Consider the following 115,343-nt stretch of genomic DNA (forward strand, 5'->3'; position numbering starts at 1 on the left):
CCGATCCAATCGGTGAAATCTCGTCGAGTAGCAATGAGGACCTTGGTTCCAGTTCCTCGGTAGCAGAAAAGAAATCTTCTAGCTCTGTGAAGCCCGATTCGAATGGCTCGCAGAAGAGTTCTTCTAGTGATAAGAAAAATAATTCTAGTAGTTCGGAAGGTGGAGATTATTCCTCGTCTGGTACAAATGATAATCGTTCGAGTTCCAGTGGCTATGTGTTGCGCGACTCACTTTGCTCGAGTGATTATGAGGGCTGGACTCAGTATATCCCTCAGTTGCAACAAGAGTTTATCTGTGAAAATGGACGCTGGATTCTGATGTCCTCTAGTTCTGTAACGCCTTCTTCTAGTAGCAAGTATTACGACATGAGCCGTCTTTTTGTTAACGAGAAAGGCTACAGCTATGGGGAATTTACTGATCCTCGAGATGGACAAGTATATAAAACACTTCGCTTTGAATTTGGCTTTGGGGATGTTGACTCCATCACAATCTTTGCTCAAAATTTGAACTACGGCAAAATGATACCGGGTGGGACCCAGATGACGGATTCTACCAAGTTTTGCTACGATGATGACCCGTGGTATTGCGATAATGGTTTTGGTGGGCTTTATACCTGGGCTACGGTGATGAATTTTCCTGCGGCCTGCGACAGCTTTGCCATGGGTTCTGTTGAATGTCCAGGTACGATTGATTTGACAAGAAATCAAATTCCTTTGTTAAGTAATAGCTTAAGCTATGTTTTGCATCAGGGCATTTGCCCTGATGGTTGGCATGTTATGAGCCAAGGTGAATGGGCTGTTGCTATGAGGTATAGTGGTTCAAGAGACGGTGCTAGTTATTTGGGGGCTGTTTTGTGGGGATCCAATCAGCGTGGATTCTCCCTTTTGCCGGCTGGAAAACTGCACTCAGATGGTCCTCATTCATATTATATAAATATGGATAAATCTGCTTATCATTGGTTGCCTGGTGAATATAAGAATGAAGAAAATGGTTATGTCGGGGGCTTGGTAGCCTATGTTACATACGATCATCTGACTCGCGGTGCAGGAGAAGAAAAGTTTTATGGCCTCTCTATCCGTTGCACAAAGGATTACTAATCCTTAATTAACTATCTAAAAAAATTTAACAAAAAATAGGGCTTTGGGGAAAGCGGCGGCGAATGCCTGGCCGCTAAGCGGACAGTAAAGGCCGAAGGCCGTAATTTGTCTGCGTGCGGAGCAGGCTGAGCCGGAGCGCTTTTTTTGGACATGAAAAGCTGATGCCGATTTCCACCGGCATGACGCGGGCGGGGAAAGGAGGTGCCGCATCAAGTGCGGCAAGACAGTGAGCAATTCATTCCACACGGCTCATTTCTGGAGCCGTGGGCAGCGGTAGGCAGATTAAAGCCAGGGGTTTTAGGGGGTGGAACTACCTAGGCGAGAGGGTACTGGAAGACAAGTAAGTAGGAAATCACTAGGCCAACCATAAAAGAGCGTCGGCCAAGGAAAGGGTGGGCGCAGGGAGGGAACCGTGCGGCCTTCGCAACTCCGAGCTGGGTTCCCTCCCGCATTATTGGTTTCTGGAGGGCGGAACCCTTGGTTGGGTAATATTTTTTCTATATTTGCGCGTACAAATCAAGGAGTAGCTAAATGCTCAAATCTACACTGCAACAGACCGATCCGGAAATCTACAACATCATCCAGGAAGAAGCCGAACGCCAGGAATATGGCATCGAACTCATCGCTTCCGAAAACTACACCTCCAAGGCCGTCATGGAAGCCATGGGTTCTGTGCTGACCAACAAGTACAGCGAAGGCTACGTGGGCAAGCGCTACTACGGTGGTAACGAAGTGATCGACAAGATGGAAGCTTTGGCCATCGAACGTTGCAAGAAGCTCTTTGGTTGCGACCACGTGAACATCCAGCCGCTGTCCGGTTCTCCGGCCAACGCTGCCGTGTACTTCGCCGTCCTCAAACCGGGCGACAAGGTCCTCGGCCTCAAGCTCGACCACGGTGGACACCTTTCTCACGGCCATCCGGTGAACTTCTCCGGTATGCTCTACAACTTCGTGCAGTACGAAGTCGATAAGGAAACGGGCCGCATCGACATGGACAAGGTCCGCGAAATTGCTCTCCGCGAAAAGCCGAAGATGATCCTCGCCGGTTTCTCTGCCTACAGCCGCAACCTCGACTGGAAGCGCTTCAAGGAAATCGCCGACGAAGTGGGCGCCCTTACCATGGCCGACATTTCTCACGTCGCAGGCCTCATCGCAGGTAAGGCTATCGATTCTCCGGTGCCGTACTTCGACATCGTGACGACCACCACCCACAAGACTCTCCGTGGCCCGCGTTCCGCTATCATCATGTGCAAGGACCGCACCATCCAGAAGATGGTGAAGGGCGAACTCAAGGAAGTTTCTTTGGCCAAGGAAATCGACAAGGGCGTGTTCCCGGGCATGCAGGGTGGTCCGCACGACCACATCAACGCCGGTAAGGCCGTTGCATTCCTCGAAGCTCTGCAGCCGGAATTCCAGACCTACGCCAAGAACGTCATCAAGAACGCTCAGGCCATGGCCGACGAAATGATGAAGCTGGGCTACAAGGTTATTAGCGACGGTACCGACAACCACCTCATCGTGGTGGACATGACCTCCAAGGGCGTTTCCGGTAAGGAAGCCGAAGTGGCCATGGAAAAGGTGGGCATCTCCTGCAGCCGTTCTACCATCCCGTTCGATCCGCGCAAGCCGATGGATCCGTCCGGTGTGCGTCTCGGTACTGCTGCTATCACGACCCGTGGCTTTGACGAAGAAGATACCCGCGAAGTGACCCGCATCATCGACCGCTGCATCAAGGCCAAGGACGACGATGCCGCTCTCGCCAAGATCCGTCAGGAAATTGTCGAACTTTGCAAGAAGCACCCGCTGTACAAGTAATTTTGCAGAGCAAAATTACTTGGGCTATGAGCTCGGTCGCTACGCTCCCTTTGAGGCGTGAGCGCGGACCTTCGGTCCTTTGAGTAAAAAAATGGCGCCTTTGGCGCAAGATATTGAAAAAGTGGTTCGCGTGGGCGGGCCACTTTTCGTTTTCTATATTTAGCCTCATGTTTGCGATTAAGGTCCAAGGTGTTTCGTTTACTTACCCCGGTGCGTCGGAAAAGGCGCTTGACTCGGTAAAGCTTGAAATTCCCGAGGGGAGTTTCTTTGCGCTCTTGGGCCCGAACGGGGCGGGAAAGACGACGCTTTTGAGACTCTTGTGCGGGCGATTTGCTGGCTTTTCGGGAATTCTTGAAATTGCAGACGCCATGCGCGGCAAGAACGGATTCTTGGATCCTCTTGCTTGCGGAATTTTGCTTGAAAATCCGGGCATTTACCCCAAGCTATCGATTGCGGAATACGTGGATTATTTCGTGGGCTTTTATGCGGCGCGCAACCCTGCGTGGAATGAATCTGCTGCCCTCGAACGCATCAAGTTGCTTTCGCAAAAGCTAGAGTTGCCGGATTCTGCAACCCGCATGGGCAAGCTTTCGCTGGGTAACCGCCAGAAGGTGCAATTGCTGCGTGCCATGGCTCCGAGCCCGCGCCTTTTGATTCTGGATGAACCGGTGGCAAACCTCGACCCGATGGCACGTGAATCCGTGTGGAGTCTGCTTGCCGACTGGCGCAAAAATGAAGGCGGTACCGCTATCGTTTGCTCGCATATTTTGGCTGAAATGGAAGAAGAAGCGACCGATTTTGCCATCATCGACCGCGGGCGAGTCCTTAAGAGCGGTCGAGTGGCGGACCTTGCCGGCGAATCGGCGACTTTCAAAGTGGACTCTGCCGCATCGTTAGAGCAAATCTGCACAGCCCTCGCTGCCGCCGGAATCAAAGCAAATGTCGTGCCCGAAAAAGCGGACCTTGCGAAATTATATCGCGACGTAGTGTCTAGTAAATGACTAATGTGAAATGTGTAATGAGTAATTAAACATTTCTCATCTCACATCCCACATTCCACATCGCGGCTCTGCCGCCTAGAATGTCTGCGACAGGTCGAAGGCGAATCGGCCGGAAGCAAAGTGTTCCAGATTCCAGTTGCTCAAATCTTTCTTGAAGGCGTAATCTAGGCGGAATGTAAGGAACTGCCAGCGGTAACGGATGCCGAGTCCCAAACTTTCGTCTTCTTCGGCGGCGTACTTGCCGCTTTCGCTGTCGGTTACGCGGGCCCAATCGTAGAACTGCACAATCTGCCAGCGCTGCCAAGACTTCCACGGGAATGTCCAGCGCACTTCTTGGTTGAATCTAAAGTAGAGCGGCGTAAGGCCCGTGTGAATGTCGGTGACGGATTCTTCTTCGCCGGTTTCTTCGTCGCGCACGGTGTAAGTGCTGTCGTAGCTTGCGTAAATACTGCGGAATCGGTAACCGCGCACAGAACGCGTACCGCCCTGGTAAAAGATTCTAGCATCGTCTTCAAGGGCCTTGGCAAAGAATCTACCGACGCTTCCGCTGACGGCTCCGTAAAAAGTCCAGAATAGCGGGTGGTAAAGGTTAATTGTCATTTCGCCATAGGTGTAGGGGTCGCCCACCATGCCCGGGTTTTGAAGGTCGGCCTTCCAGTTAGAACCCGCACCGAATGTGGGGGCAAGTCGTATACCCTTTGTCGGGTTGAAGTAGTCGTCGGTGTAGTCAAAGGTGAGCGCCGTTTCGCCTTTCAGTTTGAAGAGCTTGTCTTCGTTCTTGTTCACGTAACGGGTATCGAATGTCCCGCGGAAACGAATGCGCTTGGTAATACCGAAGGTCAAGTCTGCGCGGTTGATGATTTCGTAACGTTCTTCCAAACTGTCGGGGTATGCCGGCGGGTTAATTTTTTCGTGGTTTAACGTGATGCGGTCTTCAAATCGGATTGCCGTCGGAATAAAGCTGAAGGAGGTCCCGAACAAGAGCGGGTTTGCGTAACCGACAGAAGCTTCTTGCTTATGCTGTGCAATTTGGGCACTTGTCGAAAATTCGTGGAAATGCCCAAAGAAGTTCTTGTGCTTTGCTGAGGCGAGCGCTCCGAATCCGTAGATTTCTTCGAAGAAGAATCCGTAGCGGGTTTCTCCGGGCATGCGTTCGGTTACATTCAGGTAAACGTCCGAAAGGCCGTCTTCCCTAAGCGAATCGCTCATCTTGATTTGCGTAAACAGCTGGGTCGAGAAAAGCTTGTTTCTAAAGGTATAGTACTGGTTACCGTCAATGATTTCGCCTTCGGGAATGCGCCAGAGGTTAGAAAGCCATGCCGTATCCGTAAGGCCCGTTTCCGAAATGACTGCATTCGGGTTACGCCTGTCTTTTGTGCGTCGGCTAGAAGAGGCGATATTTCCCATCATGACTTTTGCGCCTGGGTCAACGGTAATCTGCACCAGAATCTTTTTGTGCGTCGTGTCAATCATTTCGATCGAAGAAAGCGTTGAATGCAGGTAGCCTTCGCGGCGGTAAGCCTTTTGAATGTCTTCCAGGTCTTCGGCAATGTCGTCTTGATTGTAAAGGTGGTCTTGGGCAATATTCAATTTTGTTTCGTCAATTTCGACCCTGCGATCTTCGGGAACTATCAGCTTGACACCGCTAAAACGGTAACGCTCGCCGTCGCGAATGGTAATAAAGTAGCCGCGAATGCTGCTGTCTGCCGAAATGATGTCGCGCTGGATATCCATCGACAAATCGAGACTGTAATAACCGCGAGAATAGTAGAGCGCCTTGATGTTTTCCAGCGAAAGTCGCATCATGAAGTCTTGCTTGGTCGTATCCATCTTGCCGAATTCTTCGGGAATGTCAAGTTGTTCTTCAAGCTGGAAAGTCGAGAAGGCCTTGTTACCCTTGATATTTACGTACCACGGGTGTTTGTCGTCATCGGCGGCTAGGCATACGAAGGCGAATGCTAAAAGAAGGAATAGGATCTTTTTCATTTTGAGTCCTCCTTTTGCTTAGAGGGCGATTCTATGGCTTCGCATCGTCCAAGGCCAAGAATACACGGATTCCAGAATCGGTACATATAGTTGATACCGATGTCTTTTTCGAGTCGGTCGTTGCTTCCGGCGCCGGTATTGGTCAAGTACTGCTTAGAGGTCAGCATGCCGTTCAAGTACAAAGTCGGCGACAGATGGTTTTCGTGCGAGTAAATTTCTTCTTGGAACACGGGCAACGTGTAGTTGATGCCGAATTGGAACGACTGGTCGTAAGTGGGGCTTACGCTTTGGTCTTGCGTGTAACCAAAGATCAAGCTCAAGTCCTTAACCCAACGGTCCAGCGAAATCGGAATCTTGAAGTAGCTGGAGTCTTTATCGCCGGTGGTATTGTTTTCAAAGAACATCACCTTCATTTCAATATCGCCAATGTAATCGCCGCCCAAGGTCTTGTTCGCTGTCGTCGAAATCACTTTACCGATTGCCTTGCCTGCAAGTTTGTTCCAGTCGGCTTCTTCGCCGTTGTCGTTTGCGATACAACCAAGCAAAATGTTGTAGTAAATCGATGCTGCCGAGGCGTCGGTACCGCAGTTAGACGACGGTACCGCCTGCAAATTCGAAATGGTTCCCTGCAAGTCTAGGTTAATCGGGCATGTTTCTTTATCGGTCTCGTTTGATTCTGCTGAGCAGTAGGGGAGCTCCTGGCTACTGGTCACGTCGACAACGCCCTTTTGCCAGGGAACATCGTTCCAAGAAATCATGAACGAATTCAGGTCGAATTCATAGATATCCTTGACTCCAATAAATCCACTGTTCGTATTCGTTATGTCACCGCGCAATAGCGGGCGAACCGTGTTACCCAAAACCCAGATGTCGACTGTCAGCGGGAATGTTGCAAACGGTGTCACGATAGCGATAGAATCTCGCTGCGAGTCGCTAATGTGCATTGAAAGGTTGATGGGGCTCGAAACTGATATTTTTTCTTCTTGGGCGCCGCTCTTGCGCATCTTGGCGACAAAGTTGTTGAACATGGTCAGGTACTTGTCGAGAGCTGCCGGCGTAATGTCAATATCGAAATCGCGGTAGAACACCATCTTGTCAATCATGATATTTCCGGTAATGGTGCTGTTCTTGATAATGCCTTCTTGGCGGTGCGGAATTGCAAAGCCGATGTTTCCACGGGCAATGGCTTCGGCGTCGCCGTAAATTATGTTGTTGAACTTGTAAGAAATCTTCGGAATGTTTGCCGTCACCAGCAGTTCTTCTTCGCTGTCGGTCATGGTAGAATTGATGTCTTCAAGTACAAGGTAATGCGATTCGGTCTTGATCGAGTAACGGTCGGAATGCACATTGATAGAATCGATCTTCATGCTGTCGAGGTTGAACTGCAGTGTTCCCGAAATGACTTCGTCGTTTTCGTTCTTGGTTCTCGCTTCGTAAATGTTCAAGAGCCCGTTTTCCACATGGCCGCGCATGTAAATCGGGAACTGCACTTTGGTTCTGGGTGGTTCGTAAACGGTCGAATCCAGACTCATGTCCGCGGTAATTCCGGCAAGGCCCTTCCGCAAGTTGGCTGCAATGTCCACATGCAAGTCGGTATTCTTGATTTCGCTGACCGTTCCCGGAATGAACCAGGAACCGTTTGCGTCTACAGTGCCTTTGAACAACAGGTCGTTGTCGATAAAGCCTTCTGCCCAAACCGTGCCGCCGTTGTCGCTACCGTGCGAGAAACTGACGTGACGCTTGTCGCTAAACACGTTGTTGATAATCACCTGCGTATTGCCTGTCCAGCCGCCGCCGCCAATGTCCAGATAAGCGTTCAGTTCGACCTTGTCGTTTTCGGCAAACACGTTCAGTTTTCGAATGTTGAACAGGTCGGGCGGAATCTTTCGGAACTTGATGTCTGCAAAGCTTAAGTTTCCAATGAGCTTGTTACCTTGGTTGTAGGTGAGATCACCATTCAGCATGCCCGAAGTGAGTGTGCTGTCGTTAAAGCTTTCAAGCAGTAGCGGAATACTGAAGTCGTGCGATGAAATGTTGGCGAACAACACTTCTACAGGCAAGAAGGTAGTAGGCTTGAAGTCCGGGTTCGAATCGTTAGGCAACACGAATACGGTCGTTGCGGTCACGGAGTTTCGGTTATGGATTGCCCTGAAGTTGTCAATGAATAGCGTGTCGCCGTTTGCACGAATCGATGTTTCAAGTCCAACTTTGAATGCGTCCAGGTCGCCGTCTACGGACACGTCCATGAATCCGAATTGGTTGTCAAAGTCGTGGTGCCATTCGCCGCTCACCTTTCCTCGAATGTTTCGTCCGAGTTTTATGTCAGAGAACGGAATCGTCTCGAAAACCACCTTGTCGGCCTGAACGTCAAGCGCAATCGAATCTCCGATGTGAACGTATGCGCTTGCGCTGCCGCCGTGTTGCTGCCTTACGTTCCAGGAGGTATGCGGGTGTTCGTCGTTCCACTTGACATCGCCGTCGAAATCGAAAGTTTCGTTCGGAGTGTAAATGACACCGTTCGTAAAGTCGATTCCCTTCTTGTTGATGGCGAGCGTCACCTGCAGAGAGTCTGCCGTTATGTGGTAGGCGTTTTCAATCGCATTGACTTTGGCGAGTATTTTCAGGTAATGTCCATCAAACGAACCGTACGCTTTTGTTCGGTCGCCCAAGGTCAGGTTGCCTTGCGTCCAGTCTAATGCCCACGGTTCGTAAGGGGAAATGTCACCGGTAAAGGTGAGTGAAAGCGAATCCTTGAGATGAACTTCTGCGTCGACAAGTGATCCGTGTCGGGTTTCGATTGAAACGGTCAGCTCGTTGTCGATCAGTTCGCCCGATTTGATTTCCATGTCGAGCGGCATCATCTGCGGACCGAACATCGCATTCATGCGGTCGATGCGCCCCGTGAAGAACACGTTCCTTTCTTTATCGACGTTTCCGTTCAGTACGATAGTTCCGCCTTCGTCGTTCCTGAGAACCACATCGGCATCGATGTTTTCCATGTCGCCCGAAAGGTTTACGGTCACGTTTTCGGCAAGCAGCGGCCAGAAGGCTCCGACTCTCGTTTCAATCGTTGCGTCGTAAGAGGTGCGGTTCTTTTGCAGGTCTACGTTTGCGGTTGCGGACACCTTGACCTTGCCGAGTTCGGGCACTGCCGGCGGTAGCTCCACCGGAATCCAGTCTTCGGGATTGGTGATGGTCAGGTCAGTGCTTGTCTTGATTTTCCCGAGGTTGTTCTTGGGGGCTTCGACATTCAAGGCGATAGAATCTTTCTTCGTCTTGATCTTGCCGTCAATCTTCAAGTCGTCGCTGCTGAAGTCTGCGTTCAGGTTAACGCTTGCTGGTGCCGAAATATAGTCGCCGCTGATGTTTCGTGCGCTGAGCGTGAGCGCTTTTTGTCCGCGGCTTTCCACGGAAATATTGCTTGCCTGCCAGCTCTTGCCGTCCGAAAGGTTAACGCGCGCCTCCTTGACATCGATTTGCGCCGGAATGTGAATTTTCAGTTTTTCCGGGAATTTGGGAATGCTGTCGGTTTTCTTCGGCTTCTTCTCGTCTTTATCCTTGGAAACATCGATGTCTGCAATCACCGAATCCATGGCGAGTCGAATGCCCTTGGGTTCGCCCAGCAGGGTGATTTCCAAATTCGGGTTGGCCACCTTGATATCGGTGCCGTCCATCGAAACGCGGATTGAATCGAAATGGTGGGTCAGCAGGTCGTCCATACGGTGCCCGTGAGGGCTAATCGTAATGCCCGCGATGGTGTGCGGAGTCGACAGGAACCGTTCCGCAAGCGCATGCAGGAACCAGACGCCAAGGGCAATGGCGCCAACAACAGCCGTGGCGAAGGCGGCTGTTCCTAGAAATGTCGTCGGTCTCCTGATCAACTTGATTCCAAGTATAGAAAATACGCAGAATTTGGTCTTGGATTTCTGCGGAGTAGCGAGTCTAAATCGTTGTCTGTCAACGAGTTAGAGACTTCTTTTTGTTTCGGTTTACTTACAAAGGCGTGAAAACGCAATCGGAAGGTGATTTTTGTTACTTTGTTATGAAATAACGGGGCGCTTTGCCCGGCTTGAAAGGCCCCAAGTAACGGCCTTGCAAATCGAACATTTTTGCAGGATCGCTTGGCGCTGTAAGCGGTTTCGTTGAATTCCGGAATTTCTTGATGATCGGAGTCGCAGAACCGCTATAATTGAACGCTCCCAAACCTAATTCTAGGGCGCGGCTCCCCTTCTTGAGTTTCAAGAAATCCACATCGGGCAAACTGCCGTCGGCATTACGCGGGCCCAGGATTCCCGGAATCGTCGAGAGGTCCTTGCCGGTCACGGTCATGCTCGGGTCGTCAAGACTTTCAAAATCGTCGACCGTCAGGTCGAGATTCAGGTTCCAGGTGTTGTTCTCGCCGGCGGGGCATTCCACGTAATGGTCGATGTTCTGACTAGAAATTTTTTCCCAGCACTCCCCGATTTGCGAATTCTTGTTCGGGAAGGCAATGTTGTTCTTGAGTACATGTGCATTGTCGCCGGTGAGGGGCGCCACCTCGGCAATGCGGTTCCCTTCGGAATCGAAGAGCGTCGATGCCATGGCGAATTCGCGGTCCTTGTTCATGTACGACGTGTTGTTGAGCCACTTGCTGCCCACGCCGGTGTAATTCGCATAAAAGCCCGTCGCCTTATTTTTCCAGGCGGCGCAGAACTTGATGGTATGCCGCCCGCCGCCGAGGGTGCTTTCGCCCATCTTGATGCCGTGCCCGTTGCCGTTCTTCGGGTTTCCAAGTCCGTAGTCGCTGTAGCCGTTCCCCATCGCGTAGCAGTTCTCCAGCACCACGGGGAATTCCTGATTGATGAAGTCGAAACCGTCGTCGCTGTTCCACCAGGCGCGGCACCCGATGAACTTCGTGGTATCGCCCTCGCCGGGTTTCTGGTAATGCGCGCCGAAGCCGTCGGCGTTTTCGCCGTCGCCCTGCCAGCCCAAAGGGTCGTAGTTGTCGTGGGCATCGCAGTTCAAGAAGATGTGTCCGCCGCCATCTGGCGCGCCGTCGTTCGCGAAGAATCCGGGGCCCGCATTATGGTGGCTATCAATCTGCTCCAAAAAAATGTGCTTGCTCGCGTAAAGGAAAACGCCGGAATTCGAGTTGTGTTTCATGGGCGTGTTGCGCACCTCGAAACCCTTCAGGTGCAGGTACTTTGCCGAAATCACAATGGGCGAGGTGTACATCGCGCCCTCGGGCGTGCCGTCGCTATGCTCCACGCCTGCGGCCACAGGGAGGTTGGTCGCGTCAAAAATCGGACGTTCGCCCGGATAGGCCAGGTAATGGATGCGGTTGTCGTCGCTTTCACCACTTGCAGTCAGTAGGATGCCCGCAGTCATCTTGTACCGTTCGTAAAAGACTGTATCGTGCAGGTCGTAGATGCCGCCGCGAATCCATACGGTGTCGCCCGCGTGCACTACAGTATTTGCCTTGTTGAGCGAGGCGAAGGGCTTGTCTTTTGTGCCCGCCGCATTGTCGCTACCGTCGGTCGCCACATAATACACGGCACCGAACGCCTGAATCGCCGTTAAGGCGAAAGTCAAAAAGAACCTTGCTCCCATATACACCTCGAGTATTTGCTTAAAATATACTTGAATTTCTAAAAAAAGTGATGTTCTTTTTGATTTTGGCCCTGATTGTAGCTATTTCTTGTGCTTAGATTTCAGGGGGCTATAACACTATTGTTCTAAAAACACTATATTTTTGTGCAGTAAAACAAATGTTCACTATGTAACGAGGTGCACATGGCCCTAGAAAATATGGATTTGGAACAACGACAAGCGGTGGAAACCACCGAGGGCTTTGTGCGCGTGGTGGCGGGGGCTGGGTCCGGCAAGACCCGGACGCTGACCCAGCGTTACCTGTACCTGGTGAAAGAGATGGGCATTTCGCCGTCGAACATCCTTTGTGTCACGTTTACCAACAAGGCCGCGAACGAAATGAAAAAGCGAATCCGCACGGTGTTGGGCGGCGACGACAGCGGCTACATTTCTACGTTTCACGGTTTTTGCGTGCGATTCTTGCGCGAAGAAATCCATGTGCTGAATTACCCGAAAGAATTCATGATTCTGGACGAAGACGACCAGAAGTCCCTTTTGCACAAGGCCTACGCCGATCTAGGCTACTCGCTTAAAGATTTGAAAATCAGCAGCGTTATCGATTACATTGGGGGCCGCAAGGCGGCCGACATCAATTACGTCTCGCTTTTTGCAGAACTGCCGTCAGAGGGCATGACCACTAAAGACCACTTGCTTGCGCTTTCGGAAGCGGCCGATGACAAGTGGATGCGGGTTTATTACCGCTACCTTTACGAACAGAAAAAGAATTACGCTCTGGATTTTGACGACTTGATTCTTTCGACGCTGTACATTCTCGAAAACTTCCCGGAACAGCTCGACAAGTGGCGCAAGCGCATGATGTACATCATGGTCGATGAATACCAGGACATCGATGGGCAACAGTACCAGTTGGCAGATTTACTGGCAAGCTACCACAAGAATCTTTTTGTGGTGGGCGACCCGGATCAGACCATTTACGGTTGGCGCGGCGCCGATGTCAACCGCATTCTGGAATTCGACAAGACCCACGAAAATACCAAGACCATTTTGCTGCAGAACAATTACCGCTCCACACCCAGCATCTTGAAGGTGCCGGATGCGGTTATCAAGAACAATAAGTTTCGAATCGAAAAAGTCTTGAGGCCACAAAGGGTTGGCGGCAAGACGCCAGTCTTTTACCATGCCAAGAACACCCGCGAAGAAGCTAAGTGGATTGTGGAACAAATCCAGAATGCCGTGCAAAGCGCAGGCGGCGTGCATTACAAGGATATCGCGGTACTTTACCGCATGCACTCGCAATCGCGTTCTGTAGAAGAAGCATTGATGGCCGAAAACATTCCTTACAAGGTTTACAGCGGGGTAGGCTTTTACCAGCGCAAAGAAATCAAGGATGTCATTTGCTACTTGCGAATGCTGGTGTACGCCGACGATTTGTCGTTTGTACGTACGGTGAATACGCCCAAGCGCCAGTTTGGCCCGAAGAAAATTGCAACCTTGCAGGCCTTTGCCGATGCCCGCGGAGTCGGGCTTTACGAGGCTCTGCTTGAAATCGTTTCGGAGGCGGGCCTTTTGAACAATGTGGCGGCCGATGTTTCGTCGCAGGCGGAACTTTCTTCTGTCGGCGACGAAAGTCAAAAAATCGATTTCGACTGCAAGGGATTCCTGGCCCGGAGCAATGTGGTCGAATACGTGAAGCTGATCGAGAAGTACCGTTCCCGCTACAAGGACATGAGCGTCTCCGAAGTCCTTGCGAAAATCTTGCGCGAAACCAAGTACGAAGAAATGCTTCGCCTCGATGGCGACGAAGACCGCCTGGACAATTTGGCCGAACTCAAGCAAGGAATTCTTGAATTCGAGAATTACTACGAAGAAGACGCCTCGCTGGATGAATACTTGCAGAACATCGTGCTGTTCACGAATACCGACGAAGACACCGAAGAAAAAGACCGCGTGCAGCTCATGACGATTCACAACGCGAAGGGTTTGGAATTCCCGTACGTATTCGTTTGCGGCTTGAACGAAGGCTTTTTCCCGGTCAAGCGCGTGCAGAACAAGATTCAACTCGAAGAAGAACGCCGCCTGGCCTATGTGGCATTTACCCGCGCCGAGAATGTACTTTGCTTAAGCGATGCCGAAGATGGTGTTGCAGGCGAAAGTGGAACCCGCTATCCGTCTAGATTCCTGCTGGAAATGGATATGGGCGGTTTGAACATCGCCCGCGGTATTTCAGAAGATTTCCTTGAAGCCGCGAAAGCCTACATCGCAAACATCGATCGCGACCGCGAATTTTTGAGCGACGAAAGCCTTGGGCTTGTAAAGAAGGCGCCTTCGGCCGAGTTTGCCGTGGGCGACTGCGTGGTGCATAAAATCTTTGGTGCAGGAATCGTGAAGGCGGTAGACGAAAAGAACTTCTGTTACGAAATCGCCTTCGAAAAATTTGCGACCCCGCGCTCTATCCAGTTTGACTTTCCTTTGACGAAAAATCCGTAATTACTTTAGTGCTTTTTTGTGCATTTACGTGCGTTTGACAATTTATGTCAGGCGTATTTTGTTATATTAGTGCTCATGGTAGCACTAAATAAGTCGAAAGCGAAAAAAGAAATTGAGTTCCTTTGCACCGAATGTGGCAACACCACGCCCAAGTGGGCGGGCAAGTGCCCGTTCTGCGGCGCATGGAGCAGCCTCAAGGAACATGTGGTCGAAAACATTCTCGAGGGCGGGCGAGCCTCTCGCGGCTTGGGAGGCCCGGTGCACAAGGTGGTGCCACTCAAGGATGTCGCGACCGAAGATACGCGGCGGCTGAGCTCCGCCAATGCCGAATTTGACCGCGTGCTGGGGGGCGGGCTTGCACCAGGTTCCCTGGTGCTCATTGGTGGCGATCCGGGTATTGGCAAGTCCACGCTCGTGCTTTCGACGCTCGCCACCATGACAGCCGCCGGCGTCAAGACGCTTTACGTGAGCGGCGAAGAGAGTGCGGTACAGGTCAAACTCCGTAGCGAGCGCCTGAATGTCGCGGGCTCCGATATGCTTTTGCTTTGCGAAACCAGCCTCGAAAAAATCTTGCAACAAGCCCAGGAACTCAAGCCGCAAGTGCTCGTGATAGATTCTATTCAGACAGTCTACAAGAGCGACTTGTCGGGCACTCCGGGCTGCGCCACGCAGCTTCGCGAATGCACGCTCGACCTGATGGTCTTTGCCAAGAATACGGGCTGCATCACTATTCTAATCGGGCATGTGACCAAGGACGGCCAGATTGCGGGCCCGCGCATTTTGGAACACATGGTCGACACCGTCGTGTACTTTGAAGGCGACCGTAATCATCAATACCGAATTCTCCGGACTATCAAGAACCGCTTTGGTGCTACCGACGAAATCGGCGTATTCGAGATGACGGGGCACGGGCTTTCGCCTGTGGAAAATCCGAGCCGCGTGTTCTTGCAAGAAAACGTTCCGCCGACGCCCGGGAGCGTCGTCTGCTGTACGCTCGAAGGCACTCGCGCCATGCTCTTTGAAACGCAGGCGCTCGTGAGTTCGACCACGTTTGCGGTACCCCAGCGTGTGGCGGCCGGAATCGACCCCAAGCGTCTTACGATTATTCTGGCCCTGCTCGAAAAGTTCGGCGGGGTTATCGTTGGAGCCTCCGACGTGTTCGTGTCGATTGCCGGCGGGCTGAAGGTCTCCGACACTTCATCGGACCTCGCCTTAGCGCTTGCCATTGCGAGCAATCACCTCGCAATTCCGCTCGGACGCCAGTGTATTGTGATTGGTGAGCTAGGACTGTCTGGCGAGGTCCGCTCCGTGAGCCTGTTGGAACAACGGCTCAAGGAAGCCCGCCGCCTGGGAATTACCGAGGCGGTCGTGCCTGCGGGCGGCCGTTTGCCCGAAAATACCTCCGGCATGAAAATAGTCCAGGTTCACACCCTCTCCGAGGCTGTGAACTGGCTGATGGATCATAAATAACGCAGCCCGTTGCTAACCCACTAAAAAAGCCCCGGTTCTTCACCGGGGCTTCTTAAATCCGTTAAGGTTCTAGACTACTCTTCGTCGTCAGCGGCTTTTTTTCTTTTCTTCTTCTTGCCCGAAGAACCTGTGCCTTCGACCTTGATGTCGGCTGCCTTTTCACCACGCTTGGTGAAACCATACTGACGCGGGTCAAAGCCTGACGGGAACTGGGTCTTGTTGTCGTAGATTACCTTCTTGGCGGTGAACTTTTCAATCTTGGCGCCTTCGAGGTTTGCTCCAGAGAAGTCCACGTCTTCCATCTTGGTGTCGGCGTCAATCTTGATGCCCTGCATGTTGGCGTTGGTGAAGTTCACCTTTTCGAGCTTGGCACCGGCAAAGCTTACACCGGCGAGCTGGGCGAGAATGAAGTCGGAACGTTCAATGGTGGAATTCGCGAAGTTGGCCTTGGTGAGGTCAGCTTTGTCGAAGATGTTCTTGCGAACGTAGGCGCCGTCGAACACGGCCTTCAGGAGTTCTGCGTTCTGGAAAGCGTTCTTGCTCACTTCGGTATCGTAGAAGGATGCCTTAGAAAGCTTGGCCTTCGTGAACGAGTTCTTTGCGACGGAGCCCTTGTCGAAGATCACGCCGGTCAGGTCCTGGCCGTCGAACTTCATGTTCTTCACGGTGGATTGAGCGAACTTGGCCTTCTGGAGCTGAGTCTTGGAAAGGTCGACGTCATTGAAGGTCGTCAAGGAAAGGTCAGCGTCCTGCAGGTTCACGTTCTTGAATTCTGCACCGCTGAAGTTAGCCTGAGAAAGACCAGCTTTTGCGAAGTTCACGTCAACGAGGTCAACGCCCTTGAAGTTGGCGGCAATCAGGTTACAGGCGGTAAAGTCCGTCTTGACGATGGTGGCCTTGCGGAGGTCGCTGTTAGCCATCAAGGAACGGGAGAAGTTTGCACGGGTCAGGTTTGCCTTGCTGAAGTCGGCTGCAGTAAGGTCCACATCCATCACGGACGCCTGGGTGAGGTCGGACTTGCTGAAGTCAGCGTTGTCGGACACCTTCATAGCGTCGAGGCGTGCGTTTTTGAAGTTGACTTTCGGGAAGTTACTGTCGAGAAGCGTTGCACGGTAGAGGTTGGCTTCTTCCATGTTGGCGCCTTCGAACGAAGAGCTGCGGATGTCGGCACCGCTGATGGTCGCCTTAGTAAGGTCTGCGCCTTCGAAGTTTGCTCCGCTAATCACGGCGTTCTGGAAGGAAACTTCATTGAGCTTTGCTCCCTGGAAGTTCGGACCTTCACCGGTGGCACGGCGGAAGTCGGTGGTGTGGGCGACGGCTTTCGCATTTTTGAAGTTGAAACCGTCAATACGCTTGTTACTGAAAGATACGTTCAGGTCCTTACCTGCCCAGTTGTCTTGGGCGTAAACGTTGAGGGCAAGTGCGCTCAATAGGCACAGGCCGAACTTTGATACACTCTTCATATTCATATACATTCCCTTTTAAGGATAAACCAAATAACGGATAGCTCTAAAATAACTAAAAAAATTGCCAATTAACAATAAAAAAGAAAAAAACTTTATAAATAAATGCTAATTTGTTCCCCGAAATGGCAAATTTTACCTCAAATCGATACGATGTGGTGGTTTGCGGGGCCGGTCCTGCCGGTCTCATGGCTGCCTGTACCCTTGGTCGCTTGACCTCCGGTACTAGACGGATTTTGCTTTTGGACAAAAAAGAGCCCTGGAAAGAACCCATTTTCTGTGCCGAAGCTGTATCTAAGGATCGCTTGAATTCCCTTTGGCCGGTAGACGATACCTTTGTCCGTGGAACTCTTTCTGGAATTTATTTTACCTCGCCCAAGCGTTACCGTGCTGAATTCTATAGCAAGGACTGCGGCTTGATTCTGGACCGAGCCAAGTTCCACCATTCCATTTCGGATGGCTGCGTATCTGCAGGCGTGGAATGCCACTACGATACGGTTATCAAGAAACTTGAAAAGACCGAAGAGGGCTGGAATGTTACAGTGTCGGTCGGCGGCGAAATCGAAACCTTGTTTGCGGAGGCTGTCATCGACGCGACTGGTCCGAGCTGCAGGCTGACCCGCAATATCGATTGCCTTAAAGGCATTGAATCGGGCGACACCGATTTGGAACCCGCTATTTTCGCGGTGGCCGAAGGCATTGAACATAGCAAGGAACATATCGAGCTCTTCTTTGGTTCCGAGTTTGAGTCGGGCTACGGCTGGATTTTCCCGCGCGACGGTGTCGAGGTGAATATCGGCTTTGTGCTGGGCAAAGAGGTGGACCACAAGGTTCCCCTGCGCCAAAAACTGTTGGACTTTATCGCACGCGATTACCCGAAAGCAAAGGTCAAGGCCGTGTACGGCGGCATGATCGCTTGCGGCCAGTCACAAAAGCCCATGGCCAAGTGCGGACTCTTTAAAGCCGGCGACGCTGCCAGCTGCGTGAACCCCATTAGCCGTTCGGGCATTGTGGAATCGCTTCTGTGTGGTAAGATCGTTGCGGAATCGGTTAAGGAATGGCTCGGCGAACCGAACGAAAGCCGTAGTGCCGTTGAAACCAAGGTTCTTGACCGCTGGATGTCTGCCCTCGGCAAAAAGCATCTGCAGGTGGCCCGCGCCAAGGTCGGTTTCAATAAAATTAGCGACAAGCAGTTTGACCGTGCGGCATTCAAGCTTTCGAAGCTCCCGCGCGAAAAGCAGACGTTGTTCCGTATTTTCTTTAATGTTTTGTGGGCGGCACCTTCCCTAATTTGGAAGATGCGTTCCTTCTTGCGGTAGGTTTATGAGCGCTTCGATCAGTGAACAAATGAATGCGCGTTTAAGCGAAGTTCGCGAAAAGTTTGCAAGCTTTAGCGACCCCGATGACAAGTGGAAATTCCTCTTGGATTTGGCTCGCGCCCACAAGGGGATGGACGCCGCCTTGAAGGCGGAAAAGTTCATTATCCAGGGCTGTGCATCGACTATGTACCTGGTTCCGAGTTTTGACGGTGCTAAAATCCATTTCGAAATGGACGTAGAAGGCGGTACCACGAACCCGCTTATTAGCCGTGGACTCGGTGCTTTGGCACTCAAGGTGTATAACGACATGGCTCCCGCAGACATTCTCGCCGTGGATCCGAAGTTTTTCCAGGATATTGGTCTGAATGTAGGACTTTCGCCGACGCGCTCGAATGGTTTTGCAAGCTTGGTCAAGCAGATTTATTTATATGCACGGGTCTTTGCGGCCCTCACAAAAAAATAGGTATAAAAAAGTAGGTAGAACATGTTCAGTTTCTTGAATGGAAAAAGCCCCTTTGACGAAGCCGAGGAACGCCTGGAAGCGGGCGATACCGTTAACGGAAAGCCGAGACTCCCGTCGGGCCCGATCATGGGCTGGCAAGACGGCGTATTCCTTTTGGTCATTATCGGCTTGATCGTGGGCGGCTATCAGTATTACCAGTATGTGAAGCGCAACTGCGCCGAAACGTTTGCCAAGTGCGACGCCTTGTACGCTGCCGCAGCCGAAGACGCTTCCAAGTTCGCCGAGGTGGAATCCTGCTACGAGGCTACCTGGGATCTCGCTTTCGTGAGCGATACCTTGGAGGTGCTCCGTCAGAACCGTTTGGGAGAAATCGAGGACATGCGCAATGTCCAGAAAGATTTGCTCACAAGCGCCAATGACGCTTTGGACAAGGGCGATACCGCCGCTGCCGCAAAGATCGTGACGGAATACAAGGGTGCCATGCTCCTTTACACCGGCGACAAGAGCGAATGGGACGAAATCGTGAAGATTGCCGAAATCCAGGCTGCAAAGGCTGCCGCAACCGCTGCCGCTGCTGAACCGGCTGCCGATTCCGCCGCAACGGATTCCTCCGCCAAGAAATAATATTTTGCTGGAGTAATGAAAAACCCGCCATCAGGCGGGTTTTCGTTTTTTTAAAGGGTCGTGACTTCGATTTCCCTCTCGGTTTCCGAGAGGATTTTTATTTCGATCTTGTGTGTTAGACCGGGGTCGTTGTCTTCGAGGCGTTCGGGCCATTCAATCAGGCTGATTCCCTTTTCGAGGTAGTCGGGGTCGAGGCCGACTTCGTTCAAGTCGGCGCCGCCGTCCAGACGGTAAAGGTCGAAGTGGAAAATCGGCGGGTTGTTGGGGTATTCGTGCAGAATCGTGTAGGTTGGGGAGCAGACAGACCCTTCGAAACCGAGACCTTTGCAGACCCCGCGACTGATCACCGTTTTGCCGGCGCCCAGGTTGCCATAAAGAGCCACCTTGTCGCCCGGTTTCAGGCTACGGCCGAATTCAACCGCCCAGTTGTATGTTTCTTCTTCGCTATTGAATATCACTTCTTACTTCCAACTTCCTACTGCCTACAGCTTGTCTTTAAACTGCTCGTAGGTGAACTTGTGGAGTAAATGGAATTTGCCCTGTTCGTCGAACTTACCAATACTCGGGTGGCGCACGCCATTGAAGAACGTGGTCTTTACCATGGTGTAGTGGATCATGTCTTCGAAGATGATTTTGTCGCCGACCTTGAGCGGCTCGTCGAATGAAAAGTCTCCGAGCTGGTCGCCTGCCAAACAGGAATTTCCTGCTAGTTTGTATGTAAACTTCTTTTCGCCCGGCATTCCGGCGCCCGTCACTGCAGGGCGGTACGGCATTTCGAGGCAGTCCGGCATGTGTGCACTGATCGATACGTTCAGTATGACAATGTCCATTTCGTTATGAACAATGTCCCCGACGGAGGCCACCAGTTCGCCTGTCTGCCACCCGACGGCCTCGCCCGGTTCCATGATGACGGTCAAGTGCGGGTAGCGGTTGTGGAAGTCGTTCAGGAGACGGACCAGTTCTTCGCGGTGGTAATCCTTGCGCGTAATGTGGTGCCCGCCACCGAAATTCACCCACTTCATTTGCGGCAGGTACTTGCCGAAATGCTGCTCGAAGGCCTTCAGTACGCCTTCCAGAGCGTCGACGTCCTGTTCGCAGAGGGCGTGAAAATGGAGTCCTTCGATGCCGTCCAAGAGTTCCGGTTTGAACTCCGCTTCGGTGACGCCCAGTCTCGAGAACTTGCCGCACGGGTTGTACAGGTCGGTCTCGACGGTCGAAAATTGCGGATTTACGCGAATGCCTGCGCTCACACCTGCGGCTAAAGTCTTGTCTTTAAAACGCTGCCACTGGCTAAAACTGTTGAAGGTGATGTGGCCAGCGCAGGCGAGAATCTGGTCGATTTCGTCGTCGTCATAGACGGGGGCGAACACATGGACTTCTTTACCCATTTCCTCCTTGGCGAGCCTAGCCTCGTTCAGACTGGAGGCTGTGGCACCGGCCAGGTACTGCCCGATGAGGGGGAAAGAACGCCAAAAACTGTAACCTTTTAAGGCACAAATGATTTTTACGTTGCCCCGCTTCTGGATATCGTCCAGAATTTCCATATTATGGCGCAGTCTGGCCTCGTCAAGAACAAAACAGGGGGAAGGAACTTGGGAATAATCGAGTGTTTTTTCAAACATAGTCCAAAGATAGCCTTTTTTTGTATGTTATCCTTACCTTTTTTATAACGCTTTAACTACATTTACGATGATGAGTGTATCTATGTATAAGCATATTATTATTTCTTTATTGTCTTTGGCTTTCGTTGGAATGCCTTTGGCGCAGACGGCTCCTGCCGCAACTCAACCTGCAAACCTCGTTAAAGTAGAATCCCAGGTGGTGGCCACACCGCGTGGAGCTACGGCAACGCTCGACGAAATGATTCAGGCTAAGCTTGATTCAATGAACCATGTGGCACCGGCGGTCGGTCCTCGTAACGCGGATAGCCTTGCGAAAGTCCAGGCCGACAGCGTCCGCAAGTTGGTCCAGACGGGTAAGTACGTGCAGCGCGCTCGCTACGACAAGAGCAACTTCGACCACTGGCGCATCGACACTGTGCTCCAGAAGCGCATGAAGGACCAGGTGGTGGGTGTTTGGCGCACTCCGATTATCGCTCACGGCCATGCTTTCCGCGATGCTGAACTCCGCTTCGGCGCAAACGATACGCTAGTCGGTATTACTCGCACTTACTCCGATTCCGGTCGCTACCAGATGACGGGTGAATACACGTTCAAGGCCCGCTACCGTTTCGATTCCGACCAGTCTCTCGTGAGCCGCGAAGTCTTTAAGGAACGTCAGGTGGTTCGTTGGGACTACATCACGTTCGATATCGTGAACGACTCTCTGCGTTACAACTTGAACAAGTTGGAATTCCGTGACCTGAACGATAACTGGCTCAACGCCCTGCAGGGATTCGACAATATCCCGCCTGAACTCTATATCCGCGATCCGAAGCAGACTGCGGAATTGAAGCAGGCTGCAGCGCAGACCCAGAACAAGAAGAAAAAGTAAGTCTTCTTGGGGGCTAGCGATGCGCGGCATCGATCATAGAATCCTTGTTGGATTTGCGCTGCTCATCGCCCTGATTGCCATCCTTTCTTATTTGACTCTATTTTCTGGAGCGGTCGGACTTTCTTGGTCTGACCTTTCTTTTAAGGGCGGCCAATACGATTCCGTGGAAGCCCGCATTTTTTGGCAGATTCGCGTGCCCCGACTAGTGGCGGCGGTTCTCTCCGGAATTTCTTTGGCGGTAGCGGGTCTTTCGCTACAGACTCTGTTTAGGAACCCGCTGGCAGGCCCGTTTGTGCTTGGCATTAGTAGTGGCGCAAGCCTTGGCGTTGCGCTTTCGCTGTTGGCCGGATTCACCTTCGGGCATTTCGGAGTCTTGTCGGGGGCGGCTGCGGGCGCACTTGCTGTGACTTCGGTTGTGATGTTCGTTGCCTCGAGGTTTGAAAACTCGACCATCCTTTTGATTGTGGGACTCTTGATGGGCTACTTTATTGATGCCCTGGTGAGCCTCCTGATTATGGGAAGCGACGCGGAATCTTTGCGCGTGTATGTGTCCTGGGGAATGGGCAGCTTTGGCCGCCTGACCTTCGACGGCATTTGGATTTTTGCACTGTGCACGGTTGTCGGCCTTGTGCTTGTGGCGCTGTCGATCCGGTATTTGAATGCCGCCAGAATGGGCGACGACTTTGCAAAAGGCTTGGGCGTGAATGTACGCCAGGGGCGCGTGATGGTGTTGCTGGGTGCATCGCTTCTGGCGGCTGCATCGACGGCGTTCTGCGGTCCGGTCGCGTTTGTCGGAATCGCGGTTCCGCACCTTTCTTTTATGTTGTTCAAAACAAGCAACCATCGTGTCTTGATGCCGGCGTCGGCTTTGTGTGGCGTGGTGCTTTGTTTGGCTGCGTCGCAGTTTTCGAAATTCCCGCTAAATGCGGTGCTTAGCCTGGTGGGCGTGCCTGTGGTACTCTGGGTGATTGTTCGCGGGGGAGGACTCCGCCGATGAATTTGCCTTTGAATGCGACGCTTCTTCAGTGCGAAAATTTGGTGATCGGCTACAAGCAAGACAAGCGCTCCGATGCGGTCGGGCTTGTGACTCCTGTGGATTTTGAATTGAAGGCGGGCGAGGTGGTTGCCTTGCTCGGTGAAAACGGTACGGGCAAGAGCACCTTCCTCAAGACTTTATGCGGACTTTTGCAGCCGGTATCGGGATCGGTTCTGCTGCAAGGAAAATCGCAATGGACTGCCCGCGAACGTGCCAAATTCATAACGCTGGTGCGCATGGGTGGTGTGGTATGCGACCGCATGAATGTTCGCGAATTCGTGGGACTTGGTCGTATGCCTTACGCAGGCCTTTTCGATGGGCGTAACCAGGAAGATGAAAGCTTTGTGAGTGAAGCGCTGGCCTTGCTTGAAATCGAAAAGTTTAAAGACCGCTGGCTTACGGAACTCAGCGATGGGGAACGGAGCCGCGTGTATTTGGCGCAGGCGGTTGCCCAGCAGGTAAACGTGCTGCTGCTCGACGAACCGAATGCCTTTATGGATATTCCTCGCAGCCGCAAGCTGTTCACGCTTTTGCAAAAGTTGGCGAAAGAGCGAGACATGGGGATTCTAGTGTCAACGCATTCTGTGGAGTACGCCGAAAAGTATTGTGACCGAATCATGGTCATCGAAAAAGGATTCGCCCGTTGCGAGCGGGCAAGCGATGCACGAGCTAGAGGTCTGCTAGACTGGACCGAAGGTTAAATACAATGTTTAATGTGAAGTGTGAGGTGAGGAATCTCATTCCACATTACACATTTTACATCTTTTTTACGTCAACATTCAAATGTTTAAGGCGGTTATAGAGGGCGGTGCGGAATAGCCCGAGTTTTTGTGCGGCTTCGCGCACGGAACCATTGCATTCGCGGATTTTCTTGATCAAGAAATCGCGCTCCTGTGCCAGTTGCATTTGCCTGAAGTTTTCGTATGCAGAGGTGTTTTCCGGGGTGCTCTCGGAAGAATCGCTTGCTTGAGAGTTGCTTGAATTCGGCTTGATTGCGCTTGCCGAGGTGGTGGGGCTCACGGTATCGATGTGAAGGTCTTCGGGCTGTAGGGCGCCTGCGCTTGTAAAGCAGAGGGCGCGCTGGATGACGTTTTCAAGTTCGCGAATGTTGCCCGGCCAGTCGTATTCCTGGAGCTTACGGAGGGCAGCGCTTGAAAGCGTAAACTTTTCGCCGGAACCCTGGTAAATCTGGATGAAGTAATTCGCCAAATCTTCGATGTCTTCTTTGCGGTCGCGTAGTGGCGAGATTTGCATGGGAATCACGTTCAGACGGTAATAGAGATCTTCGCGGAAACGCTTTTCGGCAATCTCTTGGTGCAGGTTTCTGTTTGTTGCGGCAATGATGCGGACATCGATATGCTTGGTCGTATTGGATCCGAGCGGGCGGATTTCTTTATTCTGCAAGACTCGCAAGAGCTTGACTTGGGCGTGCAAGGGCATATCGCCGATTTCGTCGAGGAATATGGCGCCGCCGTCGGCTGCCTCAAAAAGACCGATGCGTTCGTTTTGAGCACCCGTGAATGCTCCACGGGTGTGGCCGAAAAGTTCGCTTTCGAACAGGTTTTCGGGAATGGCGCTGCAGTTGACCGTGATGAACTTTTCGTACATGCAGCCGACGGCGCGGGCAATTAGCTCTTTACCGACGCCGGTTTCGCCTTCGATAAGAACGGGGCCTGTATGCACGATGGCGCGTTCTACGGTTTTGCGGAGCTGTTGCATGGCCGGGCTTTTGCCAACCAGGTGGCTCATGCGTTCCCTGAAAATCTGGCGCGCGGTATGAATGTCCTTAAGCTTTGCAATTTGCGACATCAAGTGGAGCTTTAGGGATTCCACCGAAAGAATGCTGTCGTAAAGCTTGTTGGATATTTCCCCGAATTGCTCGGGGGCTTCGGCGTAAACAAGAATCAAGGTGTCTGGCGTTTTTTTGCGGAGCGCCTTGAGCATTTCCAAGTTATGCGCCGGAAAAGAATCTAGATCCCAAATGACAAGCGGAACCTGCGGAATCGCGCCCGCTGTCGGAATTTCGCGGAACGTGTCCACCGGATAATCTACCGACGAAAGAACGTCCTGTATAAACGAGAACGTTGCATTTTCTTTCGCAAATAGATTGATGGTCGCCATTGTTAGAACTTAGAACTTAGAAGTTAGAACTTAGAAAAAAATCTCTAAGTTCTGCCAACTAAGTTCTACCGACTGCGGCGAAGCCGCTATTTTCCCAGTTCCTTGCTACGGTCGGTACCGGCCACAACAGCCTTGATCAGCGTGCTGCGGAAGGCGCCTTCTTCAAGGGCGTTGATGCCTGCGATAGTGGTGCCTGCGGGTGAGCAAACCATGGCGCACAAGTCGCTTGGGCTCTTGCCGGACTGCTTCACGAGTTCGACGCTGCCCTCGATGGTACCAAGCGCAAGCTTGAGTGCCACATCGCGGGTGAGGCCTGCCTTGACGCCGCCGCGAGTGAGGCCTTCGATGAATTCGAAGACATAGGCGGGGGCGCTGCCCGAAAGTCCGGTCACCGCATCCATCAGGGATTCTGCGACGCGGCAGGTCACGCCGATGTTTCCGAAGATCTTTTCGGCAATGGCGAGCGTTTCTTCAGTAACGCCGTCAGTAGCGAGACCCACGGACCCCTTGCCAACGGTAAGCGGCAAGTTCGGCATCACGCGGAGAATCTGGTTCTTTTCGCCTAAAACTTCGATGAGGGCCTTGCGGGTAACGCCTGCCATGATGCTTACGAAGGTCTTGACTGCCTTTTCGGCGGCAGCGGCGGCCTTCCATTCGGCGGCAACCAGCTTGAAAATCTGCGGCTTTACGCAAAGGAAGGTGACGTCTGCCTTGTTGAGGCCTTCGGCAAAGCTTGCCACGCGAACGCAGCCGAGAGCAGAAACTTCTGCGGCGGCCTTGTCGGAGGGGTCAAAGAAGAAAATGCTGGAGGCGTCCGTGCCGGCCTTCAAAAGACCGCGGAGGATTGCGCCACCCATGTTTCCTGTACCTGCGAAAAAGATTTTTTCTGACATAGAATATCCTTTTGTTTAGCGAAGGCTGTCCTTTGCTTTTTTCATAAATTCTAGTAATTCGGCATTGGTCTTGTTTTGCTTCATGAGCTTAATGAGCTTGTCCATAATGCCGTTTTCGGTATCGTTCTGGGCGCCCTGACGGAATTTCCAGATGATATCCTGTTCGTAAAGGGTAAGAAGGCGGTCTTCTTTACGGGTGCCCGACTTGAAGATATCGATGGCGGGCCAGGTGCGCTTTTCGGCCAGGCGGCGGTCAAGCACCAGTTCCATGTTACCCGTACCCTTGAATTCTTCAAAGATTACTTCGTCCATGCGGCTGCCCGTTTCGATCAAGGCGGTACCGATAATGGTAAGGGAACCGTTCTTCTGGATGATTTCGCGGACCGGTTCGCCGGTAATTGTCTGGACAATCTGGCCGTTGGAATCTTTCTGGAAGTCGCCGAGCTTGTCGGCAATCTTACGGGCGGCACCGAAGAACTTTTTCGGGAACTGCATGGCGTTGGCATCCACACCGCCCGAAAGAATCTTGCCGGAGTGCGGAATCACCACGTTGTTCGCGCGGGCAAAACGGGTAATGGAGTCGAGCAAGACGACTACGTCCTTCTGCTGTTCCACAAGGCGCTTGGCCTTTTCGAGCACCATGGTGGCCACGCGGGCGTGATGGTCAGGCGGTTCGTCGAAGGTGGAGGCCACCACTTCGGCGCGCAGGTTCGGGTTCGCTTCTACCAGCTTGCCGATAATTTCTCGCATTTCGGTCACTTCTTCAGGACGTTCGTCAATCAGAAGCACGATGATGATGATTTCGGGGTGGTTCTTGGCGATAGCGCGAGTCATGTTCTGCAACAGAATCGTCTTACCGGTACGCGGAGGAGCGAGAATAATACTGCGCTGGCCCTTACCGATGGGGGAGAACAAGTCCATGACGCGGGTGCTTAATTCTTCGGGATCCCATTCGAGCTGAATCTTTTCGTTCGGGTGAATCGGGGTTAAGTATTCAAAAGCAACGCGACGCTTGATCTTTTCAGGGTCTTCGAAATTTACTTTGTCTACGCGGCGAAGCGCATAGTATTTGTCGTTCTGGTCGCGCGGCGGACGGGCGAGACCGGCAACGGTATCGCCAATTTTGAGTCCGAGCTTGCGGATCAGGTTCTGGCTTACGTAAACGTCGTCCGGGCCCTGCTGGTAGTTGAATTCGGTATTGCGCAGGAATCCGTGACCTTGCGGAGTAACTTCGAGAAGGCCTTCGGCGTATACGATGTTGTTTTCGTTTTCGAGGCTCTGCAACAAGAGACCCAGGGACTGCTTGCGGTAACGCCTGAAGTCTACGTTTTCTTTTTGAGCGGCAAGTTCCTGCAAGTCGCTCATGGTCATCTTGCGGTACTTGCTCCAGCATTCGCGAGCCTTGTTCCATGCTTCGGAATCCGGTTCCGGAAGCGGGGTGGTATCTTCTTCTTCGGGCTGGAATCTCTGGTTTTGACGGTTGTTCTTATCGAAACGGCGGTTGTTCTTGTTGAACTTGTCGAACTTGTCGAAGCGGCGGTTCTGCTGGTTTTGCTGCTGGCCGTTGTTATCGTTTTGGTTGGCGATTTGTTCGCCTTGGTTTGCAGCTTGTTCGACTTGTTCGGCAGGTTTTTCTGCAGATGCGGCTTCTGCATTTTGCACAGGCGTTTCTGCTTGAATTTTTTCAGCAGCAGGAGCTTTGGTTGTCGGGATGTTTACTGCCGTTTCGTTTGCGGCCTGTTCATTGGCGGCAGGTGCTTCGGCTACGTTGTTTGCAGCTCTTTTTTCAAAAGATTTCTGTTCTTTAGCGTCGACAACTTTTTCTTTTGCGGCGGGCTCTTTTTCTACCTTGGCGTCTTTCACTTCGGCCTTTATTTCTACGGTATCTTCTTTAGCTTTCTTGGGACGTCCGCGGCGCTTGGGGGAAGATTCCTTATCTTCGGTGTTTGAAAAATCCATGTTCAGTTCAGGGGGGATTTCTGCGCCAGTAGGTTCTTGATCTGCCAAATAGGCATTTTTAGAATTCTTTTTTGTTGGAGCCACGATGGTGTCCTATTGAATTAATAAATGAAAATGATGTTGGTTAATATTTTAATGTAGTGAAAAAGCCCTAGTCGAATCGTTTGACCGAAATAATATAATGGGCTCCGATAAAATAACTAAAAAAATCAAATTTGTCATAAGAAAACGACTTTTTTTTGAAAAATTTTTTTGAATCCGCCTGTGGCGGTTGGGTTTGCGTTTTTCGTCGGAAAAAGGACAATTTGAATATCTATATTTAATTCCGTGGATTCTTTAGAAAGAGTTTTTGTCGCCTTGGGTTCAAACCTCCCCAATCGCTCCAAACATTTGGAGGATGGTCGTGAGATGCTCCGCAAGATTTCTGCGGGCGGGTGGCTAGAAAGTCCCATTTACGAAACTCCACCGGTAGGACCGGCGGGCCAGGGTCCCTATTTCAATCAAGTCGTAAGTTTCTGGTATTCGGGAACGTCGACGCGCCTGCTGCATTATTTGAAAGGTGCTGAATTTGTATTGGGTCGCAAACCCCGGGGTCATTGGAATTCCCGCGAAATCGATTTGGACTTGCTGTACTTCGGCAAGGAAGTCCACCAGGGCAGGCCGAATCTTCCGCACCCCCAGATTGTGAACCGCCAGTTTGTACTGGTGCCCTTGAACGATATTGCTCCAGAATGGGAGGATCCCCAGCTGGGAATGAAGGTGACGGAAATTTATTCCAACCTTTTGCAGAAAGAAGAAAAAATCCCGTTCCGCGTCATTACCTCGGAGGAACCCTAATATGCTGACAGAAAAAGGCGTCCATTTTTTGGCCATCGAAGGGGCTATCGGTGTAGGGAAGACTTCTCTTGCAGAAATTATCGCCAATCGCTGGAAGGCGACTTTGATCGAAGAAAACTTCAGGGAGAACCCGTTCCTTGAAAAATTCTACCAGAACAAAGAAGCGTACGCTTTCCAGACGCAGTTGTTCTTTTTGCTCGACCGTTTAAAGCAGTTGCAGAATTCGGCACTCCAGAGCGACCTTTTCCGCGATTTGCTGATTAGTGACTATACATACGACAAAGACCAGATTTTTGCAGCCCAGAACCTGACCGAAAGCGAATACGCCATGTACGATCAGGTGGCAAAGGCCTTGAATCATGATATCCCGAGGCCTGATTTGGTTGTTTATTTGCAAGCATCGGTTCCGACACTTTTAAAGCGTATTCACGGACGTGGCCGCGCCATGGAAAAGACTATCGAAGGTTCTTACCTGAATGGTCTTCTGGAACGCTTTGACAATTATTTCTGGAACTATCCGTATGCGCCGGTGCTTATCATCAATACGGACCATATCGATTTTGTCCATAACGAAAATCATCTGCAGCTGGTGCTCGATGCGATTGCCGCGTGCCCCAAGCAGACGACTTATTTTGTACCAGAAGGTAAATAATGCAAATCGTAACTACTGTTGATTCTCTTCGTCAAGTCATCAAGCCGCTCGCCAAGCAGGGCAAGACTATCGGGCTTGTTCCCACGATGGGTGCTTTGCACGCCGGGCATGGTGCTCTGATCAAGGAATCTGTCAAGGAATGTGATGTAACGGTTGTCAGCGTGTTCCTGAATCCGATCCAGTTTGGTAAAAACGAAGATTTGGATAAGTACCCCAAGCGCCTGGAAGCCGACGCGAAGCTTGCCGAATCGCTGGGTGCCGATTTCGTATTTGCTCCGAGTGTTGCTGAAATGTACCCCGATGGCGACCCGCTGACTATGGTTCGCGACGAAACCTTGGAAGGCATGTATTGCGGAGCCTACCGCCCCGGCCATTTCCGCGGAGTACTCACGGTTGTCTCTAAGTTGTTCCTGATTTCGGGCTGTAATCACGCCTACTTCGGCGAAAAGGATTACCAGCAGGTGTTCCTGATTGAACGCATGGTGAAGGACTTGAATTTTGATATCCAGATTCACCGCGTCAAGATTGTCCGCGAAGATTCTGGCCTTGCCCTTTCGAGCCGCAACGAATACTTGACCGACGAAGAACGCGCAAGCGCCTTGTCCATTAGTGCGGGCCTTAAGCAGGCTAAGGAAGCCTACGAAAAGGGTGAACGCGCCGTGAGCAAGATTCGCGATGTCGTGTTGAAGTCTATTCTGGGTGCACACGGTATTGTGCAGTTCGTCGAACTTGTGAACCAGAAGAATCTTCAGAAGTTCGCCGGAATCCTGGGACCCGAAGACAAGGTCGTGATTTTGGTGGCCGCTTTCTTCGGAAAGACGCGCCTGATCGACAATATCGAGCTGAACTAATTCTGAATTCCGAAATCCGAATTCGTAATTGAAAAATAGCGGCTATGCCGCTATTTTTCTGTAGCGGTGAATACGCCATCCCATACCTCGCCTTCTGCAACAGGCGGGGTAATTTTGTATGCTTCGCAGCGCTTGATGTAAACGTGCGAAGGCGTCGTCTTGCTGCCCGGATCGCGGTCGGGGTGGTGGGGTTCCAGTTCCAGACATTGCTTGAACAGTTCGATGGCGTCGTCCCATTGCATGTTCAGGTAGCAGGCGCGTGCTTTTTCCCAAATGCCCACGAGTTCCTTGAGGGATTCCTGATACTTGCAGTCGGCCTTTTCCAAGATTTCGTAGGTCTTGACCGGTTGGCTCTTGCCAATCACGCGGATGGTGTCCAGGGAACGGTAGATGAAGTCGCCTTTGACCAAATCTTTTTGCGTGTCTTCGCTAATCTGGATGTAGGCGCCGTATTGCTTGGCGGCACTTTCGAGACGGGCGGCGAGGTTCACGGCGTCGCCCATCATGGTGTAGTTTTTACGCATCGAAGAACCCATGTTACCCGTCACGATATCGCCGGAATTGATGCCGATGCGCATGTGCATGTTGTGCACGACTGTAGGCCACTTGTCGTCTTCGGTAATCCATTTCTTGCGCAGGGCGATAAGCTTGCGTTGCATTTCGACCGCCGTTTCGCAGGCACTTTGGGCGTGGTTCGGGAGAGGCATCGGCGCGCCGAAGAATGCAATGATGGCGTCGCCTTCGTATTTGTCGAGAGTTCCCTTGTTTTCGAGCAGGGTGTCTGTCATTGCTGTCAGGTATTCATTCAACAAGTCAACGAGTTTACTCGGGTCGCCAATTTTTTCAGAGAAGGTGGAGAAACTTGCAATGTCGGTAAAGTAGGCGGTGATGTACGATTTTTCGCCACCCAGGGTCGGCATAATTTCGTTTTCCACCATGGCGGTAATCAGTTCGGGAGAAATGTACTGTTTGAACGCGTTGTTGATGAAGTTCTTTTCTTTGTTTTCAAAGTAGAACTGTACGACTAGAGCCGTAATACTGGTTAACAACATCGCGAGCAATTGCTTGGACGCACCGATGTAAAGGCCGCCCTGGAAATACTTGTAAGCGATGAAGGTGTAAATGGCCATCAAAATAAGAGATAGTGCCACAGAAATCGAGCTCGTAAAGTAGAGGCCTAGTACCAGGCACAGGAGCGCGAGCAAGATGACAATGATTTCTTGTTTCTTTTCGCTTAAGGTTACCAGGTAGTCGTCGGCCAGAATGTTCTTGATAATGGTGGCGTGGATCAATACGGCGGGGTAGTTTTCTTCGTGCGGGCCAGGCACAAAGTCGAATAGAGCCGCCGCCGCAGAACCGAGAATGAAAATCTTGCCTTGATAGAACAGGTTGTCGACACGTCCTTTGTAGACGTCGTAATAGGACAGGTGCTGGAATCGTCTGTTGTTGATTTCGTTGTAACGGCCTTTGTACTTGACTTGATAACGGCCTGCTTGGTCGATAGGAATGCGCTTGACCTTGCCGAAACGGAGTTCTTCGCCTGGTTTCAAGTTCTTGATGGCTTCTTCACTGGTGGCTTGAATATCGCGGATGACTGCGTCCGAAAGGATTGCCTGGTTTGAATTCCATTTCTTGATTGCTTTGTTGTAATGGATTTGCATGTCAAGCGAAAGAATCATCTTTTGGCCAACAGGCATGCGCTTGAGAGTATCTTTGTAGAAGTCTAAAGTCTTGATGGCGCTTCGGGTAAAGTCAATGGATTCCTGGTCGTCTTCATCCTCTTCTTCTTCTTCATCTTCGCTATTGCTCGTGTCGACGGGCTTTCTTACAATCTGGTAGAATCCGTCTTCGTCTTCGTCCTTGCGGATGATATAGTCTCGGTTGAGCTTTACGGATTCCTGCTCTTCGAGGGCGTCTAGCATGTCGAGGGAAACCATCGTCAAGAGCTTGGACTGGTTTTCGTCGAGAATACTGCTGGTGCCACCGTTCGAAAGTTCCAAGGTGATTTTGCCATTGGCGTTTTTGGAGGCAAAGACTTTGTGCGAAATTTCAAGAATTCCTTCGCTCGCCTTGGACTGGATTTTCTTTTCGGCGAGGGCTTCGCGGAGCAGCAGGAACATATGGTAGCTGAAATTCGGGTAGGTCGTGTGGTAGGTACCGGCCGAATCGCGGTAAATGCCGAAGGGCTTGCCCACATCGATGTATTTACCCATCTTGACCGTGATGTCCTTGGGATCTTTGTGGAATAGGTGCAAAATAGTCATGAGCGACATGGTGGAATACACGTAGTTTTTGTCGCCGCCGCTAATGATTGCTTCGTATTTCTGCTTGTCACTCTCGATGGTGGTATCCAAAAGCGAAATAATGTCAAGCGTGGGGTTCGGGAACCGGTAAAGCATCGAAACCTTGCGGACCACGCCGTCGTTGTCGGGGTAAGCGTTTACGGATCCGAATTTGGCTCCGGCCTGCGCAAGTTCCGGGAATATATTGTCCAGCAAGTCCTTGGGTTCGACGTTTTCAATCTTGTCAATCTGGGTCGTGTCCAAAGTGGAGCTGTAGCCAATGGCGTCGGCACGTTCCAAGGTGCTCAGGGGAATCCATTGCGAGGGGTGCTTGTACGACTTGCGGTCGTCAAACATGTAGCAGACGATGGCGTTCCCGCTTTCTTTGACGGAGTTCACCAGCATGGAGTCGAAGTTGTAATTGGCGAGTAGCGAGGGGTAGAGGGAATCGACTTTGGCTTCGGGCGCGATTTTCTTGAGCACGCTCGCCGCCTGATCCGTTTTTTGCTTACCGAAGTCGGCGCTCTTGAACAGGATATCGAAACTGATTGCTGCCGCACCACCTTCGCTCAAGTTCTGGATGACCTTGGCGTGAATGGAACGGTCCCATTCGTTATAGTTGCCGAGTTTGGTCAGGGATGCTTCATCGATATCGACAATGTAAATGTTCTGGTCAAGGCTGTCGCTAATGGATACGCGTTGGTGGGTGTTGTAGTCTTCTTCGTCGGCTCTTGCGGAATGGGTTGAGGTCTTGAAAAATAAATCGTAAAAAATGTTTTCAAGAGCTTCTGCGCCGTTACGCTGGGTCTTTCCGATGATGGACTCCTCGAGGGATTCCGGCAGAAAACTGCTTTGCGTGCTTCCGAAAACAAGAATTAAAAAAACAATAAGGGCTGAAATCAAGAAGCCCGATAAAACTTTTTTAATCTTTTTCGAAAACTTTATTTGCATAATAAAAAGATAATATAATACTATATTTAGGGGGTACTTGCGGAGGCATTTTTTGGCTACTCAAAAGAAATCATCATCAAAAAAATCGGGAAAATCGGCAAAGTCTTCCAAAAAAGACGATTTTGAAACCTCGGAACAGGGATTTGGCGCCATTCTCGGTGGCTGGGCCTTGGTCGGGTTCGGCACTATATTGATGATTGGCTGTATTTGTTCCGCCTATAGTGGCGTACGTGAAAACGTTTTGGGACCGTATCTGGGCAAGATGTTTCCCGATGCGCTGGCATTTGTGTTTGGCAGGGTCGCTTCGCTGTTTGTGTCGTCGGCGCTTGTTTTGTGGGGCGCTGCCTTGGTGTCTGTTTCGAGGCGTATGCGCTTTATCCGCTATGCAGTGGGGCTTACCCTTTTGTCGGTTATTATCTCGTTCCTTTGCTCGCTCAGAAACTATGGTGAAACGAAGGTCGCAAAAAACATGCTGATGCAGGGCGGCGGAGCGTTCGGGCAGTTCTTTAACCAGTTCGTGGCGGTCCCTATTTTTGGCAAGGCTTCTTTGTTGATGCCGCTTACCATTTCTCTGGTGGGAATAGCCTTGATTCTGGTGATTGCGTTTGGCCTTCGCCCGAGACATTTCAAGTTTGTGGTACAGACGACGGCTTGGCTTAAGTCGGTGTTCAAGAAAAAGGAGCCGATCGAAGGTGAAGTCTATGAACCGGTGGATACCCGCCGTATGCCCCAGGTGCAGACCAATATGGATCTGGGTGGACTTCCGCGCGGTGTGTACATGGACGACAATACCGTGAATATCCAGCCGGACGGTTTCAAGATTCGTCGTAAGAACAAGGTGACGCCTTTCAACGGACGCAGCAACTGGATGGATGACGAGTTCAGCTTGAACGGAACGACGGACGAAGTGCCGAACCTTCCGGACGAAGTCTTGCAGATTGTAACGCCCCGCCGCGCAAAGGAGATGGCTCCACAGCCTGATTCTACGAATAACATGGTTGGCGGCTATAATTTGGACGAAGATCCTGAAATCCGCAGGCTCGAAGATTACTTGCGCCAGAACGGCGGCAAGATGAATGCCCTTGAAATCGTAGAAGTCAAGGAAAAAATTGCGGCCCTCAAGCGTGCCCGCGACTTGATTGCTTGGGAAAAGGACCACCGTGGTCGTATGCAGGTCAAGGGCGATGTACGCCGCGAAGGAACTCCGGTAACAGGTTCCATGGCGACGCGTACGGTTGCCGGCAGTGTAATGCCGACGGGAACGCAGCCTGCCGCAAAGGGTGCTACGCAAAGAAGTATGACGCAGGTCCATGCTCAAAATGCTGACGAACGCACTGTGATGGCGGGCGAGCCGACTGTTGGTAATGAGGCACCCTTTAATGCCGAGGACTTGCTCGGTGGCGATGGCGCTGCTGACGATACGTTCGTGCCCGAAGTTTACGGTGCCGACGATGTGGGCTATGTCCCTGAAATGCCGGACGAAACATTGGGCGCTTCGATTGGGAATGTGCCGAACGGTACATCGACAGCGGGTATGAAGGCGGCCCCGATTCCGCAGCGTGACCCGACCACGGTTTACGACGAATACAAGGTGCCCGCGATTAGCGACATTCTGGAAGAGCATGAACCGCAGACCGCCGATTACAGCGAAGAGGAACTGAACGCTATCGGCAAGATGCTTGAAGAAAAACTCGAAAACTTCAAGGTGAAAGGCCGCGTGATCGGTTGCGAAACGGGCCCGATGATTACCCGCTTTGAAGTGGAACCGGGCCCGGGCATGAAGGTGAGCCGGTTCTCCGCCTTGCAAGAAGACTTGGCGCTTCCACTCAAGGTTTCTTCGGTGCGTATTCTAGCCCCGATTCCGGGCAAGGCTGCTGTCGGTATCGAAATCCCGAATCGCAAGTTCCAGACGGTGTACTGCCTCGATGTATTCCAGAGCGAAAAGTTCAAGCCCTCGCCTGAAAAGATTCTGGTGGCCCTCGGTAAAGACATTACCGGTGAAGCGTTTACGATGGACTTGGCCAAGGCCCCGCACTTGCTGATTGCAGGCCAGACGGGTTCCGGTAAGTCCGTGTGCATTAACGCCCTCATGGCTTCGATGCTTTTCAGCAAGACTCCTGACGAACTCCGCATGATTCTGGTGGACCCGAAGGCGGTGGAACTCAAGATGTACGAAAACATCCCGCACTTGCTGGCTCCGGTGATTACCAAGCCCGAAATTGCGATTCAGGCGTTGCAGTGGCTGTGCTATGAAATGGACCGCCGTACTGAAGTTCTGGCATCGGCGAAGGTGCGTAACATTGGTGGCTTTAACGCGAAGTTTGAGGCGGGCGAGTTGCCTGATGAAGTGCCCGAAGAAGACCGCAGTCACCGCATGGCGTTCATCGTGGTGATTATCGATGAAATGGCAGACCTCATGATGGTCGCTGGCAAGGAAATCGAAAAGAACGTGGCGCGCCTTGCCGCAAAGGCTCGTGCCGTGGGCATTCACCTGGTGCTTGCAACGCAGCGCCCGTCAGTCAAGGTGATTACGGGTATTATCAAGGCGAACTTGCCGACTCGTATCAGCTTCAAGGTGGCATCCCAGATTGACGCCCGCACGGTCATGGACCATGCCGGCGCCGAAAAGCTCCTGGGCCGCGGCGACATGCTTTACAAGGCGGTGAACGATCCGGAACCGGTTCGCGTTCATGGAGCCTTCTTAAGCGACGAAGAAGCCGAAAAGCTTGCCGATGCCTGCTCCGACCAGAACGTATTCTACCCGCAGGTAGAATCGTTCGACGTTAGCGACGGCGAAGGCGACGAAGACGGCGAGGGCGGAGGTAAGGACTTGGGCAAGCTTGACAAACTGCTCTACGATGTGGCCGTTTGGGCTGTCGAATGCCGCGGGCTTTCGACCTCGGCGGTGCAGCGCCACTTTAGCGTGGGATTCAGCCGAGCCGGTAAAATTGTGGACCAACTTTACAGCCTCGGCGTGTGTGGCCCTGCCAAGGGCAACTCCAAACCCCGCGCCATGCTGCTCGGAATCGAAGAAATCCAGAGCATGCAGCGCTCCGGAAAATTCGGGTAATGTTCCCTATAAAATCGTTTTAAAAGAAAAGCTGTTCTATCGGAACAGCTTTTTTGTAATATTATGTGTTGTTTTTTTCTGATTGGATCGCCGTGTAGACCATTTTGATGACTTTACGGTGATGGTTATTAAGTTTTTCTAGAAATATTTTTGCTAAGTTTAGAAACATGAAAGAGTACGCTCCTGCTAAGATTAATTTGTTCTTAGATGTCATCCGCAAGCGTGAAGACGGATATCATGACTTGGGCACGCTGTTCCAGACCATTGACGCAGGCGACACCGTGAGTGCCGAACCGCGCCAGGATGGTCGAATTACGCTTTGCTACAACGAACCGCAGAATTATCCGCTGGAATCGGACCTGGTTTACAAGGCCGCAAAGCTCTTGCAGCAAGAATCGGGTACGACCCTCGGTGCAGACATTTATTTGAACAAGGTAATGCCCTTGGGTGCAGGCCTCGGTGGAGGCTCTGCAGACGCTGCAGCAACGCTCCGCTTGCTGAACCAGCTGTGGAAGCTCAAATTCAAATTTGAAAAGCTCGAAGAAATTGGAGCAAAGCTTGGTGCCGATGTCTCCTTCCTAGTGCGTGGCGGTACCGCCATGGCCGAAGGTATTGGCGAAAAGCTCACTTTTGTGAAACCGCTACAGTTGAACGACGAACAGTACCTGCTGGTGGCCACTCCGCTAGACTCCGTGCCGACCAAGGATGCCTACGCTGGCGTTCCCAAGTCTGGCCCGGATCGTTGGGAAACATACAAGTCCAAGTGCATGCGCACGGGCAAGTCCGCATCGATCGACTTTGCACTTGCCAATACCTTCAATGCGTTCGAAGAATCAGTGTTTCCCAAGCACCCACTTGTCGAAGAAATGAAGGCCGAATTTAAGCGTCTCGGGGCGAAGGCCGTCCTGATGTCGGGGTCGGGGGCGTCTGTTTTCGGCGTTTTCGAAACCCGCAAGCAGGCAAAAGAGGCCGCCGAAGAGCTGAAACCTCTCTCCAGGTACCAGGTGGTGACCCGCTTTTTTGAGGGTTTTTAGCCCGAACCCTTTGAAATTGGCGTAAATTTGCTATATTTGCGCCACCATTGGGGTATCGTCAAGTGGTAAGACAACGGATTTTGATTCCGTTATTCGTTGGTTCGAATCCAGCTACCCCAATGAATTTTTTAACCATTTACTAATTGGAGTAAAATTATGGAACTCACAAAGCTCGCAGCAACCTCGAGAGTGCTAGGCAAGAGCCGCGACAACGCCCGCCTTCGCAAGGCTGGCCAGATCCCGGCTGTCTATTATGGTAAGGGTCAGGAGTCCGTGAATATCAGCGTTAGCGCAATCGATGTTCGCAAGGTCCTCGCCCCGGGTAAGCGTTACACGCTTCTCGATTTGGAAATTGATGGCAAGGCCGGCAACGCTGCCGTAATTTACAACTACCAGAAGAATCCGCTGACCCAGGAAATCGAACACATCGACTTCTTGAAGATTGATGACACCACCAAGGTCAAGGTTCGCGTTCCCGTTAAGCTGAACGGCCTTCCGATTGGTGTTAAGACTCAAGGTGGTACTTTTGCTCAGCAGAACCGCTACATCCAGCTCGCCGCTGTGCCGACCAAGATTCCGGCCGTGCTCGAAATGGACATCTCCGAATTCCCGGCTCCGACGACGTTCTACGCCAAGGACCTGAAGCTCGAAGACGGTATCGAACTCGCTTGCAAGCCGCGCACCGTGATCTTCACCATTTCTGCGAAGAGCGGTAAGAAGGCTGACGACGCTGCTGATGCTGCCGCTGCTCCGGCTGCCGCTGCTGAAGCCAAGTAATTTTCAAAAAAGAAAATTTCAAAGAACCTGTCCTGAACAAGGGCAGGTTTTTTGTTTACGGTTCTTACTGTTCGCTGGAACGGGTTGGTTAAAGCGCGAATACTCGCTTGATGTCGTCGGTGCGGCTAGTTTGTGTGAGCACGAGCTTGAGGAGGACTGCGGCCTTTTGAGGCGGCAGTCGTCCGGCGCAAATGCGGCCTGGCGCAAGGGATTCGTTGAGAGTCACGAGCCCGTGGTGAGTGCGGCTTGCGATGACGACCGGAATGTCGATGTTTTCGAGGGCGCGGGCCCAGGCGATGCTGAATTCGCCAGCGCCGGCGCCCGCAATCACGAGGCCGTCGGAAACGCAGGCCGCGTATTCCAGAATTTTCGGGTTTGCATCTACGGTAAAGTAGACTACGTTTACTCGCGGCAGGCTTTCAAGCTTGGAAACGTCGAAGAAGTTCTGTTCCTTTAAGGCGTTCCAGTTAGAGCCTTCGCCGGGAGCGCTTACGCCCATCGCGTTAATCGCCGAGGCGCTACACTTTTGAACGCTCCGGGCGTCGAAAAGTTCGCCCGCAAAATACACCCACACCAAATTCGCCGGTGGGTCGTCGTCGACCGCGAAGCCGGCTGCCGCACGCACGGCGCCGAACAAGTTTGCGGGGCCGTCAGGGTCTTTGGCGGTAGCGGGCTTCATGGAGCCTGTAAAAATCACCGCCTTTTCGCACTTGACCGTAAGGCTTACGAAGTAGGCCGTTTCGTCCATAGTGTCGGTGCCGTGAGTGACCACGATGCCGTCCACCGAATCGTCCGCTTGCAAGTCGGCGATGCGGTTCGAAAGCGCAATCCACAGCTTGTCCGTCATGTCGTCGGAATTCACGTTGCAAATCTGCTCAGTCGTGATTTCGGCGTACTCCGAAAGCTCCGGCACAGACGCCACCAAGTCTTCGGCAGAAATCTGCCCGGACACGTAGCCCGTATTTTTGCCGGGCTCACCGACGCCGGCTATCGTGCCGCCCGTCGCAAGAATCACGATGTGTTTTTTCTTCGCCATAGAAACCTCCGCTACCTTACTTCGTCGAGCAGTTGCTGCGTTGTCACGCCATAGAACTTTTGCAAGGCAGGCTCGTCGCCCAAAGTGCGCATGCTCTGGATGAATTCTCTGAAGTGCACGAGGCTTGCGTTGCGGGCCAAAAGGCGTTCCACCATGGCCTGCGAATACCAGTAGAGCTTAACGGCTGTGCCGGTGTTGTTCTCGTTCACGAATGGTGTCGTGAGAGCTTCGATGCTGGGGGCGCCACCTTCGGGCCGTTGCATTCCCGTGCGCGAGGCGTCAATCACTTGGGCAATTCCTTCGTTAACCCAAAGCGGAATGTGGTGGCGTGTCATGGCGCGGATGAAGGCGTGCGTGAGTTCGTGGAAGAACATCGGGCGGTAAATTTCGCGGTAGGCCATCACGTTTACAGGAATGCGGAGCTTGCCGTCAAAAACGGCGCCGACCCATTCGGGGCGCGGGCCTACCCCTTGGTATTGCGAGGACTCGTAAAGCACCAGGTGCATCTTGTTTTCGGGGTGAAAGTCGAACAGGTGGCAGAGCGAATCGTAGGCGACTTCCAGCACGGCGAGCGCTTCGGCGATGTCGCTTCTGGCGGGGCGGCCTTCGAATTCCACGCGAAAGTGCATCGAACGCTCCAGCTGCAATTCAGCCATCTCGCGCATCAGCGACTCGGACTTTTCTTTTAAGAAGTCGAGGTCACCATGCTTGAACTTACGTGACTGCACGTAGGCGATGCAGTCTTCGTAGCGTTCCTGCTCGAAAAGGATTCCCGCCAAATGAAGTTGTAAGTTTTGGTCATCGGGCGATTCTTTGAGGAGCGTGCGCACGTTTTTCTCGGCGCAGTTCCATTCGGCCATTTCAAGGCACTCGTTTGTCTCGGCGATTAACGCTTCGTGCTTGTCGAAAGCCTCCTTGGCCGCCGACTGCTGCATAAACCAGCGGACACCAATAAGGAGTACAATAATCAAAAGGACGATGTAAACGATATTCTTCATTGTATTCCTAGTTCGCTACAGTTCATTTCACATTTCACACTCCACATTTCACACTCCACATTCCACTTCCTACTTCCTACCGCCTACTTCCTACTGCCTACTCTTCTTAAATTTCTCCCGAATGAGCTGCAAGTCGTGCTGGTACGGATTCCGCTTGAAGTCTTCGAATGCCCACGCCGTCGGGTGGAATTGCCCCTTTGCGTAAGTCAACAGCATGTCAAGCCACACGCCTTTGCCGGCATAAAGCTTGAAGGGGCCGCGCTTGTAACTGGGGAGCACCACCTTATCCAAGTCCATGTAGCCGATGTCGATGTTCACGCGGCGCGCATCAGGATCGCTCGCCTGCGCCATCGTGAGTTCCAGCGCATTGCTGCGTTCTTTTTCGGCAGCAATCGTTTCGGGCGGAATTTCCTTTTCGAAAGAAACCACGCCGCGGTAAAGGCCTTCGCCCATTTCGGGGGTGTAATAGGGCGTCTGGTCGAATGCGAAAAGCTTGCCCTTGTGGCGGATTTTGCCCCAAGTGCGTTCCAATGCGTCAATCACTTCGGGCAGCCACTGCTCACCGGGCTGCAAGACGAATGCCAAAAGTTGTGCGTTTTCAGAAAATTGAGAAGACTTCATAAACTTAGTGTGGGAAAATCATCAGGTTCTGGCGGATAATGGCCAGCTGTTGTTTGCTAAACGAGAGAGTTTTGTTTTCTACCGTGAGCGGGAACATGTAATTGCCTGCATCCGGGCAGTCCTCGATCTTGAACGAACTGTTGGCAAAAATGCGAATACGCGGCATCAAGCGGTTGATGCGGAAGTCGGTCCTTTGAACTTTGGTAAGGCTTGTCGCCACAAGTGAATTGCAAGAGGGCGTGTCTTCGAGCCCGTCTTCAAGGTTCGAATAATCGCCAAAATCGTAGTCGTCAAAGATGGTTTCGATATCGGCCCTGGTCGCGGTCGTGTGGCGGAGCCCAAAGAAATGTCCGGTTTCGTGTAGAGCCGTTTCAATGATTCCCTGCATGTCAAGCGCTTCTTCGCCAGCCGGAGTCTTGATGTGCGTACCCAGAACGACTGTACTTCCGAGTCCCTTGCCGAGGTTCGCGCTAAACAGGTTCGAATATCCCAGAATCCCTTCTTGGTCAATAAAGTGCACTAGGGTTATATCCAATGCGTTTTCGAGCCCGGGCCAGCCGCCCAGTTCCGAAACCATGATGTTGTCCGAAGATCGGCCCGCAATCCAGGGTTCGTTTGCCGGGTACGTCTTCCCGAGAGTCGGGTGCTCGGCGGCTCGGTTGATATAGAGCGTGTCAATCGTTACAGAAGTATAGAGCTTGCGGTATTCCGCCAAAAGGTTTGTGGCCAGTTCCTTGGCGGTAAATTCTTCGAGTTCGTCTTCGATATTGCCGACCAGAATCAGGTTAATCGAAAAATGGTCGGAGTAGGCACCTTCGCCCGTGAACCGGATGTTGGAAACGCGGCCTTCGTAGTAAGTATTGTTTTGAATCAGGCTTGTTGCCCATAAGGCGTTTTCGCGTTCTTCGCAAACGAAGGAGTATATATAACGGCCGTTTTTGACAACGGGATCCAGGGTGCGGACCGGTTGGGCGTGCAAATCTTCACCATTATCGCTCATGAAAATTCTGAAAAGCTGGAGCTTCGGGGCTTCAAAATTAGGGTCGACATCGAACGACAACTGGTAAGTGGCATTGGGGTGGACGATCAGCGTAATGCCGTGAGCCAGGTTTGCAGCCGAAGAATCGTTTTTGGCGTAGTCATTGGGGAACAGCCCGAAAGCAAGTCCGCTGTCCGGGTAAAGGATAAATTCCTTATCAGGTTCATCACCGCAGCCAGCCAGGAACAGCACCAGGCCTAAAAAGTACAATACACAAAATTTTTTACAAAAATTTTTCATAAAAAAACGTTCCAGTGCCTCAAAAAAAGCGTGTATAGAAGAGGGACTCTTCTGAAGGGCTTTATAATTATGAAATCTAGAAAAAAATATAAAATTCTGACTGATTTATACAACCTGCTGACTCCGCTCATGGGAAAACCGGCCTTGTTGAGCGCCGTCGTGATGACGATTGTTTTTGCAGGCCTCGATGAACCGCTGTACGCTTGTTTTTTGTGGCCCGTTTTATGCCTTGTGACGCATGTCTTTAAAAAGTCGCTGCAATGGGTTGTTCTAGTCAGCATCGTGGTGGCCTTTGTTTGTCATGAAGTGCGCCAAGACGAAAATGATTTGCCTGCGTTAGGAGCTTATACAGAGGCTTGCGGGCTAGTTGAGACGACGCAATCCAAAAAGAGCGGCATGGCAATCGTCATTCAAACAAAGCAAACGGTCGCGGGGGAGCCGCTATCGCCTTATCGCGTTCGATTGACTGAAAAACGCTCGTTGCCCGAGTACCCCATGCCTGGGGATTCGCTTTGTTACGAGGCGTCGTACTATCCGGTTTTGCCGCCTACGGTGCCGGGCGCCTTCGATACTCGAGGCTGGCTCAGGTCGCAGGGGCTCTTGGCTTATGGCAAGTTTGTCCATTGGACTGTTTATGGCAAGAACTGGGTGCCGGAGCGCAGCTTTTATCAGTTCCGCAAATGGATTGGCTCGAGGTTTAGCGATTACTTGGATCCGTCAGAAACAGGGCTTTTGCTTGGGCTCTTGGCGGGCGACCGGAGCGGTATTCCCGATGCCTTGCGCAGCGATTTCCAGCGCTCGGGGCTCGTGCATGTTTTGGCCATTAGCGGGTTCCATGTGGTGCTCTTGGCCGGAATGCTCATGATTTTTTTGAAGGCGACGGGACTTCCGCATCGAGTGGTGCGAATTGCGGCGATTGTCTTGTTGTTCCTGTACATTCCAGTGACAGGCGGGTCGCCCCCCCTAAGGCGGGCGGTGCTCATGTTCGCCGTGCCGCAGGTCGGCGCATTGTTCCAAAGGACTGCGAATACCCTGAATAGTCTCGGAGTCGCCCTCCTTTTCATTATGATTCCAGAGCCCTCTGTTATTTGGAATCCGGGCTTTCAGCTTTCGGTGGCGGCGACTATGGGAATCTTGATGGGGGGCACCTGGAACCCGCTTAAAAAGCTGCCCGAAGAACTCCAGAAGACTAAATGGTGGGCGCGCCTGCAAGCGCTTGTGGTGGAGCCGACTTATGTGACTTTATGCGCCACGCTATCGACGGCTCCGTTCCTGATACACCATTTCAAGACTCTTTCGCCATTTGCGTGGCTTGGAAATATTGTGGTGGTGCCTGCGATTTCCATGGGCATGCAGGCGGGGCTTTTTGCGCTACTTTCGCCGTTTGATTTTTTGCGGGAGCATTTTTGCTATGCGGCGCGGTTCTTTTTGCGACTAGCGTCGCTTTTGACTCGCTTGCTGTCGGATTCTTCGCAGGCGTCGGTGACTGTCGGGCCGTTCGACCCTTCCATATTGCTTTTGTGCGGAGTGTTGATTGTCTTGATGCCCGTTGCGGGTAAAAACAGGATTGCCCGGCGTTTTTCTCTTTGCTGCATGATTCTTTTTGCAATAACCTTTGCCTACAAAGGCTATTACGCCATTGTCAAGCCGAGCTGGAAATTGACGGCTATCGATATCGGACAGGGCGATAGCCTCTTGCTTACGACGCCTTCGGGCTCCCATATTCTTGTCGATGCCGGCGATATCAAACGGCAAGATTCCGGGAAAGACATCATCGTGCCGTATCTGCACCATATCGGGGTTTCCAAGCTAGACGCCTTGGTCATCACACACCCAGATCAGGACCATTTTGGCGGTGCAGCTTCGATCATCAAAATGTTTCCGGTCAAGGAACTCTGGCTAACAGATTGCGCAAGAATCGACGAAAAAGAAAACTGGCAGCAGGTAATTTCCGAAGCCTACCGGCGCGGCATTCTCATCCGCGACATTTCTCGCGGAGTACTGTACAAAGAAAAATTCTTTGAAATCAAGGTGATTCACCCCGATACCAAGCACTGCGTAGATGCCAACACGCAAAGCATTTCGTTTCGGGTAAAGGGCCTCGGGCGTTCGGCTATCTTGACCGGCGACCTAACCGTGCAAGGCGAAAAAGAAATTATGAAAACGGATGTCTATCTGAAAAGCGACGTGCTTAAACTCGGCCATCACGGCTCAAAGACGTCGAGCAGTCGAAAATTCCTGAATCGGGTCAATCCGGAACTGGCGCTGATTTCGAGCGGCCGCAAGAACCGTTTTCGCCACCCGAGCAAGCAGGTGATTCAAAGGCTTGATTCGCTTAAGATTCCGTATTTGAATACAGCAGAACGCGGAACGATCGATATTATCTTTCGTTCCGATACAATGCTTGTGAATACAATGCTAGAGAGTGGGTTCTGAGTTCTAAGTTGCTGGCTGCTAGATTGTTTTAAAAAAACTCTAGTAACTATTAACTGTGTCGTAAGCACTATAATGCGGTCTGTACGTAAAGCCCGATGCTCTTTTGGTCGTTGTTGTCATCCTGCAGAACGCCGATGTCGAATTCCAGGCGCACGCGTGTGCTACCGAAGGCCAGTTCCATTTTCGGAATAATGTCGACCATAAAGTCATCGCGGAAATGTCCGACGCTTCCGCTTGAGGTAATTTCGATCATGCAAAGAAAGCTTCTGCCAAAGTGCAACGTCGGAATGGTGCCGAAAGCGAATTTGACATAGCCGTCATCTCCGGTAACGCCGTCAAAAAAGCCGGCGCGGGCTTCATAGGTATTCGAAAAACTACTTGCAATATAAACTTCTTTGCCGTAGGTCAGCACCATGGCGCTACCATTGTTGCGGTTGAGCCCAAAATAGCCGTCCAATTCGACAAATCGGCCGGCACCCATGCGGTATCTTCCGCCGATGTCGATGGAGGCTTCCATGTTGTCCATCTGGTTGTAGGTGTACATGTCCACCTTGGCGCCTAATTCCCATTCTTTGTTGAGCGCCCCTAGAATGTTCACGGGGAAGAGTACATTGCTTCCAAAGTCAGAACGCAGTCCAAGGCCTGCGGCAAATTTGGGGGAGGGTCTTGCGTCGGGGCCGAGAGTGTAACGCATGTTCCAAATGCGGTCCAAGGCGAAGGCGTTTTGAATGCAAAGGCCTATTAACACAAAAATAATGAAATGGGAAATTTTCATGTGCTCCAATTTAGCTAAATTTTAGGCGCAAAAAAAGAGGATATCATGATTGATCCGCGTCCAGAGCTTTTGAAACTTTCTGATTACGTTCCTGGCAAATCCATAGAAGAAATCCGTGCGAAGTACGGGCTGACCGAAGTTGTTAAACTCGCTTCGAACGAGAACCCGCTCGGTGCTTCCCCGAAGGCGGTCGAAGCTTACCACGAAATCGCGAACTCCTTGCACTTGTATCCGCGCGGCGATGCCCCCAAGCTGATCAACGCCATCGCTGATTTTTACGGCGTGAACACCAACCAGATCGTGATCGGTAACGGCTCCGATGAAATCATTGATATGGTGGGTAAGGCCTTTATCCGTCAGGGCGACAATTGCATCGGCATTACGCCCACGTTCTCGGTCTACAAGTTTACGACGCTTTCGAACGGCGCCGACTTTGTCGGTGTCGGTGTGGGCGACCAGAAGACACCCCTTTCGGAACTCTTGAAGGCAATCAACAACAAGACTCGCGTGATCTTCATTTGCAGCCCGAACAATCCGACTGGCGTTTACTACAACAAGCAGGAATTGCTTGACTTCTTGGATAAGGTTCCGAGCAATGTGCTTGTGTTCCTTGATCAGGCTTATTCTGAATTTGCAACGGCAAGCGATTATCCTGTACTGATTGACATGCTGGACAAGTACAAGAACTTGTTCATCAACCGCACCTTCAGCAAGATTTACGGCCTTGCTGGGCTGCGCATTGGTTATGCCTTCGGTAACGTAGATGTAATCCGCGCCTTGTGGAAAATCAAGCCGCCCTTCGATGTGAACCAGGCCGCTCAAGTGGCTGCCATTGCCGCTCTCGGCGATAAGGATCACGTCAAGCGAACGCTTGAACTCAATGCCGAAGGAATCAAGTATCTGACACCGGAATTTGAATCACTTGGTTTCAAGGTGTTGCCGACTCAGGGTAACTTTATTTGCGTGCACATTGGCCCCAAGGCGAAGGACCTCGTGCTGTTCCTCGAAAAGAACGGCATGATTGTTCGCGGGCTTACGAGCTTCGGTCTTCCGGAACACATCCGCGTGACTCTTGGCAAGCGTGAAGAAAACGAACTTCTAGTCAGCCTTGTCAAGAAGTGGAAGGCAGAAAACTAATCGCCGGAGGTGTTATGGCAGCGACTGCTGAAAATCAAGAGCTTTTGAAGATTGCGCTCAAGGCGGCCGAGCTTGCCCAAGAAAATATCATGAAGTATTTTCAGGCAAGTGTCGGCGTGGAATGGAAAAAGGACAATACGCCTGTTACCATCGCCGACAAGAGCACCGAAGAAATCGCCCGCAAGTTCTGGGAAAAGGAAACTCCGGGCTTCGGCGTGATTGGCGAAGAATTCGGTATCGAAAATCCCGATGCCGAATACCAGTGGGTCATTGACCCCATCGACGGCACCAAGGCGTTTATTCACGGCGTGCCGTTGTTCGGAACATTGATTGCGCTGTATCGCAAGGGCACGCCGCTTGCAAGCCTCATTCGCATTCCTGCGATGAACACGGCGGTCTGGGCGGTCAAAGAGGGCGGAGCCTTCTTAGACGGCAAGCCGGTGAATTGCTCCAAGGTGGCGACATTGTCTGAATCGCTGGTGCTTTCGGGCACGGTGAATACCATGGAAACCGCAGGTTACGGCGAAAAGTACGCGGCCGTGCGTCGCGCAGCCAAGCTGCACCGCGGCTGGGGTGACTGTTACGGCTACTACTTGGTGGCCGCCGGCCGTGCCGAATTGATGATTGACCCTGTGGTATCCCTTTGGGATATCGCCCCATATCCGCTCCTGTTCAAGGAGGTGGGCGGCAAGTTCAGCACCATCGACGGAAAGACGGACCTGTTCGATGCAAGCGGCAAGCCGGTCGCACCGATTTACGAAGGCTACACGAGTATGGCCTCGAACGGACTGATTCATGACGAAGTTATTCGTTTCTTTGCGTAAACTCCAAGAAGTTTATTACAAAAAACTTATATAAGCTATTTTTCTTTAATTTAATCCTTTCAAATTTCGTACCAAATTAATATATTTGGTACGTTTTTAAATTTGTCCTAAATAATTTAGTTCAAATTTACAGTATAACATAAATCAGGAGAACAAATGAAACGAGTTTTTAGCTCTGTTTTTTTGGTATGTTCATGCATTTGGGCTCAAAGCGGCCTTACCGTTGAAGCCTTCGATGAACAATCTAATAATAATACACAACTTACGCTGCGCCTGCGCTTAAAAAATAATACTGCAGAAACGCTGAATAATATTCAGGCGAAGTACCTGATTGAAAGGGATGACTCTAGAACGCTTAATGTCTATCCCTACTATATGCCCAATGCGACATACACGCTGGACACCTTGAGCGATTATATCGTCGTTAACATAAATGTAGACGCGGTCGCTTCCGGTTTTTATCCCAACGAAAGCGGAATCAGCCTGGGTATGGTCTATTCCGATGGTGAGGACTTCTATAAGGATTCTGACTATAGTTACCCGGGAAAAGGCAATTTCAAAGCCGCTCCTAATATCGTTGTGATGCAAAATGGTGCATGGCTGACGGGCGAACTTCCGTCTTCGATGGCTGCTGCAAAACTGCGTTTCAAGGCTATTCAGCCTGAAAATTCCGACACCCGTTCGGCATGGGTTGAAATTGAAAACTATGGCAAAGAATCTGTGAATCTGTCTCGATTCGTCCTTAAGAATTCAGAAAGCCATAGCGCCTCTATTGGTGATTTCACCTTGAAGCATGGCGAAAAACTTCGTGTTTGCCAGGACGTTACACTCGAATGTCCTGCAGATGATTTTAGCACGGTTGTTCAGAACCTTACTTTTGGCAATGTGGGAGAAATCAAACTTGCTCTCGGTTCAAAAACTGTTGATTATGTGGCTTGGGGCAAGCAGGGTACTATGGGTGATTCTGAGCCGTTGCCGACGATTGTTCCGGATGTAAACGGCATGTATGAATCTTACTATGTTGGAGCGTTTTTCCGTTATATTGATAATATAGGTTGGAAAATTTTTCGCGCTAATGAAATCGAAAGCGGTGATAATAGTTTGCCCATTGCTCGTGATTATAATATGCCCGATGGGATTGTCGTTTTCTTAAACGCAAATCAAAAACCTCGTTTTTCTTGGGTAAATGTTGAAGGTGCGGAATCATATATTTTGAATGTGTATTCACCTGAAGATAAGTCTCTGATCTATCAGAAACAAACTAATCTTAATTATGCTGAAGTTGATTTGCCTAGTGGTGAATATCTTTGGAATGTGATTTCTGTTAGTGATCGATACGGCATGTCTGTATATGAAATAACTTTTGAAGATGAGAAAACACTTTTGCGTTGTATTTTTAAAAGAGATGAGGATTCTATATTACAAAATATGGTCTATCTCAATGCTCCGATTTTTGGTGCAAGAAAGGATACCCGAATGCTGGCAACAAATTGGGGCAATAAAGCGGCCGCTAACAGATGGAATGAAATTCATAAACTCACAGACCCAATAAATGAAGAAGAGGAATGGCGTTGTTGGGCGGTTGCGTTTAATGTTCTAAACAAACATTATAATGGAAATCTTACCCAAGATGAAATCAAGATTCTTGGTATGAAAGAGTCTCTTAAAAATTATTATCCTTTCACAAAGAAAAATGGTGAATTTGCTCCTTTGATGTATTTCCCGTTGGGAGTATTGGGCGGAGCGGGTGATGAGGTAATACCTGTTTTGTATTCTGAAATATTTAAGATGAATGATGTAAAATTGAATTATTTGAAAAGTGGCGTTATGCCGAAACATTCAGTATATAAAGACGTCATGAAATCGGATGCCGAAAATGAAATTAATGTCACGACATTTAGAAAGCGTCTTGAAGCCAAGAGACCTATTTTGGTTATCACGACTAATTCTAACGGGTCGGGACATATCATGATTATCGACGGATATGCTACGTCTGGCGATGATTTCTGCTATTCTGATGATAAAAGCACTTGCGTTGTAAGAAAGGGGGATCCAGTATTCCATTTTATCAACACCGATAATAATGGATCTCATTATTGGGCGAGTGCAAATTCTTATCGATATAAAGCTTATTATGTTATGGAAAAACCCAGCTTTGTGCTTAATAGAGACCCTCTTTTGAATAATGAAAATAATGATGCCGACAACGATGGTGTCATTGCGTACGATGAAGTAAAACGCTTCAAAACCGATCCTGATAAGTGGGACCATGATGAAGATGGAATTTCTGATTTTAATGAAATTTATGCAATGGTAGATAGATGTACCAATTTGAAGGTGGATCTTGTTGATGAAAATGGAGAAAAGACTGGCGAAAAGGTAGAAGTAGGTTGTACTAACTTTGAATACTATGATTCCGATGGTGATGGTGAACCGACTTATCGCGATCCGGATTCTGATAATGGTGGCGTAAAGGATGGCGCCGAAGATCTCAATGGTAATGGCAAACTTGATCCGGGTGAAACCGATCCTTACCTAAAATCGGATGACAAGAAAATAGAAATTGTCCAAAAATCATATGATCTTCCGGATGGTATTACTATTTTCGGAAGAGAAAGAGTAGCCCTTAACGATGGTGTTGTCTGCTATAATTCCACTAAAACTGATGGGGATTATTGTGATATTGTTAGTTCTTCTCGGGACTCAAAAAGTACAATTATACTTGGCGTATGGGCAAAGGTTCGTAACATTTATACTCGCGGAGGAATGTGGCTTCGTGTTAAATCGGTTGTTGATGGGTTTGTTGCCCCGTACACGCTTCCGTCGTTAAAGCATCCGATTAAAAAAGATATTGATGTGACTATTCGTGGAAAATCGGATGCCCTCAATACCGTAGCCTTCCCCTATTCAGATGAATTTGATACATGGACACTTGACGAGGAACCGAAACTTGAACATGTTGTCAAGGATGGCGAAGTGTTTGAATGGAAGGAGAGCGACAAGTATAAGACGCTTAAAGTAGAAGCAGGTGGTAAACTGGTTCTCAATCCGGGAACGTTTATTGCCAAGGAACTGATTTTGGATAGAAAATCAGCTGTTGAGTTTACAAAACCAGGCGAAGCGACTCAGGTTGTTGCTATGGATTTTCTGAATTGGCGAACCGAAATTATTAACGAGGATCTGCCTTTGGTTGCTCGTGGATTCAAGCTGATTACCTATATGCAGAGCGAGCGTCTGTATACACTCGGCATTAATTGGGCTGGAACATTGTATGCTCCTAAATCATATGTTGTATTCGGACAGGCCTCTAACAAACTGATGTATGGTCGATTCTATGCTGATATCGCAATTGTTCACCAGAGAACCAGTGTTGTCAGAGTGGATTACGATCCGATTGTTCCGGAAGTGGTTCCCGAAGAAGATGAAGAGGAAGAAGAACAGGAACCTGTTGAAGGTGTGGGCCAGGAACCGGTTGTTGCCGAAGATGATCAGGAACCCACTGATGACGACCCCTCTGAAAATGAAGGCGATGCTTTTGCTAAACGTCATTACGGTGACGATATGGTGCAGGAAAGTGTGGTTAGCCCACTTGCTGCAGAATTGAAGGGCTTCAGCAGAAATGGTATTGTGTTCGAGACAAAGTCGGCAGGAATCGTTAAAATCAGCGTCATGTCTGCTAACGGCATTATGGTGAAGAGTATTTCTGCGGGCAATCTCGAAGCAGGAACGCATTCTGTCGCTTGGAATTCCGACAACGTACCTTCGGGTCGTTACCTCGTAACGCTTTCCCAGAACGGGAAGGTGAGTGGCAAGTTTGTTTCGTTGAAATAAATAGAGCCATCTAAAAAGCAAAAAAAAGAACCCGCTCCAGTTGATCACTGGGGCGGGTCTTTTTGTTAGGAGGAGGGATGATTGGAGAAATTACTTCACCGTGAACGCATTCCCGTCGTAGTCGATGACCACAGGCTTTGCCGCACTCACGGTACCGGCGAGAATTGCGTGGCTCAGCGGGCGTTCCACGTTCCTTTCCAGGTAACGCTGGATCGGCCGCGCGCCGAATTCCGGCTGGTAGGCACCGTCGGCAATGGCATCGAGCGCCTTGTCGGTCAGGGTCAGTTGCAAATCCTGACGGGCGGCGCGTTCGGCGAGTCCCTTGAATTTGAGCCTTACGATGTCACGAATCTGCGGCTTCGTCAAGCTCTGGAATACCAGCACTTCGTCTAGCCTGTTCAGGAATTCCGGCCTGAAGAAGCTGCGGAGTTCCGGCTCGATTTCCTTCAAGGTCACGGGCTTTGCATCACCCGCGCGGTTCTGGAAGTGAGCAGCACCCAGGTTCGACGTCATGAGAATCAAGGTGTTCTTGAAGTTCACGGTACGGCCCTTGCCATCGGTCAGACGACCGTCGTCAAGCACCTGCAACAGCGTGTTGAACACATCGGGGTGAGCCTTCTCGATTTCGTCGAGCAGAATCACGCAGTACGGATGTGTACGCACGGCTTCGGTCAGCTGGCCGCCTTCTTCGTAGCCCACGTATCCCGGAGGCGCACCGATCAAACGGCTCACGCTGTGCTTTTCCATGTATTCGCTCATGTCGATACGCACCAGCGCGTTCTCGTCGTCAAACAGTTCCACGGCAAGCGCCTTCGCCAGTTCCGTCTTGCCCACACCCGTCGGGCCCAGGAACAAGAAGCTGCCAATCGGCGCATTCTCGCGGCTTAAACCACTACGGTTACGCAGTATTGCTTCAGAAACCGCTTCCACGGCCTCGTCCTGGCCAATCACGCGGGCATGCAGGCGTTCGTCCAAGTGCAACAACTTGGCCTTTTCGCCTTCGCAAAGCTTGGTCACCGGAATTCCGGTCCAGCGGCTCACCACAAGGGCGATGGTCTCTTCCGTCACCTCTTCGCTCAAGTCGCCGTCGCCGGCGGACTTCTTGATTTCTTCCGTCTTCGCGGCGATTTCCTTTTCGAGGTTCACAATCTTGTTGTACTTGAGTTCGGCAGCGCGGTTCAAGTCGTAGCGGGCTTCGGCCTGCTCCATCTCGTCCTTCGCCTGCTGCAAAGACTTTTTAAGGCCCTGCAATTCGGCGTTTTTCGCGCGCCTCTCCTGCCAACGGTCCTGCATCAGCTTGACTGCAGCATCTGTCGTCGCGAGTTCTTCGCGCAACTCTTTCAGGCGCTTCACGCTGGTGTCGTCGGTTTCCTTCGCCAAGGCCTGCTCCTCGATTTTCATCTGGAGTTCCTTACGCTGCAAGGTGTCCAAGGCTTCCGGCACGGTGTCCATCTGCGTTTTCACAAGGCTTGCCGCCTCGTCAATCAGGTCGATGGCCTTGTCCGGCAAGAAACGGTCGCTGATGTAGCGGTTCGAAAGTTTCACGGCTGCCACGAGCGCGTTGTCGTGCAGACGCACGCCATGGTGCGCATCAAAGCCATCCTTGATGCCACGGAGAATGGAGATAGATTCTTCTTCGCTAGGCTCATCAACCTGCACGGGCTGGAAACGGCGTTCCAATGCGGAATCCTTCTCGATGTACTTGCGGTATTCCTGCGTAGTGGTGGCACCAATGCAGTGCAGTTCACCACGGGCGAGCTTCGGCTTGAGCATATTGCCCAAGTCCATGGAGCCTTCCGTCTTGCCTGCACCCACGATGGTGTGGATTTCGTCGATGAACAAAAGCGTGTTGCCGTCTTCTTCGAGCGCGTCCAGCACGGCTTTCAGACGTTCTTCAAAATCGCCACGGTATTTTGCACCCGCCATCAAGGCAGACAAATCCAGTGCGAACAACTTCTTGCCCTTCAAAGCGTCAGGCACGTCGCCGCGGTAAATACGCTCGGCAAGGCCTTCCACAATGGCAGTCTTACCCACGCCCGGTTCACCCACCAGACAGGGGTTGTTTTTCGTCTTACGGCTCAGAATCAAGATGACGCGGCGGATTTCCTCTTCACGGCCAATCACCGGCGAAAGCTTTCCGTCGGCAGCCATTTCCACGAGCTCACGGCCGTAGAGTTTCAGCGGGGACTGTTCCTCGGCATTGGCGGCACCCGCAAACGGGTCCGACAGCCAAGTTTCCACGACTTCAACGCTACCCAGCGCGTCTTCAAAAACCTTCGCGAGTCCACGGTCGCCCGAGAACTTCATGAGGGCCACGAGCATATCGCCCGGGGTCACCATACGGTTCACCTGACGCGCCGCCTGCACGGAGGCACGCAAAATACGGTTCAAGTCGTTGTCGGGTTCCACGTCGGGGTTCACGCCCTCCATGCGCGGAATCTTCTGCACAAACGGCTCCAGCTTGCCGCGGAGCTCATTCGTCTTCGCGCCCTTCGACTTGTAGAGTTTCTTCAAGGTGGCATCCGGGCCTTCGACAAGCCCCACAGCCAAATGCGCCGCACCCAAGTAGGAATGCGAGCAACGGTCGCGCAGGCTCTGCGCCTTCGCCAAAACTTTTTCTGCATCGTTATTGAAATCGGACATAGTTGCCTCTTTTTTATTTTTACCGCTTTCTAGATGCAAAACCCGTGCCAACGCCCTGAAAAAAGAAAATTGGGCCGTTTTGGGGCTTTTTTTGTCTAAAAATGGGTCTTTTACAACAATTCCATCGCGGGCTGTTTAATAAAAAAATGCCATTTTTTCAAAAAATTACGCCTTTTTGACTCATTTTGAGACTGAAACGGGGCCTGGGGTGTTGTAAAACACAACAACGCTTTGTGTCTTGCAACTATACCTTTTGCCCCCGTACGAATCTATCTTATAGGTACGAAACCAAACATCCCAAACACCAACTACGGCATCCCTTGGGGGGGATGCCGTTAGTTTTTTATATAGGTATTTTCAAATTATTTCGAAAGGCACTGCGCCGATTTAAGTATAATATCGATTTCCAGCTTTTTCTGGTCCTTGAAGGCGGTCTTCATCAGGTCGCGCACGCTGTAATCCTTTTTGATCGATTTCAGCACGCATTCGCAGGTGGCCTTGTCCACGTCGCCGGCCTTCAGGCATTCTTTTACGAAGGCGTTGTCCGTTTCGGCGGGAAAGCTTTGGGGAATGCAGGGCTCGATAAATTCAAATCCCCATTTCTCGAAATCGATGTTGTCGCCGTTGATCGAACTCATAATCTGGTTGATGAATTTGCCGTCTTTAACAAGGCGGTCAAAGGCGCAATTGCAGGTCTTGTCGGCCTGGCTTGCACCGAGCCATTCTACGGACTGCGCGGCACACGACTGTATAAAGTTGTCCTTGAAAAGCGGAGTTTGTAGTAGAGTCTTGAAAATCAGCATTTCTTCTTGCAAAATTGCGGGAGCCTGGGTTTTTGCGGTCGAATCGTTGGCGGCAAAGCAGAACGCTGTGGCGCACACGAAAATGGCGAGTGTTTTAGAAAAGGACATAAGACTCCGTTTTTTTTCAGAAAATAGAAAATTAGTTATTTTTGGGCCATGAAGTTTTGGCTTGCCTTATTTGTAAGTTTGCTTGTAGCCTATGCCTCGGCGGCACCTAAATCCAAAAAGAAAAACGAGTTCAAGGACCCGCGCGACAAGCAGACGTACCGCACGGTGAAAATTGCCGGCCTCGAATGGCTGGGCGACAACCTGAATTACAAAACCGAGGGCAGTTTCTGCTACAAAGACGATGACGACCAGTGCATGGTTTTCGGCAGACTCTACACTTGGGATGCGGCTAAAAAGGCATGCCCCGCCGGATTCCGCTTGCCCACGCATGCCGACTTTGAAAGTCTCTGGACTGCGGCGGGCGCCGACTTTAACGCGGGTTACTTGATCAAGGCCGATTACGGCTGGTCGGGCGACACCAACGGCAACGACACTCTCAAGTTCTCGGCGATGCCTGCCGGCAACCGTTTCGACGACGAAACCTACGGCAACACCGCCAAGTTCGCCTTCTTCTGGAGCGCTGACGATTCCTCCGAAGGCGTTGCTCCCGGCTCTGCCCGCGTGTGGTACCTCACCAGCAAGTCCATGGCGTTTGGCTACATGTCCAAACCCAAGAACTTCGGCTTTTCTGTACGGTGCGTGCGGTAATTATTTCCCGAATAAATCGGCGTGAGAGCCGGTGTCTACAAGTTCTAGAATAAGAATGTTTTCTTCGATTTTGTCATTTTTTTATGTCCAGCTCCTCAAGTAGTTCATCGAACGAAGCATAAGTTTTTGCATTAGGATCGTGGGCGAGTTCTTCGCCTTCCTTGATGGCTTCGAGGAGTTCTTTGGACGGAGGTCTTGTAACGGCAAAAGGCAGGCCGTGGTGCAGAATGGCTTGCTTCAGGAAAACCGTAAACGCTTGGGAAAGCGTCAAGCCCAAGTCGTTGAATAGTTCGGTTGCCTGAGCCTTGAGCTCTTTGTCGATTCGTATGTTTGTTACCACGGTACTCATACCTCTAAATATACAACAATTAGTTGCGTTTGTAAAGTGTCTGTGGTGTAAATGTTGTAAAGTGGGTGGTCTTGTCATTTTTCGCAATTTCCTTAATTCTTGCCCAAAGATAAAACAAGAAACGTCTAATGCGTGCAATCAATTGATTGCAAAATTGCGATTATTTTTAGGAGGGGGAGGCATCCCCCTAACTCTAGCCACGGCTCAGCCTACTCCGCACGCCATATATGGAATCGGCGGCCTTTCGACCGCCACGTTTGTTTAAAGATTTACTTCAAGTTGCGAATTTTAGCTTCCGGAAGTCCCGTATAAGAAACAATCTTTTGAAGAGGCTCTTTATTTTCAAGCATTTTTTTCGCAATATCCATTTTCGTCGAATACTCGGCTACAGCCCGGTCGAAATCGCTCATGTCTACAGTCATAAGATACCTCGAACTGAAATTACATAATTTCACCTCGTTTTGCAAGACCTTGAACACGGGATCATTTGCAAATTCACTGAAATCGGCTTCGCGATTCAACGTGTCGATGGCGCGGAGCCACTGAGCCAAGCGGCAGTTGTCGCCGACATAGTCCTTCGCGTTCTTGAGAAACTTCGCCACTTCAACCAACGTCACTGTCTGGCGGTCAAAGTAAACCTCCTGTTCCTGATTTTTCAGCTGCACCGTATGGCGGTAATTTGGCGACTTCGCGAACGCGTCAAAGAACTATCCGTCGTTGTAGAAATACACGTTCCTGTGTTCGTATTGTTTGACAAATGCGTCAATGTCTTGCCCGTTTTCATTCGTTTTTCTGAGTTCACCAAGAAACTGCGCGAATTCATCACGTTTCATTCTATTTTTCCTAAACCGGGGAACAGCCCCCGAAAAGCGAATAGAGAGTTGTCCCTATCTTTATATATACACGCTTTTTTAGGCAAAATTGAGACTGAATTCCATGTAAAAAGATGTTTTCACGTTTCCAACGGGCGCTCAGTCGCCGCGCAACGCCTCGGCTTCAAAATGCCCACGGCTCCAGAAAAGTGCTCGTCTCACTCACATGGATTCGGCCTTCGGCCTCTAATGTTCGCTCAACGACACATTTTCTTCCGCCTTAGGGCATTCATCTCCGGTTGTCTTGCCGCACTTGATGCGGCACCTCCTTTCCCCGCCCGCGTCATGCCGATGGAAATCGGCATCAGCTTTTCATGTCCGAAAAAAAGCGCTCCGGCTCAGCCTGCTCCGCACGCGGACACATTACGGCCTTCGGCCTTTACTGTCCGCTTAGCGGCCAGTCATTCGCCGTCGCTTTCTTTAGGCATCCATCATCAAGCGCAGCTCGAGCGCTTCGATTTTGTAATTTTTACGGGTGGAATTTTTCTTATTGTTCTTAATGTTGTTGACGCCTTCAGCGTCCGCGGCGTCACTCGGTCATAGAATCAAACAAGTTTGATTCTGCGACACTCGTTTAGCGCGCTTTTCTTGGACATAATAACTCCCAATAGCATTCCTTAAGGAACGCCCATTTAATTTTTATTTTTTGTTAAAATTTTTACTTAACGAACGTGTCGCCTTCATCCATTACGCAACGGACTGGGAAAGCACTAATCTTATAACTTGGTGCTATACTAAAATATGAATCAGAGAGACTAACATACATTGCACCAACATCTTCTTTTGCCTGTTCTTCCTGAGGCAACCACAATATGGCAACATTTCTGTCACTAGCCATAGCCGATCCATCCCCATAAGGCAACACAGACATTCCAGTGGAATTCGTGTTTTTTCCTTCTTTCCATATGGCTCGCGACAACATCGCAAAACTCGCATTCAAATCTCGTGGGAACGCATAATGTTTCCACTCAGTTTCGTTCATTACATGCCATCCTTCTGGGCATACCCCCTGCACTTTGGCATCGTAACCAAGCTTTATGTTACATCTTGAGTCATCTGCAACACCGACGCTGTCACACACTTTAGGAAGTCCCAACGCTTCGCTCCAAGTGTAAAGCGCTCCGAAATAATTGTCGCAATACCAAGGGTCATCTTGATAGCAACGTTTTTCCACCTTCGAATCATCAAAGACATTCGTTGTACTATCTATTGTCGTATCAGCGTAATTTAGATTCTGGGCCATCACCGTAAAAGAATCAATAAAAGTCGTGTTGCCACTTTGAAGTTTCATATAGTACTGAACAGTCTTATAAACCTTTCCATCACGGGGATCCTTAAACGAACCATAAGTCACAGCCGGATTAAACACGCTATCCATATTCGGATAGACCCTGGGTTTTACTACATCCACAATAGAATCAACAACCCACTTGCCATCTTTACAACTCACAAATCCTGTGTCTATTTTAGAAACAACTATTTTTTGTTCACCTTCTTCACATTGTTTAAACAGAATAGCAGAACTGCTGCTAGAATTCCGCGCGCTACTACTCGACTCAACCGCAGAAGAGCTACTATTCTTGCCGCTTACAGAACTAGAGGATTTCTCTTCAATCGAGGAAGAAGACTTATCCTTGCCGGAACTCTTTTGAGAAGACGAGGATTGGAGATCCCCGCTCGAGGCGGGGATGACAGAAGACGAAGAATCGTCGCCCGGTTCCGGCGAAACAGAAGAAGAGGATTCATCGCCACATGCTGCGAGCAGGGCCAGGAGAATGGACAGAGCCAATAACATGCGAAGCGAATGCCGCGGCAGGCTGCTTGCAGACTGACATGGCTGAGCTGATGCTGTTATGCGCTTGCGCAATACGTTAAAAATCTTCACAGAAGACCTCCAGTTATAAAAATCCCACCAAACATTCATTTTGGGGCAAATATAAATAATCAAATTTATACTTTCTGCAATTCGCGACCGATTATATGGATTTCGTTGCATTTTTTTTCTTTTTGTAAAAAGAAATAAATTTTTCGAAAAAATGGTATTCAATCGCCTGAAAATGGCGTGTATAGTAATAGGGGGTATAAAAATTCACCTTAACCCTTGATATTATGTCAAATCTGATATATATTTTATGAGTCCGAGTCATAAACCATTGGTCTGGTAGCATGAACAACCGCAGACCCCACCGTTATCTCAAAAAGCGAGGATAGAAACCGGATATTTGTTACGATTGCTGCAATCGGGAATGAATCTGTCGCTTCCTCAGAGTCGCCCGATGCCGTCGATTGGAGCACATTGTCATGAGCTTCGCATTCGAGATGAAAATAAGATATGGAGATTATTTTATCGGATTGATGCGGACGCTATAGTCGTGATTCTATGGACTGAAAAGAAAACGAACAAGACGCCTGATGAAATTCTGGACTTGTGTCGTCAACGATTGAAAACTTATGATGCAGAGGATTAGTTTATGGATAAGTTGAAAAAAGAAAGATTGCAGAAAAAGGGGTGGAAAGTCGGGGATGTCGACGATTTTTTGGGGTTGAGTCCCGCTGAAATGGCGATTGTTGAAATGAAGGTCGCTTTGGCTAAGGCGTTGGTTGCCAAGCGAAAGGCTCTCGGTGAAACTCAAGTCTCTGCCGCAATTATCGCGAAAACGAGCCAGTCTCGTTACGCCAAAGTGGAACATGCCGATTCAAGCGTTTCTTTGGAACTGATGATCAAGATGTTCTTTGCGTTAGGTGCGACCAAAAAGGAATTGTTGAAGACACTTTCGGCGAAGTCGGAAGCGGAATAGCGAGATTGACGCCTGTTGAAGCGAGATTAGATAAAGCCTTCACTTCGTTTCATTTTTGTCTAAGCATTCATCAGTGAACGCGAGATTAGACAAAAGTTTCACTTCGTTTCAACTTTTGCCCTGCGGGTTTTGGCTTGCGCCAAAATCTCTAACTTGCCCGATATTCGCTTTGCTCATGGGGCAAGTTAGTCGAACTCACTTCGTGAGTTCTCATCTCGCGCTAGTTGCAATAAAAAAACGAAAGGACACCCAAATGGTGTCCTTTTCGTTTTTATCGGAATAGCGAGATTCGAACTCACGACCTCTTGCTCCCGAAGCAAGCGCTCTACCAGGCTGAGCTATATTCCGGTTCGGTGGTCCAATAATAGAAAAAAACTTGAAGAATTTAAAGGGGAAAGGCGCAAAAAAGTGAAAAAAATCGGATTTTTATTTCTTGGCGGGCTTTCTAGGGGCTTTTGCCTGGGCGGGGCGCGGTTTTCCGAGGATCATGATGCTTGAACCGGCGTTGTCGGGCTCGACTTTGTACAGCTGGATGCGGTTGCTCCATTCGGAACGCACCTTGCGGTCGATGATTCGCTTCACGTTGCCGTAGCTGGGGTTTCCGCCGCCGTGGATGACCCTGAGAATCTTGAGGCCTGCTATCATCAGGTCATCGATGCGCCGTTCCACGGCTTCTGCCGCCTCGTCGGAGGTCATGCCGTGGAGGTCGATTTCGTCTTCGGGCACGGGGAGTTCCCAGGCGGCCGGGTTACGGCGCATCTTGCGCCCGCGCGGGGACCGCGCGGGGCGTGCGGCGGCTTGCTCTTCGGCTTCTTTCCGCGCCTGCTCGTCCTTGTCTTCCATGTGGTGGTTGTTGATCCACTGCAGCTGGAATTCTTCTTCTTCGTTTAGCGCCATGATTCTCTCTTTTTGCGGTAAAAATAGATTTTTTTGCCGAAAATGCTGTTTTTGAATCCGTTTTTGCCTTCTAATAGTCAACTATTACAATTTTTTCCATTGAATTTGGACTCTATTTTCTTATATTGTAATAAAAAGTTGAGATTTTTGTAAAAATGAGCCGCTTCTGGAAAATAGCTACTTTTCTCCTGTTTTTGTTGCTTGTGGGTTGCAGTAAAACTGAAATTCCCGAAAACAGGGTGTTTTCTATTGACGACTTGGCGAACAAAAAAGTAGGAGTTCTTGTCGGCACGACCGGCGAAATATACGCTGCCGATTATGGTACAGATTCGACCCGACTCCATGCAGAAAAGTTTGAAACGCTCGCTCAGGCAGTAAATGCCCTGCTCGAAGGCAAAATCGACGCCGTGCTCACAGACGATGCTCCCGCCAAGGTGTTTGTACGCAAAAATCCCTCGCTGCGAATCTTGAACGAAACCTTCAAAGAAGAATCGTATGCAGGCATTGTTGCAAAAGAAAATATAGGCCTGTTGGATTCCGTGAATATCGCCTTGATCCAGATGCGGGCCATGGGCGTTTACGATTCCATTTTCGACAGTTATATCGGGGGGCAGACCAAATACCATGTCTCTCAAGATTCCGCTGTTGGCCCTGTTCTCAGGGTAGCGACCAATGCCGAATTCCCGCCGTTTGAATTCCGTTGCAAAAAACGCGGAATCGTGGGTATCGATATTGAAATCGCCCGCTATGTGGCCAATTACCTGGGGCGCAATCTCGAAATCATCGATATGGATTTTGATGATATTATAGATTCTGTTCGTGCCGGGGCTGCTGACCTCGGACTTGCCGCCTTGTCGGTGACCGAAGAACGCAGCCATATCATTAACTTTACGGATCACTATGCCACGTCCAAAATCGTGGTTGTGGTGCGTAGTGGAGAACAGGAATCGACCTTCCAGCGTATCAAGGATTCGCTGTTGGGGGGCTAGACCCTAAAGTTTCCGTGGTAGTTCCAGCTCCACTGTTCAGGGTGTTCTGATATCCACGTCTCCGTTTCCTTTGCAATGTCTTTGACGAACTTTTCGGGGTCGTATTTGGGCGGATAGACGCTTTCAAAACGGATGACGATTTGTCGCTTTGTGTTGGTCCACGTGCGGAACGTGACGACGGATGCTCCCATCTGGTTCACTTTTTGCGGGAGACGTAAGTAGAGCGTGCTCGCTTTCCCGAAAAGCTGGACTTCGTTGCCTTTGGTATTCTTTCCTTGGTCGAATACCATCGCAAGAATCCCCTTGGTCTTGAACAGGTCGCGGATCAGCTTGCCGGTTTCTTCGGGGTGGTATTCGGTCAGGTGCGGGTCGCTGCGGAGTTCTTTGAGTACTTCGCGGAATGCGTCGTTACCCACGGAATCGGTAATCAGGTGCACGTGCTCGCTGTAGCGGCAAAGGGCGCGGTGCAAAAGCTCGAATGCACCCTGGTGAATGCTGATGCCGGCAACTGGACCATGCTTTACCGCTTCACGGATGATTTCTTCGTTTTCGTAAACGATTCGATTTTCGACACTTTTAAAGCGGGCGAGTCCGCGGTAAGAATCGAGTGCATTCCAGAAAATGCCTCTGAACATGTCGCGAGCGCTTACGTTTGTTTTCAAATAGGCCTTCGCGTTTTCGAGGTGCATTACCGTGCGGCCGTAAGCGCGCTTGGTATGCAACGCCTTGTAAATCGGAAAAGCGAGCGTGAATAGTACTGCGTAGAATGCGTTTGGCAGGCGGAGCAGGAAATGGAAAGTCGCTTTGTACAGAACGAATTTGATTTCCTTCATTGCTCCTTCCTACTTCCTACTATTCTTCGTCAAATTCTAGAATGTTTCTTCCGAGTTCGCGTTCGAACACGCGGCGGCTGAGTCCTTCGCCAGCGTAGCTGAGCGTGGGCGACACTTCGTAGAGCTTGTTCGGCTTGACTTCGACATGAGCCTTGCGGAGCCATTCGCGGTGGAGTCTGCCAATCATTTCGCGTGCAGTCTTCGGACTGTCGTTTCCTTCGGCGTTCTTCACTGGGCTGAATTCTTCTTCGCGCACCACGCCAAACGGCATCATCGTGCCCAGCTGCGGGAATGCATCGAACAGGAACTGTTCGAACTTCCAGCATTTTTCGATACCGCAAACGGTCTTGCGGGCCGTATGCCACGGGAGTTTGCTCGTCTGCAACTTACGCAAGCCTTCGGTTTTGAACAAGTGAATGGCGATATTTCCGCCGTCAAAGGTCAGGCTTCCGTCGGCGTTAGTCATGTCGCGGTAGTTCTCGGGCAGGTCGCTGTATTCCACAACGCCGGGCTTGCCGTTCTGCAAGGCGAAGATGCCCACTTTTTCGTTGGGCCCCGCCTTGTGCACCACCTTGGATGCCGACATGCTGCGGCCTTCGCTTGCAAGTGCCCCGATAAATGCCGGGTCGCAAATGCGGCAAAGCGCGTTGTCGACGCTGTAAAGGAATACGTAGCGAACGCCTTTTTCAATCAACCAGGCGAGAGTGCCGCTCTGAGCGAGTGCCCTAAAGCACCCGCCATTGCCATCGGGCACCAGGGCCAAACGGTTGTTCTCGTCGACGACGGCTTTTCCGTTCGGGTCGAGCGCGCAAATCGTACCTTGTTCAAAGAAACGGATGTTTTCGCGGGCGTAACCGAAAAAATTGTGCTCGGTAAAGAAGTTCACAGTCGCTTCGTGATTCAGCGGGCTTGTCATGATGCACCACGGAATCGCATGTCCTACTTGGGCGGCCAAGTTCTGCAAGCGTTCTGCCTGCAGCTGGAACAAGCTCTTGTGGCTCGGGAGTCCGATATCGAACATACCCTTCGGACCATCGAAGCCGAGGCGGGAACCTTGACCGCCTGCAACCAAGAATGCGGCCACCTGACCCTTGCCGAGAAGAATTTCGCCAGTCTCTTTCCAGAAGTCGTAGCGCAAGTCGTCGGTTGCAATCTTGAACGGCATCGGTTTCAAGTCGCCCGATACGTTGTCATCGAGCGAGGCACTGGATTTTTCGGTGTAAAGAGCCTTGAGTTCTTCCCAGTCCTGGGTGGCGATGTCGCGTTCCAAATTCTTGCGAGCATCGTCATTCAAAGATTCAAGCTTGGCGACCAGCTCTTGCTGGCCCGCCGCATTCAAAGTTTCGATAATGTCCATATATTCTACCTAATGCCGAAGAAAATCACCATGCTTACGATGAGTGCGAAGATGCTGATGAGGTGCATGCGCCACACGATCTTGGAATTCATGAGCGGCTTGCTCGGGAAGCGGCCTTCCCACTTCTTTTGGTAGTGGTGGTGGAGAGGCGCACAAAGGAAGATGCGCTTGCCTTCGCCGGTGGTTTTCTTGGTGAACTTGAACCAGCTAATCTGGAGCAACACGGAGCATGCTTCGGCAATGATGATGATGCATACAATGGGGAGGAAAAGCCCAGCCTGCACCAGAATGAACATAATGCCAATCGCGGCTCCAAAGCCTACGGAGCCGGCGTCACCCATGTAGATTTCGGCCGGAGGGCTGTTGAACCACAAGTAGGCGAGGAGTGCACCCGCAATCGACATCGCAAGCGGGAATAGTTCGTCGCAGCCGGGCAGGTACGGAACGCTCAGGTACTGGCTAAAGATAAAGTTGCCGCTCACGTAGGCCACGAGTCCAACGAAAATCATGCTTGAAAGAATCGGTACAGAAACAAGGCTGTCGAGACCGTCGGTAAAATTGGTCCCGTTGGCTGAGGCGGCGATTACAAAGGTCATGAAACCCACGAAAACCCAATTGGGCAGGTGAATCTGGAACACATCGATGGGGCAGAAGGGTATCGTCAGGTCGGCCTTGAGTTCGGGGATGAACTTGTAGCAGAAAATGGCAACGACCAGGCTAAACAAGAAATAGAGGAAAAGTCTAAGGCTGCTGGAAATACCGTCGGCCTTGTCCATGTAGTCGGCGGCCTTGAGTTTGCCGAGCTTGATCAGGCGCTTGGCCTTGACTTTGGCGATGTCGTCGATGGCACCCACGGCAGAAAACGCGGCAAGCACAATCAGAGTCGAAATGGTGTAGCCGTTCATCTTGCATACTAGGAGCGACACGATTTCTACCACAATGACAAGGAGAAGTCCGCCCATAATCGGGGGAGACTTGGATTTTCCATCTTTATCGAAGTCGGAAGTTGCATCAAGGCTCTGGAGCTTTCGAATGTAGATCGGCATGAAGGTCATGACGAGGATGATAGAGAGCATGGCTGCTGTACCAGCGCGGAACAGACGGCCATCAAAAAGATCGATATTCGTTAAATGATAAAGCCACTGACAAAGCATATAAAAATCGTAATTCGGAATTCAGAATTCGGAATTGTTGGTTGGTTGTTAAACTTTTTCTCTTAAAAAATAATTTTTTGTTTGTTTTTTGGCTTTAGCCAGGTACACGAATGCGCCCGCATTTTCTAAATTAGGGAACATGAGCGAATTTCATATCGACTGCCCCCATTGCGGTACATCTTTCGACGCCCAGATTCAAGGTGATGGCGCCAACATGATGGTGTTTTGCTGCGCCCGCTGCAAGACTCCCTTGATGTATTACCATGGCGAAGTCGCAGAACTGGATCGCGACGAATTTGCCGGACTCCGCAAGAAACTCAGCCGCGCAATCGACGCCGTTGTCAGCAACGGCGGTGCCATGGGCGCAGTGGCCGAAGCCCTCAAGAAGATGGTGGATGCCTCCGAAGCCTTGGCCGAAGAACGTACTGAAAAAGGCGAAAACCTGCCAAGCCCGCGTGCGGGTTCTGCTCCGTCGGAATTTGAAAATGTGGCCGAAAAAATCGCTGGCGCCATGGCATCTAACGATGCAGAAAAGGTGCAACCGGCGGTTATTTCGGACGATGTTCTTGCCGATTTGCAAAAAGACCTCGACGAACTCGATGTCGACAGCTTCTTGGAAAAATTGTAGCGTTCAACAGTTTCCTGTCTACTGTCTACTTCCTACCGTCTACTAATCATGCTTGAATTCTTTATTGCAGCGCTTGTCGTGGGAATTGCCCCCGGGCCAGATAATTTATTCGTACTTGCCCAAAGTGCTGCCCACGGCGCCCGAGCCGGTTTTTGCGTGATTTTGGGGCTTTGCACGGGAATCATGGTGCAGACGGGGCTGCTGGTTGCGGGGGTTTCGGCGCTGGTTGCCGCAAGCCCGACGGCGTTCTTTGTGATGCAATGTCTCGGTGCTGCATACCTGCTGTATTTGGCGTACCGGAGTTTTCAAGTTCGCGCCGGAAACGTGGCTATAGATGATGAAAATCATAAGCCCAGCGATGTCGGCCATCCTTCTGCCCGCAAGCTTTATCTTCGCGGCATCATCATGAACCTTTCGAATCCGAAGGTGATTCTGTTCATGCTTTCGTTTATACCGCCGGCCGTGCGCCTGGACCGCCCGATTCACCCGAGCTTGCAGACAGCTATCTTTGGCGCAGAATTCATTGTGGCGACCATGATCGTGTTCGGTTCGGTCGCCCTGTTGGCTGGCGCCGTCAAGAAGTTCCTGCTGAATAGCCCGAAAGCGAACCGCAACCTCAACTGGTTCAGCGGCTGCGTGTTCGTACTCTTGGCCGTGGCGCTGTTCTTGGTTTAAAGCTGTTTTTCTATCAACTTCAGGATTTTTTCAATCGCGACTTCGGGGGCGTCATTTGTATCGCCGCCGGCGGCACGGGTGTGGCCGCCTCCGCCGAATTCTTTTGCGATGGCGTTTACATCGACTACATAGTTGCTGCGCAGGCTGATTTTGTACTTCCCGTTTACGGGATACAAAAGCAAGGCCACTTCGGTGCCGCCGACTTCGCGGATGGTGTCGATGGTGGTGGAAAGTTCCACGGGCGTGACTCCGAATCGTTCCATGTCTTCGGGCGTAATGTAGCTGTAAACGACTTTACCGCCCAAGCCCAGCTTGCTCTGCTGCATGGCATAGCCCGTAATGAGCGTCTGCTTGTAGGTGCGGGTGTAGTAAGTCTCGTTCACGATTTTTGCGAAGTCGACGCCAGCTTCAATCAAGTCACCCACCACCTGCATGGTGCGCTTGCCGGTGCAGCTGTACTTGAAGGCTCCCGTATCGTGTACAATGCCGAGGTAAAGGGAACTGGCGGTGTCGCGGCTGATTTTAGCCTTGTCGAGGTTTACGTATAGAACCTCGCTTGCAGAACTTGCTTCGGGCTCCACGAGGTTCAGGGTGCAAAGGTTCAGCGGGTTGCTAATATGGTGGTCGATGTTGATGTTTTTCTTGGCTGACTTGATGCATTCGGCGCCGTTCGCGCCCACGCGTTCAAAGCTCGGGGTGTCCATGAGGAAGACGAGGTCGTAGGGCTTGCCGCTGTTACACTCGGCCGTCCATGTGGAGCGGGCATCGCTTGCCCCGCGCAAAATCTTGTAGCTGTCGGGGAATTCTTCAAGGAACAAGTCCGCCTGAATGGTGGGGTAGTTATCCTTGATGTAGTTGTAGATGCCGGTGGTAGAACCCACGCAGTCGCCGTCCGGGCGCACGTGCCCGAAAATGGCTACGGAACTTGCTTCGCTTAAAAATTCATCGATTCTCATACTGGTGAATATAGAAAAAGAGCTTAGAACTTAGAACTTAGAACTTACCTTTGGCCACTTAGTGCTTTAGCACTTAGGTGGGAACTTAGAACAATCCTTTCTTCTCTAGGCTCTACCAATGGTTGTCCCGAATTCTGAAATCCGAATTCTGAATTACTATATTCTACGCATGAAACTCCTTTTCACCGACCTTGACGGTACGCTCCTGACCGACGACAAGCAGATTCTCGATGTGGACATGAAAGCCATCGAGGGAATGCTTGCACGCGGGCACAAGCTGGTGCTCTGCACCGGGCGTCCGCTCACGAGCGCAAAGCAATTGGCGCAAAAGTACGGCTTCGACAAGCCGGGCTTTTTCCTGGTGAGTTTCAACGGCGGCCTCATTTATGACTACGCCACCGAACAGTCCATCTTGACGCGCTACATTCCGGTAGAATCGGTCAAATTCATTATGGATGCGGCCCACAAGGCGGGCATGCACGCGCACACGTACTCGGGCGATCTGGTAGTTTCGGAATACGAAACCGAACAGCTCAAGACATATTGCCGGCTGATGAAGATGGACTACGTGGTTGTCAAGGATATTCGCGACTACTACGGTGATTTTATCAATGTGGTGGTAAAGCCTCCCATCAAGGTGAATATCATTACGCCGTTTAATCACGATAGTCTGCTCGATTTTCGCGCCGAGATGCGCAAGACCACGGCGGGCAAGCTCTTTGACGTGTTCAGCAAGCCCGAAATGCTCGAATTTTCGCACATGCAGTCCAACAAGGGAGATGCGGTGCGTTTTATGGCCGATTTTTACAAGGTCCCGCTTTCGGATACCATCGCCGTGGGCGACGAAGAAAACGACTGCCCCATGATCGAGGCCGCAGGTGTAGGAATTGCCATGGCGAACGCTTCCGATGTGGCTAAATCGGTGGCCGACTATGTCACAAAAGCGGACAACAACCACGGCGGAATTGCCGAAATTATCCAAAAATTCGTGATTTAGTCACTTTTACCACAAATATTCCAATTTGGAGTAAATAGGGTAACTTTTTTCGAACGTAATGCACTTCTTTGTAGTATCTTCTATATTGATACATATTATAGGGATATCTCAGAGACATGAAACAATTCCAGTTCGATTACCACAGTATCACTACGTTAAAACGCGACCTTGACAAGATTAGTCTCTGGTGTAAATCACGAGTGTTTTCTCATGTGGTATTCCAGATTTATTCGAACTCCATGGATCGTGGGCAAATAGACCTGGTTTGTGACGTCATTTCGCAGAATTTTCCGGATTCCATTTACATGGGTTGTTCCACGGCTGGCAACATTGTGGATGGGCATATATCAAATGCCGAAATTTCCGTTGTCTGTACGATTTTTGAATACCCTACGACTCAGCTAAAATTGCTGCAGTATACGATGGATGCGGACAATGCCGTTGATGTGGTTGGCAGTATTAAAGAAGAAATCAAGGCGAATCCGTGGGTGAAGGCGGTTGAACTGCAGCTGACGACTCTTGGTGTTTCTATGACACCGTTTTGCGATGCGTTCAAGGATGTGGACCCCTCGATTGCGATTTTTGGCGGTGGCGCCATTAATCCGAACTTGACAAGTACGGAAACATGCGTGTTTTCGAATGTGGGCGGGTATTCAGGAAAGGGAGTCCTAGTCCTTTTGATGGGGGGCGAAGACTTCTTTGTCCATACCACCCATGTGATTGGCTGGAAACCCCTTGGTCGTGAATTTGTAGTGACAAAAGCGAAGGGGCCGGTGCTGTATGAACTGAATGGCGAGCCCGCTTATGAAATCTATCACCGCTATTTGAATATCCAGAATGACGAACACTTCATTTACAACACGCTGGAATTCCCGTTGTTCTACAAGCGCAATGGAATTGACATCATGCGTGCTCCGGTAGCCTGTAACGAAGATGGTTCCGTAGTCATGTCGTCGGATATCAAAGAAGGCGTGAAGGTGCGCCTTGCTTATGGCGACCCGTGGACAATTCTTGCAAGTGTCCGAAAAGACGGCCGTAATATAGGGGTGTTTAGCCCTGAAATAATCAAGGTGTTTTCTTGTGTAGTACGTCGAATCTTTTGGGGCAAAGAAGAAATCAGTAGTGAAACGCTCCCGCTGCAGAGCATTGCGTTTACTTCGGGTTTTTATTCCTCTAGCGAATTCTTGCGCACGGGCTGTTGCGTGAACCAGCACAATGCGACTCTTGTGATTGCAGGAATGCGCGAAGGCAAGGGCGGGGAACGTTATGATTTCGAAATGCCCGAGGAGGCTTTTTCGGGCAAGGTTTCCATGATCAACCGTCTGGCGACTTTTATCGATGTGACGGCACAGGAGCAAGCCGAAACTTACGCGAAACTGCAGTTGACCTCTATTACGGATTCCTTGGCGGAGGTGTTTAACCGTGGCGAAATTCAACGCCGAATTACCCAGTGCGTGACGTCAGGACGACCTGCCTGCCTTGTAATGTTCGATATCGACAATTTCAAACAAATTAATGATACCTGGGGCCACAAGGAAGGTGATAACGTTATTCAAGAAATCAGCCGTCTTTTGAGAAGAGTCGCCGATGAAACCGGAGTATCCGGGGTCGATGCGGCTGGCTTTAATATGACTGATTTTGAAGGCATGTGTGCAAAGGAATACGAACTTCATGGTGGAGACTTTTTACAGCCTGTTCCTGTGATTCTGAATGTAAAATCTCCCATTGGCCGTTGGGGTGGCGAAGAATTCATGGTGCTTTTGCAGGATTCTTCGTTAAAAACGGCTATAGATTTTGCTGATAGGGTGCGTGTCGCGTTCAATGATATTACATTTGAAAAAGCTGGACGTCGTTCCGTGAGTGCAGGTGTAATTGAACTTCGGAAGGGCGAAAGCGCTGATGCCGCAATCGTTCGCGTTGACAAGGCTCTTTATAGAGCCAAGAAAAACGGCAAGAACTGCGTTGTGGTGTCTGAAGGAGAAAATGATGGATAGCGTTGTCAAAGCGAAAATTGATTCCTTGTATGAGGCTTTTTCGGTACTTGCGAATGGGGCATACATCTATGTCACCGATATGAGAACAGATTGGACCCGCTGGTCTAAAGAGGCTGTTCACTATTTTGGCTTACCTGACGAATATATGCAGGGGGTAGCTTATGCCTGGATGGAAAAAATCCACCCGGATGATCGCGCCGCCTATAAAGAAAATATTGACAAGGTCATGTCCGGCCAGATGAACGAACATAATCTTCAGTATCGCGTGTTGACAAAAAGTGGCCGTTACATTGTTTGCACCTGTCGAGGTGTTCTGCTCCGTGACGAACACGGAAACCCGAACTACTTTGGCGGAATGATCAAGAACAATGACACCCTAAGCTATTATGACGATGTTTCCAACATGAGAAGCCTTTATGGTTTTTTGGAAGACATGCAGTCGACGAGTTGGCGTGGTAAAAGCCTGCAGGTGATGATTTTGGGCATTAATGATTTTTCTCGCCTGAATGAAATTTACGGCTACACGTTCGGAAACCGCGTGCTCCAGGAATTTTCAAAGATGATCAAGGTCGAAGCCCATGGCATAGGCGACTGGTACCGAATGGATGGAACCAAGTTTGCTATTGTCTGCCAGAAAGCCTCTGTTGAAGACCTGAAAAACCTGTACAAACGTATCCAGTACAATTCCCTTCATGATTTTAATGTGGATGGAACTCGCGTAGTTCTTTCGTTTGTCGCAGGTGCCATCAACCTCGAAAAGTTCGATGTCAGCGTAGAAACCGTTTATTCTTGCCTGCGCTTTGCCTATTACGAATCCAAGAATAATCACTTGGGTGAGTTGTATATTCTTAAGAACGACGTAAACGACGACAAGCGTTTCGCCATCGAGCGTATCAATGTGATTCGCAATAGCATCGTGAATCATTGCGATGGGTTCTACTTGTGCTACCAGCCGATTGTGGACGCCAACAGCGAAAAGATTATTGGCGCCGAGGCCTTGATCCGTTGGAAAAATGAGGAGTACGGCGTTGTACCTCCGGTAGAATTTGTCGATATTTTGGAACAAGATAATTTGTTCCCGGAACTGGGTAAGTGGATTCTAAGGACTGCAATCAAGGATGCTAAAGTATTCCTTGAATCGAATCCAGGCTTTGTAATCAACGTAAACCTTTCGTACACCCAGCTAGAAAAGCCGAATTTTGTAGAAAGCGTACTTTCTATTCTGGAAGAGAAATCGTTCCCGCCGCAGAACCTGTGCCTGGAAATTACGGAGCGTTGCCGCCTTTTGGACATGGCTCTTCTTAAAGACATCTTTACGCGGCTGCGCAATAAGGGTGTCAAGGTGGCGCTCGATGACTTCGGTACCGGCTTCAGCTCTATTGGCGTGTTGCGTGAACTGCCGGTGACTACGGTGAAAATCGACCGCAGCTTTGTCATGAATATCGAACAGGATACTTCTGACCAGAAGACTGTTCGTTTTATTTCGGAACTGGCGGATTCCTTCTCGTCGTCGGTAACTGCAGAAGGTATCGAAACGCCCGAAATGCGAGAATTCCTGCTGCGATTCAAGGTCAAGAGTTTGCAGGGGTTCTACTACTCGAAACCGCTGCCGGTTGACGAGTTCATGGCCAAGTACGTGAATGTGTAGGTGCGGCTGCGCTAGGCGCCGTTCTGAGGTTTGAGGACGCTCGAAAACTCGCTTTGAGGAGTGTGTTTTAAAATTTGGCGCCTGTGGCTCGATTATTATGGCTCAAAGGGGCGAAAGCCCCGAGCTCATACCTGAGACCTCGTAGCCTCTTTCTATATTTCTCGGTATGAATAATATTCTTGAACGTCTGGGCATTGGCCGCAGGCATTTTGTTGTTATTGGAATTACGCTTGCCGTTCTGGTAGTCGCATTCCTTATATTCAATAACTTAACCGTTTCGTATGCCCGTCGCTGGGATATTGACTGGGGCTATTACTCCATTCTTTCGACCTTCATTTTGCTGGTCGTGGGCATTGTCGTCAATTTCCCTGTTGTCGCGCGGGGCTGGAAAAGCTTTAGGCCTTCGGGCAAGAGCATTTGTGCCTTTGCGGGGATTGCGCTCGTGTTTTCGGTGTTCATGTTCGGAAACATCAGCAACACGCACCGCGTGCTCAGCGATGAAACGAGCTGGGAATCCATGGGTCTCCAGATGTTCTTTGACCACACGGGTGGCGTCTGTAACGAGGGCATTTGGGAAAACGGGGTGCTGGATTGCAAAACCGAAGTGAACAACTTCAAGGGCAAGGCGCTGGGTTTTGTGTATTCGCTTGTGTTCAACTTTATGGAACCCAACCGCGATACAGCCCTGTTGGTCAACTTTCCGTTCTATTTGCTTAGCCTGCTGTTCTTCTTTTTTGCGCTTTCCAAGTGGTTCAAGAACGAATGGACGGCTCTAGCAGCGACGGCCTTCTTGGGCGGCATGCCGATTTATCTTTTGCAGGCGCGGTCCGCCTCGACCGAAGTGCTGTACATATTCTTGCTTGCGGTTCTCATGGCGTGGTATGCCTTTGTGCCGGCAAACAAGGTGAACTGGAAACATTTCCTCTTGACTGTTCCTCTGCTTGGATTCTTTGCCCAGACTAGGCAAGAAACGGTGTTTGCGTTTATTCCGTTTGCCCTTTACTACTACAAGTATTTCTTTGAAAAACCGCATAGGCTTCCGCTGTTTGTGGCGTCCGTGATTGCCGTGAGCTGGCCTTCGGTGAATACCATGGCTGCTTACCGTGGTTACGATTTCCAGGGGGGCGAACATGCGGCGCATTCGCTTGAAAACTTCTGGTTTAATTTGAAGACGAATATCGAAGTCATGATGAACCTGGACCAGGATCCGTCTTTTGGCGGCATCATGCAGAATCCGTTCTATACCACCTTTACCGTTATTCTGCTAGCCGCTACGGCTTGGCTCCTGTTCCGCTTGATTTATTCCCGCAGGTACTGGCGCGGTGCTTTGCTTGGGATCACGTTCTGCCTGCAGATTTTCGTGATTCTTTTGAACGTGTCGGGTACGTTTACGATCGATATTAACCAGCGTTACGTGCTGGTGGCGCTCCCGCTGTTTGCCTTGATTATGGCGCTTGGCCTTTACGATGCGCTTGAATTTTCGACCAAGATGAAGCCCGAGGCGGCCGGCAAGATTGTTCTGGCTGTCGCAACAGCCCTCTCGGTCGGACTGATGATTTATCATGGAGATAGTTACCGCCACAACATGCTCTATTACAAGAATAAACTGTTGGGCGAAGAAGACTACCTCGACAAGGCTCTTGAAAGCTACCCGAAAAATTCCATCTTTATTTATGCTCGCCCTTGGCAGATGCTTGCTTCGGGACACAGTTCGTTCAGTGAACGTTCCTTTATGAGCTGGGATAACGAAACCTTTGCCAAGTGGCAGCAGGTTTCGGGCGGAAACATTTACATGGTGCGTGGCCAGGACGGCTATGGCGAACTCAACCGCAAGTCTCGCGTGGTGGGCTTCAAGACGACCGACCAGGTCGATGAAATCTTGAAAGACTACAAGAGCGAACGTGTGTTGATTGAACCCAAGCTGTTCGGTTACCCGCTTGCCATGTACAAGATTACGGCAAAGAAGGGCGTGTCGACTTACTTGCAGAATTTCTTTGTGAGCGACATGGAAAACAATGCCATGGTCGTGAACAAGCGATTCCCCGAAACAATCACTTGCAATTATTCCTTGAATGGCGAACTGCAAGAAGAATTGATGCTTTCGCTGAACACGGATACGCTGTTGTTGGATTCGACAAAGATCATGGCGGGCATGAACCGCGTGACATTCGAATGCCTAATGCCGGATTCTGACACGCTTGCGCTCAAGAAGGATTTCTTTGTGGAATCGCCCGAGGTGATGTTGTTGTCGGAACTCAAGATGGAAAGCTTTGAACAGGCCTGGGGACAGCCGCAAAAGAATGCGACAGTCGAACACCGCAAGATTACGATTGACAAGGAAGTGTTCCGTTACGGAATCGGGTCTCATGCGCCGTCGTTCATGAAATTTGCGCTCCCGCGTTCGTTCAACAAGTTCCATGCGACCATTGGTCTCGATGACGAAAGCGTCGGTGGCGATGGGGCTTCGTTCATTGTGTTGGGCGACAACCGCGAGTTGTTCCGCAGCAAACGCATGTATTCGACCGAAAAGCAGACAATCGTGGTTGATGTCACTGGCGTTCATGTGCTGGAACTCCGCTTGGACGAAGGCGATAAGCATGACAAGGACTTTGACCACGGCGATTGGGCGAATGCTTGGCTGGAGGCGACTCGTTGAAAGTTCTAGTGGCGCCACTTGACTGGGGACTGGGGCATGCGACTCGTTGCGTGCCTGTGGTTCGGGAGTTCCTGAACCAGGGCGCCGAAGTTGAACTTGCCGTGGTGCGGTCTAATGCGGGACTCTTGCGTGGTATTTTCCCGGAACTTCGTCAACGGTTGGTGCCCTCATACAACATCGTGTACCCGAAGCATGGCTACAATATGGGACTCTGGCTCGTAAAGAATGGAGCCCACTTGCGGACGGTGATGAACTATGAGCATCGTATTGCCGAGGAAATGGTGAAGCGTTTCCATTACGATGTTCTGGTGTCCGATAACCGTTTTGGTTTCTATAGCCGGAACGCAAAGTCAATTTATATGACGCACCAGCGGCGAATTGCCTTTCCTCGTGTGCTGTCGGCGTTTGAGCCGCTTGGAATGCTTTGGCATGCTTCGGTGATGAAGCGCTTTGATGAGGTCTGGGTGCCTGATTTGCCTGAATTTCCGGGGTATGCGGGCGCGCTTTCGCATGTGGCAAATGCGCCGGTCCCTGTAAAGTACGTGGGCGCGTTGTCGAGGTTCAGCGGAATGGATGCTGAAGCGCCTGCTAGTTTGAATGGTCGCGGCCCCTATTGCTTTGTTGCGGTCATTTCGGGAGTGGAACCTGCGCGAACGCGTTTCGAAAACCTGTTACGGGAGACTCTCGTCAAGATTCCGGGACGCCATGCGATTATCCTTGGCAAGCCGTCGCTCGGAGTGAAAAGTTCCAACGAACGTAATCTGGACTTGTTCACGCACTTGCCAGATGACCAGTTTGCTTCTGTGGTGCGGTCGGCGCAGTGGGTGATTTCGCGTGGCGGCTACAGTACCGTGATGGATATGGCTGTCCTTGGAGCCCGTTGCGTATTTGTACCGACTCCGGGACAGTATGAACAGGTGATTCTAGGGCGCGATCTTGCCCGCGAAGGCTATGCCGCGACCATCGATGAATCCAAGTTCTCAACAGAAACTCTGGTTGCTGCTGTTAGCGAAAAAGGAAATGTCGCCCTGCCGAAACCAGGAGAAAATAACCTACTGAAAGATGCTGTTAGAGAACTTATGTCATTCTCGACCGAAGGGAGGGAATCCAGTGCTGGATCCCGTCGCTACGCTCCAGGATGACTCATCTCATTCTTAATTCTTCATTCAACTAACTATGCCTCAATTCATTCTAGCTTTTCCCCTTACGAAAGAAGTCGGCGAACCGCTCGCCATTACCGAAACGGTGACTCTCGCTGCCGATGCGACCTCTGCGATTATTCCCGGTTGCAGCGTGATGTTCAAGGTGGTCCGCAAGGAACATGTGGACGGTCTTGCTGATATTTTCAAGGAACATCAGGATATCTCTGCTGAAACGGCGGCTGCAATCGAGGCGCACAAGTCACTCTTGTTCTTGCTCGGCGAAGTCAAGAACATCGAAGAAGTGACCCAGGTGAACATGGCAATCCTGAAGGTCTTTAATGCGGGTGCGCTTGGCGTGTACATGCAGCAGTGTGGCGCTGCCTGGACCGATGTGGGCTTCCGCGAAGAAGTGGGTGATGGTGAATACCCGATGGATCCGTGGATTAATTTTGTGGAAGCGGGCGATACGATTTATACGCTTGGTCTTGCAACGTTTGTGTTGCCGGATTTGTGCATCGCGGCCAGTGCCGATGACCCGCAAGAAGTCTTGCTGATGGCGGCCGATTCCTTATTTGGCGATGGAGTTCCCGCCAAGTCGGGCTCCGAAGTTGACCTCGGCGAGGGCGTGCATTACGTGCTTCGCGCCGAAGCCAAGAATCCCTTCCCGAAGGACAGCCCCGAGTACAACAAGCAGGGAATCTTAAGGCTAATTAAAAAGTAGCGGTGAGCGATGAGGTCGCTTCGCTCTTCTGTTTGATAAACAGAAAAAGAACCTAGTTGATACTAGGTTCTTTTTGCTCAAAGCTCATTGCTCAAAGGGCGCATAGCGCCCGAGCTCATTCCTCTTACAGTTCCGGTTGCTTGCCGGTGAGGCGCACGAAGATTTCTTCGTACTTGGCGAGCGTGTTCTTCACGACATCTGCCGGGATTTCTGGACCCGGGTAGGTCTTGCCCCAGTCGAGAGTTTCGAGCCAGTCGCGAACGTACTGCTTGTCGAAGCTTTCCTGGTTCTTGCCCACCTGGTACTTGTCGGCCGGCCAGTAACGGCTGGAGTCCGGAGTCAGCACTTCGTCGATGAGGATGGTTTCGCCATCGATTTCACCGAATTCGAACTTGGTGTCGGCGAGGATAATGCCCTTGCTTGCAGCGTAGTCGCGGGCCTTCGTGTAGATGTCCAAAGACATGTCGCGGAGAGTCGTTGCAACCTTTTCGCCCACGATGTCGAAAGTCTGTTCGAAGCTGATGTTTTCGTCGTGGCCAACGTCGGGCTTGGTGCTCGGCGTGTAGAGCGGCTTTTCGAGCTTCTGGCAGAGCTGCAGGCCTTCAGGGAGAACGTGACCGCAAATCTTGCCGGTCTTCTGGTAGTCCTTCCAGCCGGAACCCACGATGTAGCCGCGCACGATGCATTCCACGGAATGGCGGTGGGCCTTCTTCACGATCATGGAACGGCCGCGGAGGTAGTCGGCGTGCTTTTTGAGCACGGCCGGGTATTCGTTCACGTCGGCGGTGATGAGGTGGTTCTTCATGCCGAGGTGCTGGAACCAGAACAGCGAAAGCTGGTTCAGGATTTTGCCCTTACCAGGAATCGGGGTGGGGAGCACCACGTCAAAAGCGGAAAGACGGTCGCTGGCGACCATCAGGAAGCTGTCGCCCAGGTCGTACATGTCGCGTACTTTGCCCTGGTGGAACAGCGGAACTTCGGTAATGGGGGTTTCGAATTTTAAGCTCATAGTAGCCCAAATATAGGAAAATAGTGGGCTGTTGGCACTATGCAGTCGGCAGTAAAAATGACTGGCTTACAGGTCTTTGTACTGCGAAAGCTTGCGCCCGCTGTTCAAGGCGATGCGGATCAAATCGTGGATTTTGTCGGTCCGGGCAGGGAAATCCACCGGGTGGAGAGCGATGCGGGGGAGTCCGACGGGAACCTTCAGGGCGATGGCGCCGAACTTGAAAGCGGCCTTGATCAAAAAGTCGGGGATACCTGCGAAACTGGCGACAGGGGAGGCGTAGCGCTTGCCTTTGGCGGTCACCAGGGCGAATCGCTCTTCGTAGAGCATTTTTTCGGCGTGCACTTGGCTCGGCAGGAACTTGTTGCTGTACCAGGTCGGCGGGACAAATGCGGCAGGCTTTTCGGAATCGCCAGTCAAATCTTTCCAGGCGTCTAGGCCCAGGTGCAAAAGTCTGCTCGATTCAAATTCGCTGAGGCCTGCAAATTCGGCTTCGCCACCGGTCAGGTTCATTCCGATAAGGCCGGCGTAGCTGCGGCCCTGGCTGAATTCGGCCTGGTGCTTGTAGCCGTGGAGGGCGAGCTCGAATCCGTCTGCTTTAAGTTTCTGGAGCATTTCGCGAAAGCCCTTGACCATGTCGGAGGGGGCCTTTTCGGTATCCGGAATAACGAGCACGCTGAAAGGTCTACCTGCCAGGTCCTTGAGTTCTTCAAGAATCGGGGCGACTTTCTGGTAGTTCCAGACGCTGAAATCGTGAAAGCAGAGGAGGAATTTACGAGCCATACTATGGAAAATAGTAAAAGGTTGTGAGGTATGAGGCATGAGGTTGCTCGTAAACTCGCTTTGAGCTATGAATTGGCGCCAAAGGCGCGATTATTAAAGCCTCAAAGGCACGAAGTGCCGTGCTCAAACCTTAGAGGGCGTAGCCCGAGCCCGTTACCTATTTACTACATTTACCCTACTATGTTTGAATCTATCATCCTCGGCCTTTTGCAGGGCCTCGCCGAATTCCTCCCCATTTCCAGCTCCGGCCACCTCGTGCTGGGCCACGAACTTCTAGGCATGAACGAAGCGGGCATGTTCTTCGACATCATGCTCCACGCCGGCACGTTGCTTTCCATCTTCGTGGTGTTCCACAAGAAGATTACCGACATCATCGTGGGTTGCCTCCATCGCGACAAGGACCAGCTGCGCGAAGCAGGCTACATCATTCTGGCAAGCATCCCGACGGCTTTGATCGGCCTCGGCTTCAAGGACGCTCTCGAAGGCCTGTTCGAGAATCCGCGGGCCGTGTGCGTCGCCGAACTCTTTACGGGCTTGTTGCTGTTTACCTCGCAGTGGGGCGCTACCGGAGCCAAGCATCCGGATAACGAAGGCGTCAAGATGAACTGGTGGCGCGCTCTCGTGACCGGTACGGTACAGGGTATTGCCTGCATTCCGGGCATCAGCCGCAGCGGTTCTACCATCAGCGCCATGATGTTCATGGGCGTGAACCGCAAGTACGCGGGCGAATTCAGTTTCCTCATGAGTATCCCTGCCGTGGGCGGTGCCGCTCTCCTCGACTGCATCAAGTGGATCAAGTGCCAGAGCATGACTCCGGAAAAAGCACTCCTCGACCCGGAAAAGGCATTGAAGTGTGCCGATGCCGGCAGCTTTACCCCCGAACTTCTGGTGGGAATGTTGGTATCCTTCATCTTCGGCATTATCGCCCTCAAGTGGCTCATGACCTTCTTGCAGAAGGGCAAGTTCCAGCACTTCGCCTGGTACGTGTGGGCCGTGGGTATCTTCGGACTGATCTTTATCAAGTAAGGTTGCGAAAGCGGTTTGAATGTTGGGGCTCAATCGAGCCCCTTTTTCTTTTATGCCAAACGGTCTTTTGTGAGCGACAAGCGCCTCGTATTCTTGTTTATTCGGTAGAGCCGAACGGTCTTTTATTGGCACGGTTCTTGCATCTTCTATAGCGAAAACAAGGCAGGACCGTTGTTTTGTTTCATTTTGAAACGTGTTGACGGCCTAGACCGCTTGAAAATTAAACATCAAGGAGATCCCCGCCTTCGCGGGGATGACAAAGGACAGAAAAATGGCAACAGAGAAGATGGAATTCCAGACTGAAGTTCGCGACATGCTGAACTTGATGATCAACTCCCTTTACAGCAACAAGGAAATCTTCCTCCGCGAACTTGTTTCAAACGCGGCGGACGCACTCGACAAGCGCCGTTTCCTCTCGCTTTCGAACGCCGACTTGCTTCCGCAGGGCACGCAGCTCCGCATCGATATCTCGGTGAACAAGGAAGGCAAGCGCATCGTTGTCGAGGACAACGGTATCGGCATGAACAAGGAAGACTTGATCAACTGCCTGGGCACCATCGCCCGTAGCGGTACCAAGAACTTTATCAAGAATTTGAAGGAAGGCGACAAGGGCAGCGTCGATTTGATTGGCCAGTTCGGTGTGGGTTTCTACTCCGTGTTCATGGTCGCAAAGAAGGTCGAAGTGTTGACCCTTAAGGCCGGCGAAACTCAGGGCTATATGTGGTCTTCCGAAGGCACGGGCGAATTCGAGATTTCTGAAGCCCCGCGCGACAAGGTGGGTACCAAGATTACCTTGTACCTGAAGGACGACGAGGACGCCGAAGATTTCGCGAGCGAATGGAAGATTAAGGACATCGTGCAGAAGTACAGCGGCTTCGTGAGCTACGGCATCTACTTCCACCCCGAAGCAACGAAGAACGACAAGGGCGAAATCGAAGAAAAGCCCGAAGAACGCCTGAACGAAAAGCAGGCCCTTTGGCGCCAGAGCGAAAAGGAAGTCACCGACGAACAGTACAAGGACTTCTACAACGTCATCAGCCACGAAGCCGACGAACCGGCCGCCTGGAGCCACAGCCACGCCGAAGGTTCGCAGGAATTCTGGAGCTTGGTGTACATTCCGTCGAAGGCCCCGTTCAACATCTGGCACAACGACGCTTTGCATGGCCTGAAGCTCTACGTGAAGAAGGTCTTTATCATGGACGACTGCAAGGATTTGCTGCCGCCTTGGCTCCGCTTTGTGCGCGGCGTGGTGGATAGCGAAGACTTGCCGCTGAACGTGTCTCGTGAAATCTTGCAGAACAACAAGATTATCACCAACATTCGTAAGCACGTGATCAAGAAGGTGCTCGACACCCTGCAGAACATGGCCGACAAGGATGCCGCCAAGTACAACGCCTGGTGGCGCGAACTCGGCATGGTCTTGAAGGAAGGCTTCTACATGAACTGGGAACATCTTGACGAACTCAAGAAGTTGCTCCGTTTCGAAAGCACCAAGACTGAAGGCGACGCTCTCGTGGGCCTCGACGAATACGTAAAGCGCATGCCGGAAGGCCAGAAGGAAATCTACTACCTCATTGGCGACAAGAACGCCGTGAAGAGCAACCCGATGCTCGAAGCCTTCAAGGCGAAGGGCTACGAAGTGTTGCTCATGAGCGACGGCATCGACGAATTCATGATGTCTAGCCTCACCGAATTCGGCGACAAGAAGTTCCACGACATCGCCCGCGGCGACGTGGATTTCGAAAAGACCGAAGACGAAAAGAAGGCTGAAGAAGCTAACAAGGGCATCTTCAAGGGCCTCTGCGAAAACCTGCAGAAGGTTTTGGACGAAGACATCAAGGAAGTCCGCGTGTCTAGCCGCCTGAAGGATAGCCCCTGCTGCCTTGTGACCAGCGAAGACGCCATGAGCGCCCAGATGGAACGCATGATGAAGGCGATGGGCCAGAAGAACTTGCCGAAGAGCAAGCGCATTCTGGAAATCAACCCGACGCACCCGATTTGCGAGATGCTCAAGAAAAAAGTCGAAGCCAAGGAAGACCTGGGCGATTGGCCGAAGGCCCTCTACGGTCAGGCTCTACTTGCCGAAGGTTCTCCGCTTCCGAATCCGGCGGAATATGTTGCCGCGATTACAAAGCTGCTGACCGCTTCCGTCAAATAGCCGTTTCTGTGTCATTCTGAGCGGAGGCGTGTAACGCCGGAGTCGAAGAATCTATACACTTGCGAAAAAGACCGCGAATCAATCGCGGCCTTTTTTGTATGCATTTTGATAAAAATTAGAACGATTCTCTCAAGTCAATCGTAATGCCGATGTGCTTGCCGTCGACAAGCGAAAGGTCGCCGCGGGCATGTAGCTTTTCGCTCTTGTTCAAGGCGAGGCGCCCGCCGAAGCCTACGGCGTAATGCACTTGGCGCCTAAAGAGTTCGCTGAAGTAGGGCGCCGATTGCAAGGCTTCGCCAAAGATAACGCCGGCGAATCGCCAGAAGAGCGGGCGGCGGAATTCCATTTGCCAAATTAAGGCTTGCGTGTCGCTCCAGATTCCTGATTCTACTCCGCGGAATCGCTTGGTGCCGTCGGGGCCGGCGAGGCAGCCGAGCGGAACATTGTCGCCGCGGCTCTGCTTTGCGTAAAGTCCAAGAGCGATGGAAGTTTCCCAGAATAGGGGAGAGTAGAATCTTGCGTCAAACGTTTCAGTGTGGTAGCTAAAGTCGCCGCCGAAAAAGATTTCTTCGAAGCTTGCGTAGTAGCCTTTGGTGGGCCAGTTGTCGTTGTCTTTTTTATCAAGAACCAAAAGGTAGCCGCCGCCTAAATAAAAACCGTCTTGATAATTCTTGGGAATGTCGCTCCCGAGTTCGTTGTTGCGGGCTTCACCTTCTAATACAACGCCGTAGCGCAGAGGAATGTTGTTCGAAATGCCGAAGTTCATTTCGAAGGGAATCTTGCCGTAGATAAAGGTGCTCTTGTATTCGTCTATGCGGTCAAAATCTCCGCGGGCACCTCGTTCAAACAGTGAGTATTGCCACTTGTTCAAGTTGAGTTTTGCCGGAATGTGCAAATGGTCTTGAAAAAGCCACAAGTTCGGGGCATACTGGAATTGGAACTGCCCGCGCGTGGTTCCGCGTGCAATAAAATCCATCGAAGAAATGTTTTCGCCTTCTTGGAATGGCCTGAAGAACAGGACGAATACAGCACCGTACTGAATCTTGGTTTCTTCGGTGTAGGCGCCAAAGGGCAGCAATGAGAATCGCTGGAAGTTGTCTTGTGCATGAGCGCAGATGGCAAAGACCAGACTTGCGATTATGGCGTAAACGAACTTCATGACACAAGTATAGTAAAGGTTTATTTGTTATATTTGATCAAACTTCACATTTCACACTTCACACCTCACATTTCGAAGCGAAGCGAGCTAATTATGGCCGAACAGAATAAAGCAGAAAAATTCGTTTTCTACATGTACAAGATGACCAAGTCGTACCCGCCCAACAAGGAGGTGCTGAAGGATATTTCCCTCAGTTTCTACTATGGCGCAAAGATTGGCATCATCGGCCAGAACGGTGCCGGTAAGTCGACGCTTTTGCGCATCATGGCGGGCATCGACAAGGAATTCCAGGGCGAAGCATGGATTGAACCGGGCCGCACCGCAGGCTACCTGCCGCAGGAACCGCAGCTGGACCCGAACTTGACCGTCAAGGAAAACGTGATGCAGGCTGTTGCCAAGAAGCAGGCCGTGCTCGACCGCTTCAACGAGATTTCCATGAAGTTTGCGGAACCCATGGAAGACGACGAGATGAACAAGCTCCTCGACGAACAGGCGAAGCTACAGGACATCATCGACGCGCAGGACCTGTGGAGCCTCGACCGCAATATCGAAATTGCAATGGATGCACTCCGCTGCCCGCCGGGCGACTGGCCGGTGACGAACCTCTCCGGCGGTGAAAAGCGCCGTGTGGCTCTCTGCCGCTTGCTTCTCGAAGAACCGGATTTGTTGCTCCTTGACGAACCGACGAACCACTTGGATGCCGAAACGGTTGCATGGCTCGAACGCCACCTCCGTGAATACAAGGGCTCCGTGATTCTCGTGACGCATGACCGTTACTTCCTTGACAACGTAACGAACTGGATTTTGGAAATTGACCGCGGTCGCGGCATTCCTTGGGAAGGCAATTACGCCCAGTGGCTTGACCAGAAACTTGAACGCATGAAGAACGAAGAAAAGGGGGAATCTGACCGTCAGAAGCGCCTCGCTCGCGAACAGGAATGGGTGAAGGCTTCTCCGAAGGCGCGCCAGGCCAAGAGCAAGGCCCGTCTTAAAGCTTACGAAGACTTGCTCGCCGAAGATTCTCGCGAACAGATCAAGGTGGCGCAGATCCACATTGCAAACGGCAAGCGCCTGGGCGATATCGTGATTCAGGCGGAACACCTGCAGAAGGCCTTTGGCGACAAGGTGCTGTTCGACGACTTAAATTTCAGCTTGCCGCGCTCCGGCATCGTGGGCATTATCGGCCCGAACGGTGCAGGTAAGACGACTTTGTTCAAGATGATCATGGGCCAGGAAAAGCCCGATGGCGGTACGCTCAAGATTGGCGAAACCGTCGAAATCATCAGTATGGAACAGGGCCGCGAAAGCCTCGACGATTCCAAGACCGTGTGGGAAGAAATCACCGGCGGTAACGACGAGATTATGGTGGGCGACCGCAAGATGAACGGCCGCGCCTATTGCGGACTCTTCAACTTTACGGGTGCTGCCCAGCAGAAAAAGCTGACGGCGCTTTCGGGCGGTGAACGCAACCGCGTGCTTATGGCAAAGAACTTGCAGAAGCCGGGTAACCTCTTGTTCCTTGACGAACCGACCAACGATCTCGACATCGAAACGTTGCAGGCTCTGGAACAGGCCATTCTCAAGTTCGCTGGCTGTGCTGTGATTATTTCGCATGACCGCTGGTTCCTGGACCGCATCGCCACCCACATCCTCGCTTACGAAGGTGACTCGAAGGTCGTGTGGTTTGAAGGCAACTGGAGCGAGTACGAAGCCGACCGCCGCAAGCGCCTCGGCGAAGATGCCGACAATCCGAAGCCCATCAAGTACAAGACACTCACGAGACAGTAGTACAATGTGTAATGTGTGGTGTGGAATGAGGAATTAGTCATTCACATTTCGCATTGCGGCGCATGTCGATTTAATCGATTAAGCAAAAAAAGCAGGATTTCATCCTGCTTTTTTCTAAGAGAATCGATGTCCGTATTGGGAAAAGGAAGGTTTTAGGAGGGGCAAAGCCTCTCCTTGTCATAGAACGATTCTCGCTAAGAGAATCGTTCGTATAAAGCATCGCGCTCCACTGGCACGAGCCCTTCGTTTGTAATCAAGGACTTCATTCGCTCGGGGCTCATGCCCACGGGAACCGTGGCGCCGGCGGCGTGCGTGATTTTTTCTTCGATAATCGTACCGTCCAAATCAGACGCGCCGGCGTGGAGCGCCTTCATTGCGGTCTCGATTCCCATCTGAATCCAGTACGCCTTAATGTGCGGGAAGTTGTCGAGGAAAAGCCTTGCGACAGCGACCGTGCGCAGAATGTCTTCTTCGCTAGTAATGTTCGGAACGATCTTATGCAGTGCATTGTGTTCCGGATGGTACACCAGCGGAATGAACGCGAAAAAGCCCGGAGCTTCATCCTGCAAGTTGCGAAGCATTTTCATGTGCGCGATGCGGTCTTCAATCTTTTCGATATGTCCGAAAAGCATCGTCGCATTCGTCGGGATTCCAATCTTATGGGCCGCGCGATGAACGTCGAGCCATTCTTCGCCAGTTTCTTTGCCCGGACAAATCTGGTCGCGAACATCCTGCACCAGAATCTCGGCGCCGCCACCGGGCAGTGCATCAAGGCCTGCTTCCTTCAGCGTGGTCATAATCTGTAGCGGAGTCTGTCCCGAAATTTTCGCGAAGTGGCAAATCTCCACAGCGGTAAACGCCTTCAGGTTCACCTTCGGAAATTCCACGCGCAATTTTCGCAACATTTCGATGTAGTAATCGAACGGATGGTCCGGATGCAGCCCGCCTACAATGTGCAGTTCGCGGGCGCCGCCTGCAATGGCTTCGGCGGCCTTGTTGCGAATGGTGCCGTAATCCCAGTCGTAGGCGGTGGGGCTATCCTTCTTGATTTTAGAGAACGCGCAGAACTTGCAGTGCAACACGCACACGTTGGTGTAGTTAATCTGGCGGTTGTTCACCCAATACACAGACTTGCCGTGCCTGCGTTCCTTTTCGGCATTGGCGCGGGCACAGAGTTCGTCGAGCGGGGCGTTTAAAAATAAGTCTAATGCTTCAGCTTCGGTCAGGCGCGCCATGTTACATCTCGGGGATGTCTACGTTATAGCTTGCCTTGTGACCGGCTTCGTCCACGAGCTTGATGGTGAAGGATCCTTCTTCGGGGAGCTGGGCACCTTCAATCACGATTTCGCGAGGCTCGGAATCGTATTCGGCAGCAACCCATTTCTTGCCGACCTGCACCGTAATGGCGTTGCCGTCAGGAATGCCTGCGTACTTGAACTGCACCGGAACCTTCAGGGCCGGCTGACGCACGCCGCTGATCATCATGTCTGACCAGTAGGGGAATCCGAGTGTCGGCGCTTCGGTGCTTTCGATGTTGGCAATGTCGCGGATTTCGTTCATGGTAGCGCAGCGGTTCTTGCCCTTGGTCTGCTTGCTAAAGTAGAACCAGTTGCGGGTCGTTTCGCCGAGCCAGTAAAGCGGTTGGTTGTTTTCCGGATTGTCGATGCAAACGGTCCAGTTACCGAGCTGCATGCCCTTCGGGTGGAATTCAAAGTAATCCAGGCTGTCGGTATGCGTGCGGGTGACAGCCAAAATCTTCTTGGTGGTGTCGCGGCCTGTCGGAATGCCGGTGAGTTTCTGTGTGACGCCCACGTTGCCAAGTTTGGTAGACCAGTTCACGCTTCTCTGGTACTGGTTGAAGGAATAAAGCTCAATGCTTGCATCGGCAGCGATACCATCGCCCGTGGAACCGGCGTCAGCGGTGTAGTGGATGCTTGTCATTTCGGGGTAGATTTCAAGGAGGCGGCCGATGGTAATCGGTGCCGGCTTGAGTGCCTTACACATATCTTCTTCAATCACCTTGTCGCCGGTCATGGCGGTAAACTTCATGCCGTTCTTGCAGCGGAACAAATCGAGCATCGGGCGGCTAAGGAACGTGAACAGCGGAGAGGCCTGGTCCTTGTACAACTGCATGGGCTTGTCGCTCTTGCAGCGCGGGTGGAACGTGAACTTCTTGCTCACCTTGTTGCCGCTGTAGTCTTCGGCTTCGATGGTGTAAGTCGAAAGCGGAGCGAGCTTGGCGTTCACAAAGTGCCAGTCGCCTGCAGTGTCGGCTTCTTCGGCCCACAAAAGCTGGTCGCGGATCAGAGCCATCTTGCTGTAACGCAGAGTGTCGAGAATTTCTTCAAAAATCTTTTCGTCGTAGCGCCACACGGTAAGACGGCGTATAGACATCGGATTGTCCTTGGGCTCACGGCTGTAGTCAGCAATCTTAACGGCCATGCTCAAGTTGAATTCGTTTTTCACCGGTGTTTCGACGCAGCCCTTACTGATGGCTTCCGGATTCGTGACGGCGAGGTGGTTGCCCTGCCATACGGCAATGCCAAAAATCTGCGGTGCCAAGGTGTCGGTAATCACGACGCCTGCTTGCACGGGGTTAATAATGCGGTCGTTGTCCAGGCGGACTTCCAAGTGCAAGTGCGGGTTGCCAATGCCGGTGCTGCCCGAGAAGGTCAGCGTGTCGCCCTTCTTGTAGCTTGCATTTGTCTTGATGGTGACGTCGTTCTTCTTGGAGGAATACTGTTTCTTGATAATCTGGTCGTCGAGTTTGCCGAAGCTGCTCTGGTGTGCGAATGCCCAGGTCTTTCCGCTTTTACCTTTGAAGAGCATCAGCTTTCCGTAATGGAATGGAGAAACTCTAAGTTCTACAACCTTGCCGTCTTCGGGGGCGTAAATGGGCCAACCTTCTTCCATCTGGGTGGAATAGTCAAAGCCTGCGTGGTAACGCGTGCCGCGGTTTTCGCCAAAACTCGAGGTCAAGTAAGCGTCACGGTTGAACGGGCGGTAAGTCGGTTCGTCTGCTTTGAGAACTCTCTTTTGCTCCATGCCGTCGGCGTTGTTGACTTTGCTTGCTTCGGCGCTTGCACCGAAGTTGTCGTTAGATACTTTTTCGCCGGACTTGGCCTTGATGCAGTCTTCGTAGGCGAAGGCATCCATGGTCTTTTCGTTGCATTCGGCGGCGAATGCGGAGGGCATCATGGCGAAACTGGCCATTGTACCCAGGAACATTCCCTTACGGGTGATTTTAGCGAGTTTGTTCAAGATTGTCGTATCCATACCACAAAAATACAAAATTATTACAAACTAGCGGGCGAGGTTGTTTGTTTTGCAGGATTTATGTGATGTGAAAAAAAGAACCGTTTGCTTATGCAAACGGTTCTTGTCTAGTGGAGCTAAGGAGAGTCGAACTCCTGACCTCCTGCATGCCATGCAGGCGCTCTACCAACTGAGCTATAACCCCGAAGGACGAGCCAAATATAGAAGAACTAATTTGACTTGTCAAGGGTAGTTTATGTTTTTTTTTTGAAAAAAAGAAAAAATCTCTCATTAGAGAGATTTTTTCAAGAACTAAAGGCTTAAAATGTGTAGTGTGTGATGAGGAAAGTTGGCTAATTCATTTCACATTCCACATCCCACATTTCACACTTGACAATTACGCTTTTTCAATCGTCACGGATTCGATAATCACGTCTTCGTACGGGGCGTCGCGTCGGTCGGTCTTGACGCCTGCGATTTCGTCGAGGACTTCGAAGCCTTCGTAAAGCTGGCCGAATACGGAGTAGCCGTCAGCGGGGCCGGGGCCAACCTGGTCGTGGTCCAAGAAGTGTACGTTGTCGCCGTGGACAATGAAGAACTGGCTACCGATGGAGTTCGGCATGGCCGTCTTTGCCCAGCTCAGGGCGCCACGCATGTGGGTGAGGCGCGGGTCGTACTTGTCGCCGATCGTGGTGCCGGGACCCTTGGCGGAGTGGCCACCCGTGCCGTTTCTGCGGGTAAAGTCGCCACCCTGGATCATGAAGTCCTTGATAATGCGGTGGAACGGTGCGCCGTCGTACTTGCCCTGCTTGGCGAGTTCGACGAAGTTCGTGGCGCATTCGCCGACGATATCTTCAAAAATGCGCAGCTTCATGGTGCCGTGGTTGGTCTTCATGATGGCGATGGTTTCGCCTGCTTCGGGTTTGCCAAGCTGATTGAACATAAAATCTCCTATAGGTGTGAGGTATGAGCTCGCTACGCTTTGAGCTGCGAGTTTGAAAGGAATAGTCTCTAGCAAAAAGCGTAATATGTTGTTTTCCTTATATATATAAAAAATAGGGGTGTTTTACAACTTTTCCAAGAAAAAAGTCAAGAAAAAAACTAATTTCTAGCAGAAAAACTCAAAACGAGCGGCGCGAGTGACCTCGAACCTCAGAGGGCGCTTTGCGACCGACCTGATACCTATATGAAAGACAACTGCAAAAAAATCAGAGAGCTCCTGTCTGCCCAGGCAATGGAATTCGCTCTCGACGAAATGGCGGCGAAACTGGCCAAAATGCACCCGACTGCCGATGACATGGTGGTGCTCGGCATGGCAAGCCGCGGAATCCCTCTCGCCAAAAAGATTTGCGAGCGCTTAAGTCAAAAGTTCAACAAGACTGTGCCGATGGGTAGCCTCGACGCGACCTTCTACCGCGACGACTTCCATTACCGTAAACATGTCGGTACGACCGAAATCCGAGTCACCGAAATGCCGGCCTCGGTTGAGGGCAAGACGGTGATTCTCGTGGATGACGTGCTCTACACGGGCCGCTCGGTGCGTGCTGCCATGCAGGCGATTCTAGACCTCGGACGCCCGGCGGCCATTCGCCTTTGCGTGCTGGTGGACCGTGGTCACCGCGAACTTCCGATTGCACCCGATTGCGTAGGACTTACGGTCGAGACCGCACAGGACCAGGAAGTCCGCGTGCAAATCGAACCGATTGACAAAGAAAATTCTGTATACCTCGTAGAAGTGGAGGGATAACGTGAGCGCACTTCAGATCAAGCATTTGTTCGGACTTCAGGGGGTATCCAAGTCCGATATTCGTACTATTTTGGATAACGCCAAGCAGTTCCGCGAAATTTTGGAACGCCCGGTCAAGAAGGTCCCGAGCCTTCGCGGCATGACGGTGGTGAACCTGTTCTTCGAGAACAGTACCCGTACTCGCACGAGTTTTGAACTGGCCGAAAAGCGCCTCTCTGCCGACACGGTGAACTTCGCAAGCTCGAACTCCAGTGTCAAGAAGGGCGAAACGCTGGTCGACACGCTCCGCAATATCGAGTCGATGAAAATCGATATCGTGGTGGTCCGCCACAAGGGGACTGGGGTACCCAAGTTCCTCGCCGAACACAGCGACGCCATTATCGTGAATGCGGGCGACGGCGCCCACGAACACCCGACGCAGTCTCTGTTGGACATGCTCACGGTCGAAGAAAAACTTGGAACACTCGAAGGCAAGAAGGTGGCAATCGTAGGCGATATCCGCCACAGCCGCGTGGCCCGCAGTAATATCTGGGGCATGACTACTATGGGTGCTCACGTGACGCTTTGCGGACCTTCCACCTTGGTGCCGCGCAATACCGAACTTCTGCAGTACAAGGAACTTGCGGGTAGCGTCTCTTGGGAAACCGATGTCTACAAGGCTGTCGAAGACGCCGATGCCGTGATTGCGCTCCGCTTGCAAAAGGAACGTATGGACGACGCGCTCCTCCCGAGCATGCGCGAATACCGCAACTTCTTCGGTATTACCGAGAAGGTCCTTTCTGAAGCCAAGGACAAGGTCATCTTGATGCACCCGGGTCCGATTAACCGCGGTGTGGAACTGGACAGCGATATCGCTGACGGTGAACATTCTGTGATTTTGGATCAGGTGACTAACGGCGTTGCCGTGCGTATGGCTGTGCTTTACCTTTTGGCTGGAGGTCGTGCAAATGAAAATGCATAAGGAATTGAATATCAAGAATCTCGTCCTCAAGAACGCGAAAGTTTGGAACGGCAAGTCTTTTGAAGATCGTAAAGAAGTCGCTTTCGAACAGGGAAAGGGGCTTGCTACAGAAGAATTCGATTGTGGTGGCGCCTTGGTAATGCCAGCCTTGTTTGGCTTGGGTGTTGATTTTATGGAACCGCTCCGCGACGACGTCTACACGTTTGCAGATGGCCTTGATGCCTTGCACCGTGGCGGCTTTTGCGGCGCCCTGTACGAAAGCGCTGCCAATCCGATTGATGATGCGGACAAGCTTTCGGCAATGAAGTTCCGCGTGAACTCGCCTGATTTGGAATACAACTTTGCCAACCGTTTCGATATCAAGTTCCTGGGCGCATACAGCAAGGGCTTCGGTTCCGACAGCCTCGCCGAAATGATGGAACTCGCCGAAGATGACTGCGTTGCCGGCTTTGGTGACGGCAACGAAGCGATTCCTTCGACACGTTTTATCCGTCTTGCCATGGAATACGGCAAAATGACTAACAAGCGATTCTTCTTCCAGCCGCTGGACAAGTCGCTCCGTAAGCATGGCTGTGTGCATGAAGGCGCCTACTCCGACATGCTCGGCATGAAGGGAATCCCGCGCATTGCTGAAACCATTGCCGCCCATACGGTGCTCGAAATGGCCCGATTCTTGCAGGTGCCGGTGCACTTTAAGCAGGTGACTTGTGGCGAAACGCTCGACCTCGTGCGCGAAGCCCGCAAGAAGGGTATCGATGTCACGTGCGATGTCGGCTTGTACCATTTGCTTTTGGACGATTCCTGCCTGGAAACCTTGGATTCTGCATACCACATTCTGCCTCCGATTCGTTCTGCTGCTGACCGCGAGGCCTTGTGGAAAGGTATTGAAGACGGTACGGTGAATGCTATCAGCATGAACCACACGCCGGTGCTTGGCCAGGATACCGAAGTGAACTTCGAAGATTCCGTGCCGGGAGCACTCTCTCTTGAAATCGCGCTCCCTGCCATTTGGAAGGAGCTGTGTGCCAGAGTGGGCGAGGCTCGCGCCATTGAACTTCTGTCGCTTGCCCCTGCAAAGTTGGTCGGCGCAAAGTCGGCCTTTGACGAAAACACTCAAAAGATGTCAAACATCGTGATTCTCGATCCGAATAAGCCGCACGAAGTTTCCAAGAAGGATTTTGCAGGCCACGTGAGTAATTCTCCGTTGCTGGGCAAGACGCTTCCTTCTTCGATTCTGGCGACCTTCGTTAGCGGAGTGTGGACGAAACTTTAGTTCGGTCTTCTGAAAAACTATGTCTAATCTGCTGCAACAATTGTCTGATCTGGTTTTGATGTGGCGTGAGCTGCTGACGTGGCCCCCGCATCCCCTTGTTATAGTCTTTGTTGCGTTCATCATCTGTTTATTCTTTGCGTTATTTGCACTGTGGGAAATCCATTGCATTAATAGTCGTCGTGAAAACGAAGAAATGTTTGGAACTCAGCTGTTTGACGAAAAGGTGTCAGAACGTGGTTTTTCGGACAAAGAAAAAAGGACTTTGGACAAAATAATCAGAAAGTCGACTTTTGAAAACAAGGACGCCATTCTGAATTCGTCGGGCCTTTTTGAGCAGGCTGTTACAGCGTTCTATGATGCGCGCAACGTGTTCGATGTCCGCGATGAAACCCTGGAAGCAGTGGAGCGCTTGCGCAACAAGATGAACTTCACGGCCTCGAATCCTTTGTCTGAAATCTATTCGACCAGACAGTTTAATGTTGGCGACCGAATTGACATGATTCCCGACAACGGAACCTTGATTAAGAGATCCGAAATTGTATGGCGTACCGAAAAGGAATGGGCAATCTCTTACGATGGAAGTGACGGTCCGGCCAAGTCTTTTGTCGGACGTGACATTCGTATTCGTTGGACTCGCCCAGACGATGCCATTTATTCGACCACGGTGTCTATCCGTCGCCTCGATGATTCTGCAAATTTAGTTTTACCTCATTCCTCGTCCCTGGACAAGCGCCAGTTGCGTCGCTGGGTTCGTGAACAGGTCGCCTTCCCTGTAACGGCCGTGTTCGAAAATGGCGAAACATTGTACGGGACTTTGCTTGACCTTTCTGCTGGCGGTATCATGATTGGACTGCCCAAAGAATGCTATCCGGGCCAGCACATGCGTATCCAGTTTGAACTCCCGAGTTTCGGTGACGAAGACGTGGAAATTGAAATTTTGCGCAATTTAGGCCAAAGAAACCAAGAATTTCCTAATTACTATTGCCTTACGGCCTCTTTCCGTGGTAAGTTCGGTTGGACCCAGGAAAGGGTGCTTCAGTACCTGTTTGAGCTGAGCAAGTCAAAAAAAGAGACGAAAAAGTGGGTAAAAGAGGTCTAAGTAGTTCATTTTCAATGACTTAGATGAATTTTTCGCTTGACATTCTCCTTTTATAAAGGTAGAATTAGTAAGGAAATGTTTTACAATCGGAGTTAACTTTGGCTTTAGGATTGATTTCTAAAATCCGTGGCATGCGCGAGACCGTCGGTATTGATGTTGGCCATTACAGCATCAAGTACGTAAAGGTCTTGCATGGCGCGAGCGGAAACAAGATTGTTTTGGATGCCGACCTGGAACGCGTGCCGGATGGATGCATCGTAAACGGTGAAATCCAGGTGCGCGAAGGGGATGCCCCGACTGATCAGGAAGGGAAGCGTGAAAAGGATGGTGCAGAACTGCTTGCCGAAGCGATGGCAAAGCTCTTGATTCGCCATCCGATTGATGATTCCTGCGAAATTGTCGCTTCGGTGAACTGCGGAGCCGGTGCCGGTGGTGTGCTGGTGGATCGCTTGTCCGTTAAGGTCCCGAAAAACGGAAATGAAGCCGCCATTATTCTTCAGACCGCCCAGTCCCGTCCTCCCTTCGATGACCAGGACAACGTGATCGACTACGAAATCTATTCTCGCGAAGGTGACGATGTCAAGGTGAATGTGGTGGCTGCAAAGAGTGCTCTTTTGGACTCTTGGGCTCAGTTCTTTAATCGCCGTGGGCTCAAACTGTCGGCGCTGGATGTCGATATTTTTGGCCTGCTAAATGCTTACGTTGCGACGGTAGAAGACTCCGAAAAGGACAAGACCGTCGCCATCTTCAATATCGGCGAAAAGAAGATGAGCGTTGCTTTTGTTCAGGATGGCCAGTTCCATTCGATGCGTGCCATGGCTGGTGGTTCCCTGGATATGGTCATCAGCAAGACCTGCATGAACTTGGGCATCGATTCTGAAAAATGTCATGAAATTTTAAGCAAGGGTGACCTGTCCATTGTGGATGGATTCTCTGAAGCTGAAGTCGAAGCAGCGCTCCGACTGGCATACGAGGACCTGATGGCGCAGATCGATATCGGTATCCGCTACTTCTCGTCTTCGGAAGATTCTAAACCGCTCGACAAAATCTTGTTGGGCGGAGGCGGAGCCGCCGCCCCTGGTCTAAGGGAATTTGTCGCGGAACACGCTGGCATTGAAACCGATACGGTGAATCCGTTCAGGCTCGTGCCTTGTGATTCCAAGGTCTTCGGCGAAGGCGGACTTTCTATTGCCTTGTCTAATATTTATGCCCCTGCGTTGGGCTTGGCGATGAGGAAATTCTAATGGCGTCTACGAAAAAAGAAACCACAAGAAATGCCTTGGCCATTTCCATTAACTTGCTTCCTCCGGAATACCGCAAGAAGCAGAAAGACTTTACATGGATAACGGACCGGCGCATTATTTGGCCGACAGTTGGACTGATTGTCGCAATTGTCGCCGTGCTCATGTTGCAGACCTATATTAACGAAACCATTAGCGGTCTGAGCACTGAACTGACGCGTGTTCAGGAAGAAGTGGAACGCGAACGTCCGCTGCTTTCCAAGATTTCTGACCTCGAACAGAAACAGGGCGTGATCAACACAAAGATCAACGCACTCAAGTCTATTCAGGTGAGCAAGAAACGCTGGGTTATTTTGTTCGAAAATATCTCGTCGGTGCTTCCGCCTAACATGTGGATTACAAGCATTAACCAGATGGGTGAATTCGATCTTGAAATGCGCGGTGTCACTTACGACTTCTCGGAAGTTGCCGAATACATGGTAAAACTCGAGAAGCAGGTGAGCATCGAGTCGGTTTCGCTGGTGACCATCTCGACCTCGAAACAGGAAGGGAAAGAAGCCTATAATTTCACCATCAAGGTAATCCTCAAGCGGGACCTTGGCCTTGGGGAGGGTGATAATGGGTAAGATAGATCTTAAAGACAAACGAAACGTATACGCCATAATCGTGTGCCTCTTGATTATGGCTGCCGCACATTTAGTGTATAACTACATGTGGGATCCGTTTACCTATCAGCGCGAATCCTTGGAACGCGATCTCCAGTCGGCTCAGGCTGAACTGGATAAGATCAACGCCAAGAAACATCGCGTGGCAGAACTCGAAATGCAATTGGCCCAGGCCGAAAAGGATTTCGAAAAGCTGAAGGAAATGTTCCCCGAAGAAGAAAAGGTGCCGCTGCGCTTGCAGGACCTTTACGCGGTGATTCGTAGTTCCATGGTGCAGATCCAGAAGTTCAATCCTGAAGGTCGCGCCGAAAAGGAACACTATATCGAAAACCGCTACTCGATTGCAGTCAATTCTGGCTACCACATGCTGGGTTACCTGTTTGCAGAAATTGCGAACTTCAATTACCCGACTGCCATTACGAATCTTCGCCTGAACCGTTATTCGGGTATCAAGGCTGAAGTCGAAAAGTCTGAAACTCACGGCTGGACTCCGATTACCATGTCGGTCACGTTCAACCTTACGACGTACACATCCAAGAAGGTGGGCAAATAATGAAAATGAAGATTCTTCTTTTGTTGTTCGCCTTTACGGCTTTTGCAAGTGCCGCCCAGATCAAGGATGTTCGCTTTAATTGCGACGCGAAGGGTTGCCAGGTGGTGTTTGCCTTTACGTCCGAAAAGAACTTGCCGACGTTCTTCCAGAAGTACGATGCTTCTTCGAAGAAGTTGACGGTCGGTTTCTCTGAAACGACATTTGCTCTTGGCGAAGGCGATTACGATGTCGATGCCAATTCCAAGTTCGTGAAGTCCATGAAGGTCTTTAAAGATGCCTACAAGGGCTTGCCCTTCTTGAAGATTGAAATGGATGTCGGTGCTGCCATTACCTCTGACAAGAACGAAATCGCTTTGGACAAGTCCAATTTCTTGATCAAGCTCAAGAGCAAGGGCGGTAAATCCTGGACGCTTTCGAAGCTCTATGCCGACCGTAAGAAGGCCGCCGAAAAGCAGGCTGCCCTTGACAAGAAGGCTGCCGAAAAGGCCGCTCTCGAAGAAAAGAAGGCCGCAAAGAAAGCCGCTCTTGAAGAAAAGAAACGCTTGGCCGAAGAGAAGAAGGCTGCCGAAAAGCGCGCTCTCGAAGAAAAGAAAGCTGCTGAAAAACAGGCCATCGAAGACAAGAAAGCTGCTGCAAAGGCGGCCGCTGAAGAGAAGAAGCGTTTAGCCGAAGAAAAGAAGGCTGCTGCCAAGCAGGCTCTCGAAGAAAAGAAAGCCGCTGAACGTGCCGCTCTTGAAGAGAAAAAGCGTTTGGCTGCCGAAAAGAAGGCTGCCGAGAAGGCCGCCCTCGAAGAAAAGAAGCGCCTCGCCGAAGAAAAGAAGGCTGCTGAAAAGGCTGCGCGCGAACAAGAAAAACTCTTGGCTGAACAGCAGAAACAAATCGACAAGGCTATCGCCGAAGGCGGAGCCATTTCGGCTCTGCTCCCGAAGCTTAAAGAAATGACGGTTCTGATTGGTTCTGGCCTGGAACAGTTCCGCATTGTTGCCGATGACAATATTGTAATGCAGAATATTTCTAGCATCGACAAGAACAACACCATTACGATTGGTCTTGCCGGTCCGCAGAAGTCGCCTGTATTCAGAATCGGAGCCGGTTCTATCGTGAAGTCTGTAACTTGGGGCGCTAACGGTCTCAAGGTGCAGTTGAAGAATTCCGTACAGCCTGCAGTTCTTGTGCAAGACGGCGTATTTGTTTTGCAGATTGCCGAAAAGGGAATCAACAGGGACGGCTTTATGTTCTGGTCTGCACAGCCCAAGGGCATCTTCATTCGCGACTGGATGAAGTCTTCAGAAGACAAGCCGAATTTCGATGTTTTTGTCAAGAATCTTGACAAGGGTAGCAAGAAGATTATTTCTGGCTCGCAGACGTTCCACCTGCGCCCTGTCGTTCGCGAATTGATTGTGGTTGCCGACGAAACCGAATTCTATGCCTCTCCTAATGAAAACGCTCAGGTGATGCAGCGTCTTGTATTTGGAGACCGTCTGGTAAGTCTTGATATGAAGGGCTTGTATCGCAAAGTCCAGTTCGGTAACAGAGTGGGCTATGTGGATCGTCGCGCTGTCGGTTTCTTTGACGAACTTTCCTCTGTGCAAGAAGAACGCTTGAAACAAGTTGACAAGGAGCGCGGTACGAATCTCACGACAAGTGCTCCGCAGATCGGTAGCCAGCTCGATGGCCTCTACGAAGACCGCGTGACTTATAGTTCCTTTGGCCGACGCGATCCGTTTGTCGAAGTCGATGGCTTAGTCGAAGAAGGTATTAATATTGACCAGGTCGAACTGGTGGGTATCATTTGGGAATCGGATGTGCCGGTTGCAATTCTTGTCGAATCCAAGAATCCGTCTATCTCGTACACCGTCAAAGAAGGCGACAAGATTCTCAACGGAAAAGTTTTAAAAATCACACAAACTGACGTTCTCTTCCTGATCCAGGAATTCGGGGTGAGCCGTCGCTACTCCATGGGTCTTCCCGATAAACTTGGGGGTCAAAAGTGAAAAAGATGACAAAAATCCTTACTGTTCTTCTCTTGGTGGTGGGTCTCACTACTGCATGGAGTGCTCCTGCCGAAGGTACGGTGCAAACCCCCAACAAGAAATTGTATGACTTCAGTTTCGTCGACATGAACTTCGAAGCCGTGTTTAGCTCTATCTCCGTGATTGCCGGTGTGGACATTATCCTTGCTCCCGAAGTCAAGGGTAAGACAAGCCTCAAGGTGACCAAGAAGACTTGGCAGGAAACACTCGACATCGTTTGTAGCATGAACGACTTGACTTGGATCATCGAAGACAAGTACATCTTGATCCAGCGCTCCAGCACTTATCAGGCAAAGCAGAAGAAGATTGCCGATGAAGAAGCCCAGGCCGAACAGAGTGCCCCGCTGGTCCGTAAGAATTTCCAGGTTCACCACGCCAAGGCCGAAGAACTGGTGAAGGTGCTTGAAAGCATGAAGTCTAACCGTGGCCGCATTACGACAGTGGAACGTACGAATTCCATTATCGTGTACGATACCGACGGAAAGATTGAACAGATGGAAAAGGCCTTGACCGAACTCGATGTCGAAACGCTCCAGATCATGATTACCGCCAAACTTGTGGTCGTGAACAGTGAACGCGCTCGCGAACTCGGTGTGGACTGGACCGCCAGAATGGGTACCACGGCTCTGACTCCGGGAACGGTTTCTACTCCGCAGGGTAGCGGTTCTGGCGATACCCGTACCAGTGCCGCAATTCATTCCTTGCCGAATGGTGGTGCTTCGCCGGCTGTGGGCAATGCAACCACTGCTATTACTGCAAGTTTGCTGGACAACAACCTGCAGATTGCCATTTCGAACATCATGGGTGACGCTTCTACTGAAGTGCTCGCTTCTCCGCAAGTCTCTACGCTCGACAATACCGAAGCCCAGGTGTTCATGGGTGACAAGGTTTCTATCCGCGTGATTGACGATAGCGGTGAATCTTCGACGCAGCTCGTGGAAACCGGTATCAAGCTGACTGTGACTCCGCACGTTTCTGGCGACAACCGCATTTTGCTTGACCTGCACCCCGAAAACAACTCCTACGGCTACGACGAAAAGGGCCAGGTGGTGATCAGTACTCAGGAAGCCAAGACCAAGGTCGTGGTGGCTGATGGCGAAACGGTCGTGATCGGTGGCCTTACCCGTAACGAAAATACCGAAAGCGAATCCGGTATTCCGTTCCTCAAGGATATCCCGCTGCTCGGCAACCTCTTCAAGTACAGCCGCAAGGCCGTTACCAAGCGTGACCTGATTATCTTCGTGACTCCGCGTATCATTCGCAACTATGTGGGTTCTGTGGAACTTTCTGAAGTGTCTTCCGACGTCAATGGTGCTCCGAGCGCCAAGAAGACCCAGACGACGACTGAACCGACTGATAGCGAAACGCCGATCGTGGAACCGAAACAGCAGCCCGCCCAGGAAGCTCCGAAGTCCGAATCTGCTGACCAGGCTCCCGAAGCTCCGGCAATCGAAGAAGACGGCGGCTGGAACTAGTTTAATTCAGATTTCGGAATTATGAATTCAGAAAAAAAGACGGACTATGTCCGTCTTTTTTTATAAAGCAAAATCCAGTGTGTTGCAAATTTTGAAATCAGAAATCTGAACTCCGAAATCAGAATTCAGACTTATCTCACTACAAGTGCGGCGAGGGCGAGTTCCTGGCTGGTGACTGTCCAGCTGCTGCTCTTGAATTCGTAATTGAGGTCGGCGAGGCGGCGAATGACGCGGCAAAGGAGCGGCTTGCCCCAACGGCGGCAACATTCGGCGGCATTGCCCTGCTTGCAGAACAAGAAATAGTTCTTGCCCAAGGCCTTGGCTGCGTCTTCGGCGCTCATCTTCTTGGCGGTGAGCGACATGAAGTTCAGCAAGTCTATGGAATGACTGTAGAGCGCATTCACGAGGCTTATCGCGTCGGCGTTCTTGCTGCTATTGTTGTAAAGGAAATCGTGAAGCTTGCGGGTAAAGCCCACGGCGTCTCGCATGCCGAAAAAATTCAGGATTTCGTAAGGCGGGATTTCGCGGCGGGGCATAATCATCGTCTTCACGAGATCGTAGGTGAATTTGGCGCAGTCGGGATCGTAGGTAAGGACCTTTTCCAATTCTTCGCAAACAAGCTTGGTGTCGGTGCCCAGGGCATCGGCCAGGTACTGGCTGGCGGCGGGCTCGATTGGTTTTCCGAAGTGGGCGGGCACATTCGATGCAATCCATTCCTGCATCTTGTACTGCTTGGGTTCTTCGTACTTTTCGATTTTGCCGACTTTTTGCAGAATCTTGTAGAGTTCCGAAGTCGCGCGGAGTTCGTCAAAATCGAGCAGCAGCTTGCAATCGGGGGCGTCTTTGAGCCAGCGGGCGAGTGCCTTGGATTCATCGGCCTTCATGGCGTCTGCATTGCGGACGACCACCGCCTGTTCCGGCGCAAACATCGAAACGGCGCCGCAGCTTTCCATAATGAGCCCGGCTACCGACGGAATGTTCGTATCGGAAGCATACACAATCTGCTTTGAAAGCGGATCGTTCTTACGGTCTCCAAGGGCATCAGTCAGGAACTTGTCGACCTGCTTGTCCTTGGAAAACTGGTCTTTGCCGATGAGGGCTAGAATCATAGCTTACTTGAAGTCGACGATTTCGAAACGGTTCTTGCCCTTGGGGGTGACGACTTCGACAATTTCGCCCTTCTTTTTGCCCATGAATGCGGAACCCATGGGGCTCTTGAAGCTGATTTTGCCGTTCATCGGATCAACGCCTTCGGGGCTTACCAACTGATAGACGACTTCCTTCTTGGTAGCCAGATTCTTTGCGGTAACGGTGGCTCCAAAGCGCACGGTGTCGGAGTTTGCGTCGAATTCAACGATAATTGCGTTGGAAATCTGGTCTTCCAGCTTGGGAATTTCCAGGTCGATATGAGCCAGCATTTCCTTGGCGGCGTGGTATTCGGCGTTTTCGCTCAGGTCGCCTTGCTTGCGGGCTTCTTCCATTTCATCTACAACGCGGGGACGTTCGACCTTTTTGAGGAAGGTGTAACGTTCAACCAGCTTGTCGTATGTTTCTTTAGTACAGGGTGTTTTAGCCATGACCTTAAATTAGAATTTTTTTGTGGGGCAGAAGCAGGGGGTGTTCAACATTGTCGCATTTTTCTATAATTTAGGGTGAAAAAACAATAGGAGATACTATGTACACTGTATTGGAAAAAGGCGGCGTCTGCTCCCCGAAGGGCTTTACCGCGTCTGGAATTTGTGCAGGCATCAAGGCCAGCGGTAACGCTGACATGGCTCTTCTGAAGAGCGAAAAGGCTGCACGTTGCTTTGCCGTGTTTACAACGAACAAGGTGAAGGCTGCTCCGGTGCTTTACGACAAAGCCGCCCTTGAACATGCCCACTTTGCCTCTGCCGTTGTGGTGAACAGCGGTAACGCAAACGCCTGTACCGGCGAACAGGGCCTGCGCGATGCAGAACGCATGGCTGTCCTTACCGAAGAAGCCTTGAAACTTACTCCGAAGAGCGTGCTCGTTTGCAGCACCGGTGTGATCGGCCACCTGATGCCGATGGACAAGATTGAAGCCGGTATTCCGAAGCTTGTGGAAAAGCTCCATGCTGACGCTTCCGAAGAATTTGGTCGCGCAATCCTCACGACTGACCTTGCTCTCAAGAGCCATGCCGTTGAAATCCAGACCGAAAAGGGTGTGGTGACAATCGGTGGTGCCTGCAAGGGCTCGGGCATGATTCACCCGAACATGGCCACGATGCTTGCCTTTATTACCACTGACCTTGCTTTGCCGATCGATTTCTTTGCTGAATTCCGCGCCGACATTGCTGATTCCTTCAATGCGATTACGGTCGATGGCGACACCAGCACGAACGACACTTGCATTCTCCTGGCTAACGGCATGAGCGGAATCAAGTACGAAGACTTGACTCTCTCCGAACAGGGCGAATTCCGCGCAGCACTCATGCTCGTGATGAAGGAATTGGCCAAGGATATCGTTCGCGATGGCGAAGGTGCAACCAAGCTGATTGAACTTTGCATCGAAAAGGCCGAAAGCCACGAAGAGGCTTTGCGCATGGCCCGCTTCATTGGCACGTCTAACTTGGCCAAGTGCGCTATGTTCGGCGAAGACCCGAACTGGGGCCGTATCCTTAGCAGTGCTGGTTCGAGCGGCTGCAACATGATCGCCGAACAGACGGATCTTTTCTTTGGCGATGTGCAGGTGCTTTCTAACGGCCGCCCGGTGCAGCTCGACGAAGAACAGACCAAGGCTCTGCGTGCGGTAGTCCGCCAGCGTGAATACAAAGTAACGCTCGTTCTTAACATCGGGCACGCTAGTGCCAGCGCATTCACTTGCGACTTGAGCTACGACTACGTTAAGATCAACGCAGAATACACAACGTAGTAGGAAGTAGACAGTAGGAAGTAGGCAGTGGTTGTCTAACAAATACTGTTTACATGGTGTTTTCTAGCGTGAACAACATTTAGTAGAAAATCCTGCTTTTGGGCGGGATTTTCTTGTATTTTTAGGTAAAACTAAAAAAGGACGGAACATGGATAATTTCAACTTCTACAGCCCCACAGAATTCGTATTCGGTATGAACCGCGAAAATGAATGCGGTGAACTCGTCAAAAAGTATGGCGGCACCAAGGTGCTAATTCATTACGGTGGTGGCTCTGCGGTGCGTTCGGGATTGATTGACCGCGTGAAGGCAAGCCTCGATGCGGCTGGTATCCCGCATGTGGAACTCGGCGGCGTGAAGCCGAACCCGCACGATTCACTCGTGTACAAGGGTATTGAAATTGTCCGCGAAAATGGGATTGATTTTATTTTGGCGGTGGGCGGCGGCTCCACGATTGATAGCTCCAAGGCCATTGCGATGGGTGTTCCCTATAAGGGCGATTTCTGGGACTTTTACGATGGCAAGGCTTCTGCTGCATGCGCGCTCCCGATTGGCGTGGTGCAGACCATTGCGGCGGCCGGTTCCGAAGGTAGCGGCGACTCCGTGATTACCAAGGAAGACGGCATGCTCAAGCGGGGGGCCAGCAGCGAACATATTCGCCCGAAGTTTGCGGTGCAGAATCCGGCTTTGCTTTGCACGTTGCCCGCCTACCAGACGGCTTGCGGCATTACCGACATCATGGCCCACGTCTTTGAACGCTACTTCACGAATACGCTCGAAGTGGAAATTACCGACCGCCTGTGCGAAGCGGTGCTTTTAACGATGGTGAAGGAAGGCCCCCGCGCCATTGCCGACCCGACCAACTACCAGGTGCGTGCGAACATCATGTGGGCGGGGACGGTAGCCCACAACGGCGTTGTGGGCTGCGGGCGCAGTCAGGACTGGAACAGCCACGCCATCGAACATGAACTTTCGGCGCTTTACGACTGCGCCCATGGCGCGGGCCTAGCAGTCATCATGCCCGCCTGGATGGAATACGTCGTCGACCACAACGTGATGCGTTTTGCGCAGATGGCGACGCGCGTGTTCGGCTGCGAGATGAATTTTGAGAACCCGAAGGCGACCGCCCTCGAGGGTATCAAGGCCTTCCGCCGATTCTTGCATTCCATTGGCATGCCCATCAACTTCGCGGAACTGGGTGCCAAGGAAGAAGACATCCCGAAGCTGGTTGAAAAGCTGAATCCGGGCGACGGCTGGGGATTTGTCCCGCTCAAGGCAAAGGACGTGACCGAGATTTACAAGATTGCCGCCCATGCCACGGTGTAACTAGCTATGAGCAGTGAGGTCGTGCTTCGCACTTTGAGGTTTGAGGCGCTTGTAGGCGTGATTATAACCTCAAAGGACGCCGAAGGCGGCCGTGCTCACACCTCATACCTCACATACTCAATATGATTGCTCTCTTTATCGGCGGTACGGGAACTATCAGCATGGCCATCACGCGCCTTGCAGCATCCCGCTGGGCGTCCACGGCAAGAACGGCAGCTGGCAGGTGGCAAAGCGCATGTTCGAGGGCAAGCCTGTCATCATTCACGGTGACGGTACGAGCCTTTGGACCATGACTTTCAACACCGACTTTGCCCGCGGCTTTGTGGGACTGATGGGCAATGTGCACGCTATCGGAGAATCGTTCCAGATTACGAGTGACGAAACGCTCACCTGGAACCAGATTTATAAGGCGGTGGCCGATGCGCTGGGTGTTGAACTCAAGCCCTACTACGTGTCTTCGCAGTTCCTTGCGGATGTAAGCGATTATGACCTGCTGGGGAGCCTCATCGGTGACAAGGCGAACTCCGTGGTGTTCGACAATTCCAAACTCAAGCGTGTCGTGCCGAATTTTCGCACCGAGGTCCGTTTTGACCAAGGAATCCGCCGTACTATTGATTACGTGCTCGCACATCCGGAATTCCAGAAAGAAGATCCCGAATTCGACGCCTGGTGCGACAAGGTGATTGCGACGCTGGAAAGCGCGAAGAAATCTTTTTAATCTCGAAACATAAACTACATTTGAACTATGAAAAAACATTTGTTCAAATGCGTTTTTAGTTTTTTTGTTTTAGCTGAGTTAATCATTATTTTTGTGGCTTGCGGAGATAATACAAGTTCTGCAAGTTCTAGAGACGATTGCCCTGAAAATTATATTTGCGATACAACCTACACCGATGTGAGTGTCTATAGCTTTGTTTACTATGTGGGCAAAGATTCCCTAGATACGGTAACGGCGACAACGGATAGGATGACTTGTGATATCGAGGATGATAATTTTCATTGTTCCTTGATGTTTATTCATGAGTGCTTTTCCTATAGTTATAGCGTGGCAAGCGCAAATGGTACCGTAAAGGATTCTGCCAAGCATTTAACGGTAAATGTGACGCGAGTCGACACGACCTACATCAATTATGGCAAAAAACGCTTGATTGATTACGTGCCGGCCTATGTTGAAGTTCCCAAGTTGTCGGAAAAGAAATTGCAAGACTTGTTCGACACGTTGATACTCAAGCCCTATGATAGCAAGTATTATTCCTATTATGGGCATACAGATGATTTCTTGAGCAACTATTATATTGATGGCAAAGACTTGCCCGATGGATTTGGAGTTTCTTCTAATACGGGAAGGATTGTAACGCTTTTAGGTTGTGGGGATACCACTTATACGAATTATCCGCTGATACCTAAAGATGTAGAAACTCGTTTGTACATGTTTCTTGAAGAACCGCTAGAAAAGGATACCACGATTACGTGGATGGCATATTACACCGATATGTACGGTGTCGAGGATTCTTTAGAAGTGACGACTTTCGTTACGATGGAAGAGGATTAAATCGCTTTTTTTAGATGGCTTTGACTGCTTATCTTGAAAGTTCCACCACGTAGTCGGCGGCGTTGACGAAGTCTTGTGCGTGTTCGATGGCAATGACTGTGTGGCCCGCTTCAGTGAGACCGTGAATCAGGTCAAGCAGATGCTGGATGTCCTTTTGATGGAGACCGCGGGCGGGTTCGTCGAAAAGGAATAGCGTATTCGGCGCCTTGGCTCGGGCGAGCGCAATGGAAAGGCGGAGCCTGGCGCGTTCGCCGCCGGAAAGGTGCGATGTGGTTTGTCCGAGTTTCAGGTAGTCGAGACCTGTATCCACAAGGGGCTTTAACTTGTCCGCAAAAGGCTTCATGTTGATGAACAGCTTGTAGGCTTCACCGACTTCTAGGTCATAGATGTCAGCGATGGACAGCGACTTGAAGCGGACTTCAAGAATTTCATCTTTGAAACGTCTGCCGAGGCACACGGGGCATTCGGATTCTTCGTAGCCCGCGGGGTCGAGGATGACGCCTTCCCCTTTGCAGTTTTCGCAGCGGCCCCCGGGGGCGTGCGTCGCGAATTTGCTGGCGGTGTAGCCGCGGACCTTGCTTTCGGGGAGTTTCGCGAACAGGTCGCGGAGAATCGTGTTCAGGTTGATGGCCGAGGCGACGGTACTGCGTCGGTTCCCGTGGAAGTCACCTGTCGAAAGGATCGATAGCGCCTGGATGCCGAGACTTTCGAATTCGCCCTTGGAGGCTCGTGGGGCGAGGTTCTTGAAGAAAATCGTGGACTTGCCGCTACCGCTTTGGCCTGTGATGACGCTGAACTTTTGAATCGGGAAATGTGCGGTGACCGACTTCATATCGAACATCGCGAAGTTCTTGATATCGATGGCCGCGGCGTTTTTCTTTGGAACCTTCGGCTTAGTTTTCAAATTATTAATTCCGAATTCCGAACTCCGAATTCCTAATTCTCTAATCCAATTCCCTGTGGGTGATGCCGGATTGCCAAGAACTTCTTTCGCGGTTCCTTGCAACAATATTTCACCGCCCTTTTCGCCGGCGCCAGGTCCCATTTCAATAATCCAATCGGCTTTCTTGATGAGGGCCGGGTTATGGTCGATGAGTACGAGCGTGTTGCCGCGGGATTGAACCTTCTTGAGGACTTTCCAGAGGGCTTCTACATCGCTCTGGTGTAACCCGCTGGCCGGTTCGTCGAGGACAATTAGCAGATTGTTCAGGTGTCCGGTGCTGAGGCTCGAAAGCCGAAGTCTCTGGACTTCGCCACCCGACAGGGTGGCGCCTGCACGCCCTGCCGTGAGGTAGCCGATATCGAGGTCGACAATCGCCTGGATGCGGTCGATCAATGTGCGAAATGCGGGCTGCTGCTTTACCGTCAGTCGATTGTCGAACAGGGCGTGCAGCCGGCTTTCGAGTTCCGCGAAAGGCGTGCTTAAAATGTCTTGCCAAGTGGTACGGATTTTGCGCGGCTCATTTTCACTTGAATTACTTTCAATCGCCGCATTCAAAAAATTCTGCTTGAGTCGTAAGCCCTTGCAATCGGGGCATTCTTCGCTGCTGTCTCCGTCTTCGATGATTCCGGTGCCGCCACATTTTTCGCAAATGCTCGTACGGGAATACGGCGACAAGTCCTCGGCGGCGAGCGGCCTGGAAAGTTGCGCTCCGTGCTCAGGGCAGCGTGGCACCGTGCTGAAAAGTTTGCGGCTCCCGTTGATGTCTAGAATCAATTCGCCGTGCGTGAGCTTCAAGACTCCATCGACTGCTTCGGCAATGCGGGTGCGCGTGTTCTCGCGGACAATCACGCGATCCACCACGATAAAGAATTCCTTCGGGACAATCTTCTTTTCGTTTTCAGTCAAGTCTGCAAGCGAATAGCTGACGTCATCTGCCATGGCACGCGTAAAGCCTTGCGCCAGGAATACCGCTGCCAGCTTGTCGAGACTTGTTCGCTTCTCAACATCAATCCGCGCAAAAAACTGTAACTTACTCCCTTGTGGCAAACTCGCAATCTCGCGAATCATGTCTTCGCGGCTCATGCTTTCCATGGGCTTTCCGCAAACGGGGCAGGCAGGCTTCGCGTACGCCGCAAACAAGGCACGCAATGTAGAGTCGCATTCCGAAATGCTCAATGCATAAGCCTTCGCGGGTGTTTCGCCGTGACTCGGGCCTACGGCAAGGCTTGCAGGCAAACCTTCGGCGCTATCCAGCGGAATAATGCGCCGACCGCCGAGCAATTCTGCCGCAAACGGCGAAAGTGTTTCCAAATAGCGGCGCTTCGATTCCCCGTGCAGGGTATCAAGCACAAGTGTCGACTTTCCGCAGCCCGAAGGTCCGCATACCACAGAAATCTTGCCCAGCGGGAACTGGGCGTCCACGTTCTTTAAATTGTGCAGCCTGCAGCCGCGAATGGATATGAAACTTAAACCAGCCACTAGTTACCCAGTTGGTAATGTGCAATGTGGAATGTGAAATGGATAACTTCACATCTCGCACTTCACATTTCACATCGTTTATTCTCTGATGGTAAATCTCAGTTCGCCGAACGGAGTGCAGAAGTCGAGGTTCTCGAGGCCGTTAGTTTCGATGCCAGAGAACATGCGGTAACCGCCGCCAATCGAGATTTCAAGCATCTTCGTGACGCGGTAGTTGAAGTGTACGGCCATGTCGGCGGTAAAGAAGTAGTCTTCGGATTCAAAGGCTTCGTCGTCCGGTTCCATTACATAGAGTGCGCCGCCACCGATTTCGATTGGCACCGAAATGGAAAAGTCGTTGATGCGCACCGGGAACAGTTCCACGAATCCGCCCACAGACATATACTTGATCATCTGCTTTTCAGGCACATTGTAGTTGCGCACGTCGCTCAAAAGTCTAGACACCCACACACCCGTGGAGAGCAGAGGGTTGATGTCGAGACCGATGCGGAGGTTCGCGAAAATGGCGCCGTCGTCGGCCACGAGAACGTTACCGCCGCTCACGCCGATGAATGCCTTCAGGCCGTCGTTCGACTTTTCTTCGGGAGAATACTTTACGCTCTGCAGTTCTGCGTTTGCGAACGCCACCAGGGCCACGATGAGCAATAGAATCTTTTTCATAAGCAAATCCTCTGTTTGTTTATAATTTACTAAAAAAAAAGGGGGTTTCCTATTGAAGTAAAGGCTGTTAACATCAAAAAAACTGGTTTTGAAAATTTTACGCACGAAAAGTGTCTTCAGTTGGGTGAAAAAAGCGTGTATATAAGAGGGAGACGCATAAGTTTCCTTAATAACTATAAATTGAAAATAAATGTATATTTGTAACGACGGAAGTTTTTATGACTGATAACATCATAGAAAGATCGCTTAAGGCTATCAAGTCTTTAGACCATTCAAAAGAAGCTGCTCATAAGCGTCTTCTGAGGGCGGGTATTATAACCAAGTCCGGCAAATTAAGCAAAATCTACCGTCCATCCGTAGCAAAGTAATTTTGCGGAAAGGATGATTGTATGCAAAATTTGTATTTGGAACGTCCGAATCTTTATATCGGCTTTCATGGCTGTGAAAAAGAAAATGGTCTTAACTTAGTTAATTGTCCGAAACAGGTCAAAACAAGTTCTACTAATCATGAGTGGCTTGGCGAAGGCTTTTATGTTTGGGAAAATAACCAAGATCGTGCTTGGGATTGGGCTAAGGAGCATAAGCCAAAGCCCTTCAAAGAACCATTTGTAATAGGTGTAGTCTATACTTTGGGTAATTGTCTTGATTTGACCGATTCCCATTTCATAGATCTTTTGAGTGAAGGTTTTAAATCGTTCAATGTAGATTTTGAAGGCCATCGACTGGAAAATAAAAATGGTCTGCATAAACTTGATTGTGCCGTTATAGAATATTTGCATAAAAGTTTTGAGGAATCGGAAGATCCTGTCAGGTTTGATTCTGTTCGCGGAGCATTCTATGAAGGTGATGTTGCTTATGCAGGTACTGATATTAGAAGGAAAAATCACATTCAAATTTGTCTCCGTAACATGAATTGTATTAAGGGATTTTTCTTGCCCCGCTGTTAACTCTCTTTGACATTCTGAGAACTTAAGTGCCGATCCTTTGGGGTCGGTTTTAAGCATTTATTGACGTAGTTGTGTGTGTTTTGTAAATTTATTGCGAATGTTTTAAACTTGTCTAAAAAATTAAAACCAGCACTGGAAAAAATAATGACTGAAAATATCGAACAGAAAAAAGAATACCGTGCACCGGAAATGAAAATTGTTGCTTTGGAGCCCTGCAACTGTCTGAGTCAGGCTTCGCTCCCCACGGAAATCGACGTTGTAGTTGAACCGTAATGAGGAAAAAAAAATCCCTGGATTTAATCCAGGGATTTTCTGTAATAGAAAGATTTTTACATCCGGTCCTTGGTCATGTTCAGGCCTTCGGCAGGGCTTCCTTCCCAGTTCCATATACGATCTTTGGATTCGGGCCAGGTGCAAATCGTCCACACCACGGAATTTCCGCAGAGGACTATGGTCCAAATGCCGAATACCAAGAAAAGGATGAGAGGAATAAAGGCGAGCGAACCGTAGAAAATAGACATACGGGTCACGAGCATGGTCTGGATAAGCATCAGGATCTTCACGTAGATGATAATGCAAATCCATGCGAGAACGGTAATGCCGATTGAAGAGACTAGCAACTTTTTCTTGGTGTAGTTCTTGGGGTCCGGTCTTGCGGGGAGCGCATACAGGGTCAAGAAGATAACCAGGAGGAATGCTCCATGGAACGTGAGGTACCAGAAGGCATTGATGAGTCTCTTGAGCACCGACGGATCAAAGTGCAAACCATCAACCACAATGACCGAAAGCGCATTTTGGAGGTAGTTCACGAAACCGGCATACAGACCGATAATGCCTGCAAAAATAAGCAGAAGCGGGGTGTAAATGCGAATCTGCTTATGGAGCGGGCGAGACACCTTGTTTTCCCACACCACGTTGAAGTTCGACTCCAGGCTACCGAAGGCGAGAATGAACGTGATGAAAAGACCCATGGCGCCAATGAACCCGAGCTTGCCGATAGGCACGTGTTCGGCGTTCTGCACGATGGTGATAATCGGGTCGACAGGCCAGTCGAGATCCAGGAATGAGAGCAGATGCGGCAGGTAGTCCGAGAAGAAGTTGCCGAATCCGACCGCAAGCGTAATCGATGTCAGCAAAATCAGCAGCGGGACCACGGCCAGGAACGTCGTGTAGGTCAGGGCTGCCGCACGGGTAAGCCCATGAAAGTACAGGAACGACTTGCCCGCGATAATCGCGACCTTCACGGGAGTAACGGAACGTTCGGCGATATAGTCGAACATTCTCTCCCAAGAAAAATTTTTAAACCAATTTGGCATCAAATCAGGTTACTTGATAGTGCTGGTCAGGCGGAAGGCGAGACCCACATCGCTCAGTTCGTTTTCGCTGTAGACGCTGAATTGAATTTTAGACTTGCCAACGTTCTTGACGTAGGCAACAGTCCATGCCCAGTCGTCGTAGGTGCCCTTCGGGGCGCCATAAAGGTTGTCACGCTTGTTGATGTATTCCCATTCCACCATGAGGTGGTTGATGAAGGTGTTTGCCAACTTGTTCTGCGGGGCGAGATCCAGGCCCAGGTAGAACGGCTGGTAATAGATGCCCGGCTGGTAATACTTGGATTCGGGGGCGAGGTAGTTGTCTACGTTCGGGTCGATTTCGTCGTCCTGGGTGTAAACGCAGGCGTATTCGCCGTAGGCACGGAGAATCGGGAGGAATTCATAGCTGGCGTAGGCTGCCACACGGTGGGTGATGTAGGCGGAATTCTGCACTACGTCGACCAGGTTGGCACGGTAGGCGACCTTGACTTCGAGGGGGAAGGTGAACTTCATGTCGTCTTCGACACGCATGTAACCCTGGTTGGCGGTACCGTTCTTGGCGGCGACCATGGCGTTCAGTTGGTTGAGGCCGTGCTTCCAGCTGAGTTCGACGGCGTTATGGCTGTAATCGCGCATCCAGAGGCCGCGCTTGGTCAAGTCCTTGTCGACATAGGTACCGAAGTGTGTTGACTGAGACCAGTCGGTCTTCCAGCGACCGATTTTCAGGTTCAGCTGGTTGTCGTCGTTGAGTGCCCACTTGTAGTTCACCCAGTAGAGGTCTGCCAAAATCTTGTCGTAGCTGGTGGTCTTGCCGTCGCCGTCCTTGATCTTGTTGCCGAATTCCGGGGCAAAGATGCGGAGCATGATGGTTCCGTCGAGGTTGTCGCTCTTGTACTGGCCGCCGATGTTTGCGCGGATCCAGCCGCTGCTGAAGTTGTTGTCTTCGTCGGCGATGGACTTGGTGACTTGGGTCTGGACATTGCCCTTGAGGGTCATGTTGTCAGTGGCGTCTGCTGCAAATGCGGAAATGCTCATGGCGAGCGCCGCCGCTGCGATTTTCCCGAACTTCATGTTTGCTCCTTGGAGGTTTTGATTTTCGTGTCCAAATTTAGAAATATTTTTCTATTTTTCGGCCCGTTTTTCAAGGAGTATTCCGTGAAATTGTTTAGTTTCGGCGTTTTTCCCGTTTTTAGCGCGGTTTTGTGTGTAAATCTTTCTGTTGCAACTGCATTTGCACGCGACTTATTGCCCAACAAGACGCATGCTGTACTGACAGTGACTTACACCGACGACCAGGATGTGCCGCAGGTGCATAAAAAGCTCTCTTTCGTGGGCCAGAACAATCCCAAGAACAAGTTTACAGTCACGACCGATTCCGAAGGCGAAGCGACGTTCCATATTCCGCGCGAAGATACCTACACGATTTACTGCGAAAGCGTGACGGGCCCTTTTGAATGCGGCACGACTCCTTATGTTTCGCCCACGGCAAGCACGGGCGGCATTACGGTGGTGTTCGACGATACGCGGGTGGAATTGACTGGCGTGAACTTCAAGGCGGGCAGCGCCGAACTAGAAGCGGAATCCATGGCGATTCTGGACAAGGCGGTGGCCGGCATTTTGAAAAATCCGGACGCCCGTATCGAGATCCAGGGCCACACCAGCTCCGAAGGCGATGAACAGTTTAACCAGACGCTTTCGGAACAGCGCGCCTACACGGTGTTCCTTTACATGGTCGAACACGGTGTTGACCGCGGGCACCTTTCGGCAAGCGGTTACGGCTCCAGCCAGCCCAAGGCTTCGAATGCGACCGAGGCTGGCCGCAAGAAAAACCGCCGCATTGAACTCTGCGTGCTGAACGACAACGAAGTCCCGGTGGAATATAAATAGAATTTAGAGCTTAGAACTTAGAGCTTAGAAAAAAAACTAAGTTCTACCAACTAAGTTCTACCAACTAGTTTTTACGGAAACCGTCGTCGGAAAGGATAATACGCCCTTCGCGGAAAAGCGTTCCTAGAATCTTCTTGAAAGTCTTCTTGGACATACCGAATTCGCGGCGGATTTCTTCGGGATCGCTGTGGTCGCCGTAGGGCAGGTAGCCGCCGGCTTCTTCGAGCTTTTGCATAATAGCGGCGGGGCTTTCGCTCTTCATGATTCCCTTGTAGCCCACGGGGGTGAGGTTCAGGGTAATCTTGCCGTCTTCGGTAAAGCGCTGGATATAGCCGGCCATGGTGTCGCCGATGTAAATGCGCGGCGTCCCCTGCGTGACCATGAGGCGGCCCGTGTAGCGGTAATCCACCAGAAAATCGATGTGGTCGCGGGTGACTTCGTAGGCGGCGAGCTGGACTTTTTGACCCAGGTGCAGTTCCGAGGTGTCGGGGTCCAAAAAGCTCTTGATTTTTTCGGTGGCCACAATGCGGTTGCTCTTGTCGTCTTCGAGAATGTAGACTACGCAACGGTCGCCGCGCCTGAGTTCGCCGAGTTGCTGCTTGTAGGGGAGGAACAGGTCCTTGTTCAGGCCCCAATCCAGGAAGGCGCCAATGCGGTTCACGTCCTTGACTTCGAGCACGGCGAATTCGCCGACGGTAGCGTAAGGCTTGTCGAGGGTGGCAATGGGGCGGTCTTCGGAATCCATGTAGACAAATACGTCTAGCACTTCGCCTTCTTGGAGGCTGAATTCTTCTTTTTTGCCGGGGAGCAGTACGCGGCCGCCGGTTTCAAGTTCCAGGTAATAGCCCTGGGGCATGATTTCTTCTACTCGGGCACGATTGTATTTGCCTAATTCCATGGGGACCTTCCGTTCAATTTGACCCAAAATTAGAAAAAATAGGGGGCAAAATCAGACACTTTTTTTGAATTTGGCGTATAGAGAGTATAACCCCTCCAAAAAAGGATACTCCATGAACCGTAATATGATGATGCTGAACGATAGATCCGCTGCCAATTATCTGCCTCGCGAAAAGATCGAGAAGTTTGGGGCGTCCGCCCTCACGAACGAAGAATTGCTGGCCCTGATTTTAGGGAGCGGCAACCAGGACTGCAATGTTTTTGAGCTGTCTAGGCGCCTTTCGGAATTTCTTTCGAACCAGGCCCGGGTACCCTCGCTTGCCCAGATTCGTGAAATCCGGGGGCTTGGCAAGGTGAAGGCTGCCCAGGTGCTTGCCTGCCTGGAACTTTCGGGCCGCTACATTCTGAGCGACAAGTCGAACCCGATCGAGACGCCCGAAGACCTCATGGGCAGGCTTTCGTTCCTCAAATACGAATCGCAGGAACACTTGGTGATCGTGACGCTCAATTCGGTCAATTGCGTGATTCGGGTCCATGAACTGACTACGGGCCTTGTCAACAAGACTCCGGTTCACCCCCGCGAAGCATTTGCCAAGGCTATTGAAGACCGCGCCGTTTCGGTCGTTTTTGCCCATAATCACCCCTCGGGCTCGCTGGAACCCAGCCTGGAAGACATGGCGATTACGCGCGTGCTTTGCTCTGCGGGGCGTGTACTCCAGATACCCGTTTTGGACCATATTATCGTGGGCAAAGGGGGGCTTACCAGTATCTGCCGTATGGATCCCGGAATGTTCGAAAAGACGTTTCGACCGGCCTAAAACAACTTCTTACAAAAATATTACAATCAGCCTGTTGTGTGATGTTCATTAAATTTCAAAAAAAATGCGCGTTTTTGGGTTGTTTTTTGGACTAATAAGTTATATTTACATTAGTTAAATCGGTTGGCCGTGTTTGGTCGGCTAGCCACTATAAGGAGATGCTATGAATAAGGTAGCTATGGGTCTTGCCCTCGCGCTAGCGGCTTCCGCTTTTGCAGGACATCCCCAGACAATCAACAAGGAAGGCTTTGTGGGTGTGAATAAGACCCAGTCTGCCCAATCTCTTGGTCATTCCAAACTGGTGTTTACCCTCTTGGGTGATGCTACTTTCGGTAACGACATGTTCCCGAATAACGATAATGGCATGGGGGCTTTGTATGAAGCTCAACTAGATGCTAACGGAAACCCTGTATTGGCTAATGCGCCTGTGGCGGATTTCGTAGGCGGAAGCGCTAATATCGGCTTTGCCATCGGTATCTGGCATTATTTTGACTTGGGCGTGACACTCCCGGTCTACTATGATCAATTTACGGCAGAAGGTAAATATCTCGATGGTCTCGGTGGCCCGGCTACTATTCCGAACACGAAGGTCGGCTATGTGGGTAACCTCAAGGTTGACTTGAAGGCACGTTTCCCGCTGCCCGAAGACCAGGTGTTCGATATCGCCGTGTTCGGCGGTGTGACTGCCGGTACGGCCAACGCCGAAAAGCAGGGCCTCTGGATTCGTGAACCCGAATATATCAATAAGACTAATGGCGCAGCTCTTGCTTTTGGTACCAAGAATACCACGATCAAGGGCGGTCTTGCTATCACGATGGATGCTAGCAAGCTCGACGGTGGCGACGGATTCCCGTTCTTGCTGCATTTGAACGGCGGTTACCGTTATACCATGAACAGCGACTACATGTCGCTTCCGTTCATGAGTGCAGCCGCCGAAGTCTACTTCATGGACTTTATGTCGGTATTCGTGGAATACTATTGGGATATCCAGCTGGATGACTTTGAAGCCTGCACGACGAATCCTGTTGACGGATCGAAGGTCTGTGGCAAGAATCGTGATGGTAAACTGGACATGAACCAGTTGACGGGAGCCTTGGTGTTCCACCTGCCGGTCGGTGTCGACCTGCACATGGGTGCCTCTTACTACCTGGGCGGTGACAAGTTCATTACTGCATCGACTCTTCAGTCTAGTGGACGTGAAGGTGGTGTCGTAGTGGAACGCATTCGCGTGAACCCGGAATACACCGTTTACGGCGGTATCACCTGGAGCGGATTCCTGCTGGCTCAGGACCGCGACGGCGATGGCGTTACGGATGACGAAGACAAGTGCCCGGACGATGTCGGTCACCGTTTGAATCAGGGTTGCCCGCTGGGTAATCCGGATGCTGACGAAGACGGCGTTTGCGATGCCTGGGTTGCTGAAAAGGGCTTTGAATCTGAATTTGCTGAAGTTTGTGAAGGCGTTGACCAGTGCCCGAACGAAGCAGGCGAAGGCGACGACGGTTGCCCGCTCGACAATCCGGATGCCGATGGCGACGGCGTTTGCGACGCCTGGGTGTCTCAGAAGAAGATGCTCAAGAAGTTTGCCAATGTCTGCGAAGGTATCGATGATTGCCCGGCCCAGGCTGGTTCTCCGGCATTCAACGGTTGCCCGACCAAGCAGCCGGACCCGGATGGTGACGGTCTCTGCTCTCCGTGGGTGACTGACGAAGGCGCCATGAACGAATTCGCTGACATCTGTAAGGGTTACGATATGTGCCCGGGTGAAGCCGGTTCTGCTGCCAACAAGGGTTGCGCATGGGATGATCCGGATGCCGATAACGACGGCCTCTGCGACCCGTGGGTGACTGAAAAGAAGATGGGCTTCTACTTCGAAAAGGCTGCTGAAGACGAAGCAATGGCTAAGGAATGGTTCATTGACAAGTCTTGTAAGGGCATCGACAAGTGCCCGACCGAACTCGGCCCGGCTAATAACGAAGGCTGCCCGCTCGGCAACCCGGATACCGACAAGGACGGCCTCTGCGATCCGTGGGTGACCGAAAAGAATATGCTTGAACAGTACGACGGCATCTGCTCTGGCGTCGACAAGTGCCCGACCGAAGCCGGTGAAGCATTTGCTCAGGGCTGCCCGATGGAAAGCCCCGACCCGGATGGCGACTCCCTCTGCTCTCCGTGGGTGACCAAGCAGAAGATGCTTGACCAGTTCAAGGAAATGTGCCGTGGCTACGACCGTTGCGAACTCGAAGCCGGTCCTGAATGGAACAAGGGTTGCCCGATTGAAGACGATCCGGACCCGGATAAGGACGGCGTCTGCTCTGAATGGGTTGCAACCA

The 115,343-nt window shown here is 51.1% G+C and carries 91 protein-coding genes, 3 tRNA genes and 2 pseudogenes (1 of these 96 running past the window's edge); 56 read left to right on the plus strand and 40 right to left on the minus strand.

The genetic code is table 11. The features are described from left to right. The 3 genes from B7988_RS06945 to B7988_RS06955 all read left to right on the plus strand — a co-directional run. Window positions 1-1,097 (plus strand): FISUMP domain-containing protein (locus B7988_RS06945; RefSeq protein WP_141225592.1); only part of this gene is annotated, 1,097 nt, incomplete at its 5' end. A gap of 531 nt (window positions 1,098-1,628) precedes the next feature. Next, on the plus strand, window positions 1,629-2,912 hold the full coding sequence (gene glyA / locus B7988_RS06950; RefSeq protein ID WP_088657359.1) for a serine hydroxymethyltransferase: 1,284 nt from the start codon (window positions 1,629-1,631) through the stop codon (window positions 2,910-2,912). Window positions 2,913-3,079: 167 nt separating this feature from the next. Next, entirely contained in the window at window positions 3,080-3,913 is an 834-nt protein-coding gene (locus tag B7988_RS06955) for an ABC transporter ATP-binding protein (RefSeq protein WP_088657442.1), read from the plus strand. A gap of 75 nt (window positions 3,914-3,988) precedes the next feature. On the opposite strand, the gene B7988_RS06960 is transcribed toward B7988_RS06955, so the two are convergent. The 3 genes from B7988_RS06960 to B7988_RS06970 all read right to left on the minus strand — a co-directional run bounded on the left by B7988_RS06960 (window position 3,989) and on the right by B7988_RS06970 (window position 11,488). After that, window positions 3,989-5,899: a BamA/TamA family outer membrane protein gene (locus B7988_RS06960; RefSeq protein WP_073318058.1), complete on the minus strand. Its 1,911-nt coding sequence runs from the start codon at window positions 5,897-5,899 to the stop codon at window positions 3,989-3,991. Beyond that, entirely contained in the window at window positions 5,896-9,780 is a 3,885-nt protein-coding gene (locus B7988_RS06965) for a hypothetical protein (protein WP_141225593.1), read from the minus strand. The genes B7988_RS06960 and B7988_RS06965 overlap by 4 nt, the downstream gene beginning before the upstream one ends. A 151-nt stretch (window positions 9,781-9,931) precedes the next feature. Next, entirely contained in the window at window positions 9,932-11,488 is a 1,557-nt protein-coding gene (locus B7988_RS06970; protein WP_088657361.1) for a right-handed parallel beta-helix repeat-containing protein, read from the minus strand. 183 nt (window positions 11,489-11,671) lie between these two features. Between B7988_RS06970 and B7988_RS06975 the strand changes: the two genes are divergently transcribed. Together B7988_RS06975 and radA are read left to right on the plus strand one after the other, a co-directional pair. Next, window positions 11,672-13,975 carry a UvrD-helicase domain-containing protein gene (locus tag B7988_RS06975; RefSeq protein WP_088657362.1) on the plus strand — a complete coding sequence of 768 codons (2,304 nt, stop codon included), beginning with the start codon at window positions 11,672-11,674 and terminating at the stop codon, window positions 13,973-13,975. Window positions 13,976-14,050: 75 nt separating this feature from the next. Then, window positions 14,051-15,445, plus strand: coding sequence for a DNA repair protein RadA (gene radA, locus B7988_RS06980; RefSeq protein ID WP_088657363.1), 1,395 nt, complete (start codon window positions 14,051-14,053; stop codon window positions 15,443-15,445). Between the two features lie 74 nt (window positions 15,446-15,519). Here the strand turns inward: radA and B7988_RS06985 are convergent, their stop codons facing one another. After that, window positions 15,520-16,914 carry a pentapeptide repeat-containing protein gene (locus B7988_RS06985; RefSeq protein WP_083564345.1) on the minus strand — a complete coding sequence of 465 codons (1,395 nt, stop codon included), beginning with the start codon at window positions 16,912-16,914 and terminating at the stop codon, window positions 15,520-15,522. A gap of 119 nt (window positions 16,915-17,033) precedes the next feature. On the opposite strand from B7988_RS06985, the gene B7988_RS06990 reads away from it, so the two are divergent. The 3 genes from B7988_RS06990 to B7988_RS07000 are packed head-to-tail and all read left to right on the plus strand — an operon-like array spanning window position 17,034 to window position 19,314. Beyond that, complete coding sequence (locus B7988_RS06990; protein WP_088657443.1) at window positions 17,034-18,227, plus strand: NAD(P)/FAD-dependent oxidoreductase; 1,194 nt, start codon at window positions 17,034-17,036, stop codon at window positions 18,225-18,227. A gap of 4 nt (window positions 18,228-18,231) precedes the next feature. Next, entirely contained in the window at window positions 18,232-18,690 is a 459-nt protein-coding gene (locus tag B7988_RS06995; protein ID WP_249268891.1) for a SufE family protein, read from the plus strand. 21 nt (window positions 18,691-18,711) lie between these two features. After that, window positions 18,712-19,314, plus strand: a complete 603-nt coding sequence (locus tag B7988_RS07000) for a hypothetical protein (protein WP_088657364.1) — start codon at window positions 18,712-18,714, stop codon at window positions 19,312-19,314. A 50-nt stretch (window positions 19,315-19,364) separates the two neighbouring features. On the opposite strand, the gene tsaE is transcribed toward B7988_RS07000, so the two are convergent. Then, window positions 19,365-19,772: a tRNA (adenosine(37)-N6)-threonylcarbamoyltransferase complex ATPase subunit type 1 TsaE gene (gene tsaE / locus B7988_RS07005; protein ID WP_088657365.1), complete on the minus strand. Its 408-nt coding sequence runs from the start codon at window positions 19,770-19,772 to the stop codon at window positions 19,365-19,367. Between the two features lie 24 nt (window positions 19,773-19,796). Beyond that, window positions 19,797-20,936 (minus strand): carboxynorspermidine decarboxylase, encoded by a 1,140-nt coding sequence (gene nspC, locus B7988_RS07010; RefSeq protein WP_088657366.1) that lies wholly within the window; start codon window positions 20,934-20,936, stop codon window positions 19,797-19,799. 82 nt (window positions 20,937-21,018) lie between these two features. Between nspC and B7988_RS07015 the strand changes: the two genes are divergently transcribed. From B7988_RS07015 to B7988_RS07025, 3 genes are read left to right on the plus strand one after another with little or no spacing between them, the layout of a single operon-like run. Continuing rightward, the gene (locus B7988_RS07015) at window positions 21,019-21,807 is read left to right on the plus strand and encodes a hypothetical protein (RefSeq protein ID WP_073318017.1); all 789 of its coding nucleotides are present in this window, start codon (window positions 21,019-21,021) and stop codon (window positions 21,805-21,807) included. Between the two features lie 19 nt (window positions 21,808-21,826). Then, window positions 21,827-22,804 carry an iron ABC transporter permease gene (locus B7988_RS07020; protein ID WP_073318014.1) on the plus strand — a complete coding sequence of 326 codons (978 nt, stop codon included), beginning with the start codon at window positions 21,827-21,829 and terminating at the stop codon, window positions 22,802-22,804. After that, window positions 22,801-23,544 carry an ABC transporter ATP-binding protein gene (locus B7988_RS07025; protein ID WP_088657367.1) on the plus strand — a complete coding sequence of 248 codons (744 nt, stop codon included), beginning with the start codon at window positions 22,801-22,803 and terminating at the stop codon, window positions 23,542-23,544. Before B7988_RS07020 ends, B7988_RS07025 begins: the two co-directional genes overlap by 4 nt. Before the next feature lie 55 nt (window positions 23,545-23,599). Here the strand turns inward: B7988_RS07025 and B7988_RS07030 are convergent, their stop codons facing one another. The 3 genes from B7988_RS07030 to rho all read right to left on the minus strand — a co-directional run bounded on the left by B7988_RS07030 (window position 23,600) and on the right by rho (window position 27,900). Further along, window positions 23,600-24,964, minus strand: a complete 1,365-nt coding sequence (locus tag B7988_RS07030) for a sigma-54 dependent transcriptional regulator (protein ID WP_088657368.1) — start codon at window positions 24,962-24,964, stop codon at window positions 23,600-23,602. Between the two features lie 86 nt (window positions 24,965-25,050). Continuing rightward, entirely contained in the window at window positions 25,051-25,857 is an 807-nt protein-coding gene (gene proC, locus B7988_RS07035; RefSeq protein WP_073318005.1) for a pyrroline-5-carboxylate reductase, read from the minus strand. 15 nt (window positions 25,858-25,872) lie between these two features. After that, complete coding sequence (gene rho / locus B7988_RS07040) at window positions 25,873-27,900, minus strand: transcription termination factor Rho (RefSeq protein WP_249268892.1); 2,028 nt, start codon at window positions 27,898-27,900, stop codon at window positions 25,873-25,875. A 243-nt stretch (window positions 27,901-28,143) separates the two neighbouring features. Between rho and folK the strand changes: the two genes are divergently transcribed. From folK to panC, 3 genes are read left to right on the plus strand one after another with little or no spacing between them, the layout of a single operon-like run. Then, window positions 28,144-28,653 (plus strand): 2-amino-4-hydroxy-6-hydroxymethyldihydropteridine diphosphokinase, encoded by a 510-nt coding sequence (folK, locus tag B7988_RS07045; RefSeq protein ID WP_073318002.1) that lies wholly within the window; start codon window positions 28,144-28,146, stop codon window positions 28,651-28,653. 1 nt (window position 28,654) lies between these two features. Continuing rightward, window positions 28,655-29,305: a deoxynucleoside kinase gene (locus B7988_RS07050; RefSeq protein WP_073317999.1), complete on the plus strand. Its 651-nt coding sequence runs from the start codon at window positions 28,655-28,657 to the stop codon at window positions 29,303-29,305. After that, on the plus strand, window positions 29,305-30,156 hold the full coding sequence (gene panC / locus B7988_RS07055; protein ID WP_073317995.1) for a pantoate--beta-alanine ligase: 852 nt from the start codon (window positions 29,305-29,307) through the stop codon (window positions 30,154-30,156). Before B7988_RS07050 ends, panC begins: the two co-directional genes overlap by 1 nt. 50 nt (window positions 30,157-30,206) lie before the next feature. Here the strand turns inward: panC and B7988_RS07060 are convergent, their stop codons facing one another. Then, window positions 30,207-33,341 (minus strand): CHASE2 domain-containing protein, encoded by a 3,135-nt coding sequence (locus B7988_RS07060; protein ID WP_249268893.1) that lies wholly within the window; start codon window positions 33,339-33,341, stop codon window positions 30,207-30,209. A 100-nt stretch (window positions 33,342-33,441) separates the two neighbouring features. Between B7988_RS07060 and B7988_RS07065 the strand changes: the two genes are divergently transcribed. From B7988_RS07065 to B7988_RS07080, 4 genes are all read left to right on the plus strand, one after another. After that, on the plus strand, window positions 33,442-36,459 hold the full coding sequence (locus tag B7988_RS07065; protein WP_088657445.1) for a DNA translocase FtsK: 3,018 nt from the start codon (window positions 33,442-33,444) through the stop codon (window positions 36,457-36,459). A 167-nt stretch (window positions 36,460-36,626) separates the two neighbouring features. Continuing rightward, the gene (gene ispE, locus B7988_RS07070; RefSeq protein ID WP_088657370.1) at window positions 36,627-37,493 is read left to right on the plus strand and encodes a 4-(cytidine 5'-diphospho)-2-C-methyl-D-erythritol kinase; all 867 of its coding nucleotides are present in this window, start codon (window positions 36,627-36,629) and stop codon (window positions 37,491-37,493) included. Between the two features lie 48 nt (window positions 37,494-37,541). Continuing rightward, window positions 37,542-37,613, plus strand: a tRNA-Gln gene (locus B7988_RS07075). Between the two features lie 36 nt (window positions 37,614-37,649). Beyond that, window positions 37,650-38,270, plus strand: coding sequence for a 50S ribosomal protein L25 (locus B7988_RS07080; protein ID WP_073317958.1), 621 nt, complete (start codon window positions 37,650-37,652; stop codon window positions 38,268-38,270). An 88-nt stretch (window positions 38,271-38,358) separates the two neighbouring features. Here the strand turns inward: B7988_RS07080 and B7988_RS07085 are convergent, their stop codons facing one another. The 4 genes from B7988_RS07085 to B7988_RS07100 all read right to left on the minus strand — a co-directional run bounded on the left by B7988_RS07085 (window position 38,359) and on the right by B7988_RS07100 (window position 42,174). Then, entirely contained in the window at window positions 38,359-39,306 is a 948-nt protein-coding gene (locus B7988_RS07085) for an asparaginase (protein WP_088657371.1), read from the minus strand. 11 nt (window positions 39,307-39,317) lie between these two features. Beyond that, window positions 39,318-40,304: a hypothetical protein gene (locus B7988_RS07090; RefSeq protein WP_073317951.1), complete on the minus strand. Its 987-nt coding sequence runs from the start codon at window positions 40,302-40,304 to the stop codon at window positions 39,318-39,320. Between the two features lie 90 nt (window positions 40,305-40,394). Beyond that, on the minus strand, window positions 40,395-40,925 hold the full coding sequence (locus tag B7988_RS07095) for a DUF4416 family protein (RefSeq protein ID WP_088657372.1): 531 nt from the start codon (window positions 40,923-40,925) through the stop codon (window positions 40,395-40,397). A gap of 4 nt (window positions 40,926-40,929) precedes the next feature. Next, window positions 40,930-42,174, minus strand: a complete 1,245-nt coding sequence (locus B7988_RS07100; protein ID WP_088657373.1) for a hypothetical protein — start codon at window positions 42,172-42,174, stop codon at window positions 40,930-40,932. A 99-nt stretch (window positions 42,175-42,273) separates the two neighbouring features. Between B7988_RS07100 and B7988_RS07105 the strand changes: the two genes are divergently transcribed. Continuing rightward, window positions 42,274-44,640, plus strand: coding sequence for a DNA internalization-related competence protein ComEC/Rec2 (locus tag B7988_RS07105; protein WP_088657374.1), 2,367 nt, complete (start codon window positions 42,274-42,276; stop codon window positions 44,638-44,640). Between the two features lie 67 nt (window positions 44,641-44,707). Here the strand turns inward: B7988_RS07105 and B7988_RS07110 are convergent, their stop codons facing one another. After that, complete coding sequence (locus tag B7988_RS07110) at window positions 44,708-45,415, minus strand: hypothetical protein (protein ID WP_088657375.1); 708 nt, start codon at window positions 45,413-45,415, stop codon at window positions 44,708-44,710. A gap of 45 nt (window positions 45,416-45,460) precedes the next feature. Between B7988_RS07110 and hisC the strand changes: the two genes are divergently transcribed. From hisC to B7988_RS07125, 3 genes are all read left to right on the plus strand, one after another. Continuing rightward, complete coding sequence (hisC, locus tag B7988_RS07115; RefSeq protein ID WP_088657376.1) at window positions 45,461-46,552, plus strand: histidinol-phosphate transaminase; 1,092 nt, start codon at window positions 45,461-45,463, stop codon at window positions 46,550-46,552. Window positions 46,553-46,566: 14 nt separating this feature from the next. Further along, a complete protein-coding gene (locus tag B7988_RS07120) occupies window positions 46,567-47,376 on the plus strand; it encodes an inositol monophosphatase family protein (protein WP_088657377.1) in 810 nt (269 codons plus the stop codon). Between the two features lie 156 nt (window positions 47,377-47,532). Beyond that, entirely contained in the window at window positions 47,533-51,207 is a 3,675-nt protein-coding gene (locus B7988_RS07125) for a FlgD immunoglobulin-like domain containing protein (RefSeq protein WP_088657378.1), read from the plus strand. A 90-nt stretch (window positions 51,208-51,297) separates the two neighbouring features. Here the strand turns inward: B7988_RS07125 and B7988_RS07130 are convergent, their stop codons facing one another. Next, the gene (locus B7988_RS07130; RefSeq protein ID WP_073317926.1) at window positions 51,298-53,850 is read right to left on the minus strand and encodes an AAA family ATPase; all 2,553 of its coding nucleotides are present in this window, start codon (window positions 53,848-53,850) and stop codon (window positions 51,298-51,300) included. Between the two features lie 362 nt (window positions 53,851-54,212). Then, entirely contained in the window at window positions 54,213-54,761 is a 549-nt protein-coding gene (locus B7988_RS07135) for a hypothetical protein (RefSeq protein ID WP_088657379.1), read from the minus strand. A gap of 48 nt (window positions 54,762-54,809) precedes the next feature. On the opposite strand from B7988_RS07135, the gene B7988_RS07140 reads away from it, so the two are divergent. Then, a complete protein-coding gene (locus tag B7988_RS07140; protein WP_088657380.1) occupies window positions 54,810-55,409 on the plus strand; it encodes a fibrobacter succinogenes major paralogous domain-containing protein in 600 nt (199 codons plus the stop codon). Between the two features lie 73 nt (window positions 55,410-55,482). Here the strand turns inward: B7988_RS07140 and B7988_RS07145 are convergent, their stop codons facing one another. Together B7988_RS07145 and B7988_RS07150 are read right to left on the minus strand one after the other, a co-directional pair. Further along, complete coding sequence (locus tag B7988_RS07145; RefSeq protein ID WP_072977381.1) at window positions 55,483-55,758, minus strand: type II toxin-antitoxin system RelB/DinJ family antitoxin; 276 nt, start codon at window positions 55,756-55,758, stop codon at window positions 55,483-55,485. Window positions 55,759-56,027: 269 nt separating this feature from the next. Next, on the minus strand, window positions 56,028-56,423 hold the full coding sequence (locus B7988_RS07150; RefSeq protein ID WP_088657381.1) for a hypothetical protein: 396 nt from the start codon (window positions 56,421-56,423) through the stop codon (window positions 56,028-56,030). 3 nt (window positions 56,424-56,426) lie between these two features. Between B7988_RS07150 and B7988_RS07155 the strand changes: the two genes are divergently transcribed. Then, the gene (locus B7988_RS07155) at window positions 56,427-57,173 is read left to right on the plus strand and encodes a hypothetical protein (RefSeq protein ID WP_088657382.1); all 747 of its coding nucleotides are present in this window, start codon (window positions 56,427-56,429) and stop codon (window positions 57,171-57,173) included. 115 nt (window positions 57,174-57,288) lie between these two features. Here B7988_RS07155 and B7988_RS07160 read toward each other — a convergent pair whose 3' ends face one another. Then, window positions 57,289-58,677 (minus strand): FISUMP domain-containing protein, encoded by a 1,389-nt coding sequence (locus tag B7988_RS07160; protein ID WP_141225594.1) that lies wholly within the window; start codon window positions 58,675-58,677, stop codon window positions 57,289-57,291. A 154-nt stretch (window positions 58,678-58,831) separates the two neighbouring features. Between B7988_RS07160 and B7988_RS15455 the strand changes: the two are divergent. Together B7988_RS15455 and B7988_RS07170 are read left to right on the plus strand one after the other, a co-directional pair. Beyond that, a pseudogene (locus B7988_RS15455) lies at window positions 58,832-59,098 on the plus strand (type II toxin-antitoxin system RelE/ParE family toxin); the annotation flags it as partial. Window positions 59,099-59,101: 3 nt separating this feature from the next. Further along, on the plus strand, window positions 59,102-59,428 hold the full coding sequence (locus tag B7988_RS07170) for a helix-turn-helix transcriptional regulator (protein WP_088657384.1): 327 nt from the start codon (window positions 59,102-59,104) through the stop codon (window positions 59,426-59,428). A gap of 274 nt (window positions 59,429-59,702) precedes the next feature. Here B7988_RS07170 and B7988_RS07175 read toward each other — a convergent pair. Together B7988_RS07175 and B7988_RS07180 are read right to left on the minus strand one after the other, a co-directional pair. Continuing rightward, window positions 59,703-59,776: transfer RNA gene (locus tag B7988_RS07175), tRNA-Pro, on the minus strand. Window positions 59,777-59,854: 78 nt separating this feature from the next. Beyond that, complete coding sequence (locus B7988_RS07180) at window positions 59,855-60,325, minus strand: Smr/MutS family protein (protein WP_088657385.1); 471 nt, start codon at window positions 60,323-60,325, stop codon at window positions 59,855-59,857. 239 nt (window positions 60,326-60,564) lie between these two features. Here B7988_RS07180 and B7988_RS07185 point away from each other — a divergent pair, with 239 nt between their 5' ends. Continuing rightward, window positions 60,565-61,314 carry a transporter substrate-binding domain-containing protein gene (locus tag B7988_RS07185; RefSeq protein ID WP_212668297.1) on the plus strand — a complete coding sequence of 250 codons (750 nt, stop codon included), beginning with the start codon at window positions 60,565-60,567 and terminating at the stop codon, window positions 61,312-61,314. Here B7988_RS07185 and B7988_RS07190 read toward each other — a convergent pair. From B7988_RS07190 to mraY, 3 genes are read right to left on the minus strand one after another with little or no spacing between them, the layout of a single operon-like run. Beyond that, window positions 61,311-62,147: a lauroyl acyltransferase gene (locus B7988_RS07190; protein ID WP_088657386.1), complete on the minus strand. Its 837-nt coding sequence runs from the start codon at window positions 62,145-62,147 to the stop codon at window positions 61,311-61,313. The two genes, B7988_RS07185 and B7988_RS07190, sit on opposite strands and share 4 nt — an antisense overlap. Window positions 62,148-62,166: 19 nt before the next feature. Further along, window positions 62,167-63,504 (minus strand): UDPGP type 1 family protein, encoded by a 1,338-nt coding sequence (locus B7988_RS07195; RefSeq protein ID WP_088657387.1) that lies wholly within the window; start codon window positions 63,502-63,504, stop codon window positions 62,167-62,169. Window positions 63,505-63,509: 5 nt separating this feature from the next. Continuing rightward, window positions 63,510-64,658: a phospho-N-acetylmuramoyl-pentapeptide-transferase gene (gene mraY, locus B7988_RS07200; RefSeq protein ID WP_088657388.1), complete on the minus strand. Its 1,149-nt coding sequence runs from the start codon at window positions 64,656-64,658 to the stop codon at window positions 63,510-63,512. Window positions 64,659-64,797: 139 nt separating this feature from the next. On the opposite strand from mraY, the gene B7988_RS07205 reads away from it, so the two are divergent. Together B7988_RS07205 and B7988_RS07210 are read left to right on the plus strand one after the other, a co-directional pair. Then, window positions 64,798-65,286, plus strand: coding sequence for a hypothetical protein (locus B7988_RS07205; RefSeq protein WP_088657389.1), 489 nt, complete (start codon window positions 64,798-64,800; stop codon window positions 65,284-65,286). Between the two features lie 48 nt (window positions 65,287-65,334). Beyond that, complete coding sequence (locus B7988_RS07210) at window positions 65,335-65,961, plus strand: LysE family translocator (protein ID WP_088657390.1); 627 nt, start codon at window positions 65,335-65,337, stop codon at window positions 65,959-65,961. Here B7988_RS07210 and B7988_RS07215 read toward each other — a convergent pair. Beyond that, window positions 65,958-66,917, minus strand: a complete 960-nt coding sequence (locus tag B7988_RS07215) for a bifunctional oligoribonuclease/PAP phosphatase NrnA (RefSeq protein WP_088657391.1) — start codon at window positions 66,915-66,917, stop codon at window positions 65,958-65,960. The genes B7988_RS07210 and B7988_RS07215 overlap by 4 nt on opposite strands. Window positions 66,918-67,086: 169 nt before the next feature. Between B7988_RS07215 and B7988_RS07220 the strand changes: the two genes are divergently transcribed. From B7988_RS07220 to B7988_RS07245, 6 genes are all read left to right on the plus strand, one after another. Further along, window positions 67,087-67,914 (plus strand): HAD family hydrolase, encoded by an 828-nt coding sequence (locus B7988_RS07220; protein WP_088657392.1) that lies wholly within the window; start codon window positions 67,087-67,089, stop codon window positions 67,912-67,914. Window positions 67,915-68,030: 116 nt separating this feature from the next. Beyond that, window positions 68,031-69,908 (plus strand): diguanylate cyclase, encoded by a 1,878-nt coding sequence (locus B7988_RS07225; RefSeq protein WP_088657393.1) that lies wholly within the window; start codon window positions 68,031-68,033, stop codon window positions 69,906-69,908. Further along, window positions 69,898-71,556 carry an EAL domain-containing protein gene (locus B7988_RS07230; protein WP_170930574.1) on the plus strand — a complete coding sequence of 553 codons (1,659 nt, stop codon included), beginning with the start codon at window positions 69,898-69,900 and terminating at the stop codon, window positions 71,554-71,556. Before B7988_RS07225 ends, B7988_RS07230 begins: the two co-directional genes overlap by 11 nt. A gap of 166 nt (window positions 71,557-71,722) precedes the next feature. Continuing rightward, a complete protein-coding gene (locus B7988_RS07235; protein ID WP_088657395.1) occupies window positions 71,723-74,212 on the plus strand; it encodes an NPCBM/NEW2 domain-containing protein in 2,490 nt (829 codons plus the stop codon). Further along, entirely contained in the window at window positions 74,209-75,354 is a 1,146-nt protein-coding gene (locus B7988_RS07240) for a glycosyltransferase (protein ID WP_088657396.1), read from the plus strand. The genes B7988_RS07235 and B7988_RS07240 overlap by 4 nt, the downstream gene beginning before the upstream one ends. Window positions 75,355-75,388: 34 nt before the next feature. After that, entirely contained in the window at window positions 75,389-76,075 is a 687-nt protein-coding gene (locus B7988_RS07245; RefSeq protein ID WP_088657397.1) for a hypothetical protein, read from the plus strand. A gap of 124 nt (window positions 76,076-76,199) precedes the next feature. On the opposite strand, the gene B7988_RS07250 is transcribed toward B7988_RS07245, so the two are convergent. Both B7988_RS07250 and B7988_RS07255 read right to left on the minus strand, forming a co-directional pair. After that, window positions 76,200-77,084, minus strand: coding sequence for a phosphoribosylaminoimidazolesuccinocarboxamide synthase (locus B7988_RS07250; protein WP_073055694.1), 885 nt, complete (start codon window positions 77,082-77,084; stop codon window positions 76,200-76,202). Between the two features lie 66 nt (window positions 77,085-77,150). Continuing rightward, the gene (locus tag B7988_RS07255; protein ID WP_088657398.1) at window positions 77,151-77,864 is read right to left on the minus strand and encodes a polysaccharide deacetylase family protein; all 714 of its coding nucleotides are present in this window, start codon (window positions 77,862-77,864) and stop codon (window positions 77,151-77,153) included. Window positions 77,865-78,044: 180 nt separating this feature from the next. Between B7988_RS07255 and B7988_RS07260 the strand changes: the two genes are divergently transcribed. Then, window positions 78,045-78,890, plus strand: a complete 846-nt coding sequence (locus B7988_RS07260; RefSeq protein WP_088657399.1) for an undecaprenyl-diphosphate phosphatase — start codon at window positions 78,045-78,047, stop codon at window positions 78,888-78,890. A 271-nt stretch (window positions 78,891-79,161) separates the two neighbouring features. After that, window positions 79,162-81,048 carry a molecular chaperone HtpG gene (htpG, locus tag B7988_RS07265; protein WP_088657446.1) on the plus strand — a complete coding sequence of 629 codons (1,887 nt, stop codon included), beginning with the start codon at window positions 79,162-79,164 and terminating at the stop codon, window positions 81,046-81,048. Window positions 81,049-81,163: 115 nt separating this feature from the next. Here the strand turns inward: htpG and B7988_RS07270 are convergent, their stop codons facing one another. Further along, window positions 81,164-82,207, minus strand: a complete 1,044-nt coding sequence (locus tag B7988_RS07270; RefSeq protein WP_088657400.1) for a BamA/TamA family outer membrane protein — start codon at window positions 82,205-82,207, stop codon at window positions 81,164-81,166. A gap of 93 nt (window positions 82,208-82,300) precedes the next feature. Here B7988_RS07270 and ettA point away from each other — a divergent pair, with 93 nt between their 5' ends. Further along, window positions 82,301-83,995, plus strand: coding sequence for an energy-dependent translational throttle protein EttA (ettA, locus tag B7988_RS07275; protein WP_088657401.1), 1,695 nt, complete (start codon window positions 82,301-82,303; stop codon window positions 83,993-83,995). A gap of 194 nt (window positions 83,996-84,189) precedes the next feature. On the opposite strand, the gene mqnE is transcribed toward ettA, so the two are convergent. The 4 genes from mqnE to B7988_RS07295 form a co-directional block, all read right to left on the minus strand. Beyond that, the gene (mqnE, locus tag B7988_RS07280) at window positions 84,190-85,230 is read right to left on the minus strand and encodes an aminofutalosine synthase MqnE (protein ID WP_088657402.1); all 1,041 of its coding nucleotides are present in this window, start codon (window positions 85,228-85,230) and stop codon (window positions 84,190-84,192) included. A 1-nt stretch (window position 85,231) separates the two neighbouring features. Continuing rightward, a complete protein-coding gene (locus B7988_RS07285; RefSeq protein ID WP_141225595.1) occupies window positions 85,232-87,271 on the minus strand; it encodes a M23 family metallopeptidase in 2,040 nt (679 codons plus the stop codon). Window positions 87,272-87,382: 111 nt separating this feature from the next. Continuing rightward, window positions 87,383-87,455: transfer RNA gene (locus B7988_RS07290), tRNA-Ala, on the minus strand. 192 nt (window positions 87,456-87,647) lie between these two features. After that, entirely contained in the window at window positions 87,648-88,193 is a 546-nt protein-coding gene (locus B7988_RS07295) for a peptidylprolyl isomerase (protein ID WP_073317843.1), read from the minus strand. A 243-nt stretch (window positions 88,194-88,436) separates the two neighbouring features. Between B7988_RS07295 and pyrR the strand changes: the two genes are divergently transcribed. The 9 genes from pyrR (at window position 88,437) to B7988_RS07340 (ending at window position 98,297) form a co-directional block, all read left to right on the plus strand. Then, window positions 88,437-88,997: a bifunctional pyr operon transcriptional regulator/uracil phosphoribosyltransferase PyrR gene (gene pyrR / locus B7988_RS07300; RefSeq protein WP_073317840.1), complete on the plus strand. Its 561-nt coding sequence runs from the start codon at window positions 88,437-88,439 to the stop codon at window positions 88,995-88,997. Window position 88,998: 1 nt separating this feature from the next. Beyond that, the gene (locus tag B7988_RS07305) at window positions 88,999-89,958 is read left to right on the plus strand and encodes an aspartate carbamoyltransferase catalytic subunit (RefSeq protein WP_073317837.1); all 960 of its coding nucleotides are present in this window, start codon (window positions 88,999-89,001) and stop codon (window positions 89,956-89,958) included. Further along, on the plus strand, window positions 89,945-91,231 hold the full coding sequence (locus B7988_RS07310; protein ID WP_073317834.1) for a dihydroorotase: 1,287 nt from the start codon (window positions 89,945-89,947) through the stop codon (window positions 91,229-91,231). Before B7988_RS07305 ends, B7988_RS07310 begins: the two co-directional genes overlap by 14 nt. A 193-nt stretch (window positions 91,232-91,424) precedes the next feature. Next, on the plus strand, window positions 91,425-92,330 hold the full coding sequence (locus B7988_RS07315) for a PilZ domain-containing protein (RefSeq protein ID WP_163453431.1): 906 nt from the start codon (window positions 91,425-91,427) through the stop codon (window positions 92,328-92,330). A 98-nt stretch (window positions 92,331-92,428) separates the two neighbouring features. Continuing rightward, window positions 92,429-93,574 (plus strand): pilus assembly protein PilM, encoded by a 1,146-nt coding sequence (pilM, locus tag B7988_RS07320; protein ID WP_073317829.1) that lies wholly within the window; start codon window positions 92,429-92,431, stop codon window positions 93,572-93,574. Continuing rightward, a complete protein-coding gene (locus tag B7988_RS07325) occupies window positions 93,574-94,197 on the plus strand; it encodes a PilN domain-containing protein (RefSeq protein ID WP_073317826.1) in 624 nt (207 codons plus the stop codon). The genes pilM and B7988_RS07325 overlap by 1 nt, the downstream gene beginning before the upstream one ends. Then, window positions 94,190-94,789, plus strand: a complete 600-nt coding sequence (gene pilO, locus B7988_RS07330) for a type 4a pilus biogenesis protein PilO (RefSeq protein ID WP_073317822.1) — start codon at window positions 94,190-94,192, stop codon at window positions 94,787-94,789. Before B7988_RS07325 ends, pilO begins: the two co-directional genes overlap by 8 nt. After that, window positions 94,789-96,783, plus strand: coding sequence for a hypothetical protein (locus tag B7988_RS07335; protein ID WP_088657405.1), 1,995 nt, complete (start codon window positions 94,789-94,791; stop codon window positions 96,781-96,783). Before pilO ends, B7988_RS07335 begins: the two co-directional genes overlap by 1 nt. Before the next feature lie 5 nt (window positions 96,784-96,788). Beyond that, entirely contained in the window at window positions 96,789-98,297 is a 1,509-nt protein-coding gene (locus B7988_RS07340) for a secretin N-terminal domain-containing protein (RefSeq protein ID WP_249268902.1), read from the plus strand. Between the two features lie 131 nt (window positions 98,298-98,428). Here B7988_RS07340 and holA read toward each other — a convergent pair whose 3' ends face one another. Both holA and greA read right to left on the minus strand, forming a co-directional pair. Next, a complete protein-coding gene (gene holA / locus B7988_RS07345) occupies window positions 98,429-99,406 on the minus strand; it encodes a DNA polymerase III subunit delta (protein WP_088657407.1) in 978 nt (325 codons plus the stop codon). A 3-nt stretch (window positions 99,407-99,409) separates the two neighbouring features. Then, the gene (greA, locus tag B7988_RS07350) at window positions 99,410-99,874 is read right to left on the minus strand and encodes a transcription elongation factor GreA (protein ID WP_073317814.1); all 465 of its coding nucleotides are present in this window, start codon (window positions 99,872-99,874) and stop codon (window positions 99,410-99,412) included. A 98-nt stretch (window positions 99,875-99,972) separates the two neighbouring features. On the opposite strand from greA, the gene argJ reads away from it, so the two are divergent. The 4 genes and pseudogenes from argJ to B7988_RS07370 all read left to right on the plus strand — a co-directional run bounded on the left by argJ (window position 99,973) and on the right by B7988_RS07370 (window position 104,066). Continuing rightward, window positions 99,973-101,190, plus strand: coding sequence for a bifunctional glutamate N-acetyltransferase/amino-acid acetyltransferase ArgJ (gene argJ / locus B7988_RS07355; RefSeq protein WP_088657408.1), 1,218 nt, complete (start codon window positions 99,973-99,975; stop codon window positions 101,188-101,190). 148 nt (window positions 101,191-101,338) lie between these two features. Continuing rightward, the gene (locus B7988_RS07360; protein WP_088657409.1) at window positions 101,339-102,514 is read left to right on the plus strand and encodes an iron-containing alcohol dehydrogenase; all 1,176 of its coding nucleotides are present in this window, start codon (window positions 101,339-101,341) and stop codon (window positions 102,512-102,514) included. Window positions 102,515-102,695: 181 nt separating this feature from the next. Further along, window positions 102,696-103,232: pseudogene (locus B7988_RS07365) on the plus strand (NAD-dependent dehydratase); the annotation flags it as partial. Between the two features lie 93 nt (window positions 103,233-103,325). Beyond that, window positions 103,326-104,066: a hypothetical protein gene (locus tag B7988_RS07370; protein ID WP_141225596.1), complete on the plus strand. Its 741-nt coding sequence runs from the start codon at window positions 103,326-103,328 to the stop codon at window positions 104,064-104,066. A gap of 28 nt (window positions 104,067-104,094) precedes the next feature. Here the strand turns inward: B7988_RS07370 and B7988_RS07375 are convergent, their stop codons facing one another. Both B7988_RS07375 and B7988_RS07380 read right to left on the minus strand, forming a co-directional pair. Further along, window positions 104,095-106,488, minus strand: a complete 2,394-nt coding sequence (locus tag B7988_RS07375; protein ID WP_088657411.1) for an ABC transporter — start codon at window positions 106,486-106,488, stop codon at window positions 104,095-104,097. 78 nt (window positions 106,489-106,566) lie between these two features. Then, window positions 106,567-107,148, minus strand: a complete 582-nt coding sequence (locus B7988_RS07380) for a hypothetical protein (RefSeq protein ID WP_073317800.1) — start codon at window positions 107,146-107,148, stop codon at window positions 106,567-106,569. Window positions 107,149-107,537: 389 nt separating this feature from the next. Here B7988_RS07380 and B7988_RS07385 point away from each other — a divergent pair, with 389 nt between their 5' ends. Both B7988_RS07385 and B7988_RS15400 read left to right on the plus strand, forming a co-directional pair. Next, window positions 107,538-108,095, plus strand: coding sequence for a hypothetical protein (locus B7988_RS07385; RefSeq protein ID WP_212668299.1), 558 nt, complete (start codon window positions 107,538-107,540; stop codon window positions 108,093-108,095). A gap of 144 nt (window positions 108,096-108,239) precedes the next feature. Then, entirely contained in the window at window positions 108,240-108,368 is a 129-nt protein-coding gene (locus tag B7988_RS15400) for a hypothetical protein (RefSeq protein WP_256375134.1), read from the plus strand. Window positions 108,369-108,424: 56 nt separating this feature from the next. Here B7988_RS15400 and B7988_RS07390 read toward each other — a convergent pair whose 3' ends face one another. Together B7988_RS07390 and B7988_RS07395 are read right to left on the minus strand one after the other, a co-directional pair. Further along, on the minus strand, window positions 108,425-109,375 hold the full coding sequence (locus B7988_RS07390) for a YhjD/YihY/BrkB family envelope integrity protein (RefSeq protein ID WP_249268894.1): 951 nt from the start codon (window positions 109,373-109,375) through the stop codon (window positions 108,425-108,427). A gap of 45 nt (window positions 109,376-109,420) precedes the next feature. Then, window positions 109,421-110,479: a hypothetical protein gene (locus B7988_RS07395; RefSeq protein WP_088657412.1), complete on the minus strand. Its 1,059-nt coding sequence runs from the start codon at window positions 110,477-110,479 to the stop codon at window positions 109,421-109,423. An 84-nt stretch (window positions 110,480-110,563) separates the two neighbouring features. Between B7988_RS07395 and B7988_RS07400 the strand changes: the two genes are divergently transcribed. Beyond that, the gene (locus B7988_RS07400; RefSeq protein ID WP_249268895.1) at window positions 110,564-111,295 is read left to right on the plus strand and encodes an OmpA family protein; all 732 of its coding nucleotides are present in this window, start codon (window positions 110,564-110,566) and stop codon (window positions 111,293-111,295) included. 64 nt (window positions 111,296-111,359) lie between these two features. Here B7988_RS07400 and B7988_RS07405 read toward each other — a convergent pair whose 3' ends face one another. Then, window positions 111,360-112,193 carry a S1-like domain-containing RNA-binding protein gene (locus B7988_RS07405; RefSeq protein ID WP_088657413.1) on the minus strand — a complete coding sequence of 278 codons (834 nt, stop codon included), beginning with the start codon at window positions 112,191-112,193 and terminating at the stop codon, window positions 111,360-111,362. 112 nt (window positions 112,194-112,305) lie between these two features. Between B7988_RS07405 and radC the strand changes: the two genes are divergently transcribed. Together radC and B7988_RS07415 are read left to right on the plus strand one after the other, a co-directional pair. After that, a complete protein-coding gene (radC, locus tag B7988_RS07410; protein WP_249268896.1) occupies window positions 112,306-113,010 on the plus strand; it encodes a DNA repair protein RadC in 705 nt (234 codons plus the stop codon). Between the two features lie 163 nt (window positions 113,011-113,173). After that, window positions 113,174-115,343 carry the 5' portion of an OmpA family protein gene (locus B7988_RS07415; protein WP_088657414.1) on the plus strand. 482 nt of this gene lie beyond the right edge of the window, so the window shows 2,170 of its 2,652 coding nt (coding positions 1-2,170); it begins with the start codon at window positions 113,174-113,176; the stop codon falls past the right edge of the window.

This window comes from Fibrobacter sp. UWB1 (assembly GCF_002210325.1).
Lineage (GTDB): Bacteria > Fibrobacterota > Fibrobacteria > Fibrobacterales > Fibrobacteraceae > Fibrobacter.

Excerpts from the sequence above, each read along its gene's own strand:
- B7988_RS07090 (WP_073317951.1), bottom strand. The coding sequence starts at position 40,304 with ATGAAGAATATCGTTTACATCGTCCTTTTGATTATTGTACTCCTTATT.
- argJ (WP_088657408.1), top strand. The coding sequence starts at position 99,973 with ATGTACACTGTATTGGAAAAAGGCGGCGTCTGCTCCCCGAAGGGCTTT.
- B7988_RS07255 (WP_088657398.1), bottom strand. The coding sequence starts at position 77,864 with ATGGCTCGTAAATTCCTCCTCTGCTTTCACGATTTCAGCGTCTGGAAC.
- B7988_RS07360 (WP_088657409.1), top strand. The coding sequence starts at position 101,339 with ATGGATAATTTCAACTTCTACAGCCCCACAGAATTCGTATTCGGTATG.
- B7988_RS06990 (WP_088657443.1), top strand. The coding sequence starts at position 17,034 with ATGGCAAATTTTACCTCAAATCGATACGATGTGGTGGTTTGCGGGGCC.
- B7988_RS07270 (WP_088657400.1), bottom strand. The coding sequence starts at position 82,207 with ATGAAGTTCGTTTACGCCATAATCGCAAGTCTGGTCTTTGCCATCTGC.
- B7988_RS07405 (WP_088657413.1), bottom strand. The coding sequence starts at position 112,193 with ATGGAATTAGGCAAATACAATCGTGCCCGAGTAGAAGAAATCATGCCC.
- B7988_RS07225 (WP_088657393.1), top strand. The coding sequence starts at position 68,031 with ATGAAACAATTCCAGTTCGATTACCACAGTATCACTACGTTAAAACGC.
- B7988_RS06960 (WP_073318058.1), bottom strand. The coding sequence starts at position 5,899 with ATGAAAAAGATCCTATTCCTTCTTTTAGCATTCGCCTTCGTATGCCTA.
- B7988_RS07190 (WP_088657386.1), bottom strand. The coding sequence starts at position 62,147 with ATGAAGGAAATCAAATTCGTTCTGTACAAAGCGACTTTCCATTTCCTG.
- B7988_RS07220 (WP_088657392.1), top strand. The coding sequence starts at position 67,087 with ATGAAACTCCTTTTCACCGACCTTGACGGTACGCTCCTGACCGACGAC.
- B7988_RS07195 (WP_088657387.1), bottom strand. The coding sequence starts at position 63,504 with ATGGACATTATCGAAACTTTGAATGCGGCGGGCCAGCAAGAGCTGGTC.
- B7988_RS07030 (WP_088657368.1), bottom strand. The coding sequence starts at position 24,964 with ATGGCGACCATCAATCTATTTGCGAAAGAAAATGCAACGTTCTCGTTT.
- B7988_RS07385 (WP_212668299.1), top strand. The coding sequence starts at position 107,538 with ATGCAAAATTTGTATTTGGAACGTCCGAATCTTTATATCGGCTTTCAT.
- B7988_RS07020 (WP_073318014.1), top strand. The coding sequence starts at position 21,827 with ATGCGCGGCATCGATCATAGAATCCTTGTTGGATTTGCGCTGCTCATC.
- radA (WP_088657363.1), top strand. The coding sequence starts at position 14,051 with ATGGTAGCACTAAATAAGTCGAAAGCGAAAAAAGAAATTGAGTTCCTT.
- pilO (WP_073317822.1), top strand. The coding sequence starts at position 94,190 with ATGGGTAAGATAGATCTTAAAGACAAACGAAACGTATACGCCATAATC.
- ispE (WP_088657370.1), top strand. The coding sequence starts at position 36,627 with ATGAAAGAGTACGCTCCTGCTAAGATTAATTTGTTCTTAGATGTCATC.
- B7988_RS07335 (WP_088657405.1), top strand. The coding sequence starts at position 94,789 with ATGAAAATGAAGATTCTTCTTTTGTTGTTCGCCTTTACGGCTTTTGCA.
- proC (WP_073318005.1), bottom strand. The coding sequence starts at position 25,857 with ATGTCAGAAAAAATCTTTTTCGCAGGTACAGGAAACATGGGTGGCGCA.
- B7988_RS07025 (WP_088657367.1), top strand. The coding sequence starts at position 22,801 with ATGAATTTGCCTTTGAATGCGACGCTTCTTCAGTGCGAAAATTTGGTG.
- ettA (WP_088657401.1), top strand. The coding sequence starts at position 82,301 with ATGGCCGAACAGAATAAAGCAGAAAAATTCGTTTTCTACATGTACAAG.
- B7988_RS07180 (WP_088657385.1), bottom strand. The coding sequence starts at position 60,325 with ATGGCGCTAAACGAAGAAGAAGAATTCCAGCTGCAGTGGATCAACAAC.
- hisC (WP_088657376.1), top strand. The coding sequence starts at position 45,461 with ATGATTGATCCGCGTCCAGAGCTTTTGAAACTTTCTGATTACGTTCCT.
- B7988_RS07130 (WP_073317926.1), bottom strand. The coding sequence starts at position 53,850 with ATGTCCGATTTCAATAACGATGCAGAAAAAGTTTTGGCGAAGGCGCAG.
- B7988_RS07120 (WP_088657377.1), top strand. The coding sequence starts at position 46,567 with ATGGCAGCGACTGCTGAAAATCAAGAGCTTTTGAAGATTGCGCTCAAG.
- pyrR (WP_073317840.1), top strand. The coding sequence starts at position 88,437 with ATGAAAGACAACTGCAAAAAAATCAGAGAGCTCCTGTCTGCCCAGGCA.
- B7988_RS07325 (WP_073317826.1), top strand. The coding sequence starts at position 93,574 with ATGGCGTCTACGAAAAAAGAAACCACAAGAAATGCCTTGGCCATTTCC.
- B7988_RS07210 (WP_088657390.1), top strand. The coding sequence starts at position 65,335 with ATGCTTGAATTCTTTATTGCAGCGCTTGTCGTGGGAATTGCCCCCGGG.
- greA (WP_073317814.1), bottom strand. The coding sequence starts at position 99,874 with ATGGCTAAAACACCCTGTACTAAAGAAACATACGACAAGCTGGTTGAA.
- B7988_RS06975 (WP_088657362.1), top strand. The coding sequence starts at position 11,672 with ATGGCCCTAGAAAATATGGATTTGGAACAACGACAAGCGGTGGAAACC.
- B7988_RS15400 (WP_256375134.1), top strand. The coding sequence starts at position 108,240 with ATGACTGAAAATATCGAACAGAAAAAAGAATACCGTGCACCGGAAATG.
- B7988_RS07245 (WP_088657397.1), top strand. The coding sequence starts at position 75,389 with ATGCCTCAATTCATTCTAGCTTTTCCCCTTACGAAAGAAGTCGGCGAA.
- nspC (WP_088657366.1), bottom strand. The coding sequence starts at position 20,936 with ATGTTTGAAAAAACACTCGATTATTCCCAAGTTCCTTCCCCCTGTTTT.
- B7988_RS07390 (WP_249268894.1), bottom strand. The coding sequence starts at position 109,375 with ATGTTCGACTATATCGCCGAACGTTCCGTTACTCCCGTGAAGGTCGCG.
- radC (WP_249268896.1), top strand. The coding sequence starts at position 112,306 with ATGAACCGTAATATGATGATGCTGAACGATAGATCCGCTGCCAATTAT.
- B7988_RS07205 (WP_088657389.1), top strand. The coding sequence starts at position 64,798 with ATGAGCGAATTTCATATCGACTGCCCCCATTGCGGTACATCTTTCGAC.
- B7988_RS07095 (WP_088657372.1), bottom strand. The coding sequence starts at position 40,925 with ATGAAGTCTTCTCAATTTTCTGAAAACGCACAACTTTTGGCATTCGTC.
- B7988_RS07135 (WP_088657379.1), bottom strand. The coding sequence starts at position 54,761 with ATGTCCTTTTCTAAAACACTCGCCATTTTCGTGTGCGCCACAGCGTTC.
- B7988_RS07000 (WP_088657364.1), top strand. The coding sequence starts at position 18,712 with ATGTTCAGTTTCTTGAATGGAAAAAGCCCCTTTGACGAAGCCGAGGAA.
- B7988_RS07145 (WP_072977381.1), bottom strand. The coding sequence starts at position 55,758 with ATGAGTACCGTGGTAACAAACATACGAATCGACAAAGAGCTCAAGGCT.
- B7988_RS06985 (WP_083564345.1), bottom strand. The coding sequence starts at position 16,914 with ATGAATATGAAGAGTGTATCAAAGTTCGGCCTGTGCCTATTGAGCGCA.
- B7988_RS07295 (WP_073317843.1), bottom strand. The coding sequence starts at position 88,193 with ATGTTCAATCAGCTTGGCAAACCCGAAGCAGGCGAAACCATCGCCATC.
- B7988_RS07395 (WP_088657412.1), bottom strand. The coding sequence starts at position 110,479 with ATGAAGTTCGGGAAAATCGCAGCGGCGGCGCTCGCCATGAGCATTTCC.
- B7988_RS07260 (WP_088657399.1), top strand. The coding sequence starts at position 78,045 with ATGTTTGAATCTATCATCCTCGGCCTTTTGCAGGGCCTCGCCGAATTC.
- B7988_RS07050 (WP_073317999.1), top strand. The coding sequence starts at position 28,655 with ATGCTGACAGAAAAAGGCGTCCATTTTTTGGCCATCGAAGGGGCTATC.
- mqnE (WP_088657402.1), bottom strand. The coding sequence starts at position 85,230 with ATGGCGCGCCTGACCGAAGCTGAAGCATTAGACTTATTTTTAAACGCC.
- holA (WP_088657407.1), bottom strand. The coding sequence starts at position 99,406 with ATGATTCTAGCCCTCATCGGCAAAGACCAGTTTTCCAAGGACAAGCAG.
- B7988_RS07310 (WP_073317834.1), top strand. The coding sequence starts at position 89,945 with ATGAAAATGCATAAGGAATTGAATATCAAGAATCTCGTCCTCAAGAAC.
- B7988_RS07080 (WP_073317958.1), top strand. The coding sequence starts at position 37,650 with ATGGAACTCACAAAGCTCGCAGCAACCTCGAGAGTGCTAGGCAAGAGC.
- B7988_RS07380 (WP_073317800.1), bottom strand. The coding sequence starts at position 107,148 with ATGAAAAAGATTCTATTGCTCATCGTGGCCCTGGTGGCGTTCGCAAAC.
- mraY (WP_088657388.1), bottom strand. The coding sequence starts at position 64,658 with ATGCTTTGTCAGTGGCTTTATCATTTAACGAATATCGATCTTTTTGAT.
- B7988_RS07085 (WP_088657371.1), bottom strand. The coding sequence starts at position 39,306 with ATGGCGAAGAAAAAACACATCGTGATTCTTGCGACGGGCGGCACGATA.
- glyA (WP_088657359.1), top strand. The coding sequence starts at position 1,629 with ATGCTCAAATCTACACTGCAACAGACCGATCCGGAAATCTACAACATC.
- B7988_RS07285 (WP_141225595.1), bottom strand. The coding sequence starts at position 87,271 with ATGGATACGACAATCTTGAACAAACTCGCTAAAATCACCCGTAAGGGA.
- B7988_RS06995 (WP_249268891.1), top strand. The coding sequence starts at position 18,232 with ATGAGCGCTTCGATCAGTGAACAAATGAATGCGCGTTTAAGCGAAGTT.
- B7988_RS07230 (WP_170930574.1), top strand. The coding sequence starts at position 69,898 with ATGATGGATAGCGTTGTCAAAGCGAAAATTGATTCCTTGTATGAGGCT.
- B7988_RS07340 (WP_249268902.1), top strand. The coding sequence starts at position 96,789 with ATGACAAAAATCCTTACTGTTCTTCTCTTGGTGGTGGGTCTCACTACT.
- B7988_RS07140 (WP_088657380.1), top strand. The coding sequence starts at position 54,810 with ATGAAGTTTTGGCTTGCCTTATTTGTAAGTTTGCTTGTAGCCTATGCC.
- B7988_RS07015 (WP_073318017.1), top strand. The coding sequence starts at position 21,019 with ATGTATAAGCATATTATTATTTCTTTATTGTCTTTGGCTTTCGTTGGA.
- B7988_RS07155 (WP_088657382.1), top strand. The coding sequence starts at position 56,427 with ATGGCGGTAATTTGGCGACTTCGCGAACGCGTCAAAGAACTATCCGTC.
- B7988_RS07235 (WP_088657395.1), top strand. The coding sequence starts at position 71,723 with ATGAATAATATTCTTGAACGTCTGGGCATTGGCCGCAGGCATTTTGTT.
- B7988_RS07215 (WP_088657391.1), bottom strand. The coding sequence starts at position 66,917 with ATGAGAATCGATGAATTTTTAAGCGAAGCAAGTTCCGTAGCCATTTTC.
- B7988_RS06955 (WP_088657442.1), top strand. The coding sequence starts at position 3,080 with ATGTTTGCGATTAAGGTCCAAGGTGTTTCGTTTACTTACCCCGGTGCG.
- B7988_RS07105 (WP_088657374.1), top strand. The coding sequence starts at position 42,274 with ATGAAATCTAGAAAAAAATATAAAATTCTGACTGATTTATACAACCTG.
- B7988_RS07125 (WP_088657378.1), top strand. The coding sequence starts at position 47,533 with ATGAAACGAGTTTTTAGCTCTGTTTTTTTGGTATGTTCATGCATTTGG.
- htpG (WP_088657446.1), top strand. The coding sequence starts at position 79,162 with ATGGCAACAGAGAAGATGGAATTCCAGACTGAAGTTCGCGACATGCTG.
- B7988_RS07250 (WP_073055694.1), bottom strand. The coding sequence starts at position 77,084 with ATGAGCTTAAAATTCGAAACCCCCATTACCGAAGTTCCGCTGTTCCAC.
- B7988_RS07170 (WP_088657384.1), top strand. The coding sequence starts at position 59,102 with ATGGATAAGTTGAAAAAAGAAAGATTGCAGAAAAAGGGGTGGAAAGTC.
- panC (WP_073317995.1), top strand. The coding sequence starts at position 29,305 with ATGCAAATCGTAACTACTGTTGATTCTCTTCGTCAAGTCATCAAGCCG.
- B7988_RS06970 (WP_088657361.1), bottom strand. The coding sequence starts at position 11,488 with ATGGGAGCAAGGTTCTTTTTGACTTTCGCCTTAACGGCGATTCAGGCG.
- B7988_RS07110 (WP_088657375.1), bottom strand. The coding sequence starts at position 45,415 with ATGAAAATTTCCCATTTCATTATTTTTGTGTTAATAGGCCTTTGCATT.
- B7988_RS07315 (WP_163453431.1), top strand. The coding sequence starts at position 91,425 with ATGTTTGGAACTCAGCTGTTTGACGAAAAGGTGTCAGAACGTGGTTTT.